The sequence below is a fragment of the Enhygromyxa salina genome (assembly GCF_000737335.2).
In the GTDB taxonomy this organism is placed as follows: domain Bacteria; phylum Myxococcota_A; class Polyangia; order Nannocystales; family Nannocystaceae; genus Plesiocystis; species Plesiocystis salina_C.
Map to the genome: position 1 here is coordinate 1 of NZ_JMCC02000049.1, position 97,407 is coordinate 97,407.

77 protein-coding genes are annotated in these 97,407 nt (G+C 67.6%); 44 read left to right on the forward strand and 33 right to left on the reverse strand.

The features are described 5' to 3' along the window. Nucleotides 1-290, forward strand: a 290-nt coding sequence (locus DB30_RS19520) for a hypothetical protein (RefSeq protein ID WP_420870676.1), incomplete at its 5' end; no start/stop codon positions are given. Here DB30_RS19520 and DB30_RS19525 read toward each other — a convergent pair. After that, a complete protein-coding gene (locus tag DB30_RS19525) occupies nt 276-1,808 on the reverse strand; it encodes an alpha/beta hydrolase family protein (protein ID WP_052551169.1) in 1,533 nt (510 codons plus the stop codon). The genes DB30_RS19520 and DB30_RS19525 overlap by 15 nt on opposite strands. Before the next feature lie 87 nt (nt 1,809-1,895). On the opposite strand from DB30_RS19525, the gene speA reads away from it, so the two are divergent. Beyond that, nucleotides 1,896-3,881 (forward strand): biosynthetic arginine decarboxylase, encoded by a 1,986-nt coding sequence (gene speA, locus DB30_RS19530; RefSeq protein WP_165703846.1) that lies wholly within the window; start codon nt 1,896-1,898, stop codon nt 3,879-3,881. Nucleotides 3,882-3,886: 5 nt separating this feature from the next. On the opposite strand, the gene DB30_RS19535 is transcribed toward speA, so the two are convergent. After that, complete coding sequence (locus tag DB30_RS19535) at nt 3,887-6,292, reverse strand: S41 family peptidase (RefSeq protein WP_052551173.1); 2,406 nt, start codon at nt 6,290-6,292, stop codon at nt 3,887-3,889. A gap of 138 nt (nt 6,293-6,430) precedes the next feature. Between DB30_RS19535 and DB30_RS19540 the strand changes: the two genes are divergently transcribed. Genes DB30_RS19540 through DB30_RS19550 form a run of 3 tightly spaced genes read left to right on the forward strand, consistent with a single transcriptional unit; the run spans nt 6,431 to nt 14,881 of the window. Next, complete coding sequence (locus DB30_RS19540; protein WP_052551175.1) at nt 6,431-12,019, forward strand: AAA family ATPase; 5,589 nt, start codon at nt 6,431-6,433, stop codon at nt 12,017-12,019. A gap of 1 nt (nt 12,020) precedes the next feature. Continuing rightward, the gene (locus tag DB30_RS19545) at nt 12,021-12,497 is read left to right on the forward strand and encodes an SET domain-containing protein-lysine N-methyltransferase (protein WP_052551178.1); all 477 of its coding nucleotides are present in this window, start codon (nt 12,021-12,023) and stop codon (nt 12,495-12,497) included. A gap of 8 nt (nt 12,498-12,505) precedes the next feature. Further along, nucleotides 12,506-14,881: a helicase C-terminal domain-containing protein gene (locus DB30_RS19550; protein WP_052551180.1), complete on the forward strand. Its 2,376-nt coding sequence runs from the start codon at nt 12,506-12,508 to the stop codon at nt 14,879-14,881. Here the strand turns inward: DB30_RS19550 and DB30_RS19555 are convergent. Next, complete coding sequence (locus tag DB30_RS19555) at nt 14,863-16,554, reverse strand: pyridoxal phosphate-dependent decarboxylase family protein (RefSeq protein ID WP_052551182.1); 1,692 nt, start codon at nt 16,552-16,554, stop codon at nt 14,863-14,865. The two genes, DB30_RS19550 and DB30_RS19555, sit on opposite strands and share 19 nt — an antisense overlap. A gap of 79 nt (nt 16,555-16,633) precedes the next feature. On the opposite strand from DB30_RS19555, the gene DB30_RS19560 reads away from it, so the two are divergent. From DB30_RS19560 to orn, 3 genes are all read left to right on the forward strand, one after another. Continuing rightward, nucleotides 16,634-17,146 (forward strand): hypothetical protein, encoded by a 513-nt coding sequence (locus DB30_RS19560; protein WP_052551184.1) that lies wholly within the window; start codon nt 16,634-16,636, stop codon nt 17,144-17,146. Between the two features lie 40 nt (nt 17,147-17,186). Then, on the forward strand, nt 17,187-17,834 hold the full coding sequence (locus DB30_RS19565) for a hypothetical protein (protein WP_052551186.1): 648 nt from the start codon (nt 17,187-17,189) through the stop codon (nt 17,832-17,834). A gap of 234 nt (nt 17,835-18,068) precedes the next feature. Next, nucleotides 18,069-18,632 (forward strand): oligoribonuclease, encoded by a 564-nt coding sequence (orn, locus tag DB30_RS19570; RefSeq protein ID WP_052551188.1) that lies wholly within the window; start codon nt 18,069-18,071, stop codon nt 18,630-18,632. Here orn and queC read toward each other — a convergent pair. Further along, the gene (gene queC / locus DB30_RS19575; protein WP_052551190.1) at nt 18,617-19,342 is read right to left on the reverse strand and encodes a 7-cyano-7-deazaguanine synthase QueC; all 726 of its coding nucleotides are present in this window, start codon (nt 19,340-19,342) and stop codon (nt 18,617-18,619) included. The genes orn and queC overlap by 16 nt on opposite strands. 6 nt (nt 19,343-19,348) lie before the next feature. Next, on the reverse strand, nt 19,349-19,660 hold the full coding sequence (locus tag DB30_RS19580) for a hypothetical protein (protein WP_052551192.1): 312 nt from the start codon (nt 19,658-19,660) through the stop codon (nt 19,349-19,351). A gap of 75 nt (nt 19,661-19,735) precedes the next feature. Here DB30_RS19580 and DB30_RS19585 point away from each other — a divergent pair, with 75 nt between their 5' ends. Together DB30_RS19585 and DB30_RS19590 are read left to right on the forward strand one after the other, a co-directional pair. After that, entirely contained in the window at nt 19,736-20,698 is a 963-nt protein-coding gene (locus DB30_RS19585) for a hypothetical protein (protein WP_146659676.1), read from the forward strand. Nucleotides 20,699-20,702: 4 nt separating this feature from the next. Then, complete coding sequence (locus tag DB30_RS19590) at nt 20,703-21,092, forward strand: hypothetical protein (protein ID WP_052551195.1); 390 nt, start codon at nt 20,703-20,705, stop codon at nt 21,090-21,092. 148 nt (nt 21,093-21,240) lie between these two features. Here DB30_RS19590 and DB30_RS19595 read toward each other — a convergent pair whose 3' ends face one another. Beyond that, nucleotides 21,241-21,966 carry a hypothetical protein gene (locus tag DB30_RS19595; RefSeq protein ID WP_146659678.1) on the reverse strand — a complete coding sequence of 242 codons (726 nt, stop codon included), beginning with the start codon at nt 21,964-21,966 and terminating at the stop codon, nt 21,241-21,243. 796 nt (nt 21,967-22,762) lie between these two features. Between DB30_RS19595 and DB30_RS19600 the strand changes: the two genes are divergently transcribed. The 3 genes from DB30_RS19600 (at nt 22,763) to solA (ending at nt 25,439) form a co-directional block, all read left to right on the forward strand. Then, on the forward strand, nt 22,763-22,945 hold the full coding sequence (locus tag DB30_RS19600; protein WP_146659680.1) for a hypothetical protein: 183 nt from the start codon (nt 22,763-22,765) through the stop codon (nt 22,943-22,945). Nucleotides 22,946-23,145: 200 nt separating this feature from the next. Continuing rightward, nucleotides 23,146-24,273 (forward strand): tryptophan 2,3-dioxygenase family protein, encoded by a 1,128-nt coding sequence (locus DB30_RS19605; RefSeq protein WP_052551199.1) that lies wholly within the window; start codon nt 23,146-23,148, stop codon nt 24,271-24,273. Continuing rightward, nucleotides 24,270-25,439 (forward strand): N-methyl-L-tryptophan oxidase, encoded by a 1,170-nt coding sequence (gene solA / locus DB30_RS19610; RefSeq protein ID WP_052551201.1) that lies wholly within the window; start codon nt 24,270-24,272, stop codon nt 25,437-25,439. The genes DB30_RS19605 and solA overlap by 4 nt, the downstream gene beginning before the upstream one ends. A 160-nt stretch (nt 25,440-25,599) precedes the next feature. On the opposite strand, the gene DB30_RS19615 is transcribed toward solA, so the two are convergent. Both DB30_RS19615 and DB30_RS19620 read right to left on the reverse strand, forming a co-directional pair. Beyond that, nucleotides 25,600-26,121 (reverse strand): hypothetical protein, encoded by a 522-nt coding sequence (locus tag DB30_RS19615; protein WP_146659682.1) that lies wholly within the window; start codon nt 26,119-26,121, stop codon nt 25,600-25,602. 231 nt (nt 26,122-26,352) lie between these two features. After that, nucleotides 26,353-27,147, reverse strand: a complete 795-nt coding sequence (locus DB30_RS19620) for a metallophosphoesterase (protein ID WP_146659684.1) — start codon at nt 27,145-27,147, stop codon at nt 26,353-26,355. Between the two features lie 173 nt (nt 27,148-27,320). On the opposite strand from DB30_RS19620, the gene DB30_RS19625 reads away from it, so the two are divergent. From DB30_RS19625 to DB30_RS19665, 9 genes are all read left to right on the forward strand, one after another. Further along, nucleotides 27,321-27,575: a DUF3311 domain-containing protein gene (locus DB30_RS19625; protein ID WP_052551207.1), complete on the forward strand. Its 255-nt coding sequence runs from the start codon at nt 27,321-27,323 to the stop codon at nt 27,573-27,575. Further along, nucleotides 27,572-29,098, forward strand: coding sequence for a sodium:solute symporter family protein (locus DB30_RS19630; RefSeq protein WP_205633025.1), 1,527 nt, complete (start codon nt 27,572-27,574; stop codon nt 29,096-29,098). The genes DB30_RS19625 and DB30_RS19630 overlap by 4 nt, the downstream gene beginning before the upstream one ends. A 41-nt stretch (nt 29,099-29,139) precedes the next feature. Further along, nucleotides 29,140-30,537, forward strand: a complete 1,398-nt coding sequence (locus tag DB30_RS19635; RefSeq protein ID WP_052551212.1) for an AAA family ATPase — start codon at nt 29,140-29,142, stop codon at nt 30,535-30,537. After that, on the forward strand, nt 30,534-30,791 hold the full coding sequence (locus DB30_RS19640) for a hypothetical protein (RefSeq protein ID WP_052551214.1): 258 nt from the start codon (nt 30,534-30,536) through the stop codon (nt 30,789-30,791). The genes DB30_RS19635 and DB30_RS19640 overlap by 4 nt, the downstream gene beginning before the upstream one ends. Before the next feature lie 253 nt (nt 30,792-31,044). Continuing rightward, nucleotides 31,045-31,329 (forward strand): hypothetical protein, encoded by a 285-nt coding sequence (locus tag DB30_RS19645; protein ID WP_052551216.1) that lies wholly within the window; start codon nt 31,045-31,047, stop codon nt 31,327-31,329. A gap of 48 nt (nt 31,330-31,377) precedes the next feature. Next, on the forward strand, nt 31,378-31,590 hold the full coding sequence (locus tag DB30_RS19650; protein ID WP_052551218.1) for a hypothetical protein: 213 nt from the start codon (nt 31,378-31,380) through the stop codon (nt 31,588-31,590). A gap of 190 nt (nt 31,591-31,780) precedes the next feature. Continuing rightward, the gene (locus DB30_RS19655; RefSeq protein WP_052551220.1) at nt 31,781-33,181 is read left to right on the forward strand and encodes a formylglycine-generating enzyme family protein; all 1,401 of its coding nucleotides are present in this window, start codon (nt 31,781-31,783) and stop codon (nt 33,179-33,181) included. 54 nt (nt 33,182-33,235) lie between these two features. Next, complete coding sequence (locus DB30_RS19660; RefSeq protein WP_052551222.1) at nt 33,236-33,772, forward strand: hypothetical protein; 537 nt, start codon at nt 33,236-33,238, stop codon at nt 33,770-33,772. Further along, on the forward strand, nt 33,769-34,626 hold the full coding sequence (locus DB30_RS19665) for a fumarylacetoacetate hydrolase family protein (RefSeq protein ID WP_052551224.1): 858 nt from the start codon (nt 33,769-33,771) through the stop codon (nt 34,624-34,626). The genes DB30_RS19660 and DB30_RS19665 overlap by 4 nt, the downstream gene beginning before the upstream one ends. Nucleotides 34,627-34,786: 160 nt before the next feature. Here the strand turns inward: DB30_RS19665 and DB30_RS19670 are convergent, their stop codons facing one another. The 3 genes from DB30_RS19670 to DB30_RS19680 form a co-directional block, all read right to left on the reverse strand. Beyond that, nucleotides 34,787-35,956 (reverse strand): Kelch repeat-containing protein, encoded by a 1,170-nt coding sequence (locus DB30_RS19670; RefSeq protein WP_165703847.1) that lies wholly within the window; start codon nt 35,954-35,956, stop codon nt 34,787-34,789. Between the two features lie 209 nt (nt 35,957-36,165). Then, entirely contained in the window at nt 36,166-37,221 is a 1,056-nt protein-coding gene (locus DB30_RS19675; protein ID WP_052551229.1) for a vWA domain-containing protein, read from the reverse strand. 312 nt (nt 37,222-37,533) lie between these two features. Then, a complete protein-coding gene (locus tag DB30_RS19680) occupies nt 37,534-38,337 on the reverse strand; it encodes a crotonase/enoyl-CoA hydratase family protein (RefSeq protein WP_052551232.1) in 804 nt (267 codons plus the stop codon). 69 nt (nt 38,338-38,406) lie between these two features. Between DB30_RS19680 and DB30_RS19685 the strand changes: the two genes are divergently transcribed. The 3 genes from DB30_RS19685 (at nt 38,407) to DB30_RS41550 (ending at nt 43,500) form a co-directional block, all read left to right on the forward strand. Continuing rightward, nucleotides 38,407-40,557, forward strand: a complete 2,151-nt coding sequence (locus DB30_RS19685; RefSeq protein WP_146659693.1) for a DUF3604 domain-containing protein — start codon at nt 38,407-38,409, stop codon at nt 40,555-40,557. Between the two features lie 7 nt (nt 40,558-40,564). Next, nucleotides 40,565-40,846 (forward strand): hypothetical protein, encoded by a 282-nt coding sequence (locus DB30_RS19690; RefSeq protein ID WP_052551235.1) that lies wholly within the window; start codon nt 40,565-40,567, stop codon nt 40,844-40,846. A gap of 221 nt (nt 40,847-41,067) precedes the next feature. Continuing rightward, complete coding sequence (locus tag DB30_RS41550; RefSeq protein WP_052551237.1) at nt 41,068-43,500, forward strand: amidohydrolase family protein; 2,433 nt, start codon at nt 41,068-41,070, stop codon at nt 43,498-43,500. Nucleotides 43,501-43,587: 87 nt separating this feature from the next. On the opposite strand, the gene DB30_RS19700 is transcribed toward DB30_RS41550, so the two are convergent. The 8 genes from DB30_RS19700 to DB30_RS19735 all read right to left on the reverse strand — a co-directional run bounded on the left by DB30_RS19700 (nt 43,588) and on the right by DB30_RS19735 (nt 56,841). Then, a complete protein-coding gene (locus tag DB30_RS19700) occupies nt 43,588-44,820 on the reverse strand; it encodes a cytochrome P450 family protein (protein ID WP_146659696.1) in 1,233 nt (410 codons plus the stop codon). Nucleotides 44,821-44,872: 52 nt separating this feature from the next. Beyond that, the gene (locus DB30_RS19705) at nt 44,873-49,111 is read right to left on the reverse strand and encodes a DNA topoisomerase 3 (protein WP_146659698.1); all 4,239 of its coding nucleotides are present in this window, start codon (nt 49,109-49,111) and stop codon (nt 44,873-44,875) included. Between the two features lie 99 nt (nt 49,112-49,210). Beyond that, nucleotides 49,211-49,384 (reverse strand): addiction module protein, encoded by a 174-nt coding sequence (locus DB30_RS43120; protein ID WP_146659700.1) that lies wholly within the window; start codon nt 49,382-49,384, stop codon nt 49,211-49,213. Then, on the reverse strand, nt 49,381-50,577 hold the full coding sequence (locus DB30_RS19715) for a ferritin-like domain-containing protein (protein ID WP_240480277.1): 1,197 nt from the start codon (nt 50,575-50,577) through the stop codon (nt 49,381-49,383). The genes DB30_RS43120 and DB30_RS19715 overlap by 4 nt, the downstream gene beginning before the upstream one ends. Nucleotides 50,578-50,780: 203 nt before the next feature. Further along, nucleotides 50,781-51,281, reverse strand: a complete 501-nt coding sequence (locus tag DB30_RS19720; RefSeq protein ID WP_052551241.1) for a protein-tyrosine phosphatase family protein — start codon at nt 51,279-51,281, stop codon at nt 50,781-50,783. An 87-nt stretch (nt 51,282-51,368) separates the two neighbouring features. Beyond that, on the reverse strand, nt 51,369-54,731 hold the full coding sequence (locus DB30_RS19725; RefSeq protein WP_165703848.1) for a LamG domain-containing protein: 3,363 nt from the start codon (nt 54,729-54,731) through the stop codon (nt 51,369-51,371). An 84-nt stretch (nt 54,732-54,815) separates the two neighbouring features. Continuing rightward, the gene (locus DB30_RS19730; protein WP_146659705.1) at nt 54,816-55,562 is read right to left on the reverse strand and encodes a MerR family transcriptional regulator; all 747 of its coding nucleotides are present in this window, start codon (nt 55,560-55,562) and stop codon (nt 54,816-54,818) included. Nucleotide 55,563: 1 nt separating this feature from the next. After that, nucleotides 55,564-56,841: a ferredoxin--NADP reductase gene (locus DB30_RS19735; protein ID WP_052551247.1), complete on the reverse strand. Its 1,278-nt coding sequence runs from the start codon at nt 56,839-56,841 to the stop codon at nt 55,564-55,566. A gap of 176 nt (nt 56,842-57,017) precedes the next feature. On the opposite strand from DB30_RS19735, the gene DB30_RS19740 reads away from it, so the two are divergent. The 3 genes from DB30_RS19740 (at nt 57,018) to DB30_RS19750 (ending at nt 62,507) form a co-directional block, all read left to right on the forward strand. Continuing rightward, on the forward strand, nt 57,018-57,929 hold the full coding sequence (locus DB30_RS19740) for an ABC transporter ATP-binding protein (protein ID WP_052551249.1): 912 nt from the start codon (nt 57,018-57,020) through the stop codon (nt 57,927-57,929). Further along, on the forward strand, nt 57,926-61,558 hold the full coding sequence (locus DB30_RS19745) for an ABC transporter permease/M1 family aminopeptidase (RefSeq protein ID WP_052551251.1): 3,633 nt from the start codon (nt 57,926-57,928) through the stop codon (nt 61,556-61,558). Before DB30_RS19740 ends, DB30_RS19745 begins: the two co-directional genes overlap by 4 nt. Nucleotides 61,559-61,733: 175 nt before the next feature. Continuing rightward, the gene (locus DB30_RS19750; RefSeq protein WP_153258368.1) at nt 61,734-62,507 is read left to right on the forward strand and encodes a TlpA family protein disulfide reductase; all 774 of its coding nucleotides are present in this window, start codon (nt 61,734-61,736) and stop codon (nt 62,505-62,507) included. Nucleotides 62,508-62,597: 90 nt separating this feature from the next. Here the strand turns inward: DB30_RS19750 and DB30_RS19755 are convergent, their stop codons facing one another. Then, on the reverse strand, nt 62,598-64,184 hold the full coding sequence (locus DB30_RS19755) for an adenylate/guanylate cyclase domain-containing protein (RefSeq protein ID WP_052551255.1): 1,587 nt from the start codon (nt 64,182-64,184) through the stop codon (nt 62,598-62,600). Between the two features lie 266 nt (nt 64,185-64,450). Between DB30_RS19755 and DB30_RS19760 the strand changes: the two genes are divergently transcribed. Beyond that, entirely contained in the window at nt 64,451-65,215 is a 765-nt protein-coding gene (locus DB30_RS19760; protein WP_146659711.1) for a hypothetical protein, read from the forward strand. Nucleotides 65,216-65,238: 23 nt separating this feature from the next. Here DB30_RS19760 and DB30_RS19765 read toward each other — a convergent pair whose 3' ends face one another. Continuing rightward, complete coding sequence (locus DB30_RS19765; protein WP_052551259.1) at nt 65,239-66,594, reverse strand: patatin-like phospholipase family protein; 1,356 nt, start codon at nt 66,592-66,594, stop codon at nt 65,239-65,241. Between the two features lie 119 nt (nt 66,595-66,713). On the opposite strand from DB30_RS19765, the gene DB30_RS19770 reads away from it, so the two are divergent. The 4 genes from DB30_RS19770 to DB30_RS19785 all read left to right on the forward strand — a co-directional run bounded on the left by DB30_RS19770 (nt 66,714) and on the right by DB30_RS19785 (nt 70,080). Beyond that, complete coding sequence (locus DB30_RS19770) at nt 66,714-67,211, forward strand: hypothetical protein (protein WP_052551262.1); 498 nt, start codon at nt 66,714-66,716, stop codon at nt 67,209-67,211. A 140-nt stretch (nt 67,212-67,351) separates the two neighbouring features. Further along, nucleotides 67,352-67,837, forward strand: a complete 486-nt coding sequence (locus tag DB30_RS19775) for an RNA polymerase sigma factor (RefSeq protein ID WP_240480278.1) — start codon at nt 67,352-67,354, stop codon at nt 67,835-67,837. Beyond that, entirely contained in the window at nt 67,834-69,027 is a 1,194-nt protein-coding gene (locus DB30_RS19780; protein WP_052551267.1) for an anti-sigma factor, read from the forward strand. The genes DB30_RS19775 and DB30_RS19780 overlap by 4 nt, the downstream gene beginning before the upstream one ends. Before the next feature lie 90 nt (nt 69,028-69,117). Continuing rightward, a complete protein-coding gene (locus tag DB30_RS19785; RefSeq protein ID WP_052551270.1) occupies nt 69,118-70,080 on the forward strand; it encodes a serine/threonine-protein kinase in 963 nt (320 codons plus the stop codon). Nucleotides 70,081-70,093: 13 nt separating this feature from the next. Here the strand turns inward: DB30_RS19785 and DB30_RS19790 are convergent, their stop codons facing one another. Then, entirely contained in the window at nt 70,094-70,684 is a 591-nt protein-coding gene (locus DB30_RS19790) for a hypothetical protein (protein WP_052551272.1), read from the reverse strand. A 90-nt stretch (nt 70,685-70,774) separates the two neighbouring features. Here DB30_RS19790 and DB30_RS19795 point away from each other — a divergent pair, with 90 nt between their 5' ends. Continuing rightward, nucleotides 70,775-71,890: an ADP-ribosylglycohydrolase family protein gene (locus tag DB30_RS19795; protein ID WP_052551273.1), complete on the forward strand. Its 1,116-nt coding sequence runs from the start codon at nt 70,775-70,777 to the stop codon at nt 71,888-71,890. Between the two features lie 122 nt (nt 71,891-72,012). Here the strand turns inward: DB30_RS19795 and DB30_RS19800 are convergent, their stop codons facing one another. Beyond that, nucleotides 72,013-73,467, reverse strand: coding sequence for a dihydrolipoyl dehydrogenase (locus DB30_RS19800; protein WP_052551275.1), 1,455 nt, complete (start codon nt 73,465-73,467; stop codon nt 72,013-72,015). A gap of 216 nt (nt 73,468-73,683) precedes the next feature. On the opposite strand from DB30_RS19800, the gene DB30_RS19805 reads away from it, so the two are divergent. From DB30_RS19805 to DB30_RS19820, 4 genes are all read left to right on the forward strand, one after another. After that, nucleotides 73,684-74,994, forward strand: coding sequence for a hypothetical protein (locus DB30_RS19805; RefSeq protein WP_146659713.1), 1,311 nt, complete (start codon nt 73,684-73,686; stop codon nt 74,992-74,994). Nucleotide 74,995: 1 nt separating this feature from the next. Further along, nucleotides 74,996-76,585 carry a tetratricopeptide repeat protein gene (locus tag DB30_RS19810; RefSeq protein WP_052551280.1) on the forward strand — a complete coding sequence of 530 codons (1,590 nt, stop codon included), beginning with the start codon at nt 74,996-74,998 and terminating at the stop codon, nt 76,583-76,585. 111 nt (nt 76,586-76,696) lie between these two features. After that, entirely contained in the window at nt 76,697-77,683 is a 987-nt protein-coding gene (locus DB30_RS19815; protein ID WP_052551323.1) for a ribonuclease Z, read from the forward strand. 18 nt (nt 77,684-77,701) lie between these two features. Further along, a complete protein-coding gene (locus DB30_RS19820) occupies nt 77,702-78,229 on the forward strand; it encodes a hypothetical protein (RefSeq protein WP_146659717.1) in 528 nt (175 codons plus the stop codon). Between the two features lie 32 nt (nt 78,230-78,261). On the opposite strand, the gene DB30_RS19825 is transcribed toward DB30_RS19820, so the two are convergent. The 3 genes from DB30_RS19825 to DB30_RS19835 are packed head-to-tail and all read right to left on the reverse strand — an operon-like array spanning nt 78,262 to nt 83,511. Beyond that, entirely contained in the window at nt 78,262-78,771 is a 510-nt protein-coding gene (locus DB30_RS19825; protein ID WP_052551285.1) for a cupin domain-containing protein, read from the reverse strand. A 2-nt stretch (nt 78,772-78,773) separates the two neighbouring features. Beyond that, nucleotides 78,774-80,660 carry a hypothetical protein gene (locus DB30_RS19830; protein ID WP_146659719.1) on the reverse strand — a complete coding sequence of 629 codons (1,887 nt, stop codon included), beginning with the start codon at nt 80,658-80,660 and terminating at the stop codon, nt 78,774-78,776. A 10-nt stretch (nt 80,661-80,670) separates the two neighbouring features. Continuing rightward, nucleotides 80,671-83,511: a hypothetical protein gene (locus DB30_RS19835; RefSeq protein WP_052551289.1), complete on the reverse strand. Its 2,841-nt coding sequence runs from the start codon at nt 83,509-83,511 to the stop codon at nt 80,671-80,673. A gap of 109 nt (nt 83,512-83,620) precedes the next feature. On the opposite strand from DB30_RS19835, the gene DB30_RS19840 reads away from it, so the two are divergent. Together DB30_RS19840 and DB30_RS19845 are read left to right on the forward strand one after the other, a co-directional pair. Continuing rightward, nucleotides 83,621-84,031: a VOC family protein gene (locus DB30_RS19840; protein WP_052551291.1), complete on the forward strand. Its 411-nt coding sequence runs from the start codon at nt 83,621-83,623 to the stop codon at nt 84,029-84,031. Continuing rightward, a complete protein-coding gene (locus DB30_RS19845) occupies nt 83,991-84,704 on the forward strand; it encodes a helix-turn-helix transcriptional regulator (protein ID WP_240480279.1) in 714 nt (237 codons plus the stop codon). Before DB30_RS19840 ends, DB30_RS19845 begins: the two co-directional genes overlap by 41 nt. A gap of 19 nt (nt 84,705-84,723) precedes the next feature. On the opposite strand, the gene DB30_RS19850 is transcribed toward DB30_RS19845, so the two are convergent. The 7 genes from DB30_RS19850 to DB30_RS19880 form a co-directional block, all read right to left on the reverse strand. Next, a complete protein-coding gene (locus DB30_RS19850) occupies nt 84,724-85,878 on the reverse strand; it encodes a murein hydrolase activator EnvC family protein (protein WP_146659725.1) in 1,155 nt (384 codons plus the stop codon). A gap of 5 nt (nt 85,879-85,883) precedes the next feature. Further along, the gene (locus tag DB30_RS19855; protein WP_052551297.1) at nt 85,884-87,527 is read right to left on the reverse strand and encodes a cell division protein FtsX; all 1,644 of its coding nucleotides are present in this window, start codon (nt 87,525-87,527) and stop codon (nt 85,884-85,886) included. Beyond that, a complete protein-coding gene (locus DB30_RS19860) occupies nt 87,527-87,799 on the reverse strand; it encodes a hypothetical protein (RefSeq protein WP_052551298.1) in 273 nt (90 codons plus the stop codon). The genes DB30_RS19855 and DB30_RS19860 overlap by 1 nt, the downstream gene beginning before the upstream one ends. Next, on the reverse strand, nt 87,799-88,611 hold the full coding sequence (locus DB30_RS19865; RefSeq protein ID WP_052551300.1) for a cell division ATP-binding protein FtsE: 813 nt from the start codon (nt 88,609-88,611) through the stop codon (nt 87,799-87,801). Before DB30_RS19865 ends, DB30_RS19860 begins: the two co-directional genes overlap by 1 nt. A gap of 79 nt (nt 88,612-88,690) precedes the next feature. Continuing rightward, on the reverse strand, nt 88,691-89,554 hold the full coding sequence (locus DB30_RS19870) for a hypothetical protein (RefSeq protein WP_052551303.1): 864 nt from the start codon (nt 89,552-89,554) through the stop codon (nt 88,691-88,693). Then, the gene (locus DB30_RS19875; protein WP_052551306.1) at nt 89,551-90,897 is read right to left on the reverse strand and encodes a P-loop NTPase family protein; all 1,347 of its coding nucleotides are present in this window, start codon (nt 90,895-90,897) and stop codon (nt 89,551-89,553) included. The genes DB30_RS19870 and DB30_RS19875 overlap by 4 nt, the downstream gene beginning before the upstream one ends. Before the next feature lie 78 nt (nt 90,898-90,975). Beyond that, entirely contained in the window at nt 90,976-91,230 is a 255-nt protein-coding gene (locus DB30_RS19880; RefSeq protein ID WP_146659727.1) for a hypothetical protein, read from the reverse strand. A gap of 109 nt (nt 91,231-91,339) precedes the next feature. Between DB30_RS19880 and prmC the strand changes: the two genes are divergently transcribed. From prmC to DB30_RS19900, 4 genes are all read left to right on the forward strand, one after another. Then, nucleotides 91,340-92,254 (forward strand): peptide chain release factor N(5)-glutamine methyltransferase, encoded by a 915-nt coding sequence (gene prmC, locus DB30_RS19885; protein WP_052551309.1) that lies wholly within the window; start codon nt 91,340-91,342, stop codon nt 92,252-92,254. Nucleotides 92,255-92,307: 53 nt separating this feature from the next. Then, nucleotides 92,308-93,009 carry a hypothetical protein gene (locus DB30_RS19890; protein WP_052551311.1) on the forward strand — a complete coding sequence of 234 codons (702 nt, stop codon included), beginning with the start codon at nt 92,308-92,310 and terminating at the stop codon, nt 93,007-93,009. 726 nt (nt 93,010-93,735) lie between these two features. Then, complete coding sequence (locus DB30_RS19895) at nt 93,736-96,237, forward strand: tetratricopeptide repeat protein (protein WP_052551315.1); 2,502 nt, start codon at nt 93,736-93,738, stop codon at nt 96,235-96,237. An 11-nt stretch (nt 96,238-96,248) separates the two neighbouring features. Continuing rightward, nucleotides 96,249-97,097: an SDR family NAD(P)-dependent oxidoreductase gene (locus DB30_RS19900; protein WP_052551317.1), complete on the forward strand. Its 849-nt coding sequence runs from the start codon at nt 96,249-96,251 to the stop codon at nt 97,095-97,097. Nucleotides 97,098-97,407 lie beyond the last annotated feature (310 nt).

The following is a 97,407-nucleotide window of genomic DNA, read 5'->3' on the forward strand; positions in this document are numbered from 1 at the left end:
AGCGCAACAGCTTCCTGGGCGAGAAGGCCCACCGAATCGGCAAGCAGGAAGGCCGTGAAGAAGGCCGCGAAGAAGGCCGTGAAGCAGGCCGTGAAGAAGGCCGGCGTGCGCAGCTTCAAGTGCTGCGCCGCGTGCTCGTCGACATCCTCGAGCTGCGCGGGTTCAAGGTCACCGCCGATCACCGCGCACGCCTTCAATCATGCGACTCCCTCGAGACCCTCGAGGCCTGGTACACAAAAGCCCGCACCCTCCCAACCCACGCCTCGGTCGAGCTGCTATTCGACGCCTGATTCGTCCAGCTTGGTCGTCACACGAATCCAGCGGGCCAGCTCCTCTAGCACCGCGGGTTCAATCGTCATCTCGATCATCGCGTACTCGTCAGGCGCCCCAGTGCGCGCCGGCTGAAACAGGTGGTTGAGCCCCGGCAAGAGCACGAACTCCGCCGCGGGGTTGTTAATCAGCGCAGCCTGGATCGGCGCCATGTTCTGCTCGACGTCAACCTGCAGGTCCATGTCGCCCGCCATGACCAACACCGGCAGCTTCAGCTTGGCGAGCACCGGCGCGGGATCCCACCCCAAGAAGTGCCGAAACCACGGGCTGTTGAGCGCGGTGATCTGGGCCTCGATCGTGGCGTCGAGCTGCTCCGGCGTGGGCTTTTCCGTGCTGGCCTGCTCGTCCACGGCGGCGCGCAGCAGCTTCTCGAGCGCGGCGGGGGCGGTCTCGATCGTGTTCGCCAACACGGCCGCGTGCAGCTTGCGTGCCTCGGCCTCCGCGATCGCAATCGATGCCTCGTCGGCCCCCGACGCGGCCAAGATCAACCGCTGCTGCCGAATGATCACCTCACTGCCGGTCACGCCCGTGCCCGCGAGCATCACGATGAAGTCAATCTGCTCGGGGTGCGCGGAGGCGACGAGCGGAGCGATGACCCCGCCTTCGCTGTGACCGATGAGCCCAACCCGGTCACCGTCGATCTCGGGCCGCGCGGCGACGGCCATCGCCGCCGCCCAGGTGTCGCTGGCAAAGTCCTCCAGCGTCGCGTTGCTCGGATCCCCGCGCGACTCGCCAAACCCGCGATCGTCGTAGCGCAGCACGGCGATCCCGTTGCGCGACAGATGATCGGCGATCACCCAAAACGGCTTGTGGTTGGCGATCGTCTCGTCCCGGTCTTGCAGCCCCGAGCCAGAGATCATCACCGCGACCGGGTGCGGCCCCGGACCCTCGGGGACCGTGAGCGTCGCGGCCAAGCTGACCCCCGGCGCCTCCGGGTTGGGGATCTCGAGCTGCTCGATCGCGTAGGGAAACGGCGGCTTGGGTGTCTGCGGGCGCGCGGGGTTGGCGATCGCCGCGAAGTCGTTCGCGTCCGTCGAGGTGATCGTGCACGGAATCTCGGCGCCGCCTTGCGAGAAGCTGCAGGTTGGCGCGGGGCCGGGAACGATCGTCCAGCTCGCGCCGACAGCCGCGAGCTGCACCTTCATGCTGCCGTCCGCGCCGACCACCGGCGGCCCCAGCGGCACACCCGAGACCATCTGCGCGGGAATCCACAGCTTGGCGAGCGCGAGTCCGTCGCCGTCGTCGTCGGCCTGGACCCACAGCGCCCACTCCAGCGTCTGCGCACCCGGGAGCGAGAGCTCGCCGACCCACTGCCCCAGCGTGGCATCGCCCTCGCTCTCAACCTGCGCGGGCGGCTCGTCACTGGGCTTGCTGCCTTCGGCTTTGGCGTCCGCGGGCTTGCCCTCGCGGGGCGGCTCTGACTTGCAGGACGCCAGGGCAAGAAGACCCATGAAGCACAGCGGGAGCAGCCTTCGCATCTGCAGTGGATACCGAGGCCGTGCACGACGCGCAACACCCGTGACCCGGCTTGCGGTGCGACCACGCAAATGTGGTATCCCGCCGGCATGGCCGAGCCCGAGCCCACCGGTGTGAGCCCCGATGCGTCCAAGGTCAGCGAAGCGCCGGCCAACACCCGCGCGTTCAAGTCGTGGGCGCTCGAGAACTCGCTCAAGCGCTACGGCGCGGACAAGTGGGGCCAGGGCTTCTTGTCGGTCAACAGCGAGGGCCACCTCGTGTTTCGAGCGCCCGGCCTCCCCGAGGTGGATCTGCACAAGCTGGTGTTGCTGCTGCGCGAGCGAGGCATCCACACGCCGGTCGTGGTCCGGTTCCCAAGCATGATCGTGGAGTCGATGCAGCGGCTCCACGATGCATTTATCCACGCCGCCGCCGAAGCGGAGTTCACGGGCGCGCACATTGGCATGTACCCGCTCAAGGTCAACCAACGCCGCAGCGTGGTCGAGACCGTCGTCGCGGCCCGCGAGCAGTGCAGCTACGGGCTCGAGGCCGGGTCCAAGCCCGAGCTGTTGATGGCGATGGCGCAGCCGGTCGTGCCGGGGACCCCGCTGATCTGCAACGGCTACAAGGACCGAGAGTTCATGCGCTTGGCCTACCACGCGGCGGAGCTCGGCCATGAGGTCGTGATCGTGCTCGAGAGCCTGCGGGAGGTCCGGCGCTTCCTCGATGTGGGTGAGGAGCAAGACTGGATGGCGACGCCGCTGATCGGCACCCGCGCCAAGCTCTACAGTCGTGGCAGCGGTCGCTGGCAGAGCTCTGGCGGCGAGCTGGCCAAGTTCGGCCTGACCACCAACGAGATCCTCGAGGTCGTGCGCCAGCTCGAAGAAGCAGGGCAGATCGACAAATTCGCGCTGCTGCACTTTCACATCGGCTCGCAGATCACCCAGATCAAGCGGATCAAGACGGCCGTGCGCGAGGGCGTACGGATCTGGTCGGCCCTGCGCCCGCGCTGTCCCGGGCTGCGCTACATCGACCTCGGCGGCGGCGTTGGCATTGACTACGACGGCAGCCGCACTTCGTATCCAAGCTCGGCCAACTACTCGGTCGAGGAGTACGCCAGCCAGGTCGTGTTCGAGATCAGCGAGGTCGTCACCGAGCTCGAGCTCCCGCCGCCAACGATCGTGACCGAGAGCGGCCGCGTGCTCACGGCCAAGCACGCGGTCTCGATCGCGGATCTGCGCGAGGTCCAAGGCGAGCTGCTGCCAGTCCCGGACCCGTCCGAGCACGAAGACCGACTGATCACCGAGCTGCGCGAGACCCTCAACGGGATCACCGTCAAGAACATCGAGGAGTACTTCCACGACGCCGTGGACTTTCGTGACGAGGCGCTGCAGCTGTTCTCGCGCGGGTATCTGAGCCTCGAGGACCGCGCCAGCGCCGAGGGCTTGTTTCACCGGGTCCGCCTGGCCTGCGAGCGGCTGCTGCCGCAGCTCGAGCACCCGCCCGAAGAGATCGTCAACTTCCTCAACCGCGCGCAGGTCAAGTACCTCGCCAATTTTTCGATCTTCCAGTCGCTGCCCGACACCTGGAGCATCGATCAAGTGTTCCCGGCGGCGCCGCTGTCAGGTCACGGCCACGTGCCGCGACTCAACGCAGAGATCGTCGACATCACCTGCGACAGCGACGGCTGCATCAAGACCTTCGCCCACCCAGACGACAACTTGAAGTCGCTGCCGCTGCACGAGCCACCCGCGCGCGGCGGCGAGCCCTACTTCTTGGGCTTCTTCATGACCGGGGCCTACCAAGACAGCCTGGCCAACGTCCACAACCTGTTTGGGCGGTGTCATGAGGTGATCGTGCGCCGGGCTGACGAAGAGGGCGTGATCATGGGCAGCCAAGGGATCGACTACGACGAGCACGTGTGGCTCGAGGTCAAGACCGGGTACTCCGTCCAGGATGTGCTTGGGGAGATGGACTATGACGTGGACTCGATCACCCAGCTGATCCGGGATCGGCACCTTGGAAAAGAGACGACCCTGGGCCAGCCCTGGGCGATGGGGGTGCTTCAAGAGTACCCCTACTTGGTGCGAACGTAGAGCTGTCAGTCCAGTTGGGCGAGCGCCGCGGCCAGCAGCTGATCTTCGTTGGCCCGGATGCCCGCGATCGTGGGCTCGGTCGGCACGCTCGGCGCCACGCCAACGCCCCACAGCTCGCCGCCGTCTTCACGGCGCAGCTCGCTGGCGGTGAAGCGCAGCTGCCAGCCGCCGGGCAGCCACAGCTGCGCGACTTCACCAAGATCACCGGCGCTGGTGCTGCCAATGATCGGCGCCCCGATCAGCTCGAAGCCAAGCAGCTCGAGCTCCGCGCGGCCGCGGGTGCGGCTGTCGGCGAGCACCACGACCGGGCAGCGGACGGTGGGTCCGTCTGGATCCACGCTGCGGGTGCCCGCGCGCTCGAGGGGCAGCTGCGCGTGATCGTTGGGACCCGCGGGGACCCGCTCGGTCGCGATCGTGCGGGGCTTGCCAACGAAGTGCGCCAGCAGTGACGCGCGGGGATCCGCGAGCTGCCCGCGAAGATCGATGATCACCCCCTTGGCCTTGCGAAGCCGCCGCGCGACGCTGCCCAGCCGCCGCGTCCGGGTTGGATCGACGTACCACAGGCCGTCCGCGAGCTGCTCGATCGCGGCCTCCGGTCGCGGATCCATGCGCTCCGCTCGGTCGCTGCGAACATCTGCGTGAGCGCTGGAGATGAGGTCCTGCTCGCCAGACTCACCCGCGCGCACGAGGCTGAGCTCGACCGTCGCGCCGCGCTCACGCCGATCGAACAGCCGCGCGACCGCCCGCTCGATCCCCGCGCTGGCGTTGGCGGCCGGCGTGCGGACCAACTCGGTCGCGATCAGCTCGTCGATCGCAACCCCATCGATCGCGGTCACGACATCACCAGGCCGAATCGAGTCCCACGCCGAGCCACACACGACAACGCGCTCTTCGACCCAGCGCAGCGACACCTGTGGGACCCAGCGCCGCGCGGCCTTGCCAGATTCGACGAGGACCTCGCCGTTGCCGTCGCCAAACTGCGCGAGCATCGACTCGAGGGTTGCGTGAAGCGTCAGCGGCGAGTCGTCCTCTGCGACCGCGCACATGGCCTCGATCAAGCGCTGGCGGGCGTCGGCGACCCGCGCGGCGTGGGGGTAGAAGTGGCGAAGCCCCGTCCAAGTCCGCATCACGACGAGCAGCCGCGTGGCCCGGTCTCGCAGGTCGTAGTCCCACGCGCGGCGCTCATCGAACACGGGCGCTGGCTCGAGCTCGCCAGACTCGGGCAGCGTGTGTCCGTTGCGAGTCCACAGCGCCGTGGGGACCAGGCTGCTGATCCCACGACCGAGCTCGAGCAGCGCAGGCGCACCCGGAGCGAGGGGCCGGTAGCTGTCGCCGTCGCAGCGCGAGCATGGCTGCGGTTCGTCACGCTTGCGCTTGGCGGGCGAGCACGAGGCTTTCGTCTGTGGTCGGCGTTGGATCCGACGCGCGCAGCCGGGATCGCTGGGTAGACCTTCGGCGTAGCCGCGGCGGTGCCACTGCGTGATCGTCAGATCTTCGCCTTCGGCGAACAGAGCATCGGACAGCGGCGGGCGATCCTCTCGCTCACTGGCGTCAGCCTCGGACTTGGGCGGCTCGGGCTTGGGCGCTTCGTCATCACCGGTCTCGCCCTCGTCACCGGTCTCGCCCTCGTCACCGGTCTCGCCCTCGTCACCGGTCTCGTCGTCATCACCGGTCTCGCCCTCGTCACCGGTCTCGCCCTCGTCACCGGTCTCGGCCTTCTCGGCCTTCTCAGCCTCCTCGGTCTTCTCTGCCTGCGCCGCCGTCTCCGCCTGCTCGGCCGCCGCGTCGCGCTCTTCCGCCTCGGCCTTCGCCGCGTCCTCGGCCGCCGCGTCGCGCTCTTCCGCCTCGGCCTTCGCCGCGTCCTCGGCTCGCTTGCGATCGCTCGCGCCCCCCGCCGTGGTCCGCGCAGGCGGTCCAGACCGTCCGGTCCCCAACCGGCCGTGGCTCTTGTCCGCTGGCGGTCGGGCCCGCTCGCTCGATACAGCGCCACTCTCCTCCCCCACCGCGTCTTCATCGCGACACGCCGGCTCATCGAGCGCCGCGTCCTCGGCTTGCTGGTCGAGCTTCACGCTTCGCCAGACCACCACGGTAGGGGCGACCTCGCCCATCAGCCCGCGCAACCCTTCGGCCAACTCGACGCGGCTGTTCGCGGCCTCGATCGCACGGATCCCAGCGAGCAACATCGGCTCCCATTCGCACGCCTGGGCCTCGTCACTGGGATGTAGCCAGCGGACAGCGCTGCCGAGCTCGGCCAGCGCGATGAGGTTTTCCGCGCCGCGCTGATGGAGCACCCGCGCGGACTCGGGGCCACTGTCGGGAAGCTGCGTGGGTTGTGGGCGTGCGCAAGCGGCCGCCAACGCCGTCGTGCTGGTCCACAGCCAGGTTCGACGCGAGATGGGGGGGCGACGCACCGCGGGATTGTCGTGGAAGACCCTGCCCGGAGCAACCGCGACCCCTTCACCTTTGCGCCAGAACCAGCGGCGGCATCACCGGGGCCGCGAAGCTTCATGTAGCCTAGTCGTCGCGCGCGGGGGCGTGGACAGATCAAGATGGGTGTACCGATCGACGGGTATTCGAGCGCGAAGCTGCTGCGATCGTCGCGACTCACCCGGACGTACGCAGCGACTCGAGCAGATGGCGTTGAAGTCGTCGCCAAGGTCTTCGACCTCGATCACGACGACAACGACGCGCGGGCAGCGTACGAGCTAGACAGGATCCGCCGCCTCGATCTCGACGGGGTCGTGCCCGCGATCGGGCTCGAGCGCGTCGATGATCAGCTGGTCGTGCTGTTCGAGCGCGTGTTGGGCAGCGACCTCGACGAGTTCTGCGACAAGCAGCCGCTCGCGCTCGACACCTTCATGCCGATCGCGCGCCGCTTGGTCGAGACCGTCGCGCGGATCCACGCGCACCACCTGATTCACGGCGACATCAAGCCCGCCAACGTGATCATCGACCAGGACGGCGGCGGCGTGTTCTTGGCGGAGCTTGGCATCTCGAGCTTGAGCGCGCGTGACCGTGACTTCGACGATCCGCGGACCTTGGCGCTCACGCTCCCGTACCTCTCGCCCGAGCACAGCGGGCGGACCCGCGACCGACTCGACGCACGCAGCGATCTCTACTCGCTCGGGGCAACCTTCTACGCGCTGCTGACGGGGAGCCCGCCGTTCGGGAGCGAGCGCGGTCTCGACTTGATCTACGCGCACTTGGCCGAGGCCCCCGAGCGGGTCCGGGTGCGTCAGCCGATGTTGCCCGAGTCGCTCTCGCGGGTGGTCATGAAGCTGCTGGAGAAGGCGCCCGAGCGTCGCTATCAGAGCGCCCACGGGCTGCTCCGCGATCTCGAGCGCGTCAAGCAGCTGCTGGACTCGGGCGACGGTGATCAGGTGTTCGAGCTGGGTCTCGACGACTGCCCCGGTCAGCTCAGGGCGCCCCGGCGCCTGCACGGACGCGAGCGAGAGCACGCTCTGTTGCTCGCCCAGCTCGACCACGCGAACCGCCAGACCAAGCCGCGCCTGATCCTGATCGGTGGTCCGCCGGGGATCGGCAAGTCGGCGCTGGCCAGCACGCTCGAGCCCGAGACCCTGCGTCGCCGCGGGCAAGTCGGCCGCGGACGGTTTGAGCTCAGCCGCCAGCGGTTCCCCTACTCGGGCTGGATTCAGGCGCTCGACGGCGTGCTCGAGCAGCTGCTCACCGGCTCGCGCGAGCAACTCGACGCGTGGCGCCACCGACTTGGCGCCCGGCTTGGCCGGCTCGCCTCGGTGCTCAGCGAGCTGCTCCCCAACCTCGAGTCGGTGCTCGGCGAGCTCGCGCCCGCGCCCCCGAGCGTCGGCGCCCGCGAGACCCAAAACCGGCTGCAGCTCGCGGTCGCACGCTTGCTCGCGGGCCTCAGCGCGGTCGGCCCGCTGACGCTGATCCTCGATGACCTCCACGCCGCCGACCAGAGCAGCCTCGAGCTGCTCTGGGCCCTGCTCGACGGCAGCGATTGTGGTGGGGTCTTGGTGCTCGGCACCTACCGCGTGGACCAGCTGGGAGCGCAACCCAGGCTCGCCGGGCTGTTCGACCGCCTGCAGCTCGACACCGGCTCGGCGCCGCGCTTCGATCAGCTGGCGGGGCGCAGGCTGGAGCTCCGACCCGTCCCGGATCAGGCAGTCGTGCAGATCATCCGCGATCTGCTTGGCGTCGAAGACCTCGAGCTCGCCGCCGAGGTCACGCGCAGGACCCACAACAACCCGCACTTCGTGCTGCAATTCCTCGAGCACCTCACGCGCACGGGCTTGCTGGCGCACCGCGGCGGGCGTTGGAGCTGGGACCGCGACGCGCTCGGCCAGGCCGAGCTCCCGAGTGACGCGCTCGAGATCGCCCGGGCGCGCGTCGACGGGCAGCTCGACCCAAGCTGTTGCGAGCTGCTGCGCGCGGCCGCCTGCATCGGCGCGTGCTTTGATCTGCGCAGCCTCGAGCTCACGACCCAGCGCGATCGGGGCGAGCTGCTGCCGCTGCTGTCGCAGCTCGTCGCCGAGGGGCTGATCGTCAGCGAGCGACATGGCTATCGGTTCAGCCACGAGGACCTGCATGCAGTCGCGGCCGCCGCCGTCCCCCCCGAAGCACGACGACAGATCCGCTGGAGGATCGGCAAGGCCGCCCTGGACCAGCTCGACAGCACCCCCGAGCAGATCCCCAGTAGCGAGACCCTGTACACCCTCGTGGATCACCTCGACGCCGGTCTGGATATCGACTCGCTGTCGCCCGGTGAGCGCGAGCGTGTGGCGCAGCTCAATCTCGAAGCGGGCCAGCGCGCCCTCGCGGCCGCATCACACGGGCCGGCGCTGCGCTACCTCGAGCTCGCGGCCACGTTGATCGCGGACCGGGTGGGCGAGCTCCGCGAGTGGGCGCGCGTGTCTCGAGGTCTGCGCGTGGGCGCGGCCGGGACCGCCCATGGTGGGCTGGTGTTCGAGATCCACTACGCCCGCGCAGAGGCGCTCTCGTTGATCGGCGAGCCAGACGCGGCCGAGGCCGCGTTCAACGAGCTGCTCGACTGGCCGCTGAGCATGGGCGATTACGGCCGCACGCTCGCGGGTCGCGTGAAGCTGTTGACCCTGCAAGAGCGCAGCGCCGAGGCGGTGGCCTTGGCCCACGTGGGTCTGCGCCGCTGCGGCTACAAAGTCAGCGACAAGCCCAGCGCGCTGGTGTTGCTGCTGGCGATCGGCCGGGCGTGGTTCAGCCTGCGACGACGCAGCACCGAGTCGCTGTTGTCGATGCCAAGCGCGACGGATCCAAGCGCGTGCGCGGCGATGGAGATCCTCGCGGCCACCGGCCCGGCCGCGTACGTGCGTGATCCCAAGCTGTTCATGCTGTTGAGCACCCACCACATGAAGTTGGTCTTGCGCCACGGCAACCACACGACGGCGCCGGTCGCCCTGGCTCAGGTCGCGCTGGCGATCGCCACCGTGTTGCGACGATCCCACGAGGCCGCGCGCCTGGCCGACACCGCGGTGGCCATGTGCGACGACATCGATCATCCAGACTCCGCGCGCGCCGAGGTCATCGCCAACATGGTCTGGCACTTGACGCGTCCGTTCGCGGGCACGCTCGCCCAGCTCGACGCCGCCTATCATCGCAACCTGGACTTTGGTGAGTTCGAGTTCGCCAGCTACCTCGCGTCGCTGAGCTTGAGCATGAACATCGAGACCGGCACCCACCTGCGCACGGTGATCGAGGTCTACCACCGACTCGAGCGCGACCTTGGCAACTGGGGGTCGGCCACGTTCAAGACGCTCGTGGGGCTCAACGGCGCGCTCGCGGCCGCGCTGGCCGGGGATCTGGACGCCGGCCTGGGTCAGATCGTCAACGACCGACGCGGCACCCCGCGGGTGTTGCCACTGGATCCCAAGTCGCTCGTCGAGCCCACGCAGATGGAGCTCTACACGACGACCATGGTCCGCGCGCTGTTTCACGTGATGATGAACGAGCACGAGCTCGGGCTGCAGCTGTTCGACCAGATCCCCGACTATGAGCGCGTGATGATGGGCTCGTGGTCGGTCCCACGGGCAGCCATGGGCCACGCCGTGGCCGCGGCTGCGTGCTACCCCAACGCGACGCCGGCGGAGCAGCGAAGGCTGCTGCGGGTGCTCGATCGCAAGCTCGCGCTGACCCGGCGCTGGGCCGCGAACAGCCCCGAGAACTATCAGCATCAATACGAGATCGTGGCCGCCGAGTACGAGCTGGTGCGCGGCCAGTTTCGGGCGGGGATCCTCGGCCTCGAGCGCGCCCGCGACCACGCCAAGCGTCAGTTCGCCGCCTACGCCGCCGCGCTCGCGTGCGAGCGGATGGCCGCACACATGCGCGCCAACGACATGCCAACCCTCGCTCGTGGTCCGCTGCGCGAGGCGTGGCTGATCTATCAGGGCTGGGGCGCGCGGGCCAAGCTGCGCCTGCTCGAGCACGAACAGTTTCAGACCGAGAACGATGGGATCAGCCGACGCGACAGCGCCGAGCTGCGCGCGGCTGTGTCCCCCCAGGCCCTGGGAAATGTGGCGATCGATCTCGAGACGGTGACCACGGCGCTCGCGGCGATCTCCGAAGAGCTGGACCCCGAGCTGTTGGTCTGCAAGATCCTCGAGGCCGCGATGACCCACGCTGGCGCGGATCATGGCGCGCTGCTGGTCGAGGGCGAGAACGGGCTGGCCTTGGCCTCGCTCGGCAGCACCGGCCGGCGTGTTCACGCGCTCTCGCCCCCGCTCGATCTAGACGGCGCCGAGGACATGTTGCCGATGACGCTGATCACCTTGGTCGTGCGCAGCGGCAAGGCGATCGTCGTCGACGACGCCCGGGCTGACGCTCGCTTCGCCCGAGATCCCTACGTCGAGCGAACCGGGCTGCGCTCGCTGCTGTGCATTCCGCTGGGCAAGCGGCGCCGCTCACTTGGCGCGTTGGTGCTCGAGAACCGGCGTCGCACGGGCCGCTTCAACGAGGATCGCCTGAGCGTGCTCGGCTTCGTCGCAACCCAAGCTGGCGGCGCGCTCGACAACGCCAACCTGTATCGGGCGTTGCGGCGCAGCGAGGTGCAGTGGCGATCGCTCGTGGACGGGGCCCCCGACCTGATCGCGCTGCTCGACGCCAACGGGGAGCTGAGCTTCGTCAATCGCTCGCTGCCGGGCTGGGTCGCTGGCCGCCGCCCGATCCTGAGCCCGAACTCGCTCGAGGCCTGGACCTACGCGATCGACGGCGCGCTGGACAACGCCCGCCGCAGCGCGCTCGAGATCGCCTTGATCCACAACGAAGACGATGGCCAGCTGCACTGGTACGACGCCCACGTCGCCCCGCTCGAGATCGAACACGAGCGGCGGCAGGTCATGGTCATCGCCACGGAGATCACCGAGCGCAAGCTCGCCGACGCGCGCCGGCTCGAGCTCGAGGGCCAGCTCCGGCAGCAGCAGCGCCTGGAGTCGCTGGGGACCCTCGCCAGCGGCGTGGCCCACGAGATCAACAACCCCGTGCAGGGGATCCTCAACTACGCCGAGCTGCTCGTCGACGTGCGCGAGCGGCCCGCGATGGTCGAGGAGTTCGCGGGCGAGATCTCGACCGAGGCCGAGCGCGTGGCCACGATCGTTCGCAGCCTGCTCGCGTTCTCACGCCGCGAGGCCACGCCCGAGCGGGTCCCAACCTCGATCACGGAGGTCGTCGACGGAACCCTCTCGCTGATCCAGAGCACGGTTCGCAAGCATCAGATCGAGCTCCAGCTGGAGATCTCCGAGGGCCTGCCGCAGGTGCGTTGTCACAGTCAGCAGATTCAGCAGATTCTGATGAACTTGGTCACCAACGCCCGCGACGCTCTCCATGATCGCTGGCCCGACGGGGGCCCCGAGAAGCTGCTGGTGATCCGCGCGGCAGCGGTGAAGCGAGGCGGGCGCGAGCTGGTGCGATTGTCGGTGATCGATCGCGGCGGAGGGATCCCCGATGCCGTTCGGGCGCATATCTTCGATCCCTTCTTCACCACCAAGGGGCGCGATCAGGGCACGGGGTTGGGCTTGTCTGTCAGCCACGGGATCGCGCTGGACCACGGCGGTGAGCTGATCGTCGAGAGCGAGCAAGGGGTCGGGACCAGCTTTCACCTCGAGCTACCGGCGTTGGCCGATGTCGATTGACATGACAGACAACAACGTCCGCGTTCAGCCCACGGACAACGGCCGCGGCGTGTTCGCGGCTCGGGATCTGCTCGCGGGCGAGGTCGTCGTGGTCGGTCGCTCGGCTGGGCCAGCGGCTGCGCGGGGCGTGCATACGATCCAAGTGGGGTTTGACGCGCACGTCGAGATTGCAGACCCCGCGCGGCTACTCAATCATTGTTGCGATCCGAACACGGGCGTTCGCGACAATGCGTTCGGTGCATATGACTTCATCGCGCTTCGTGCGATTGCGCGGAGCCAAGAGATCACCTTTGACTATGCAACGACAGAGTACGACGCGATCACCATGCCGCCGTGCATGTGTGGGGCGGGGATCTGTCGCGGTGAGATTCGTGGGTTTCGCTGGCTTCCGGCCCAGGACAAGCGCAGGTACGGCGTGTTCATCGCCGCCTACTTGCGCGCAGCGCCGCCGTTGGCCTCGACCACGAAGGGTGCTTAGATGCGTGCGTGCGCTACGACCACCAGCAGCGAACGCTCGAGCTGAGCGTGCACGAGGTGGTCGCCGACGAGGAGCCGCATGGTCTGGTCGCGCCGGCCTTCAGCCGGCTGCGCGCCGAGCTGGGTCGGGTCGTTCACCGCCGACTACAGCGCGACCTTGCCCCCGGCCAGAGCGAGGTCCCGCTTCGACTCGAGCGCGAGATCGACGGCGTGCGCTGTCTGGTCCGCGGACGCGCGGACGTGGTCCTGCGCGAGGCCGGAGGCTGCGTGGTCGAAGAGATCAAGAGCACCTTCGATCTAGATGGCCGCGAGGAGCGTCCAGCGGCGGCGCTTCAGGTCCAGCTCTACGCGCTCGCGCTGGCTGAAGAAGGCAACGATCCGGTCCGGGCGCGGCTGGTGATCGTCGAGGTCGAGGGTGAAGGCCGGCGCGAGGTCGAGGTCCCCTTCAATCGATCCGAGATCGAGCGAAGGCTGGTCGAGGTGCTCGAGCGCCACGTCGCGCACGCCCGCGCCGACGAGGCTCGAGCCCGCGCGCGTCGGGAGGCGGCCGACGCGATCGAGTTTCCCTTCGCGCAGCTGCGGACCGGGCAGCAGGCGATCCTCGACGCCGTCAGCGAGACCCTGGCGCAGGCCCGACCGGTGATGCTCAGCGCGCCCACGGGCACGGGCAAGACCGCGGTCGCGCTGGTCCCCGCGCTGCGCGAGGGCCTGCGTCGCGGCGCCGCCGTGTGGTTCCTGACCGCCAAGACCACCCAGCGACAGCTCGCCGCCGACACCTTCGAGGCGGTCCGCCGCGCGTCGGGGAGTCCGTCGCTGCGGGCCGTCGTCACCCGTCGCAAGCAGGACATGTGCCCGCCGGGGCACCTTCGTTGTCACCCGCGGATCTGCCCGCTGCTCGCCGAGTTTGGGACCCGGGCCAAGCCCGTGATCGAGGCGCTGAAGGCCGAGTCACTGATCAGCCCCGATCAGTTGTTCGAGCGTGGCCGCGCAGAAAAGCTGTGTCCCTACGAGCTGATGCACGCGCTGCTCGACGGCGCCGACGTGGTCGTGGCGGACCACAGCCATGTCTATGATCCGCGACGCAGCCGGGCGTTCGAAGGGCGCAGGCTGGTGATCGTCGACGAGGCGCACAACTTGGTGGATCGAGCGCGGGAGAGCGCCTCGGTGTTCGTTGCGCGCGGCTTGTCTGCGCTCGAGCACCCGCCGCTGCTGCGTGCCGCGATGACGCAGCTGCGCAGCCAAGTTCAGCAGGCGATCGACGACGCCTTGCAGCAAGCCGCGCTCGACGAGCGCCCCGCCCACGAGGGCCAAGCCACCGCGGAGCTCGACGCCGAGCGCTGGCAGCAGCTCGGGCTCGAGGCGGGGATGCTGGCGCTGCGCTACGGCTACGCCCGCTACCAGGCGCTCGAGGTCGAGGCGCAGGATCCGGTGCTCGAGGCGTTGCAAGCGATCGCGCAGCTGGGCGAGCTCGCGGCCGATCCCGATCCCGCGCTCGCCGGCTACCTGTCTGGCGCGGAGGCCTCGGGCGGCGCGGGGATCGGCGTGCTGTGTCTGGATCCCGAGCGCCGACTCGAGCGACTGCATCGGCGGCAGGAGGGCGTGCTGGTGATGAGCGCCACCCTCGAGCCGATCGACTACTTCGCCGACATGCTGGGCCTGTCGCGTCTCGACCCTGCGATCATCACCGCGGCCTCGCCGTTTCCAGCCGACAACCGCTGCGTGTGCTTGGTCCCCACGGTGCGGACCACCTTCGACGAGCGAGACGATCACGCGGAAGCGATCGCCGGCCACATCGCCACGGTCATCGCCGCGAAGCCCGGCAACTACATCGCGTTCTTCTCGAGCTTTCGCTACCTCGGGACCGTGAGCCGCCACCTGAACGCTGCGGCGCTCGGGACTGTGCTGCTCATCCAGCCGCCCGGCGCCAACCAAGCGCTGCGAACCCGGTATCTGGATCGCTTGAGCCGCGCCGATCAACCCACGTTGCTGCTCGCGGTCACGGCGGGCGTGTTCGCCGAGGGCATCGACCTGCCACACGAGGGCCTGATCGGGGCGATCATCGTGGGCCCAGCGCTCCCGGCTCTGAGCTTCGAGCGCCTGCTGATGCAGTCGTATCAGGATCAGCGGCGCGAGGCCGGGTTCGCCTACGCGATGGCCTACCCCGCGATGCAGCGGGTGATCCAAGCCGCGGGGCGGGTCCATCGGACACCAGAGGATCGCGGTGTGATCGTGCTGCTGGGGTCGCGGTTTTGCGAGCCGCCCTACTGCGACGCGCTGCCGAGCCGCTGGTACGATCACGCGGCCGAGCAGCTGGTCACGCACGATCTTGGCGACCGGCTACGCCGGTTCTGGGGGCTGTCGCAGCTTCACGCAGGTAGGGCGTGATCCAGATCCTCGAGCAGCGCTTCAATCCGCTCGCGGTGGGTCCGAAAGCTCAGCACACACACTCGCAAGGTCACCGCGCTGCCGTCCACGACCGGCAGCAGCGTGCTCGACAGATACGCCCGATTGCGCCCGTTGATCCGCTCGAGCAGCCGTACATTTCGCTCGTTCCAGCGCGCGAGCGACTCGTCCGCGTCACGCCGCAGCCGAAACGCGACCGTTGACAGCTGCGGCCGCGCGACGACCTCGAGCGGCCGCCCGTTGGCGATCCGGCGATCAATCCCCTCGGTGCACAGCTGCGCGAGCGCGAGCTTCTCTTCTAGCGCGTCACGAAACGCGCCCGCACCGTGCAGCATCAGCGGTAGCCACAGCCGCAACCCGCGATACGGGCGGCTGAGCTCGGGCCCGAGGTGGGCCGGGCTGGGGATCTCGCTGGGATCGAAGTCCCGCAGGTAGTCGGCTTCACCCATGTGCGCGGCGGCCAAGCGCGCGCCCTCGCGGACCAACAGGCAGCCGGTGCCGTAGGGCAAGAACATCCCCTTGTGCGGATCAAAGCACAGCGAGTCGGCCCGCTCGATGCCTCGCAGCCGCGGCCGCCCGCTGGGCGCGAGCACGAACGCGCCGCCGTAGGCCCCATCCACGTGCAGCCACAGATCTTCGGCGCTGCACAGCTGCGCGAGCTCGGGCAGCGGATCGATCGCCCCGGTGTTGGTCGTGCCCGCCGCCGCGATCACACAAAACGGTCGCAGGCCCCGGTGGCGATCCGCCTCGATCTGCGCCTGCAGGTCCGCGACGTCGAGCCGAAACAGATCATCGACCGCGACCGCGCGCAGGTTGGCGACCGGGATCCCGGCCATGCGCACCGCCTTGGCGATGCTGTGGTGGCCCTGCGTAGAGGTGTAGACGATCGCCCGAGAGTAGTCGCCGGTGTCGCCAAAGCAGTGGTGGCGCGCGGTGACCACCGCGGTGAAGTTGGCCATCGACGAGCCGGGCGTCAGCAGCCCGCGCGCGCCCTGCTCATAGCCGAATTCCTGCGCGAGCCAGCTCAGCACGTCGTGCTCGAGCCGGACCCAGCCGGGGGCCGCCATCGAGTAGCCGGTGAACCGATTGCCAACGTTGGCGATCAGATCCGCGAGCGCGGACGCATACAGACCTCCGCCCGGGACATACGCGAGGTAGCCAGGGCCCGCGGTCTCGAGCGCGGCGTCCATCGAGCCCGCGATCATCTCGAGCGCGCGGGGCAGCCCGCCCTCGAGGGGTCGCTCGTCGATCGGCGCCCGGTGTTGCTCGGCGAGGCGCTGCCCGGCCGCCCCCACCCGGCCCTGCGCCGCGCGCAGCGGGATCGTCCGCAGAAGCTCGAGCACGTGGTCGGACACCTCGCGCATCCACATGCTGCGGGTCCCCGCGTCGGGCTCGAGCGCGCGCCGGTCAACGGGCTCCCCAAGCGGGGCGAAGAAGGGATGCGGGGCGGGGCCGTCAGGGATCGCGCGCGCGGCCGGGGGACCGCCGAGGTCTCGATCATCGATGCGATCGATCAACCGTGTAGCCAACTCGGGAGACAGCCGCGTGGGGGGTGGCGGCGGGTCGTCGACCGTGGGCTCGGACTCCGGCGCCAGCTCTGCGTCCGCGTCGACCTTTGGCGAGGGCGTGCGAATGTCGTCGGGATCCAGCGGCATCGCCTGCTTATATGCCCGACACGGCGATCCCGTCGAGGGGTCGCTTGCCGCCATCGCAGCGCAATGCGAGCGTCCACGCATGCCCAACACCAACCACAAGAAGGGTGACCAACACCGCGACGTGCGGCGGGCCGAGGAGTCCGACCTCGCCGATCGCGTGCGCGCCGAGGTCGAGGCGCTGCACGAGTTCTTCGTGGCGTGGTTCACAGGTGCGGTGGCCGATGATGACGACGTGTTTCAGCGGGGCTTTGCGCGCCGCTTTGATCCGGGCTTCGTGCTGATCCCACCCGCGGGCAATCTGGTCACGCTCGCTGGGCTGACCAAGGCGATTCGCGGCGGCCACGGGGCCAACCCTGCGTTTCGGATCGCTATTCGCGACGTAGTCCTGCGCCGCGAGATCCCCGGCGTCGCCGTGGTCACCTACCAGGAGTGGCAGCGCAACGCGCAAGCCTCGACGCCTGCGGACAACGGCCGGATCTCGACCGCCCTGCTGCGCCCCGAGCCCGTGGCGCCGGGAGGCTTCGCGTGGCTGCACGTCCACGAGTGCTGGCTACCCACCGAGGTCATGCGCGCGGGCCCCTACGACTTTTGAGCGCCAGCGATCCTGCGCGAGATCGTGTTAGCTTGCGCCGATGATCGTGCGCCGTCGGCCACCGCTTCAGTTCGTCACCTCGCCCCAGCTGATCACGACCTTGGCCCTCGGCTTCGTGTTGTTTGGCTGCGTCAAGCCAGCCAACGACGCCGACGCGGCCGCCAAAGACAAGCCCAGCGAAGCGAAGGAACAGCCAGCCGAGTCCCCGCCCGCGGAGCCTGTGGCCAGCGCCGATCTCCTCACGCTTGGCGCCGCCAAGATCATGCGAGTTGGCCACGAAGATCGAGCGATCGAGCTGCTCGCGTCGGGCCCCGTGACCCTGGCTGGGACCCCGTTTGGCACGATCTCGCCCGACGGCCAGCTGTTCGCTCCCGACGGCGCCTTGATGATGACCGTGCATCCAGACGGCACCGTGAGCTCGGCCGACGGCCCCACGGGCATCGTGCTCGAGCAAACCGGCGGGTCGCTGACGCTGCCCAAGTTGAGCGTGCGCGTGCAGTTTGCGGCCGATGGCGCGATCGCAACAGAGACCTCGGGCCCCAACGCCGTGCTGCTGGGCACCGACCCGCCCGCGCTGCGCTCGGAGGGCTGCACCGGTCCAGTCACCAAGACCTGCGCCTTGATCACGCTGAGCTACCTGATGGCGCTTGGCAATCCAGACTCGGTCCAAGAAGACGCCGCGCCCTGAATCGCTCTCATCCCGGGCGTAGCGAACGCACGGCTTCGCGGATCATGGGTTCCGCTGGTGTCTCGCATGTTGTAGCCGTGCTTGCGGATCCGAGCTCGAGATCACCAGACGCCAGACACCAACGACGACGTCGATTGCCCGCGGCTCGGGCGTTGAGGCCACGGTCGGCGCTGCGCGACAGTCGCCCGTGGCGGGGCTTGGCGGCTGGTTGTGCGGTAGTACCATCGCCTGCCAATGGCCGACCCGCACCCCCCATTGATCTGGATCGACATGGAGATGACCGGCCTCGACCCGGACACCGAGAAGGTGCTGGAGATCGCCACGCTGATCACCAACGCGGATCTCGAGCTGATCGCCGAGGGCCCCGAGCTGGTGATCCACCAGCCGGACGAGGTGCTCGACGCGATGGGCGAGTGGTGCGTCGAGCACCACGGCGCCAGCGGCCTGACCGAGCTCGCGCGCGCCTCGACCCTGACCGTGGAGGAGGCCGAGCGCCAGACCCTGGCCTTCGTGCAGGCCCACTGCCCGCCCGGTCAGTCGCCCCTGTGCGGCAACACGATCGGGCAGGATCGGCGCTTCTTGGTCCGCCACATGCCCGCGCTCGAGCGCTTCTTTCACTACCGCAGCGTCGACGTCACGACGCTCAAGGAGCTGTGCCAGCGCTGGTATCCCACCTTACCGGGGATCGCCAAGGCCGAGACCCACCGGGCGCTCGACGACATCCGCGAGTCGATCGCGGAGCTTCGCTACTACCGCGAGCACATGTTCGTGAAGACCACGGCTCACGCGGGCGCGTAGCGGGTTGGATCGGCGACGCCCGCCTGCTCGAACCCCGCCCGCCGCAGCGCGCAGCTCTCACACCGACCACACGCCAGCTCGTTGACCGGGTCGTAGCAGCTGGTGGTCTGGGCGTAGTTCACCCCAAGCGCGACGCCGCGGGTGATGATCTCGTGCTTGTGCAGCTCGATCAGCGGCGCGTGAATTCGCAGGGGATCCTGGCCCGCTCCAAATTTGGTGCCAAGGTTGGCCATGCGCTCAAACGCCTGAATGAACTCTGGCCGGCAGTCTGGGTAGCCCGAGTAGTCGACCGCGTTGACGCCCAGCCAGATGTCGCGGGCGCCAACGACCTCCGCCCACGCCAGCGCGTAGCTCAAGAACACGGTGTTGCGCGCGGGCACGTACGTGCTTGGGACGTCGACGTGTCCCGCCCGCGAAGCCGCGCTGGGCACCTCCAGCTCGCTGCCTGCGACCAGCGAGGTCGCGGGCGCGACGAGCTGGCCCAGCTGGCCGATCTCCAGCACCTGATGCGCGACGACCCCAAAGCTCGCGGCCTGGGTCGCGGCGCAGCGCAGCTCGTGGCCGTGGCGTTGCCCGTAGGAGAAGCTGAGCGCGTGGACCCGCTGCTTGGCCTCGCGCGCGGCGATCGCCAGGACCGTGCTCGAGTCCAGACCGCCGCTGAGCAGCACGATCGCCGCAGCGCCCGGGGTTGGTGTTGTTGAAGCGTTCATCACGACTCACAGACCCGAGGTACAAAAGTACGCGAACGACTCATTGCTGAAGCCCGGGTCGCACGCGCAAAACGGCATGTTGGTGTCGAGGTCGAGGCCGCAGCTTCCGTTGCCGCCGCAGTAGATGCCCTTGCAGGGATCAATTGGGTCGATGCAGATCTGCGCTTCGGCCAGACACTGCACGCCTTGGATGCAGCTCCCAACCTGACACGACCCTCCCGGGTAACCGGGCGGCGGCTCTTTGTCCTCCACGTCGAACCCGTGATAGCAGCCCACGCTTGCGAGCAGGACCCCAAGCAGTGCGGTGTGCAGGCGCATGCGTGGCCAGAGACTACAAACCTGCGAGAAGTCCCGCCATGACAAACAGCCCGCGGGGGTGGTAAAGCTCTGGGCGTGCTGGTCAACCTACCGGCGAGGCTCGTATGCGTGGGGCTGAGTTCGGCCCTGTTGATCTCGAGCCCCGCGCTCGCAAGCGGGCCAAACACGTGGGCCGACGCCACCACCGCGTTCACGAACGGCTTCACGCTGGGCCCGCGCGACGGCGACATCACGCCCGACTCGGCCAACAGCGCGCGGTTTGACATCGAGCAGCAGGGCCAGCAGCTGTCCGAGTCTGGCGCGTACGAGCAGGCCGCCGAGCTGTACTGGTCCAAGGGGATCGAGCTCGCCGACCCGGTGCTGATCGTCGCCGCGGCGGAGACCTGGCAGCAGCAAGCCGCGACGGAGCGCTCGATCGTCGCCGCTCAGACCGCGATCGATCGGGTCCAGCTGGCGCTCGACATGCTGTACTTCTTGCGTGACAGCGCGAGCTCGGCGAGCTGGCAGCCGCTCGCGCCGGAACACCTCCCGGTGGTGATCAATCGCGCGCGCGCGGTGGTCACCAACTCGGAGGCGCTCATCGCCAAGATCGAGGCCGAGCAAGCGGCCGCTGCCGAAGCCGCCGCCGCGCCCGAACAGCCCCCGCGCAAACAACGAGGCCCCGCCAAGCCGGGGACCGGACTGATCGCGGGCGGCAGCGCGGCGATCGTGCTTGGCCTTGGCGGCGCTGGGCTCGGCGTCGCCGGGTTGGTGCTTGGCGGTCAGGCGCAGGCCGACGTCGAAGATCCCACGGTCTACGAGCCCGAACACAGCGAAGCGCAAGCACGGGGTCGAACCGCCAACACCCTCGCGGGCGTTGGCGTTGGCGTCGCGGTCGTCGGGATCGTGGTTGGGGCGGCGTTGATCGCAATCGGCCAGAAGAAGCGCAAGCAATCCCCCAGCGCGGCAACGGCCCAGATCACGCCCACGCTCTACTGCGCTGGCCCGCTCGGGCGCGACTGCGCCGGCGCCGGGTTGAGCATCCAAGGAAGGTTCTGAGTCCATGCCGTCGCGTCAGCTGTTCCGGCTCTTCGTCCTCAGCCTCGCTTGCGCCCTCGCGCCGAGCCGCGCCCACGCAGCCGAAGAGTGTGGGCCATACGCGTGCATCTCGGGCGCCGCCTGGGCGTCTGGCGAGCAGCTCGACGACGCCGCGCGCAAGCGCGAGGCCAAGCGCAACCGCAAGCACAAAGACGTTCAGCTGAGCGTGCAGGTGGCCAACGGGCGGGGCAGCGTGTTCGTGGATGGCGTGTGGATCGCCCCGGTTCCGGCGCTGTATGTGCCGATCAAGCCGGGCAAGCATGATCTGGAGGTCCGCGATGGCGATCGGGTCCTCGCGCGCGGGGTGCTGACAATCCCCAAGAAGGGCGGCGAAGTCTCCGTCCGCGTGTTCTGAGCGCGCTGGGTCTCCGACGGGGTGCGAAGACGCGGAATGCCGGCGCGGACTTGGTGCCGTTGTAACGACAGAGGGCCCCGCGCTTGCGGGGCCCGCTGATCAGTATGGTCCCGTGGTGGTCCCGGGATGACCCCGTATGATCACATGATTACGGGGCGATTGTGTTGAAGCTGCCCTCGATCTCGAAACAGCCACCGCCGGGAACCAGGGTCGATTCGAAGGTGTTTGGGTTGACCGTCACTTCTTCGAGCGTGACGCCAATAATGTTACCTGCGATCTCATTGAGCTCCGGGCCGAGCTCGGTGACCTCGACGGTGCCTTCGGACTGGAAGAATATCGTCGTCTCGTCCACGAACAGGATCACGCAGGTCGCGCAGGTCGCGTAGTTGGCCTCTTGCGCGCTGGTGAGGTCGACGCTGCCGACCATCTGCGAGCCAAAGAACTGCAAGAGCAGCACATCGGCTATCGCGTCGCCCTGATCGGGATTGATGGCCGACTCGATGTCGCTGAAGGTGTCCATGTCGTTCATGCGGGCCGTCCACTCTTCCGCGGAGATGACCGTACAGTCCAGCCGGTCGCCGTCGCCGTCGCCGGTGGTGTCGCCGTCGCCGTCGCCGTCGCCGTCGCCGGTGGTGTCGCCGTCGCCGTCGCCGGTGGTGGTGGCTGGATCACCGTCGCCGTCGCCGGTGGTGCTGGTGTCGGCTGGACCGTCGTCGGTGGTGTCGCCGTCGCCGTCGCCGGAGCCGGAGCCGAGCGTCAAGCCAGTCGAGGTGAGCAGGCCAGTGTCATCGGAGTCCGGGCTGGTGCAGGCGGTGAAGCACAGGCCCAACGAGAGGGCCGTCATCAACGTGAGCAGGGAAGATGGGTTTTTCATGGCGGTCAGGTCGCGCAGTTCGCTGCCCGCAGTGAACCAGTCTACGAAGCCGTCCGCAAGCGGGCGAGAAGCCCACGCCCGAGCTGAAAACAGATTGCCGAGCAGGCGATCAGACCCAGGCGAGCGAGTCACGGGGTCCCAGCGGCGCCACTCGCCGCTGAAATCGCGGTAGAGTTCGCGCTCGCCCGGAACATGGTGCCTGGTCGAGGACAGCAGGAATTGAAGCGTCAGCTTGCGTCCACACGACGGTTGACCAGATATTTTGAAGGCTCGGCTCGAATTCGTGTTTCGGCAGATAGACCCAATGCGACACGTAGTCGTGAGCTTGTGGTCGAGCGTCGTCGCCTTGGCGATCCGGGCCTTGATCTGCGCAATATGCCGAATTCCACGGTAGCTGGTGCCCAGCGTGACGGTCTTGTAGAGCTTCACGCTGGACGAATGCGGAGACACAGGAGCTTCGAGGATACGCACGATCATCTGTCCGCGAATCTTGGCCGATCCCCACGAGCCCTTCATCATGCCGAAGCTCATCACCAAATAGCGGCGCCCGTCGGCCGCGTGCAGTGGCACGGCGCGGGCGTCGTCTCCGGCATGGTCATCGTGTCAGAGCCAGTGCAGCCGAAGCACAGCGCGAGCACCCAGCTGGCGGCGGCGCGTCGGCGTGCTGCCTGGGTCATGCGCGACGGTACCACGACGCCCTCACCACGGCTGACTCACGGGCAGCTGGCCAGGGCCAGCGGGCGATCTGTCGACGCGCGGCTCAGCAACGCACGGCGACGGCACCGATGATGTCGCCGTGACAGCACTCGTAGGCAGTCGCGGCGTCGACGAACACCTCGAAGTCGAGACCACCCGCGCTGACCATGCCCACCTGCCCACGGCCAGGTCGAGCTCAGCGTCGCCGCTGACGCCAATGAACCCCGCGGCGTCGGTCACCAACATGCTCGAGGTGTCGCGGATCCCCGCGCAGTCGGTTTGAAACTCGAAGGCCAAGGATGCCGCCCTGTAGCTGGCGTAGACGCGCTTGAAAGCGACGAGCACGAGGCTCTGATCGTCGTGCTCGCTACCCAGGGTGCACCCGACCCGCGCCGCCCGCGGGCGCCAAGCGTGAGCCCCCACATACCCCGCCGCCCAGACAAGCTCGCACAGCGCCCGCCCTCGTGGCAGCGTTGGGAAGTGATGGCCGCCAAGCCCACGACCTACTGGGACTACATCCAAGTCGAGCAGCTCCTCGCCCTCCAGAAGGGACTGGGCGAACACGAGGATGAACAGACCAACGACGAGGTCATGTTCATCACGATCCACCAGATCGACGAGCTGTGGTTCAAGCTCGCCCTGCGCGAGCTCGTCTCGATCCGCAACCTGTTCGCCGCCCAGCACGTCGCGGAGCAGTCGCTGTCCAGCGCGGTCCGGGGCCTGCGTCGCACGGTGTTGCTGTTCAAGCAGATCACCACGCACTTCGAGCTGATGGAGACCCTCACGACCCGCGACTACTTGGCGTTTCGTGACAAGCTGGCGCCGGCCAGCGGGTTTCAGTCGGCGCAGCTGCGCGAGATCGAGATCCTCATGGGCCTCGAGGCCAGCGAGCGGATCCCGCTTGGCCACGAGTCGTACCTGCGCGCGCTGCAAAACGCCGACGGCAGCGACTCGCCCGCGTCGCGCCGCGTGCGTGCGCGGCTCGAGGACCAACCCAGCCTGCGCGCCGCGCTCGACGACTGGCTGCACCGCACGCCCATCCACGGCTCGCTGCCCGACGACCCCAACGACGCCGAGCACGTGCGCGAGACCATCGAGGCGTTCTTGCAGGCGCACGTGCAAGAGATCGATCGGGGCCGCAAGCAAGCGATCACCGACGCGATGACCGACAAGGACCGCGAGCGGCTCGACGCCCGCTACGAGCGTGAGATCGCCAGCGCGCGGGCGTTCTTGCTGGCCAATGATCTGGAAGACGCGAGCGACGAGCAACGCCGCAGGCGCTCGCGGATCCGAGCCTCGCTGCTGTTCATCGAGAGCTACCGCGAGCTGCCGTTGCTGGCTTGGCCGCGCGAGATCCTCGACTCGATCGTGGCGCTCGAGCAGTCGTTCTTGGTGTTCCGTCAGCGACACGCACGCATGGTCGAGCGCGTGATCGGGCGACGCACGGGAACCGGCGGCTCGGCGGGCGTGGAGTACCTGGATCAGACCGCGCTGCAGTACCGGGTGTTTCGTGACGTCTGGGCCGTGCGCACGCTGTTGCTGCGCGAGTCGGCGCTGCCCAAGCTCGGCGACGCGACCTACTACGGCTTCGCGGGTGGGCGCGACGGGTGACCGGCACCAAAGGTCCCAAGGTCGCGGTCGTTGGTGGCGGGACAATGGGGCTGGCCACCGCCTGGGCGCTGGCACGCCGGGGCGCGCAGGTCGAGCTGTTCGAGCGCCACGGGCACATCCACACCCACGGCGGCCACAGCGGGCACACCCGCGTGATTCGCCACGCCTATCACGAGGGCTCGGACTACGTCGGGCTGGTCAGCCGCGCCGACGAAGAGTGGGCCCGCTTGGGTGCGCGCGTGAGCGAGCAGCTGCTGGTCCGCTGCGGTCTGCTCGAGTTTGGGCCCGGCGACGATCCTGCGTTCGCAGCCGCCCTCGCGGCGCTGCGCGAGCACGAGATTCGCCACGAACTGATCGACGCCGCCACGGCGCGCGCCCGCTACGGGTTTGAAGTCCCAAGCAGCTGGCCCGCGTGCCTGTCACCCGACAGCGGCTACTTGCGCGTGAGCCCGTGCCTGACCGCGCTGCGGGACGAGGCGCAGGCTCACGGCGCGACCTTGCGGTACCAGGCCCGCGTCCGCGAGCTGGCCTTGGGTGGCGATCGTCCTCGGCTGCTGCTCGACGACGGCACCTGCGTCGCAGCCGATCGGATCGTCGTCTCGGCGGGCGCTGGCTCGGGGGATCTGCTGGGCCCCACGCTTGACCGGGCTCACACCTTCGAGCGGCTGCAAGTGCTGCGTCGCGTGCTCGCGTGGACGCGACCCGCCGAACACCTGCGCCCGCACATGCGATCCCTGCCCGTCTGGGCCGCGTTCGTGCCCGAGGGCTTCTTCTACGGGTTCCCCGACAACGACGAAGGCATCAGCGGGTTCAAGCTCGCGTGCCACAGCTCGAACGATCCCGCGCTCGCGTACATGTACGAGCCGGTCGATCCCGAGCGGGTTGACCGAACAGTCCACGACCTGGACCTGCAGCCATTGCGGGCGTTCTTGGCTCGCTATCGACCCGACGCGGGCGAGATCGCGGCGACGGTCACTTGCCTGTACACCAACACCCGCACCGAAGACTTCTGGATCGACCACCACCCCAGCGACAGCCGGGTCGTGATCGCAACAGGCTTCTCGGGCCACGGGTTCAAGTTCGCGCCCGTGGTCGGCTTGGCGGTCGCCGACCTCACGCTCGAGGGCCACAGCGATCTGGCGCTCGAACGCTTCGGCTACTCATGACCCCCACACAGACCTTGAACTTGGCCGACTGCAGCCGCTTCGCGTCTGGTCGCTTCGCTCCTCGGGGCCGTTTGTTCGCATCCGCATGTGTGGCCCCCCAGAAGGGGGCTCTGAACGCGTTCGAACGCTCACCCGACGCCGGGGCGGCTAGCGGACTGTGTCAGTAGCCGGGAAAACTGCCGCGATCGTTCGAATTTTGCGTGCTCGACTGGCCTGCCGAGCTGTTTTGTTTGGTGTCCTCAGCTGGCTTGGCGGCCGGTGGCACGCTGAGCTGGCCGCCGCTTGGCGGGGTGGATTGGCCAACGCCCGGCGCTGACGTTGTGGGGCTGACCGCCGCTGGACTCGTGGCAGGGCTCGCGGCTTCGGGCTTGGGCTTGGCGATGGGCCCCCGATTTTTGCGAGCCATGCGACGGATCATGCGACGCAGGGATTTGGCGATTGCGTGGCCGGTGGGCAGGACGACCCCGACGGCTTCACCACCCTCGCGCTGGACAACGATGGTGTGCGAACCGACGACGAGGCGAATGCTCTTTTCTTCGGTGCGCTTGAAAAGGTCGAGCGCGCCATCGAGGACCGGATGCCAGTTCTGGTCGCCGCGGTATTCGCGCGATGTCGCTTCGACGACAACAGCCTCAATGCCGGCTGCAATGGCGAGGTGATCGATATTGGCTAGAAGACTCATGGGTTACCCTCCTGGGAAATGCGGGCTTTTCGCAGACCCCCCAGAGCATGGCCCAGATTTATAGCGGCGCCAGTGGAGCCGGGGACCTAGGGACGGGGGGAGCGTCGATGGATGTCGGCACGAATTACCCGCGCCAACACAATCGCAGTTGTTGACTACGTGACACGCATTGACGGCGTTACAGATGGGTCTTTTTGCCGACCGATTCGGGTGGCCCCGAGCGGATGCCGATCAGCCACGAAAGCTAACGCCGGAGCGGTCACGCCGTAGGGTTAGGAGCCCAACTTCCGGACGCGACGCGACACGCAGCGGGCTGACGGCCGCTCCAACGCCGTGCGTGACGTGGAGCCACGGACCGTGCTGATCGTAGCGGCACAGGCCCCTCAGGTGCCGAAGACCGAGCTTCGCCATCAGGGCGTCGGTCATGCCTGGGACGTAGATCTGGCCGCCGTGCGTATGGCCGCTGACACACAGATCCACGTGCTGACCAAGCTCGAGCACTTCGCCAACGCTCTCTGCTTGGTGTGCCAGCAGCACGCGGGTTCCGAGCTCGGGGACGCCACGCATCGCCTCTGCCGGACGGTGGCGGCGGGTCACGGGATCGTCAAAACCGATCACATGCAGCGGCGCGCCACGTAAATTCAGCGTGCGATGGCGGTTGTCGAGGTGCGTATAGCCAACGCCCTCGAGCTCACGCGTGACCTGTTCGGCGTCGACCAAATGATCATGGTTACCCAGCACGAAATATGTGCTGTCGACCGGCAACCCCGTGAGCAACCTACCGAGCCGCGCGAGCGGGGCCGGGCGACGACTGGCGAAATCACCCGTGAGAAGACACAGATCTGGCGAGGCCTCGGCGAGCAGTCCAACCGCGTTGCGGATCCGCTGGTCGGGCGTGACGATGCCAACGTGGACGTCGCTCACATGACCGATCCGAAGACCATCATGGTTGGGATCGAGCTTGGGGATCCACACGGTCCACTCGCGCAGACGGACCTCGGTGTCCATCCCCACCACACGCCGCACGGCCTGTGAGCTGCGCCTAGCGAACCTGGATGTGTTGGTCAGCCGCGAAGCAGCCACGACGACAACATGCCTGGCATTTGCGCGCGCGCAAGCTAGCCGGCAAAGAGGACGCGCAGGACCCACAGCGCGGGCGAACTTTGCCGGCTAGAGGTTTGTGAGGTTAGCGTAGCGCGGTGACCACATCCCGCTCGAAGTGGGCGCTGCGCTTGTCGGTGCTCTACTTTGCTCTGTCCGCGGCCGCGCTGGTCTGGCCGATCTACCCCTGGTTGGGCAACCGCATCGAGCCGCGCGTGTTCGGGCTGCCGTTCTCGCTGATCTGGGTGCTGGGGGTGATCCTCTGCAACTTTGCGGTGCTGCTGCTGCTCTACCAGCTGCGCCTGATCGACGCGGACGAGCCTGACCACGCTGGACCGGGGGGTCTGGCTTGAGGCCGCTGGCCGCTGGGGTCGTGTTCGCCTACCTCGCGATCGCGCTGGTCGTGGGCGTGCTCGCCGGTCGCAAGGGCAAGGGCGGGACCGACGACTTCGTCGCGGGCGAGCGGGCGTTTGGTCCGTTGGTCATGTACTTCGTGGTCGGGGCGACGATCTTCTCTGCCTACGCGCTGCTGGGCACGCCGCAGCGGGTGATCGCCAAGGGCTCGGACGCGTTCTACGTGCTCGCGTTTGGGGCGGTCGGGCTGGTCCCGCTGTTTTTCTACGGCGCGCGCGTCCGAAGGATCGGCGCCCGCGAGGGCTTCGTGACCCAAGCCGAGCTGTTCGCCGCGCGCTTCGAGAGCCCGAGCGTGAGCGTGTTGATGGGCAGCGCGACCCTGATCGCGTTCGTGCCCTACCTGGTGATCCAGCTCAAGGGCGCGGGCGTGGTCATGCACGCGGTCACCGGCTGGCCCGAGCAGCTTGGCGCCGGCTTGGTCTACGCCGTGGTGTTGGTCTACGTGCTCGCGGGCGGCGTGCGTGGGGTTGGCTGGACCAACGTGATCCAGGGCGTGGTCATGCTGATCGCGATCTGGGTGATCGGGCTGTGGCTGCCGACCAAGCTGTACGGGTCCGTGAGCGCGATGTTCGATCGGGTGGTCGTTGAACACCCCGAGTACCTGACGCTGCCGGGCCCCGAAGGGAAGACCCCGATCGCGCGCTACAGCTCCGAGATCCTGATGTCGATCCTGGGCTTCGCCATGTGGCCGCACATGTTCATGAAGTGCTTCACGGCCCGCAGCGCCCGGCTCGTGCAGCTCTCGGTCGTGTTCTACCCAAGCTTCTTGTTCTTCATCTTGCCCCTGCTGTTTCTTGGCTACGTCGCGCTGCTCGCGGGCGGGCCAAGCGACGACTCGGTGCTGCTGTGGCTCGTCGACTTGGTCCAGGGCGAGGCGGTGCACCCGGTGCTGTTCGCGTTCTTGGCGTTTGCGATCTTGGCCGCGTCGATGTCGACCGGAGACGCGCTGCTGCACGCGGGCGGATCGATCACGGTCCGCGACGTGTTGCTGCCGCTCGAGTCGCGCCCGCGCGTGCGGGGGCTGCTGCGGAAGCTGCGTGGCGGCGAGCATGCGACGCTGCGCGAGGACGACCGGGCCCAGACCCGGGCGATGCGGGTGGTCGTGGTGATGTTGGCGCTGGTCAGCTGGTTGGTGCTGGGGAGCGCGGGCGGGACCTCGGTGGTAGATCTGTTGCTGCTCGCGTACGCGGTGCCGATCCAATTTTTGCCGGTCGTGATGTTTGGGCTGTACTGGAGGCGCGCCAACGGAGCGGGGGCGCGGGCGGGGTTGATCGCGGGGTTGGGGACGATCTTTGCGCTGTTTGTGGTGCAGAAGACCGCGCCGGGGTTGGCCGCGGTGATCAACCCGCTGGAGCTGGAGATTGGGTTGATCGGGCTGGTTGCGAACGTGGTGGCGATGGTCGTGTTCTCGCTGAGGGGGCCGCGGCCGAGCGCGGCGCTGCTCGAGCGCTTCGAGCTTTGAGCCCTCGCGCACGATCGGGCGCCGGGGTAGACTGGTGACGCGTGTACGTCCGCAAGATCCACATCGACGGCATCAAGCTGCTGAGGAACTTCGAGCTCGACTTCACCCGAGATGGCGAGCCCCGGATGTGGACGGTCCTGGTCGGCCCCAACGGGCTGTGCAAGACGTCGATCCTGCGCGCGCTCGCGCTCGCCGCCTCCGGGCGGGACCGCGCGAACCAGCTGGCGCAGGATCTGCTGAGCTCGCTTCGAGATGCCCGGCGGCCCGAGTCCGCGGTGACAGTCCGCGGCCAGTTTGGCTTCGGCGAAGTCGGCGAACGCTGCGGGCGCAAGTATCCTGGTCTCGAACCTCCAATTCCGAATCAGCTGGTCGACACACATTTGATCCTCGAGCCCGAGCGGCGACTGTTCAACGGCGGGTCGTCCTACGATCAGCGGTATGACCAACGGGGTGCGGTGCAGTCAGGCCTCCGAATCGGCCAGTCACTCCTGAATGGTGCTGACGTCCTGAGCCCATTGAACGACCCACTCGAAGAAGCCCGCGACCTAGGCCTCCCACATTGGTTCATGGCTGGCTACGGCGTGCGCAGGTCGTTGCCGCTCCCTCGGTCGACGACCAGGCCCGAAGACCTGGTTCGCACGCGAGTGGAGCCACTGTTCGATCGAGGCGAGCTGATTGGAACAGGTTTCGCGGATCACTTTGATGGCGAACAGGCGCTGACCTTCGCGCGGATCCTCAAGCACGTGCTCCTCACGCACGAGGACATGCTCCCAAACATCGAGAACTTCGATCTTCGCGGCAAGGGCGGCGCGAACACAGCCGACGGCTTGATCCACAGCCATCGCTTCGATGTGCGAGCCGGTCCGGGCGTCGTCAAGCTGCCGGCGACCTGGCTCTCGCACGGGTACCAGGCCGCCCTCGCGTGGCTCGCTGATGTCATTGGCCACATCCTGTGGGAAGCCAGCGCCGCCGGGCTCTCCGTCGACATCGAGCCGGAACAGATGGAGGGCCTCGTGCTCGTCGACGAGCTCGATCTCCACCTTCACCCGCGCTGGCAAGTCGGGCTGATCCCTGCGCTCAAGCGGACCTTCCCCCGGCTACAATTTGTAGTGACGACCCACTCGCCGATGTTGCTCGCGGGCCTCGAGGCCGACGAGATCATCATGTGCGAGCAGGACCCCGCTAGCGGCGACATCGTCCCTCGCCAGGCAGAGCGCGCGGCCAAGCTGATGACCGGCACGCAGATGCTCGAGCAGTACTTTGGCATCGACCAGCTGTACCCCATCAACCTCGCCAAGCAACTTCGTCGCTACGGCAACCTCGCCAACGACCCCTACCGAAGCGATGAAGAGCAAGCTGAGCTCGAACAACTGCGAACGGTTCTCGAGGGTGCCGGACTTCACTTCGACTGGCAGCCGCTCGAGCGCAAGTCGGCATGATCAGGATCAAGCGCGGGTCAGAGGCCGATTTGTGTCCGGCGCTCGCGGAAGTCCGCGACAGGGAACTCGAGCGCGTGCGGCCCGAGATCGCTCGTGGGGTCGAGCCAATCGCGGACATCCTCATGCGTGAGTACAAGATCGCTCGGCAGGCCCTCGCGTCCGCCCAGTACCACAAGTGTTGTTACTGCGAAGAGCGACAACAAAGCGTGAGCTGGAAGCACGTCGAGCACTTTCGGCCCAAGCGCGCCTATTGATGGCTGACTTGGACCTGGGACAATCTGCTGTTCGCCTGCGAGCAATGCAACACGAGCAAGGGTGCAAGCTTCCCCCTGCTCGAAGGCTCGAAACCCCTGACTGATGAGGCGCAGCCGCCAGGGACAGAAGCGCCGATGCTCATCCATCCGGCCGAAGAGGATCCACGCGAGCACATTCAATTCGCCCTAGCCGCGGACTTTTGGTTTCCCACCGCGCGCGCCGAGTCGCGCCGAGTCGCGCCGAGGTCGAGCGATGCTCGGCGCTCTGAAGTGGACCCACGAGCCAATCGCCAAGCCAGGTCTCGTCGAGAGCTGGAAGGAACTCGCGAGCCACGTCCGGTCCTGCGTCGCCGCGATCGAAGCTGCGATCTCGACCAACGACCCCCACCGCATTCGCGGCGTCTGGGAGGTTCAAACGACGCGCTTCCGGGTCGCGCGGGCGCAGTTCGTGGCGCTCTCGCTCGACGTCCTCGACCGAAGCTTCCCCGAGCACGTTCGCCTGCGCTGGGGCCTGAGCCTCGAGGTCATCTACCCGTGAACCAACTACACCGACAGCCTGGCCAACCTGGTCGCACCAACTGGGGCCGTGATCACGGTTGACGGCAACTCGGTGAACAACTGGTCCGCGATCGGGGCAACGGGCGACTCGGTCGCGCGCGTGGTGCTGTCCAACCACGAGCTCGACGGCAACCACGAGCTCGACGGCAACCAGGAGTTTGGCGTCCAGGTCTACGGCTACGGCCAGTACACCAGCGACTGGTACCCCGGCGGCCAGGACCTCAACATCGTGCCGCAGTAGCGAGAAACGGTCGATGCGCGCGTGCCAACGGTGTTGGCGCGCGCCCGCGTAGCGGCGAACACAGCGCCCGAACCAGAGATCCGGCGCTCGGACTTGTCGTCGACGTGCTCGCCGTGGTCATCTTCTCGCTGTCAGGGCCCCCATGACCGCGTCTCCCGCTTCTCTCGTCTCCCTCGCGTGCCTCGCATGCGTGTCCATCTCGATCGGCTGCGCGCCCCAAGACGAAGGGTCGGATCCGCGTCAGGCCTACTACGACGAGCCCCACGTGATCCCGATGGGTGTGCCCTACAAGGGCCCGGCGATCGCCGAGGACAGCCCCGAGGCGGTGGTTAGCGCCGACGAGTGCGGCCGCGGCCGCGGCATCGATCCCGAGGGCGCGTGCGTGCGACTTGCAACCCGCGAGCACGAGTTTGGCGGGATGGTTCAGATCCCGGCGGGCGCGTTCATGCGTGGCGACATCCCCTCGCGCTACGACGCTGGGCACACGCGCGAGCGCGCCTACGTCCAACACGCTGGCCAGCCGCTGTTTCAGGATCACCTGCCCAGCTACTGGATCGACGGCTACGAGATCTCGCGGCTTGCCTACGCCAAGTGCGTGGACGATGGCACGTGCACCCTGCCGGTCTGCCTCGACGGCACCGACGGCCGGCCCACGGAAGCGCAGATCGGCACCGCGGATCTGGGCGCGTTTCCCCAGACCTGTGTGACCCACGAGCAGGCCCAGACTTACTGCGAGTGGCGGGGCGCGCGGCTGCCCACCGAGGCCGAGTGGGAGTACGCGGCGCGCGGGCCCGAAGGCTGGATCTACCCGTGGGGCCACGACTTCCGCGACGAGCTTGGGCTGGCGCTGGGCCCGGTTGGCTACGATCCGCTCGACATCAGCTACTTCGGGCTCAAGGGCTTCGGCGGCAACGCGATCGAGTGGGTCGCAGACGCATACATCGACGACGCCAACCTCTCGCACTACCTTGGCGGGAAATTCCGCAGCGAGACCGGGCCGCTGGCGCGATCGTGGGCGGCCTGGAAGCAGGGTCTGTGCGGCGGCGAGGACTGCGAGCTTGGCCAGCGCTACGTGGTCAAGGGCGGTCGCACGGGGGCGCGCGCGGGCGCGTGGCAGCTCGCGCCGGGCCAGTCGATCGTCACCCTTCCCACCAGCAACTTCGAGGGCGATCGCGCGGTCGCCCAGCACGCGCGGCTTGGGTTTCGCTGCGCGGCCGACCTCGAGCCCGAGCAGCCAATCCTGACGGTGCCCGTGCCCGCGGTGCCGCTGCCGCTGTATCGGCAAGAGGGCAAGTACGACATGTTCCTGGCGGTCGCGGAGGTCGTGAACCGGGAAGAGGCGGTCCGCTATTGCAGCGTGCTGCGGGCGCCTGGGGATCCCGAGGAGCTGCCCGAGGGCGGCAACGGCTGGCGGCTGCCAACCCTCGAGGAGATCCGCGAGGTCGCGCTGTGGTTCGGGGGGCCCGGCCCGTTTTGGGCGGTCGAGGGCGCGGTCGAGCAGACCTACGTCGACACGCAGACCGCCGAGTGGGGGCCCGTCGAAGCCAACGACGACGAGCCGCTGATGGCTCGCTGCATTCGGAGTCACTGAGTGGGCGTGGGTCGGGCTCGGCTCGCGGCGCTCTAGCACGTACTATCGCGGGCGATGCCGAGGGCGATCCGAGGAATTGTTGTTGCGGGAGCGCTGCTGACACTCGCTGGCTGTCCGGGTCCAAGCGGGGCCGCAGACACGGGTGCGACGAAGGCCGGCGCGAAGAAGGATGCCAAGCCCGCGGACGGCCCGGTCAAGCCGGTCGAGGCCGAGCCCGAGCCAGCAGGGAACGACGGATTCAGCAGCCCCGAGCCGACAGCGCCATCCGAGCCGGGCCCGTTGCCAAGCTGGTTTAGCGTGAACGCGTTCGAGCACGCGAAGGTCGTTCGCCAGGACGAGCGCTCGAATCCCCTGCCAACAGGGCAGTCCGCGACGATGATCGTGCTCGAGCTGACCGCCGGAACCACGCCAGAGCAGTGTCTGGAGGCGGCCAAGGCCAAGCTTGGCGAGTCGATCCCCGATCTCCCAGCCACGACCACGACGCCGCAGGGGTACCTGACGCTCAAGGGCAAGACGAGCACCTACGAGTACACGGTCGTGTGCGGCGTAGCGAAGGACGTACCCACCATGTTCTTGAGCGTGGTCCAGTGAGCGAGGCCGCCGACACGCTGTGGCTCGCGCGCACGCCCGAAGGCTCGTGGCGCTGCACCACCCGCGGCGACGCGCCCGGCCCAAACACCGCGTGGGAGCCGATCGCAGATCCCTTCGCGCACGCCAGCGCAGAGCTTGGCGACCCAGCCACGCTCGCGGCCAAGGCCCCTGCGCTCGGTCCGGCGCGCACGCTGGTTGGGCTGCGCCTGCTCCCGCCGTGTCTGCCCCAGAAGGTGGTTGGGATCGGCCGCAACTACCGAGCTCACGCCGAAGAGCTTGGCAACGAAGTCCCAACGACGCCGCTTTGCTTCCTGAAGGCGCCGTCTTGCTTGATCGTATCGGGCGACGCCCTCGCGCTGCCGCCGGGGTACGAGCGGATCGACATGGAGTCCGAGCTGGTCGCGGTGATCGGTCGGCGCGCGCGATCGATCCCGGCCGCCAACGCGTGGCAGCACGTCGCGGGGTACTTGCTCGGCAACGACGTGTCGTGCCGCGACCTGCAAAAGCGTGACAAGCAATGGACGCGGGCCAAGGGCCTCGACGGCTTTGGGCCGGTCTCACCGTTCATGCGCCTGGTCGCGCCGGGCTGGGAGCTGCCGGTCAGCGAGCTCGAGATCCGCGGGTATCTGGACGACGTACCCGTGCAGCGCGGGCGGGTGTCCGACATGATCTTCTCGATCCCGGACCTGATCGAGCACCTGTCGGACGGGATGACGCTGGAACCTGGGGATCTGATCTTCACCGGCACGCCGGCTGGGGTCGCGGCGCTGGCTCCTGGGCAGGTGGTGCGGATCGAGCTTGGCGGGTTGGAGCTCGGGCGGCTCGTCACGCCGATCGTTGGTGGCGGACGCTGATCACAGCTTCGTGCTGTGCACGTCGGATCGCGATCGTGAGTGACCCGGCCGGCGTGGTGCTTGGCGTGATCACCCCGCCGTCCGCCGCATGGACGCCGTTGGACTCGTGTTGGTGCCGCGGATCAGAGGACCCTCCGATCTGCGGCATCAAGCGCCTAACCTAGTTTTTGGGCCAAGTCAGCTTCCACAGATCGTCAAAGTACACGCTTGGCTCACCCTCGGACGAGGCTCCGCCTTGCAGGTAGAGCTCGTACGCGTTTGGCGTGTCGCGGACGAAGGCCACCCCGCCAACCCGCATCTCCGGGACCGCTGCGTTCGGGTCGAGGGGGATCTGCGTCCACTCGTTGTCCGCGACCGCGTAGAACCACAGCTCGTCGGACAGGCCCTCGAAGGTCTGTCCGCCGTACACGACCAACCCACCGTGGGCGGCGTCGAAGAACGCGACGCTATTGTCGCGAGGCGAGGGCACCAGTCCCTCGGGCTCGAGCTTCGTCCAGGTCGACGAGTCGAGGTCCAGCGCCCACAGATCGTTCTCGTAGTTTGTTGGGCCAAACAGCTCCCACGGCGGCGTCTCCGGGCCCTGGTCGGCACCAAGCCGGTAGCCACCAAACACCAAGAGCGACCGATTGTCTGGATCGTAGCCGCCCGTCGCCCAGGCTCGGGGTGCAGGAGCCTGGCCAAAGGTGGGCAGCACGCCCCAACCCGCGTCATAGTCGTAGACCGCGACATCGTTGCGCAGCCCCGTCGGCGTGCGGGCAAACCCGGACAGGGTGTTGCCGACCCCGCCAAACGCGTAGAGCGTCTTTTTCTTGTTGGGGTGGCCGGGGCTGGGCACCGCCACGACCAGCGCCGAGGAACGTCGCACGGCGAGCGGATCCCCCAGCTTGTCGCCGGTCGCCAACTCCCATGATTGGCTCTTCGTGTGATACGTCCACATCTCGGGGAACATGTGATCGTCGCCAGTACGAAAGCGCCCGCGCCCGCCCACGATGCTCACGCAGTTGCCACATGGACCCGGGACCAACAGGGTGTCGGCGCGTGGCGCTGGCGGCTGGGTGGCCGCCAAATTCGTCCAGGTTCCGGTGCCCAGATCGAGCGCGTAAAAGTCGTTGAGGGTGGGATCGTTGGGAAAGCTCCCGACCTGTCCGCCAAACCGATAGATGACGTCGGGGTTGCCGCCACGGGCAAACGAGGCGCCGGCCTCCCAGATCCCCGGAGGAACGTCCCCATGCTGCGCGACGGCCTCCCATGCAGGTTGAATGGAGATCGGCGAGTCACGAAGCTGATCCTGCTCGCCCTGGTCGACATCGTCGACGCCGCACGCGGTCATCGCAAGCATGATCACGAGGCCAAGCGCCCGCGGGGATCGCTCGCTCGCCCGCCGTTCAAGAGAGTGGAGTGGATGTAAATTGAGCACGCGGCAGAGTGTCACAACTCGCCCGCGTGCGACGGGGATATTCCGCTCCCCGTGCTGCCTTCTTTGCCTGGTTTGCGCGCAATTAGCCACGAACCTGACCGGCGGTCAGGCATGGGCCCGGCTCACCCGATAGGCACGAAATTCTCGCACGCCGCGGAGATCACACCGACCGCCTCGGCGAAGAAGGTCTCGTACGAAGGCGCGCAGATCTGCCCAACAAAGCCGTTGGTGAACATCGTCGTGAATGCCACGATCCGCTCGGCGACCTCGGCCCCGTCAGACCCGTTGACGCACTTGTCGAGCAATGGGCAGCTCTCCGGGTCGGGCCCCGGCGGCCCCACGAGCGAGAGCACGACAATGTTCTGCTCGACCCCGCCCTTGGCGGCGACCACCTCATCAAACCACTGCGCCGGACCGCCGCTCGAGCCCTGATAGGCGTTGTTCGTGCATACGTCCTCTTCGTGATCGTCCTCTTCGTCGGTGATGATCACGATCACCAGCAGCGCGTCATCACGCAAGAAGCCCTCGTTGCAGCCGCCGGGCTCGATCATGTCTTCGGACAGCGCGGCCTGCATGGTCTGCATGGGGCGCTCGTCGCCGTCGCCGTCGGTGCCAACCTTGGCGGCGCACGAGAACGCGGTCTCGAGCTCGTCGTTCTCGGTCATGTAGCTGTAGCCGTCCGCGTAGGGGCCACAGACAGCCTTGCTCGAGTCGCTGCCGCCAGTTGCGATGACCATCGCGCCCTCGTCGTCGCAGCCATCGTTGAACTCGTACTCGTCGGTTGTGATCACGCCAACGTGGTAGCTGTCGGCGTCGGCGAGCTGGGTCTGAATCTCGTGAATGAAGCCCGGAAAGCTACCAACGAGGTTGGCCTGCTCATCGTCCATGCTGCCCGAATTGTCGATCACGAACAATAGATCCACGAATTGGCAGCCGGGATCGTGACCCGCGTCGCCAGCGTCGGCCATGCCGCTCTCGTCGGCGGGCGCGTCGAGCTTGACCGGCCCCCCGCCCGGGTCCATTGCGCCGGGGCCTTCGTCGCCCTCGGCCGTGCCCTCGAATACGATGCCGGAGTCGCCGTCTTCGCCGGCGTCCTCGCGCCAGGCCTTGTCAGCGCAGGCGAGCGAAAAGAGCGCAGAGACGAGGGTGAACGAGAACAGCAGCTTTGTGGTGTGCATTGAGGACTCTCCGGTGGTTCAACACAATGACAATAGCGATTTTCAAGGGCATGAAAAGCTGTAATTCGCATAGGTATCGAATCGATCCTTTGGTCGGTAGGCGGCGCTCGGTGTCGCAATATGCAGAAAAGCCGCTATTGCCAGCTAAAGCGCTCACTATGGCATTGGCATATTGCGCACCTAAAAATGTAGACTCGGTGCCAGCTCCGGCGCGCGCGGGCGTGGTCGCCGTGCGCCGGGGCCAGTCGCGAATTCGCGGCTGGCACTCAGCGCATTGACACTCGAGGTCACGCGGCGATCAGCTGGGGGCGCTCAGCTTGGATCGTGAAACTGTGGCTCGCGCTTCATGAACCGCGCCTGCACGGCCTCGAGCTGATTGCGGCTGCCAAGCAAGGGCAGCTGCAGCGCGGTCTCGAGCCGCAGCGCGGCCTCGTCGCCAAGCCCAGGCGCGTGATTCCACAGCTGCTTGGCGGCTCGGACCGCGTCCGGGGAGCGCTTCGCGATCTGGGCGGCGATCTCCCGCGCGGTCGCGAGCGGGTCCTCGCTCGAGCGCGTGGCAACCCCAAGCTCCACAGCCTCGCGGCCCGTGAAGTCGCGGCCCGTGAAGGTCAGCTCTTTGGCCACGTCGAGCCGCACCAGCCGCGAGAGCGTCTTGCTGATGCTCATGTCGGGGATCATGCCGTACTCGATCTCGCGCACGGCCAGCGTGGTGTCTGGATGCACGACGCGAAGATCAGCGGCCAGCGCCAGCTGCAGACCGCCGCCGACACAGGTCCCGTGGACCGCCGCGATCACGGGCGCGGGCACGGTCGTCCACACCCACGCGAGCCGCTGCGCGAGGTTGCCGAGCTGCCCGACCTTCCATGCCAGCAGCTGCTCGCGCGCAGCCTCGCCGCCCGAGATGAACGCCTTGAAGTCCAGCCCCGCACAAAACGAGGGACCGGCACCGCTGAGGATCACGACGCGGACCGAGCGGTCTTCAGCCAGCTGCTCGCCAGCCGCGACCACCGCCTCGAACATCGCTGGATCCAGACCGTTGTGCTTGTCTGCCCGGTTGAGCTGGACTTCGGCGACGCCGGCTTCGATCGTGCAAGTGACTCGTTCAGGCGTGGACATCGCCGCGTGTTCTATCAGAAACAGGCGATTGAGTTGACCTCCCGCGAGTCGGCGTCGACGATTGCGCCTGTGACGGATCTCGTGACTCATCGGCTTGGCCACGTCAGCCTGACCCCCGACGGCCCAGTCGTGGCAGGCAGCATGAACGAGTGGACGCTGACCTACACGGTCGGCAGCTACGGGATCGACGAAGGCGGGACCCTCAAGCTCGCGCGGCGCTTCGCCTCGGACGGGGCGCACCCGCAATTCGACGAGCCGACCGCGCCCAACTACACCACCGTCACGACCACCGGCGAGGCCAAGCTGCGCCCGCGCTACGACCCCAAGGCCCACGTGCGACCGTGGATGAAGTGCCTGGTGATCGACGTCTACGACGGCTGCCTCGCACCCGGCGACACCGTCACGATCACGCTTGGGGATCGCAGCCAGGGCTCGCCGGGGATCCGCGCGCAGTCGTTCATCGAGTCGGCCCACGAGCTGCGGTTCTTGGTGGATCCCACCAACGCCTGCTTGGTCGAGCGGCTGCCGAGCTCACCGGTGTTGGCGATCATCTCGGGGGCGCCGCTGAGCGTGGTGGTGATCGTGCCGACCCAGGTGGTCGTGGGCGAGCAGGCACAGATCTTCGTCAAGGGTGAAGACCGCTGGGGCAACCCCACGCCAGCGCCGGACCCGGTCGAGCTGAGCTGGGACGGCGACGGCGAGGTTCAGATCAACGCGGGGGTGCTTCGCTGCGCGACCAGCTGCAGCGGCCGCGTGGTCGCGCGCTGGCACGATCAGACCTTCGTCAGCAACCCGATCACCGCCACCCAGACGCCCCCGCAGCACCGCAAGTACTGGGGTGATCTGCACGCACAGTCCGACGCGACCGTCGGGACCGGGACCGAGGTCGAGTACTTCGAGTTTGGCCGCGACTGGGCGCACCTCGACGTGATGTGCCATCAGGGCAACGACTTTCAGATGACCGACGAAGACTGGCGCCGGCTCAACGAGGTCGTCAGGCGCTTCCACCAAGACGGCCGGTTCGTGGTGTTCCCCGGCTACGAGTGGTCGGCCAACACCGCCGCGGGTGGCGATCGCAACGTCATGTACCTCGAAGAGGGCATGCCGATCATGCGCTCGAGTCACTGGCAGATCCCCGGCACGCCCGAAGATCAGCACACGCCCGCGCACCCAGCCGACGTGCTGTTCAGCAAGCTGCGCGAGCACGTGGATCTAGACAAGGTCGTGCTCGCCGCCCACTGCGGGGGCCGCTACGCCGACATCCGCGAGTATTTTGACGAGGAGCTTGGCCCGCTGATCGAGGTGATGTCGTGCTGGGGCGTGTTCGAGTGGCTGCTGTGGGACGCGTTCGACAAGGGCTACGAGGTTGGGGTCGTCGCCAACAGCGACGGTCACAAGGGCCGGCCCGGCGCCGAGGGACCAGGGGCGGGGCAGTTCGGGATCTTCGGCGGGCTGACTTGCATGCTGGCAGAGTCGCTGACCCGCGCGGCGGTGTTCAACGCGCTCAAGCAACGGCGCTGCTATGGAACCACCGGGCCGCGCATGGATCTGAACTTCGAGGTCGAGGGTCGGGTCATGGGCTCGAGCTTCGCGGTCGATCGCGATCGCGTGCAGGTCACGGCCTCGGTCGTGGGCGTCGGTCCGATCGAGTCGCTGCAGCTGTTTCGCGGCCGCGAGCTGATCCACGAGGTCCGGCCCGCGGCGTTCACGAACTGCGGCGCGTCGCGTCGGATCCGGCTGGTCTGGGGCGGCGCGAGGATCCGCGGCCGCGGTCGGCGGGCGACGTGGGACGGCGTCGTGGAGATCGAAGGCGCGCACATCGAGCGCGCGCAGGTGTTCGCGTTTGACTCGCCCATGGATGGGATCCAGGCGCAGACCGACACCACGATCGAGCTGCGCTCGCGCACGACCGGTGATCTCGACGGGTTGGACATTTGGTTGGACCAGGCGCAGCGCGGGCGCGTGGTGTTTCGTTCGGGCGTTGGCGAGCTCGCGGCAATGCTTGGCACGCTCGACGCGAACGGCCAGAGCGCCTCGTTTGGCGGGCTGGATCTGCGCGCCAGCATCTGTCGCTACCCCGAGTCACCTAGCGAGCGCGCCCTCGAGTTCACCCATGAAGTCGAGCTCGCAGCCAGCGCGACCACGCCGCTGTTCGTCAAGGCGGTCCAGGTCGATGGCCACACTGCGTGGTCCAGCCCGATCTATCTGCGCCGTTGCTGACCATGGCTTGGTTGGGTTCGAGGTCGTCGAGTTCAACTACACTGGCGCGGCCACCGAGTTCGAGGTCCCCGCGTGGGTCACCAACCTGACGATCGAAGTGTGGGGCGCCGAAGGTGGCGACTCCGAGTGCTGCGGCGCCGTGGTTCAAGACGACGGTGGCGAGGGTGGCGACGCTGTCGCGACCCTGTACCTCTACGTTGGCGGCCAGGGCGTGCTCGAAGGTGCCGGCGGCTTCAACGGTGGTGGCGCCGGCGGCGAGTGGGGCGGCGGCGGCGGGGCGCCCCCCTGATCGCACCCAAGTTGCAGCAGTCAGCCGCCTGTGTCTTTGGACACAGGCGGCTTTGTTATCAGCTCCTGCTCCAGCTCGCTGAAGTTGCGAAACATTCTCGAGACAGTCCGCCCTGCAATCCGCGAACAGCCCCCGCAAGTCCACGAATCGCCCCGCCTGCACCGAAACAGCTCCGCTTGACCGACAGATTGCGAGCGGGTAACGCTAGCCGCTTAGCGACCATGTCGACTCGCCACCTCGCTTCCATTCTCTCGCTGCTGGTGGCCTCGACCGCCGCCTGCGCGACGTCTGACGACACCGCCGACACCAACGAAACCGGTGACGAGACCGGCGGTGAGACCGGTGGCGAAGCCGAGATCGTCGAGTGTGGCGAGCTCCCGCCGGCGGACGTGGGCACCTGCACGGCCGAGGGCGAGCCCGGCGGATCATTGTTGATCCGCGGCGACGTGCTCGCGCCCGACGCGGTGTACCGCGGCGGCTCGGTGCTGATCGAGGCCGGCGCGATCACCTGCGTGGGCTGTGACTGCGACGCCGGCCTCGCAACCTTGACCTGCGCCGACGCGGTCATCTCGCCCGGCTTGATCAACCCGCACGATCACATCACCTTCGCCAACAACTGGCCGATCGGTGAGGGCGTCGATCGCTACGAGCACCGCCACGACTGGCGCAAGGGTCTCAACGGTCACGCGTCGCTGCCAACCAACAGCGGGGCTTCGGACGACAGCATCCTGGCCGCCGAGCTGCGCTTTGTGATGGCCGGCGCGACCTCGGCCGCGAGCGCGGGCGGCAAGCCGGGGCTGCTGCGCAACGTCGACTCCAGCGGGCTCGAGGGCCTCAACATCCCGCAGGCCGACAGCGACACCTTCCCGCTCGACGACAACGACGGCACCCAGCACGCCAGCGGCTGCAGCTACGGCGGCGACCCCACCACCAGCCAGGACATCCAGGGCAGCGCCTACCTGCCGCACATCGCCGAGGGCATCAACGAGTACGCCAGCAACGAGCTGGTCTGCGCGACTGACGTGGTCGAGCCCAACACCGCGATCGTGCACGCGGTCGGGGTCCCGCTGAGCTTGGCCCAGCAGATCGTCACCGCCAACGCCAAGGTGATCTGGTCGCCGCGCTCGAACGTGGTCCTGTACGGCGCGACGGCGCCGGTCACCATGTTCGACGCGCTGGGGATCCCGCTGTCGCTGGGCACCGACTGGCTGGCCTCGGGCTCGATGAACATGCTGCGCGAGCTGGCCTGCGCCGCGTACCTCGACGACACCCACTACGGCGACTACTTCTCGGATCAAGACCTGTGGGCCATGGCGACCAGCGGCGGCGCCCAGGCGGTTGGCGCCGAGCTGACGATCGGCGAGCTCTCGGTTGGCTGGACCGCCGACATCGCGGTGTTCGCCAAGCAAGGTGAGACCGACCACGGCGCGGTCGTGCGCGGTCACGAGTCCAAGGTCGCGCTGGTGTTGCGCGGCGGCGTGCCGCTCTACGGCGACGCGGATCTGCTGGGCGCGGCGGCGCTCGGCCAAGCAGCCTGCGAGACCCTGGACGTGTGCGGCGTGGCCAAGCGCGCGTGCGTGGCCCAAGACACCTCGAGCACCCTGAGCGCCGTCCAGGCCGCCGCAGGCTACCCGCTGTTCTTCTGCGGCGTGCCAGACGACGAGCCAAGCTGCGTGCCCTCGCGCGACGAGTACAACGGCCCAACCGTGGACGACCAAGACGGCGACGGCATCCCCAACGAGCTCGACAACTGCCCCGAGGTGTTCAACCCGGTGTTCAACGTGCCGTTCCCGCTGTGGGAGGACCAGCCCGACTTCGACATGGACGGGCTCGGCGACGCCTGCGATCCCTGCCCCAGCAACGAGGGCGACATCTGCGAGGGGCCCGATCCCAACGACAGCGACGGCGACGGCGTCCCCAACGACGACGACAACTGCCCGCTCGATCCCAACGCCGATCAGGCCGACGCCGACGACGACGGCAAGGGCGACGCGTGTGACGACTGCGCCGCCGCCAACCCCGGCAACCAAGCTTGCCCGGCGACTGTCCCGCAGATCCAAGATCCCAGCGATCCCAACCACGTCCCGCCAGGTGCAACCGTGTTGGTCGAAGGTCTGACCGTCACCGCGATCCGCCCCGACAACAACGCGTTCACGGCCGAGACCGGAACCGGCGAGCCCTACACCGGCATCTTCGTGTTCACCAACGGCAACCCCGCTGGGCTGGCGGTCGGCGATCTCGTCGACGTCCAGGGTACGATCGAGGAGTACTTCGATCTGACCGAGCTCGTTGATGCCCAGGCGACGATCGTGACCCCCGGCGGCGGCGCAGCGTTCGAGCCCAAGCTCTTCGATCCAGCGCTGATCAGCACTGGCGGCGCCCAGGCAGAGGCCCACGAGTCGATGCTGGTCCAGGTCGCGGACGTGCTGATCACCAACGTCAACCCCGACGGCGCGGACGACTACGACGAGTTCGAGGTCAGCGGGCTGCGCGTGGATGATCTGTTCTTCATGGCGCTCGACAACATGTGCCCGCTCGACTCCAGCTTTGTTCGGGTGACCGGGGTGCTGATCGAGTCGTTCTCGAACTTCAAGGTGACCCCGCGCGGGGCCGAGGACTTCGAGCTCGGCGTGCCGATGTGCCAGCCCTACTGAGCCGCGCTAGCCGCCATCTCGCGCCCCCCGGAAGTCCCGACAGCTCGCCTTGCGCAGGTCGTGGACGAGCCAGGCTTGAAGCCACGCTCAGCTGACCCGAACCGGCAGCGCCGCCAGCCCGCGCAGCCCCGAGTTGTTCTGCCGCCAGCGCAGGGCCTCGCGCCCAACCGCGAGCCGCAGACCGGGGCAGCGCTGAACCAGCCGGGTGAGCGCGATCCGGCCTTCAAACCGGCTCAGGTGGGCGCCCACGCAAAAATGCGGCCCGGCCCCAAACGCGACGTGGCGGTTGGGGTCGCGCCCCACATCGAACACGTCGGGATCATCGAACGCACGCGCGTCCCGGTTCGCGGCGCCGAGCAGCGGCAAGATCTTGTCCCCACGTTGCAGCAGCATCCCGCCAACCTCGCAGCGCTGGGCCACGTAGCGCGTGGCGGGAAAGTGTGCGGGGCTGTCGAAGCGCAGCATCTCCTCGATCGCCAAGGGCACCAGCGCGGGGTCGTCTCGCAGCCGCTCGAATTGTTCGGGATGCTCGAGCAGCGCCAGCGTCCCGTTGCCGAGCAAGTTCACCGTGGTCTCGTGGCCGGCGAACAACAGCAGGAACACCATGCTCAGCAGCTCCTCGGCGGTGAGTTGATCCCCCGCTTGCTCGACCGCGATCAGGTCGCTGGTCAGGTCGTCCGTCGGGCGCGCCCGCTTGCGCGCGAGCATCCGCTCGAACATGCGGCGGAGCTCCCAGTAGGTGGGCAGCCGGTAGATCAGCGACCACTCGCTGCGGTCGGCGATGATCTGCCCCATCGCGCGGCGAAATTTTGCCCGCTCGTGCTCCTCGACACCAAGCAGCTCCGAGATGATGCGCAGCGGCAACGGCACGGCGAACGCCGCCATCAGATCGAAGGTGCCGCGCTCGATCGCGCGATCGAGCAGCTGGGTAGCGATCGCGTCAATGCGCGCCTCGAGCTGCTCGATCCGTGCGGGCGTGAAGGCCTTGGCGACCAGCCCACGCAGGCGCCGATGATCGTCTCCGTCGGCCGAGACCATCGACTTCATGAAGCCTCGCACGAGCTGGGGAAGGACGCGCTCGTAGATGGCCTCGCGCCCGTTGGCGCCGCTGTGACTGCTCTTGAACCGCTTGGGATCCTTCAGCACCAAGCTGACGTCTTCGTAGCGGGTCGCCGCCCAGACCCGGCCCACGAAGGGCTGCCGACATCGGATCATGGGCGAGGCCTCGCGCATCCACGCGTAGAGCGGATACGGGTTGGCCCACGCGGCCGGGTTGGCGAAGTCCACGTCGATACCCAGGGCTCGATCCAAAATGCGCATGGGGTCACTGCCTGCACGGCAGCCTAGCGCGAGAGCGTGCCGGGGGCGGCGCTCAGCCCCCACGCGGACGGCGACCCAGCACCCGAACCAACGCCGAGCCGTACCGCTCGATCGTCTTTGCGCCGATCCCTGGCACCGCGCGCAATGACTCGAGATCGTGGACGGGGCTGGTCGCGAGCGCGATCAGCTGCTTGTTACTCAGGATCCGAAACGCCGGCACGCCCTTGGTCCGAGCCTGGGCGAGCCGCCATTGTTGCAGTGCTTCGAGCACGGCGCCGCCGGCTGCACGAGGCCCGCTACTCTTGCGGCCAGCGCCAGCTTTGCCCTTGCGCTTGCCGCCGCGCTTGGTTCCCGGGCTTGGCGCGCGCGAACCAGACTTGCGCTTGGTCGATCCTCGCCCGCGACCGCGGCTCTTGGTGTCACCGGGCCCCCCGCTGAGATCCACGGCGATCGAGATCTTGGCCAGCGCCGCGTCGAGCTCGCCTTCATATTCAGGCAGCTCCCGCGCGAGCGACACCCGGCGAAACGCGATCTCCTGGGTCTTCCCGCTGGGGACGAAGCGATCCTCGCTGATCTCCAAGTAGCCCGCGCGGTCGAGCGCCTGAACCACGCGCTCGAAGCTGCTGCGCGGCAGCTGACCCTCGGCGACCTCGCTGAACAATCGCCCGGCCGCGACGCCGCGCGCGTCCGTTGCGAGCGTGCGCAGGATCCCGTGCATGCAGGCCCGCTGCGCGGTGCTGGGCGGCTGCTCGCGGGCGACCAGGGCCGCCTTGGGATCACAGATGTCGCAGCGCCCACACTGGGTCCCGCTGTCTTCGCGGTCACCAAAGTGCTCGACGAGCTCGAGCATGCGACACCGGCCCGCGCTCAGGTACGACGCCACGCGATCCAGCTGCGCCTGCCGATGCTCGCGCTGGGCGACGTAGGGCGTTCGCCAGTCATCGGGGCCGCGGCTCACGTTCTCTTCTGGGTCGATCAGGGCGCCCCCGTGCAGCCACAGCTTCTCGAGGATCTTGTCCATGTCGTCGGTCGTGATCCTGGCCCGCCGCTGCAGCGCAGCGCGTGGCGTTGGCCGCGGCCCCAGCAGCCGTGCGACGGCGACGAGCTGCTCGGGCTCGGGGTAGTCGCGCTCGAGGAAGAACTCGTGGGTCCGGCGATCCGCGTAGGCGTGCAGCAGGATCGTTCGGCTGGGCAGCCCGTCGCGCCCGGCCCGACCGATCTCTTGGTAGTAGCCCTCGAGGCTGCCCGGCGAGGCGACGTGCACGACCGTGCGAACGTCGGGCTTGTCGATGCCCATGCCAAACGCAACCGTCGCCACGATCACCGAGCTGTCGCCGCGCAAGAACTGTTCTTGGGCCCGCGCGCGCGCCTGGGGGTTCATCCCAGCGTGGTAGGCCGAGACCGTGTACGCGTGCTTGCCCCGGCTCGACAGCGCGGCGGCGAGCTGCTCGCAGACCTTGCGGGTTGGGGCGTACACGATCGCCGGTCGGCGTGCAGGATCGGCAAGCAGCTGCTTGCAGATCCCCGCGCGCTCGCTGCTGGCGACCTCGACCACCTCAATCGCGAGATTCGTCCGACGAAAGCCCTTGATGAACGCCGCCGCGTCGGCCAGACCAAGCTGCTGCAGAATGTCGCGCTGGACCAGCGGCGTGGCCGTTGCCGTCAGCGCGATGATCGGAACGCCCGCGCCGCCCGAAGCCGGGTGCGTGAGCGGCCGCAGGCGGGCCTCGAGCATGCGGTAGTCCGGGCGAAAGTCGTGACCCCAGTGCGAGATGCAGTGGGCCTCGTCAACGGCGATCAGCGCGGGCCAACGCTTGGCCAACATCTGGGCGAACCCGGGCACGGCGAGCCGCTCGGGGGCCATGAAGAAGAACTCGAGCTCGCCGTCGAGGTAGCGCCGGCAGACTTGCCGCGAGGCGAGGCGACTCAGGCCCGAGTGAATGCGCTCGGCCGCGAAACCGAGCGAGCGCAGCTTTTCGACCTGATCTTCGATCAGGGCGATGAGCGGGCTGATCACCAAGGTCGTGCCGCCACGGGCGACCCCGGGGAGCTGGTAGCACAGCGACTTGCCGGCGCCGGTTGGCATCACGACCAGCGCGCTGCTACCAGCGGTCACCGTCGCGCAGATCTCTTGTTGGTGGGCACGGAATTCACCGAACCCAAACCGCGCCTCGAGCAGCGCGGGCAGCTCCGCGACTGGGACGGCGCGAGGTGTCGGCTTCGGCTTGGACGCGGCGCCGCTTGGACTCGAGCCGGCCGAGGGTGCCGCGCTCGCGTGCGACCGCGTACGCGCCACATCGGCCCCGCTGCGTGCGAGACCCCCCGTCTCGCCGCCACCGCTCGCCTGCGCGGGGGCGGCAGAGCTCTCACCGCGTGCCGGCGCCGAGGTCACGCTGCCGCTCCCGGCCGCCTGCGTGACGGTGCCAACAACCTGCGCGACGTAGGCCTCGATCTCCTGCATGAACGCGTCGAGCTCCCCCGGTCCCCCGCCCATGCGATGCAGCGCCAGCTCCCACTCGCCGGTCATCGCCGGGCTCTTGACTTGCTCGTGGACCGCGTCGATCAGGCGCTCGCCCTTGTCGCTCGCGCGCAGGGTCTTCTTGCCGTCGCGCGTGACGTAGCCGCGCTGGAGCAAGGTCTCGATCGTCGCGGCCCGGGTCGCGGGTGTCCCCAGCCCACAGCCGCGCATCGCCTCGCTCAGCTGCTTCTCCGAGATCGTGCGCCCCGCCGTCTCCATCGCCGTCAGCAGCGACGCCTCCGTGTGGGGCCGGGGTGGCTCGGTCTGCTTGTCGATCGCCTTGGCCGACACGACCGTGGCCGCCTGTCCCGGCTCGAGCCCGCCCGGCAAGGTCACCGCGCCCGGCTTGGCCCCCGGCTTGGCCTTGCCGCTGCGGCGCTTGATGTCGAGGACCTTCCAACCTTCTTGCTCGACCGAGGTCCCGCGGCTGAGATAGCGATCAACGGTCTGCTCGGGCGCCGTGCCGTTGACGATCTGGGTCTCGACGGTGGTGATCGCCTCGACGTAGTTCGGGTGATACGCGGCCAGCAGGCGCCGACACACGAGGTCGTAGATCTTGAACAGCTCGGTGCCCGCGCGCAGGTTGGGGCGCTCGGAGGTCGGCAGGATCGCGTGGTGATCGCTGACCTTCGCGTCGTTGACGTAGCGACTACCCAGCGAGCGCTCACCGCTGCCCTCGGCGATCATTCCGGGGTAGCCGGGCGCGATCGCATCTATGATCCCCGGCAGCGTGGACGCGGTCTCGCGGTCGATGTGGCGGCTGTCGGTCCGCGGGTAGGAGATCGCCTTGTGCCGTTCGTAGAGCTCTTGCGCGACATCTAGCGTGCGCTTGGCCGACATCCCGTACAGCCGGTTGGCGTGGCGCTGCAGCTCGGTGAGGTCATACAAAAACGGCGCTGGAGAGCTCTGCTTCGAGCGCTGGACGTGGGCGATCGCGGCGGTGCCAGTCTTCGCGCGGGCGACCACGGCGGCCGCTTCCTCGCCGCTGTGTGCGAGCCGGGCCAGCGCAGACTTGGGCGGCTTCCAGGGCTTGCTGCGATCGCCGGCTGGACCGTCTGGATCAGCTGGGTCAGGTCGGTGGTAGGTGCCCTCGAACTCCCCCGGCGCCGCCGCAAACCGAGCCACCACCTCTTGGTAGTGCACCGGCACGAACTCCCGGATCTCGCGCTCGCGGGTGACGAGCATCGCCAAGGTCGGCGTCTGGACCCGGCCCACGCTGAGCTGATCATCGTAGAGCAGGCTGTACGCGCGCGAGAGGTTCATGCCAACTAGCCAGTCCGCCCGGCTGCGGGCCCGCGCGGCGTTGGCCAGCGCGTCAAACTCCGCGCCGCTGCGCAGCCGTTGAAAGCCGCCGCGGATCGCAGCTTGGGTCAGCGCCGAGATCCACAGCCGTCGCCACGGTCGGGTGCAGCCGGTCTTCTCGTAGATGTAGCGGAAGATCAGCTCACCCTCGCGCCCGGCGTCGGTCGCCGCCACGATCTCGCGCACGTCGGCAGCCTTCATCAGGCGGGCGACCACGGCGTACTGATCCGCGGCGTGGTCGAGCACGCGCAGCGGCCACTCGCGCGGAAGCATCGGCAGCAGGTCCAGCCGCCAGCGCTTCCACGCGGCCTCGATCTCCGATGGCTCGGCCAGACCCACGAGGTGGCCAACCGCCCAAGTGACGCGGTAGCCCGCGCCCTCGAGGTAGCCACGACGGCGCTGGGTGGCGCCGAGCGCCGCGGCGATGTCACGGGCGACGGAGGGCTTCTCCGCAAGGACGAGGGTCGGCACGAGCAGCGCGGATGGTAGCGGTTGCGGACCACCGAACCCAGCGGGCTGTTTTCAGCTCGGGCGAGGGCTTCGCGCCCAGCTTGCGGACACCTTCGTGGTTCATCGAGGGCGCCAAGCTCGTACGCGCTGCTCGAGCTCAGACCAGCTCAGCGCTTCGCTGGGGTCTTGTCGGTGAGCGGCCAACCGACGATCGAGCTCAGCCTTGACCTCGGCGCTGACTTCGAGGTGATCACCCTGCTGTCCCTCCGCGCACTTGACTCGCCGGCCGCTCACAGCGCGACCGCCCCGTCGAGCTCGCGCAGCATCTGCTCCGAGCTCAGGTTGTCCGCCGCGACCCCGTTGAAGTACTGCATCAGCCCGACCTGCTCGTAGTACGGGATGATCCGATCCGACAACAGCCCAATCGCGCGTAGATTTGGCACCAAGCGCGAGAACATGACCTGGCGAAACATCTTCATGCCCGGCGCATTGGTGATGAACCGCCGCCAATGTTCACGGGTCATCAGCCCCTCGAACCATTCCTCATACACCTCATAGATCATGAAGCGATTGCGCATGAGGATCGCAACCTCGAATGCCCAGTCTTCTCGCTCTTGCCGCTCACGCTCGGTCAGCTGCGTGGTGATGTGCTCGCGCAGGGCCAGCACGCCATAGTGCACGTGGCGGGCTTCGTCTTGGATCACCCGCTCGAGGATCGCCCGCAGCAGCGGCTCTTGGGTGACCTTGTAGATCACGCCAAACGCCCCCAGCGCCAGCCCCTCTACCATGATCTGCATGCCGAGAAATTTCATGTCCCAGCGCGAGTCGGTCATCAGCGAGTCAATGATCACGAACAGGTTGTCGTTGATCCGATACAGCCGCCCGAGCTTCTGATCCAAGTAGCGGTTGAACACCTCCACGTGACGGCCCTCGTCCATGACTTGGGTAGCGCCGTACATCTTGCCGTCGAAGAACTGCACGGCCTCGGTGACCTGGCAGGCCGCGAACAGTGCCCCCTGCTCACCGTGCAGGAACTGGCTGAGCAGCCAACACACAACCGAGAAGCGCAGCTCGGCCAGCTCTTTGTTGGTGAACTTGGTGCCAAGCTCGTCGGCGAGGCTCTGCGGATCCAAGAAGTTGTCGGGCAGCAGCGGGATCTCGTGGTTGAAGGGATCGACGTTGGTGTCCCACGGCATCTCGTCGGAGTCCCACTGGCCCTGCTTGGCGCGGCGGTAGAGCTCGGCCATCGCGGGTTGATCGGCCGGGTAGTTCCAGTCGAAGTGGGCCATGTAGTTGCACGGGATCTTGGTTGGCTCGTTTTGCCGGCCACGGTGCAGCAGCATGCCGCGGATGCCCGAAGGCCCGAGCGAGCGCAGGACCCTGGGATCGCGGATCTGGGTGAATACCGACAGCGCCTCGAAGTAGCTGTCGACCTGGCTGCGCATCTTGTTGGGCAACAGGTGGGTCAGGCGTGCGCTGTCTAGCATCGGCTTCGATCCTGCCACGGGTGCTGGCGTAGTGTCTAGTTGAACTAGACACTCGCCGAACTCAACAGACACCGCGATATCTCTTGGCGACAGCCGCCTGGCGCGCAGGCGCGAAGCTCAACCGCACAGGTTTCAGACGCCGCATTTGTGGATCGAGCGGCGCCGGGCCAGCTCGCGCGTCGTCGTTGCACTCGGATCGAGCGTTACCCAAGCGCCCGCGCGAGCACCTCGAGGGCCTTCGGCCCGGCTTCGAGCGGGTCGCGGTTGGCACCCACTCGCAGCGCGGTCTCGCTGACTTCGGTGACCGCGTCGTCAATGGCCACCCCATAGCGCCGACACAACCACGCGCTGGAGATCAGCCCGGTCCGGCCCATGCCCGCCGCGCAGTGGGCGACCACGCGCTCACCCGCGGCCTCGGCCTCGGCGAAGGCAGCCAGCGCTTGTTCCAGAGCCTCGTTGCTGGGCAGCCCGAAGTGGTCGATCGCCGCATGGGTCACGGCGGCGAAGCGCTGGCTGTACGCGCCCAGCAGATCGTCATAGCGAAGCATCCGCTCGTGCGAAAGCAGGCACACGACCCGCGCAACGCCCTGCCCGATCATGAAATCAATCCACTCGTTCACCTCTGCGGGCCCGTAGCCAGGTCGGTCCGAGCCGTAGACGATCTCATCGCGCAGCGATGCGGGAGCGAAGTTGCGAGGGACCACGCGGACGAGTCTCGCACGAATGGTGTCCGCGGTGGGTCGAGACTCCGCGGCCCACGAGCAGGCCCGCCCAAGCGCAAACCAACCGACTCAGGGGTCGCAATTCTCGTACTGCCACAGCCGGATGCCGTCGTGAATGAACACGCCGTCGCTGGCAGCCTCGATCAGCAGAGCCTGGGGTCCCTCGCTCCAGCCGTGAAGCAGCGCCGGCGTGGGGAGAATTGTCCAGTCCAGCCCGTCCCAGTGAGCGACGCTCTCGGGCTCCGAGAAGCGCGAAGAGCCCATCCACAGGTCGTCGGGGCCGGCGGCGTCGAGCGTCCACCAGTCGTCGTGGCCGCCCAGCGCCGGCCACAGATCCTTGGCGACGTGCCACTCGACGCCGTCCCAAAAGTACAGCTGTTCGGGGTTGTCCGTGTTGTTGGCTTGGGTCGACCACAGCTCGTTGGGACCCGTGGCGGCGAGTGAGAACGCCCGACTGTTCTCCAGGGGGTTGCTGATGTCGGTCCACTGACCGTCCTCGAACATCCAAGTACTGTTGGCGTTCGATGCCACGTTGAAGTTGGCGAACACCCGCTCGCCACCTTGTGTCAGCTTGAACGCGAGCTTGGTGAGCCCAGGCGGCAGGCGATCGACCCACACCCCATCGACGCGCGCGAACAGACCGTAGGTGGCGTTGGGGAAGTACTCGCCTTTCTCGGTCGAGATCCACAGCTGTTCTTGCCCGTCGATCAGGAACAGCTTCGAGTCGAACACGCGAACGCCCGGCTCCGGTGGATCGAGCTCGAGGATCTCACCGTCGACGATCTCGTAGGTTGCATGGAAGTCGGGTTCCACTTCGTACTCGGTCAACGTCCGGGTCCCAAAGCCTTGATCGACCGCGCCAACGATCTGGTCGAAGCTGGTTGGAAACTCGACGTAGGTCGGCGACCAGCTCGAGCCATCCCAGCGCCAGGTGCCGTTCGGCGGCGCCTCGGGTTTGGGTACAGAGCTGTACTGATGGCTCACGGTGCCGGCCACGGCGTTGTCCATGTCGTCAACGACCATCGTCTGGGGATAGAAGTCGCCGTTGCGCCAATACAGCGACTCGACGCTCATGGCGTCCACGTCGATGAAGTTGACAGCGTGGCCGTGGTCCTCGCCCACGACCACGAGACCCTCGCCGTAGACCGCGAAGTCGCGGGCGCCTTCGATCGTGAGCCCGTGGGTCCAGCCGACGCCGTCCCAGGCCCACAGCTCGCCCTCGTCGTCGAGCGCCCAGACCTCGTCGCTGGCCCGGCCCTCGATCCGCTCGATCGTCGCCGTTGTCGGAAGATCGTGGGTCGACCAGACGCCAAGCTCGAAGTGGCGGAGCGTGCCCTGCTCGCCACCCACCCACACGTCGTCGCCGTCGACCCCCCAGACCGCGTGCAGGGTTGGAAATTCGTCATCGAACCAAACGGTCCAGTCGTCGCCGTCGAAGCTCGCAACCAGACCCCCGATCGGGGTCAGCCAGGGCGAGCTGTTGGGGTCACGCCCGCCGACGGCCCAGGTGCTCGCGCCATCGCTCCAGATCCGGGTGACGAGGCCGGGGGACTCGACTTGCTGCCAATCAACGCCGTCGTAGCGAAGCAGGACCGAGGGCGCCTCGTTGCAGGCACAGTCGGGGTCCTGACACGCGAAGGTGTTGCACTCGGCCATTGCTATCGCCCACAGATCATTCGGGGCGGCCCCGGAGATGTCGTGGGGGATCATCGCTCCAAAGTCGTTCGGCTGCTGGGGGAACGAGACGACGTCCTCGAGCTCGCTGCCATTGTAGCGATACAGACCCGCGCCAGAGCTGGGCGCATAGCCCAGCAGCCAGTGATCGGCGGTCGTCGGACCCCAGACATCGTAGGCGTCGCGCAGCCAGCGGTCGCTGGTCGTGGCCTCGATGTCGAGCCACTCGCCGTCGGCGAACTTCACGATGTCGCCGCCGCCGATCGCAATGATGTCGGTGCCGTCCGTCCAGACCTTGTCGAGGCCAAGGGCGCGGGTCTTGAGCGACTGCCATTCGCCACATTCGCTGACGACGTCACCACACAACAGCTGCAGCTCTTGTTCGGGCAGCGCCCGGTTCCAGACCCGCAGCTCGTCGATCTCACCACCGAACCAGCTGTTGACGTTCGGCCCCAGACCGACCGCGGAGAAGTTGTAGTCTTTGAGACCAATATTTGGGTTCTGGAGCTCGCTGTCGAACTCGCAGTCGAGATAGTAGCGCGCGGCCACGCCACCTTCGACGACCATCGTGACCTCGCGCCAGGTGTCGTTTGTCAGCGCGGAGGACGAGAGCGGCCACAGCGACCCGCCAGCCTGGTTGGAGAGGGCCGAGAGCACCTTGGGCCCGTAGACCCCGGTGCCAATGTACATGGATGAAAATGGGCCGCAGCCAAAGCACAGAGAGTTGAGCTTGTTGACGTCCGCGACCTGGACCCGGGCGCTGATCGTGAAGTCACCATCAACCCCACCGTAGAGCGAGGGTGAGCGCAGCCCGAGGTGCGCGAGTGAGAGATAGTCGTCGACGCCATCGAGGGCCACGGCGTCACCGGTTGGCGAGCTGACGAACGACCCGCCATGCAGCGTGCCGTGACGGGCGTTTCCCGACATATCCGTGACCTGGTTGTCGACGCGATCCTCGAAGGTCCAGCGCAGCTCCAGGCCTTGCTCGAGCGGTTGCGGGCACAGCTCCCCCAGCTCTGGCTCGGACAGCGCCCGACTCCAGATCCGCAGCTCGTCGATCTCGCCACCAAACCAGCGGTCCGGGTTCGCGCCCAACCCGACCGCCGAGAAGTTGTAGTCTTTGAGACCAATATTTGGGTCTTGCAGATCGGTGTCGACCTCGCAGTCGAGGTAGTAGCGCGCGGCCACGCCACCTTCGACGACCATCGTGACTTCACGCCACTCGTCGTCGGCGAGCGCGGCGGACGAGGTTGGCCACAGCGACCCGCCAGCTTGGTTGGAGACTGCAGACAGGACCGTCGACCCGGGGGACACGGTGCCGATGTACATCGACGAGAACGGCCCACAGCCGAAGCAGAGGGTGTTGAGCTTGGCGACATCCGCGACCCGCACCCGGGCGCTGATCGTGAAGTCACCATTGACGCCGCCGTAGAGCGCGGGGGCCCGCAGCCCGAGGTGCGCGACGGACACGTAGTCGTCCACGCCGTCGAGGCTGACCGCCTGTCCCTGCGGCGAGCTGACGAGCGCACCCCCTTGCAGGGTGCCATGGCGACCGTTGCCCGAGAGATCCGTGATCTGGGTGCCGACGTGGTCCTCGAAGGTCCAGCGCAATTCGAGGCCGTCCTCGAGCCCGCGGAGCTGCGCAGGTTCGCCGTCGCTGTCGCTGTCGCTGTCCAGATCCGTGCAGGCCAGGCAGGACAGGCAGGCGCTCACCAATAACCCCAAGTCGAGTCGCAGAAGGAACGGGTCTCGTGGCATGTGGCTCCATGACACGAGGCCATGATCCATTCACGCAATGGGCTATATGACGCGATGTTGGCAACACGCGGGCGTGAACCCCGATCAAAATTGCGCGAAGAATTGCCGCGCCTTGGCCTGGTGGTAGCGAACCAAGAAGCTGTTCACCAGCGGCAACCCCTGGCGAAACAGCTGCGCGACCTGATCGGCCGGCAGCTTGGCCAGACGCGGGGTCAGCTCGCGGACCTCACGCTCGAACAGCTCGTCGATCGCCGCGACGTAGCTGCCCAGATCTTCCACCCCAAACCCAAGCTCGGTGGTGAATCCAGACTCGCGCAGGCTCGCCCATAGCTCGACGACCCACGCGTCATCCTGGGAGATGTGCTGGGCGCCGCGGACCTTGACGATTGCGACGAGGCCCAGCTGCTCGAGCTTGCGCAGCTCATCGCGGGTGACGCCGTGCTTGCGCAGCAATGGCGCAGCCGCGAGGGTGCTGCCAGTTCCACGGGAGGCCGCGAGCACGTCGGCGACGCGCTCTTTGACCTGGACCAACAACGCGCGCTGCTCGGGGCTGAACTCGTGATCTTCACCGTCGAGCACGGCCCGGATCGCGTCGAGCGGCAAGAAGCGCTCGTTCTTGAGCTCGAGCACCAACCGCAGGCGCTCGAGGTGCTCTTCGCCGTAATAGGCCATGTTGGCCTTGGTCTTGTGGCCTTCGGGCATCAGCCCTTTGGCAATGTAGAAATGCACGGTCTGGCGATCCAGGCCGGTGCGCTCGCACAGATCTTTCATGCGGTAGGGCCAGCGCGCGCGGTCGAGCGAGGCGGCGGACTGGGAACGGGCGCGCGCCACTTCAGCCTTGATCCCTGGTGCGCGCGGCCGGCAGGCGCACCCGACAAGCGGTGGTGGGATTGGCGACGCAGGCGAGCACGTAGCCACGCGCGCGCTCGGCTGGGTCGAGACAGTTGGGCTCGCGCTGGATCACCTCACCGTCCACGAGCTCCACCTTGCAGGCAGCGCAGCCACCCATTGCGCAGGAGTAGGGCATGTCGATCCCCGCGGCGAGACCGGCCTCGAGCAGGGTCTGCCCAGGTTGAACGACGACGGCCAGCTCGCGCTGCGCGGCCATGATCGTCACGGGCATTGGCGCCCGGAGCTTGGTCGTTGCGTCCGTGTGCAGCTGCGGGGCCACGAAGTGCTCGCTGCGGATCCGGGCCGCCGGGACATCGCGCGCGCGCAGCAGCTCGCTGGCGCCGGCCATCATCGGCGCCGGACCGCACAGCAAGAACGTTGCGTTGGGATCACGCGCGAGCGGGACCTGGTCCAGCACCCGCGCGAGCGTGGTCGCGTCGCAGCGGCCGAGCCACTGGCCGCGCTCGGGCGCTGACCACTCGCTGGGCGCGTGCTCGAGCAGCGCGTGAACCGTGAGCCGCGGCGCGTGCTCGGCCTGAAGCTGCGCGATCGCGTTGGCGAAGATCACATCGGTGGCGCTGCGGTTGGCGTACACCAACGCGATCTCGCAGCCACGCTCGACCGGCAGCAGCGTGCGAAGCAGCGCCATCATGGGCGTGATCCCGCTGCCGCCCGCGATCAACACCAGCTTGCGAGCTTGCGAGCGCTCCGCCTGGGGTTGGCAGCCAAACTCGCCCGAAGGGCCCAGCACCCGCAGCCGCATGCCCGGCGCGGCGTGATCGTTGAGGTAGTTGGAGACGCGGCCACCGGTCACGCGCTTGATCGTCACGCTGAGCTTCTCGCGGACCCGGCAGTCCGAGCTGACCGAGTAGGCCCGACGCAAGACCTCGCCGTCGAGCTCGACGAGCAGCGCGAAGAACTGCCCCGGCCGAACCTGCGGCACCAGCCCCCCGCCAGGATCGCGCAGCACCAAGCTCACCGCCGCGTCGGTCTCTTGCGTGACCGACATGATCTCGAGCTCGCGGGTTGCGAGACCGACCGGCTTGGTCGCCGCGTACCGGGAGCCGTCGCGGGCCGACCAAGCCTGCGCCCGCTCACCCCGAAGATCCGCGAGCACGGCCCGCAGGTCGCTGCGCAGCTGCAAGACCCGCGGCTCGAACATGCGCGGGACCAGCTTGAACCGGCGCTTGGCCTCCCTCGACTTGGCGGACGCGACCACCTGCAGAGTGTGCCGGCTGAGGCACAAAGTGTAAAGTCCTACTATACACTGGCTATTCGGCCGGTTCGTGGCTCTCCAGCAGCCTCGTGCGGCCCCGCACTCGGGACCCCAACGAAACCCCCGCACCTCGCCGCGAGTCGAAGGAGCCCAGCCGCTAGAGTGCGGCCCGAGGTCACGTGAGCGATTCGCTAGTCATCGACAACCTATCGAAGACCTACGCCAACGGGGTCAAGGCCCTGCGTGGTGTCAACCTAAAGATCCCGACCGGCATGTTTGGCCTGCTGGGACCCAACGGGGCCGGCAAGTCCACGCTGATGCGCACGATCGCGACCTTGCAAGACCCCGACACGGGCTCGATCCACCTGGGCAACATCGACGTGCTGCGCGACAAGGACGCGGTCCGGCGCGTACTTGGCTATCTGCCCCAGGACTTCGGCGTGTACCCCAACGTCGACGCGGTCACGATGCTCAGCCACTTCGCCACGCTCAAGGGCATCGGCAAGGCCAAAGAGCGCAAGCAAGTGGTCGAGTCACTGCTGCAGCGGGTCAACCTGTGGGACGCCCGCAAGAACAAGCTGGGCGGCTACTCGGGCGGCATGCGTCAGCGCTTTGGGATCGCCCAGGCGCTGCTTGGCAACCCGCGGCTGATCATCGTCGACGAGCCCACCGCGGGCCTCGACCCCGAGGAGCGCAACCGCTTCTTGAACCTGCTGTCCGAGATCGGCGAGCACGTGGTGATCATCTTATCAACGCACATCGTGGAGGACGTCGCGCAGCTGTGCACCAACATGGCGATCATCGCCAAGGGTGAGGTCCTGCACCAAGGCAAGCCGCTCGCGACGATCAATGAGATCCGCGGCAAGACCTGGAAGAAGATCATTGCCCGCGACCAGCTCGAGGATCACGAGCGCGACCACGACGTGATCTCGACCCGGCTGTTCAGCGGGCGCACGCTGATCCACGTGTTCGCCGACGCGGCCCCCGGCGACGGCTTTGAGCCGGTCGAGCCGGGCCTCGAGGACGTGTACTTCACCACGCTCTCGCGCGCGCGCGCGACCGCAAAGCCCAGCGCAACGGGGATCGCATGAGCCAGCTACTCGATGTTCTGCGCTTCGAGCTGGCGTTTCGGCGCCGGCACCCGCCGCTGTGGATCTTTACCGGGATCTGCTTCGTGTTCGGCTTTCTATCGGTCGGAATCAAGGGCGGGATGACCCCATTTGGGGGCGTTGGCACCATTGCGATCAATTCACCGGTCGCGCTGCAGCGCATGATGTTGGTGCTCTGCCTGCTGCTGGGCTTGGTGATCACCACCGCGTTCGTGGCGGCCGCCGTCAACCGCGACCACGAGTACGGCATCCAGGGCCTGTTCTTCGCCACACCGCTGCGCAAGGGGCCCTACCTGCTCGGCCGCTTTGGTGGCTCGCTGCTCGCGGCGTGGTTCATGATCACCGGTCTGGCGCTTGGGGCGATGCTCGCCAGCGTGATGCCGTGGCACGATCCCGAGCGGGTCGTGGCGTTCAGCCTGACACCCTACGCCTATTCGCTTGGCGTGTTCTTGTTTCCCAATCTACTGCTGATCGGCGCGATCTCGTTCTCGGTCGCCACGCTCACGCGCCGGGCCATGTTCAGCTACGTCGCGCTGCTGGGCTTGCTGGTCGTCTATATCGTCTCGGGCAACTACATCTCGGATCTCGACAACGACTTCGTCGCCGCGGTCAGCGATCCCTTTGGGGTGCGGGCATACGGCTACGCGGTCCGCTACTGGACGCCGGCCGAGCAAAACACGCTGGGGGCCCCGTTCACGCCGGAGATCCTGATCAACCGCGCGATCTGGGCGGGTGTTGGGTTGGTGATCTTGGTCGGCACTTTGCTGCGCTACCAAATGTCGCTGCCCAGCGGCGGCGGCAAGCGGACCAAGTCCAACGCGCCAGATGCAGCGCCAGACACCGCACAGTCCCACACCAAACCAGCCAAGCTCCCCGTCGTGCAGCCCAGCTACGACCTGCGCAGCCAGCTCGCCGCGCTGCGATTTCAGACCCGCGTAGAGGTCCGCGCGCTGGTTCGCAGCGCGCCGTTTCTGGTGATCGCGCTGTTTGGCGTTGGCAACATGGTCGGCGGCGCGTTCGGCTTCATCGAGCGCGGCGGCACGACGACGCTGCCGGTCACCCACGTGATGCTTCAGGTGATTCAGGGCGGCATGTCGGCGTTCATGCTGATCGTGCTGGTGTTCTATGCCGGTGAGCTGATCCACCGCGAGCGCAAGTACAAGGTCAACGAGCTCTACGACGCCCTGCCGATCCCCAACTGGGTCCCGCTGATCGCCAAGCTAGGCGCAATGCTGGCCGGGATGCTGGTGTTGCTCGCCGTCGCGGCAGCGACCACCGTCAGCTTTCAGCTCAGCAAGGGCTATGCCCAGCTCGAGCTCGGGCTCTACGTCCGCGACATCTTGCTCATGCAGCTGCAGGTGTGGGTGGTGCTCAGCGTGGCCGCCGTGGTCGCGCAGGTGATGGTCAACCACAAGTTCCTTGGCTACACGGTGATGGTCCTGATCTTCGTGTTGCAGGCTGCGCTGCCAGCCTTGGACCTCGAGCACAACCTCTACAATTTCGGCGCGTTTCCCAGCGCAACCTACTCGGACATGAACGGCTACGGTCACTTTGTGGCCGGGCAGGCCGCGTTCACCATCTACTGGGGCGCCGCGGCGGTGCTGCTGATGTTGATCGCCGAGCTTGCGTGGGTCCGCGGGACCGACAACCCGCTGCGCCTGCGGATCCGCGCGGCCCGGGCCCGGCTCACGCGTGGGCGCGTGGTTGCAATTGTCGCGACTACCCTGGTCTGGCTCGGCGCGGGTGGCTTCATTTTCTACAACACCAACGTGCTCAACCAGTACCTGCCCAGCGACAAGCAAGAGGCGCTGCAGGTCCGCTACGAGCAAGAGTTCAAGCAGTTTGAGGCGCTGCCGCACCCGCGGATCACCGCCGTCTCCATTCAGGCGGATCTGTACCCCAAGCAGCGTCGCGTCGAGGTCCGGGGCACCCTGCACCTGGTCAACAAGACCCAGTCGGCGATCGAGCAGCTCCACGTGATCAGCTTCGACAGCGAGGTTGAGGTCGCCGCGCTCGAGATCCCCGGGGCCACGCTGCAGAGCTTTGACGAGGAGCTTGGCTACCGGATCTATGCGCTCGCCAAGCCCATGCAGCCCGGCGAGGAATTCGACGTCACCTACGACTTTCGCAAGCACCTGCGCGGGTTTGGCAACCAGAGCAACGACACCGCGATCGTCGCCAACGGCAGCTTCTTCAACAGCGCCACCTACATGCCGCACTTTGGCTACAGCGATCAATTCGAGATCGCCGATCCCAACACCCGCCGCGAGCACGATCTGCCCGAGCGCCTGCGCATGCCAAAGATCGACGACATGTCCGCGCGCGGGAACACCTATCTCTCGTCGGACTCGGACTGGGTCAGCTTCAACGCGACAATCTCCACCGATCCCGATCAGATCGCCGTTGCGCCCGGGTACCTGCAAAAAGAGTGGAGCGAGGGCGGCCGCCGCTACTTCCGCTACGAGATGGACGCGCCGATCCTCAATTTCTGGTCGGTGCTGTCGGCGGCGTACACCGTCAAGCGTGACGCGTGGCAGCCCGCCAACGGCGGTGAGCCGGTCGCAATCGAGATCTTCTATCACCACGCCCACGCCTACAACATCGACAAGATGATCGAGTCGATCAAGGACTCGCTCGATTACTTCACGGTCGAGTTTTCGCCCTACCAGCATCGGCAGGTGCGGATCTTGGAGTTTCCGCAGTACGCCAGCTTCGCGCAGTCGTTCCCCAACACGATCCCCTACTCCGAGAGCATTGGCTTCATCGCCGACGCCAGCGATCTAGAGGCGATCGATTATGTGTATTACGTGACCAGCCACGAGGTCGCGCACCAGTGGTGGGCCCACCAGGTGATCGGCGCCAACGTGCAGGGCGCGACCTTGATGTCCGAGTCGCTGGCCCAATACAGCGCGCTCGCGGTCATGCAGCGCCGCTACGGGCCCGACAAGATGCCGAAGTTCTTGAAGTACGAGCTCAACAGCTACCTTGGCGCGCGCAGCAGCGAGACAATTGAGGAGCTGCCGCTGCTGCTCGTCGAGAACCAGCAGTACATTCATTACAACAAGGCCAGCTTGGTGTTCTATGCGCTGGCGCAGTACATCGGCGAGGACGCGCTCAACAAGGCGCTGAGCGACTACATCACCGAGGTTGGGTTTCAGCAGCCGCCCTACACGGTCTCCCATGATCTCTACGAGCACCTGAAGCGGGCCACGCCAGATCGCTTTCGCTACTTGCTGGAGGACATGTTCGAGCGCATCACCCTGTATGACAACCGGGCGCTGGCGGCCACGCTGACCGAGCGCGACGACGGCAAGTTCGACGTGCAGCTCGAGCTGCAGGTCAGCAAGCTCTACGCCGACGGCAAGGGCGTCGAGACACCCGCCGAGACCCTGGATGACTGGGTCGAGGTCGGCGTCTACGTCGAGCGGGAGCGCGACGGCGAGACGGTCGACGAGCCGCTGTACCTCGAGCTGCATCGCTTTGATCAGATCGAGAACGAGTTGACGATCACGGTGGACGAGCGGCCGACCAAGGCGGGCATTGATCCGCGTAATCTGCTGATCGATCGAGCGCCAAGGGACAACACCCGGTCGGTCGAGAAGGCTCGCTGAACGCTGTTGTCGGCCAATGGTGGCGGTTTTGCGAATATGCGATGTTCGGGGGCTTTTTGTGGTTCCATCGAGTTGACATGTTTGGTAGGTACGAGATCCCATGACCGCTCGATCATTTTCATCGGTTCTCGTCGCTTTCACCTGGGTGGGCGCGCTCGCTTGCATGAGTGGGTGCGTGACAGACGACGGCGACGACACCGGCTTGCTGACGAGCGGCGGCCTGACCGTGAACGGCGACGGCGACGGCACGACCACAGGCGACGGCGACGGCGACGGCGACCCCACGACCGGAGACGGCGACGGCGACCCCACGACCGGAGACGGCGACGGCGACCCCACGACCGGCGACGGCGACGGCGACCCCACGACCGGAGACGGCGACGGCGACCCCACGACCGGCGATGGCGACGGTGACACCAGCCCATGCACGGTCCCCGATCCCGGTTGGGGTGGTGCCGCACAGGTCGGCGGCGCCGCGCCGCACTTCAGCGGCCTCAACCAGTTTGGCGAAGAGGTCAGCATCTGTGAGTACGAGGGGCTGCCGATTGTGATCGACACCTCGGCGGTGTGGTGCGGGCCCTGCCAGCTGATGTCGCAGTGCCTTGGCGGCAACGACAACGCTTGTCTGCAGGTCTTTGGTGGCAACCAGCAGGCGGTCGATCTGTTGATGCACCCGATGATCGCCGAGATCAACGCCAACACCTTTGCGTGGGTGACCGTGTTGACGGAGAACGTCAACAATGGGCCGCCCGCGATGTCCGACGCGGTCGCCTGGGATCAGAATTACCCGGTCGAGAATGTGTGGGTGATCCCCGACGTGCAGCAGAAGTACTACGGGCACCTGCCGATCGAGTCGTTCCCGAGCATTTGGCTGATCAATCCGCAGATGAACTGGCAGGATCTGGATCAGTCGACCGTGTTCAACACGATCATCAATCAGTACCTGTAGTGGCGGTCAATCGAGCTCGGTCGGCAGCGCAGCAACGCTGACCGGCTGGGCTCGTATTAGCAGTGCACCTGACATGCTGGTGGCCATGCGTCAGTCTTCCCAGCGCAGCTTGTAGACAGCGATTGGCTGATCCCGCCCGCGAGTCTCGTGAAACTCCGGCCCGTCAATCGGGAACGGCGGCGGCCCGCCCAGGCGCTCGAGCGTAGCGACCCCAATCGCGATCTCACCCGGCCCCGCCGCGCTACAGATCCGACTAGCCAGGTTGGTCGCGTCGCCGATCGTCGCGTACTGCAAGTAGTGCTCGGACCCGATGTTGCCCGCCGCGACCCGGCCGGTGTTGAGCCCAATGTGAACGCGCAGCGGCGGAAAGTTAGTGAGCTCCAAGCTCAGCTTGGTGATCGCCTGCTGCATCTCCACAGCCGCCTGCACGGCCCGCTTGGCGTCGTCGACCCTTCGAAACGGGGCGCCCCACACGGCGAGCATCGCGTCGCCAATGTACTTCTCTAGGGTGCCCTCGTGGTCGAACACGATCTCGGTGATCACCGGAAAGTAGCGGTTGAGCACCTCCATCACGTCGCGCGGCTGCATCTGCGCGGACATCTGGGTGAACCCGCTGATGTCACAAAACAGCGCGGTGACCTCTGTGTCGATCACCTCGGCGGTCAGCCGCGGGTTCTTGCGCAGCTGCGCGATGGTTGTGGGCGGGAAGAAGCGCAGCAGGTTGCTGCGCGCGACGGCCTCGGCCTGGAGCCGCTGATACAGGCGGGAATTCTCGATCGCAATCGCGGCCTGAGCCGCGAACGCCGACAACAGCTCTAGATCCTCGCTGGTGAACACGGAGGGGATCGTCAGGTTGTCGACGTAGAGCACGCCAATGATGCCGTCGTGGGGCTTGAGCGGGGCGCACATCGACGAGCGCACGGACGTCAGCTGGATCGAGTGCGCGCCGTCGAGCCGGGGATCCGCGGCGGCGTCGGAGAACAGCGCGGCGACGCTGCGCTCGCGCACGTAGTTGAGGATGTGGCGACTATAGGTGCCCGTGGTCTCACCGATCGTCGCCTCGCGCCGCGACTCCACGATCGGCGCCCCGAACTCGCCGGTGACCTCGTCGATCATGATCAGCGCGACCCGATCAATGTCCAGGATCGAGAACACCAGATCCAAGATCTTGCGCAGCTGGCCCTCGATGTCCTCGGGCGAGGACAACAGCCGCGCGACCTCGAGCAGGACCTGCAGCCGGCCCTCGGCGCTCTTGGGTAGCCGCGGGCGGCCAAGCCCCGAGCTGCGACGGTTGCGGGCTTGGGTGAGCAGATCGTTGACGAGCACGCGGGTGGCCTCGGTCGAGATCTCGCGCACGAAGGTCTCGGGCGGGGCGACCGAGTACTCGGCGAGGCTGTAGACGAACACCACGTCGCCGCAGCTGAAGTGCTGGCCGTCCTCGAGCTCGTGGGGCTCGTCGAGCCGCCGCCCCTCGACGAAGGTTCCGTTCTTGCTGCCGACGTCTTGAATCGTCACACGCCCGGAGCTGCTGAGCTCGAGCGACGCGTGCTGCCGCGACAGGCTCTTGTTGGTCACGCGGATCTGGCTCTCGCGGCCACGGCCGATCACGGTGACCCCGGGCGCCAACTCGTGCACCCGCTCGTCGCGGTGTCCGGGGTTGGCGATCACGCGTGCCATCGGCCGCAAGATTGTCGTCGAACGAGCGACGCGACCGCAAGCACGCCGGCCCAACACAAGCGAGTTAATTTGCACGCTGGCCAGGGGCTCGAGCGCTGCCGAGCTCTCGATGCGACCGCGACAGTCGTGCCCCACAGTTGTAGCGAGGTTGCCACGACCCCACCGGAGCACGCGTGGCGCTGGGATCACGCCGGTTTGGCCGCGCGGCCTGGGCTGACATGAACGTCACCGTGGCACACCCGGCCGACTGGGATCATGGTCGATGCATGACCACGTTGCGAACCACTCATCCCCTCCTTGCTTTGTTTGCCGTGATGACCTTGGCCGTTGGATGTGCAGATGACGAAGAGCCGATCGGCGACATCGGCAGTGAGGCTGGTGAATCAGAGGGTGGCGAGGCAGAGGGTGGCGAGGGCGAAGGTGGCGAAGAGCTCGAGGCGTGCATCGAGACCGTGACCGTGCTCGCCGACCCCGAGGCCACCACGCCACAGGGCCACAGGTCCGGTGAGATCCTCGATCTAGCTGTTGGCGCGCGCGTCCTGAACTTCCTGGGCGTGGCGTCCGAAGAGGGCGTATCGGTGATGACCAGTGCCCCAGCCGCGTCGAGCGTCGACGTCGCGGTTGCCTACGACAGCGGCGAGATTCGCTACATCGACTCGGTCGCCAGCGACGGCTCGGAGGCAGAGTGCTCCCCGCGGGTCGAGGCTGACGTCACGCTGAGGGTGTCGTCGGAGGACGAGTTCTTTGACGCCGAGATCGAAGCCGTGCTGATCGGCCAGATCACCGAGGACTCACTGGAAGCCCCCACGCTCCTGCACGAGGCCGAGGACCTCGCCGAGCTCGGCGCCTTGGAATTGGTGGAGATCAAGCCGGCGGATCCAAGCTCGCTCGGGTTTGCCATCAGCTTCTCGTTCGCAAAAGACGGCGTGACCGGTGAGCTTGGCGGCACCGCGACCTACGAAGATCCCGGCGTCGACGGAGACGTCATCGTCTCGGCCCACGCGTTCAAGCTGTTCGCGTTCAGCGAGTGATCAACAAGACGCGACGCTCCTGGTCACGGTGATTCGTGAGCCGGGAGCGTCTTCCTGGATCGACCGCCCCTCGCCCGACCGCCGACTTGGCGGTCGGGCGCGTCTGTCCACTCGCGCTCGCGGACGATGTCGGCGGCTCGCCGCGCGGCGACGGCCCGGCTCAGTCGCAGCCCATGCCCATCAAACAGCTCGTCGAGCTCGTCAAAGCGATGCTCGACGGTGGTGCGGACCGACTCGTAGCCGTGGCGCAGGGCGGCGTCGCGCTTGCGGTAGGCGAGCGGGTTGAGCCCGAAGAAGTCGAGGTCGTGCTCTTTGGGCTCGATCACGACGATGTCACCCTCGAAGTGTTTGTGATCGCGATATCGATCCAAGCCAAGCCGCAAGCGCGACTGCAGCAGCGTGCGGAACACTTGGTTGAGCACGCCCGTGAGCCCTCGATCGGCGATCCGCCGGCTGTCGGGTTCGCTTGGCAGCAGCGTGTTGCGGATCGGGCGAAACGGGTTGTAGCAGATCACCAGATCCGCCCCCTTGTCGATCGCAACGTCGATGTTGGCGGTGTTGCGCACGGCACCATCGATGTAGTCGACGCCGTCGAGCCGCGCGGGCTGATACAAGATCGGCAGCGCCGTCGAGGCTTGCACGGCCTCGGAGATGCGCAGGCCTTCGTGCTCGCCAGCGCCAAAGATCACCCGCTCGGCGGTGTCGAGCTCGCAGGCGGTGATCAACAAGTTGTTGCCCTGCCGGTCCGCGAACGCCCGAAAGTCGTTGGGGACGCCGATCTTCTCGAGGTTGCGGCGCAGCCAGCGTTCAACGGGCGCGTTGGTCATGAACCCGCTGGGGATCGCGTCGGTCAACGCTGGCAGCGAGACCCGCGGCGAGACTTCGTCACGCAGGCGCAGCGCCATGCGCTCGACGTGGGTGTAGTCGGGCGAGCGCAGCAGCTCACCCAGCGCGTCGTGAAAGGTGCTTGGCAGGCCGGGGATCCCGCGGACAAAGTCGGCGAGCATGCACGGGCCGTAGCGCGTCAGCTCCCAGGCGAGCCTGGCAGGGCGCCGAACGATCTCGTTGATGTTGGGCGTGTAGAGATCCGCTGGACGCAGGGGTTCAAAGCGGTCGCTGGTGCCGTCGATCACCCGGATCATCTCGTCGGGCGTGAACCCAGCCGCGAGCGGGACCGACAGCAACGCGCCCGCGGACAGGCCCACGTAGATGTCGAAGTCGACGATCCCGCGGCCGACCAGGAAGTCGTTGAGGGCCTTGAGCCCGCCCATCTTGAACGCGCCGCCTGTCATGGCACCACCCGCCAACACCAGCGCAATCTTTGATGCGCGCTTGGTCCGCTGACGGGGGTTGGTCTTGCGGATGAGCGTTAGACCCACCCAACTCTTATAACGGTTCTCGAGGGGTAAACGGCATTGCGTATATTACGCACTCTGATCTCATGATCGCTTGCGCCGACAGTCGCCATTGGCGACAAGGATGTGTGCGCTCGTTGGGCATGGTTGCTGCTGCGCTGATCGGTGTGGCCTTCGCTGGAACCACGGCCGCCTGCGCCCGTCCGCCGGCCACGAATCCACCCACCCACGAGGCCCTGGTCACAGAGCACATGCAGGGCAACTACGCCGCGGTGCTGCGCTGGTGTCCCATGATCCTCGCTGATCGCGGGGCTGATCCCGCCCAGTCGAGTTGGTGCCTGTTCGGATATCCAGCGGCACTGCGGCTCACGCTCGACACCGAGCAAGCGCTGAAATTCATCGGCAGGGTGTGCACGGACACGAGCAGTGCCGCGCTCGCCGATCCGGGGTTTCGGACCTCCTACGTGCGCGAGGTCGCCCGGTGGTACGCGCTGCCCATGCGTTTACAGCGACAAGATCGCGCCCTCGCGCGGGGCCTGCCGGCCACCGTGGCTGCGTTCAGCGAGGCCTGCCAGGTCGATCCCGTGCTGGTGTCCACCGGCCTCGACACCGCGCTCCCCACCCGTCGGCTGGCGCGCTGAGGTGTCCTCGGCTCGGGTGTCAGCCCCGCCAAGGGTGACAACAGCGTGGCATCGGGGCCCCAAAAAGTGCTATCTCACCAGCCCTGGCTGGGTCCGCACAGACGCTCCTTGGGCAGGTCGCCGCTGGTGACCCCGCGGCCGTGCGCGAGTGCATTTCGCGGTACGGGCCGCTGGTGTGGTCGATCGCGCGGCGCTTCGCTCCCGACGCGAGCGGCGAGGCGGCGAAAGAGATCTTCGTGGAGCTGTGGAAGCACGCGGGTCGCTACGATCCTCGCGCGGGCTCGGAGCCGGCGTTCATCACGACGATCGCCCGTCGCTGCGTGATCGATCGCCTGCGCTCCGCCAAGCCACGGCCGAAGCTCAAGCCATCCCCGGACTCGCTGGCGAGCAGTGAACAACACACCGCGAGCGAGCGCTGCGTCGAGGCGGCGATCGCTGCAGGTGTGCTGGCCACGCTCGACCCGCGCCAGCGTCGGATCCTCTCGCTCGCGGTCGGCCAAGGCATGACCCACGAAGAGATCGCCAGCACCACCGCCACCGAGCTGGGTACGGTCAAGTCGTTGGTGCGGCGGGCCCTGATCGCGGTCCGCAAGCGCGTGCTGCAGCAGGAGGACGCGAGGCCATGAGCGGCGCCGACAAGCGCCTGCACACCCTGCTCACCGATCGTGCGATCGCGGGGCTCGACGACGTCCAGCAGGCTGAGCTGCGCCACTTGTTGGTCGGCGCGGCGATCGATCCCAGCTACGAGGCGGCGGCCGCTGCGATCGAGCTGGCGCTCATGGCCCACGCCGAAGAGATGCCGGCGACCGTCAAGGCGGCCGTGATCGACCAAGCCAGTCTGTACTGGGGCTTCATGATCCCGCGGCGCCACGAGCAGACGATCGGGGGTCGGCCCCCCGCCCCCGCGGGCCTCGATCAGTCCGGGGATCTGCTGCTCGGCTCTGCCGACGGGGGAGCGGAAGTCGGGGCCGACAACCCGGTCGCGGAGTTGGCCTGGGATGACAGCGACAGCCCCGAGTCGGTCGACGCGGCGGTCGAGTCTGGCGTGCTCGAGTCGAGCCTGACCAACGGGCGCATCGATCGCGCGGCCAAGCCAAGCGAGTCGCAGCGGGCAGAGGTCCCCGCGGATCTGCAGCGCCTCGAGCCACGCGCGGCGCCGCGATCTCGTCAGCCGCCCGAGCCTGCCCGTGACGCCGAGACCGAGCCGCGGGACCCGTTGGACTCGCACGAAGACCTCGATCCGCGCGCGGTCAGCCAGTCGGATCTCGGCCCGGCCGTGAGCCGCTCGGGCGTCGTGCCGATGCCGGTCAGCGAGTCTCGCCTGGCGCGGGTCGCTACCTACGTCAGCGCGCTCGCGGCGTTGGTGATGCTCGCGATTGCGCTGTGGCTGTTTACCCACCGCGATGATCCACCCGACGCCGAGGACGTGCGCAGCCAGATCGAAGCGGCAAGCGACAAGCTCGAGTGGCGCTTCATCGTCAAGCCGGATCCTGCCGTCCTCGAAGGCGCGAGTGGGTCGGTGCTGTGGAGCTCCGAGGCCCAAGCCGGCGTCCTGACCCTGCAAGGGCTCGCACCAACAGGATCGGGGGACTCGGGCGGGACCCAGTACCAGCTGTGGATCGTCGACAACAAGCGCGACGGTCCACCGGTCAACGGGGGGGTGTTCGATGTGGAGGACGCGGGCGAGGTCCAGATCCCCGTTGAAGCCAGGCTGGTGATCGGCGAGCCCTCGGCCTTCGTGATCACCGTTGAGCGCCCTGGTGGGGTGGTGGTGTCGACCCAGGACCGCGTCGTGATGGTTGCCACAGGCTCCTAGAGCGCCCGCCTCTGAGGCACTCCAGCCCGCGCTGGACTACACCACGAGCCCCTACAGCCAAGGGGTGCGGCGCCTGTTAGAAATAGGCTGATGGCGGGCGGGGAAGACACGGACGGACCGACGGAGCAAGCGCGCGAGCTGCCGTCGGCGATCGGTCGGTTCGAGGTCCGCTCGCTCGCCGGGATCGGCGGAACCTCGATCATCTACTCGGCGTGGGACGGCGAGTATCAGCGGCCCGTTGCGATCAAGCTGTTGCGCCACGATCGATCCACGCGGCGCGACACCCAAGCAAGGTTCCTGCGCGAGGCCAAGACCATGGCCCGCCTCGACCACCCCAACATCGTGCGCATCTACGAGGTCGGCACCCACGAAGGTCAGGTGTTCCTCGCGCTCGAGTATGTGCAAGGCAAGACGCTGCGCGAGTGGGTCGAGCTCGAGCAGCCCGCGGTCAGTGAGATCATCAAGCGCTACCTCGACGCCGGGCGGGCGCTCGAGGCCGCGCACGCAGCATCGGTGATGCACCGGGACTTCAAGCCCGACAACGTGCTGCTTGGCGACGATGGTCGGGTTCGCGTGCTCGACTTTGGCCTGGCCCGCAGCACTCGCGGCACCGACAATTTTCAGACGCTCGAGAACCTGACCCCGGGTCTGCGCGACGCGCTGGCCGAGGGGCCCGAGCTGCTCGCAACGATCGGCTTCTCGGGCACGCCGGCCTACAAGTCGCTCGAGCAACACTTTGGCCGGCCAACGGATCCGCGCGCGGATCAGTTCGCGTTTTGCGTGACGGTCTGGGAGGCCCTGTATGGCGAGCGACCCTTCGCGGGTCGCTCGGCCAGCGAGATCGCGCGGGCGATCGAGGCTGGCAAGATCAAGGCGCCCCCAGCAGACCGCAGCGCGGCGGTGCCCCGGCGGGTACAGAGCGTGCTGCAGCGTGGGTTGGCGGCCGAGCGGATCGACCGCTGGGCTTCCATGACCGAGCTACTCGCCGAGCTAGAGGTCGCGTCGAGAGCTGGGCTGTTTGCACGGCTGCTCGGGGCGCTGCGCGGAGACTGACGCGGGCGGGCGGTCACAGCAGGCAGGCGATCAGCACGACGTGGTCGTGGGCCTGCAGGAAGCTCGACTGCTTTTGGACCTCGTTGCCGAGCGCGAGCTGGGCGAAGTCGTCGGCCGTGATCGACACCGTATGGTTGTGGTTGGCGCCGCCTTGGATGCCGTACATCTTTGGAACGCCGGCCTGCACGTCGGCCGCGGGGATCATCAGGGTGTGACTGTGGTTGGTCAGGACCGTCCCCGAGGCGCCACCTGGGCACGCGGGGTCGCCATCGCCATCGCCGTCGCCGTCGCCGTCGCCGTCGCCGTCACCATCGCCGTCACCGGTTGGCTCGCCGTCGCCATCGCCGGTCGTGGGCTCGCCGTCACCATCGCCGGTTGGCTCGCCGTCGCCATCACCAGTTGTGGGATCGCCGTCACCATCACCCGTGTCGCCATCGCCGTCGCCGGGCGGGTCGCCATCCCCATCGCCGGTCGTGTCGCCGTCGCCGTCGCCGATGCCCTCGAGCGTGCTGCGGCCATCGGCCCCATCATCGGAGCAGCCATCGAGGAGTAGGGTGGCGGCACCAAGGCCCCCAAGTAAGAACTGCTTGCGCGTAATGGTCATGATCGCTCCGAGTGACTAATGCCGCGATGGTACCCCGCCCAGGTCCGTCGCAAAATCGGGGAGTTGACCTGCAACTGCTAAGCTAGGGGGATGCTCGCCCCGGAGATGCTGTGGGACCGGATCGCCGGCTGCCTCCACGGCTTGCTGATCGGTAACTCGCTTGGCTCTCCGGTCGAAGGTTGGACGGCGGCGCAGATCGAGGCGGAGTTTGGGACCCTGGATCAGATGGTCGAGGTTCGTGGCCGGCACTGGCGACCGCGCGGGCTCCACACCGACGACGGCCAACAGGCGCTGGCCGTGCTCGACGCGATCTGTACGGACCCCGAGCACCCCGAGCAACGCTTCGCCGAGCTGATGGTCGAGCTGCGCGACGCGGCGCCGCAGCGCTCGGGCCGGTGGGGGTTGCACCGCGGGGTCAGCCGAGATTTTCGCCACACGGTCCGCGGCATGCAGGCGACCGGGCTGGACAAGCCCTTCGCGCACGCGACCCCCAGCGCGGGCAATGGCGCGGCCATGCGGATTGCGCCGGCCGCCCTGTGGTGGCGTGACGACGCGCGGCTGCTCAACCAGCGCGTGGTTCAGCTCAGCGCGGTGACCCACTCGGACATGCGGGGGATCATGGGCGCGCTGACGCTGGCAACCGCGATCTCGCAGGCGTTGGTCATCAGGTCGCCGGGCGTGTTGACCCAGCGGCTTCGAGACAGCGTCGAGACGGCCGAGCGGCAGGCCGCGGCGCAGCTCGGAATTCCCGTTGACACTCGGTTTAGTCGGCTGGTCGGCGGGTTGGTGGAGCACCGCCGGACCACGTACCACCTGCCCGAGGTGCTTGCCGGGATCGAGGAACGGGCGCGGGCGATCGGCGAGCCGAACGAGCAGGTCGAGGCGACGAGCGGGTTCGCGGCTTGCAGCGTGCTGTTGGCGCTGGCGATCGTCGACTTCTCGAGCTGCTTTGAAGAAGCGGTGGTGACCGCGATCAACTTGGGCGGAGAGACCGATACGGTTGGGGCGATGGTCGGCGCGCTGGCGGGCGCGCGGTGGGGGTTGTCGGCCGTGCCCTCGCGGTGGCTTGATGATCTGCGGGCAACCGGGAGCTTGCTCGAGCGGATCGAGATGGTCGTGAACAACGACACGGGGGTCTGTCGGCCGGATCTGTTGGCCCTCGAGCTGCAGTGGGACACGCTGTACGAGGACCGGCCCCGGGCCTGACCCGACGCGGCCCCGCTCGCGCGCGGCCCACCGCGCTCAGACCACGCTGAACTCGAAGCTGCCAATGACGACCATGTTGTTGGCGTCGCGCACGGTGACCTGCACGTTGTTGCCCGGCATGTTCAGGTCCCCGGCCCACAGTCGAGCGGTCCGAGCTTACCCACCATCTTCAACTTGCGCGCGAGATCGTGGATCGCCGTGCGCAGCCCCTCTTCCACGGTGGGGTGATAGAAGGGCATCTCGCGCGCTCGCTTGGCGGTCATGCCCTGTTCGATCGACCACGCGAGCAGGTGGGCCATGTGCTCGACCCGCGGCCCGATCATCTCGGCGCCGATCAAGGTGCCGCAGCGGCGACGCGCGTAGATGCGCACGCGCCCGTGGCCCTCGCCGATCACGCGGGCGCGGCCTTGGTTGGTGTAGTCGACCTCGCCGACCTCCCACTCGCAGCCCTCGCCTTCGGGCTTGGGGATCTCGCCAACGATCGCAACATTGGGATCGCTGAACATGATCCCCAGCGGCACCTGCCGGACGTGGGCGCGGACCTCTGGGTAGCGCCCAGCGTTGATGCCCGCGATCCGGCCCTCGGCGGCGGCTTCGTGCAGCAGCGGGCGGCCGCCAATGATGTCGCCGGCCATGAAGATCGGGGCGTCGCCAACTTGGGTGGTTCGCTCATCCCAGTATTTGGGGGCGCCGCGCTCGTCGAGCTCGATGCCCGCGTTTTGTAGATCGAGGCGGGCCAGCTGTGGGCGGCGGCCGGTCGCTGCGAGCACGTACTCGAACGCCGCCTCGCGTGCGCGGCCATCTGGATCGGTCCAGCTGAGCAGCACGCCGTCGTCGCGCCGCTGGGCCTGCAGATTGCTGACGCGCAGGCGCAGATCCATGCGCGCGGCGAACAGCTCGCGGGCCAGGTCCTGCATGACAGCGCTCGACACCAAGGGCATGCGCGCGTCGAGGTCGAACACGCTGGTCTCGACACCGAGCCGGTGCATGGCCTGGCCAAGCTCGAGCCCGATCACGCCAGCGCCGACGACCGCCAACGACTTGGGCAGCGTCGGCAGCTCGAACACGCTGTCGCTGGTCAGCAGCCGATCACCGAGCTCGCGCAGCGACGGTGGGACCCACGGCGCCGTGCCAGTTGCGATCACCACCGCCTTGGCGACGACGCGGACCGCTCGGTCGTCCTGGGTCGTGACCTCGAGGGTCGTTGGTTCGACGAAGCGCGCCCACCCGCGCAGACGCTGCGTGGGATCCAGGTCCTCGGTCGAGTCGACCACGAAGCTGACGAAGCGATCCCGCTCACGCTGGACCCGAGCCATGACCGCGGCGCCGTCGATCTCGAGCGACCCTGGCTCGACCCCAAACTGCTTGGCGGCCCGCACCTGCTCGGCGGCCTCGGCTGCGGCGATGAGCAGCTTTGAAGGCATGCAGCCCACGCGCGCGCAGGTGGTCCCGTAGGGTCCGCCCTCGATCAGCACGACCCGCTGCGCCCCGTTGGCGAGCGCTTGGCGGTGCGCGACCAAGCCCGCGGTTCCGGCTCCAATCACGGCGACGTCCACTTCTCGTTGGTTCTCACTCATGCGCGTGGCTCCACTGCGAGGGTCTACGTCGATCCTCGGTGGGTTGCTACCTCGCCGGAGCGCGCGCCGTCGCAACGCGCCACCAGTCACGGACGGCGGTTGTCGAGGTCTCGAGCCCCGGGTAGTCTCGGACGAATGGTCGAACCGGCCACGCGTGAGCAACTCAAAGCGTTCTACCGTGCGCTCCAGGATCGGCCATTGTGGCCTGAGGATCCGATGTACGTCGAGCTGTTCGCCGACGCAACGTTGTCGGCAGTCGATCCAGTCGAGCGTATTGCGACCAGCATCGAGTTCGCGGCGCTCGAGACCGCGCAGCTGTTCAGCGGGCACCGCGGCACCGGCAAGAGCACGCAGCTTCGCCGGCTCAAGTGTCGGCTCGAGCGCGATCCGGCGTTCAAGGTCGTGATCTGCGACATGGAAGACTATCTGCCGATGACCGACGAAGTCGACGTCGTCGATTTCTTGCTCGCCGCAGCGGGTGCGTTGTCCGAGGCGCTGAGCGTGCCCGAGCTGCTCGGCGATGATCCCGTGCACAGCTACTGGGCACGTTTCACGGGTTGGTTGCGCAGCCAAAAAATCGAAGTGACGGAGCTTGGGCTCGCGGCCTCCGCTACCGGTGAAGTCGTCGGCACCGACACCGGCCTCGGCGTCAAGCTCAACCTCAAGACAGATCCAGACTTTCGCAAGCGCGTCCGCGAACGCATGAAGCTGCACGTCGGCGCGTTTAGGGTCGAGGTTCACAGCTTCGTGCAGGACTGCCTCAAGCAGCTGCGAGCGCGGCACGGGGACGACACCCAGCTCGTGGTCGTCTACGACAGCATCGAGCACTTGCGCGGCACCACGGCCAACGCTCAGCAGGTCGCAGATTCGGTCGAGCGTCTGTTTCGTGGACACGCGGATGCGTTGCGGTTTCCGTATGTCCACACCGTATTCACCGTGCCGCCGTGGCTGCGGGTGCAGTATGCCGGGGTTGGCACCGATCGCTTTGACAACTACTGCCAGATCCCCTGTGTCAAGGTGCGGGTCCGGCCCGAGAGGCCCGGCGTGAAGAGCGTCGACCATACGGCCGGCCTCGACGCGTTGTGGCGCATAGCTAGTAAGCGCGGCGACCTGATCTGGCTGCTCGGCGACCGTGAGGCCTTCGACGAGATCGCGCGGTTCTCGGGTGGCTACTTGCGTGACTTGTTTCGCATGCTCTCACTGGTCGTCAATGACGCGAGCTCCCACGACGTCCCGGTGTCGCCAGAGCGGCGCCGCTTGGCGGTTGACGAGCTGCGCGGCGCCTACGTCGGCTTCACCAATCACGAAGCCGCGTGGTTGCGAACAATCGACGAGACCGGCGTGCTGGACATCGACGAGGCCACCCATCACCACAACCTCGCGCGGTTCTTGGACACGCATGTGCTGCTTGCGTATCGCAACGGCGAAGACTGGTACGGCGTACATCCGGTGATCCGCGACGTCGTCACCCGACGCGCGCGCGCGTGGGACCAAGCCCATGGGCCGCGTGCGCGCGAGACAATCTAGCTTGGCTGACCTGCTCACCCTCGAGCACGCATGGTCGCGGCTGACCACCCATCTCGAGTGGGCCGATCGCTTCTGGGTGTTGTTTGTCTTCACGGATGACCCGCGTGTGGTCGAGATCTTGCGGCGGCGCACGCAGGCGCAGCTGGCGGCCGCGAACCGGGGCTTCGTCGCGCTTCGGCCAGCCAAGCCTGCCGACATCGACGATGTGATCCTCGGCTTGCTCGAGGGGGCCACGACGACCGTCAGCTTGATCGATCTCGTGCGCCACGACGATCTCTCGGGCGCGCCGGGCTGGGCGGGTGCGTGGCAGCGCTTGCTCTTGCGCCTCAACGAGCGCCGGGAGCTGCTGCGTCGGCGCTCGCCGGCTGGGGGTATCGTGTTTGCGACCACGCTGAACCGGCTTGGCGAGACGCCAGCGTTGGCGCCCGATCTGTGGACGATCCGCGCGCTGGCGCTTCGCGTGGCCTCACAGCCAAACCAGATCGCAGCGCCAACCGGTCCCACGGGGCGGACTCCCGTCCGCGTCAGCGGCGAGCGACGCGATCCCGTGCTCGCGCGCCAAGCCGTGGACAAGGCACGCGCTCGCGGCGACGAGTCTGGGCTGCTCGAGACGCTGGTGGCGCTGGCCGAAGCGGTCGAGGGCGACGAGGTGCTGACTGTCGCGCAGGAGGCACGGGCCTTGGCTGAGCGGCTGCTCGAACACGGTGAGGCCGACAAACACGGGTCGATCGCCGCCGCGCTACGCCGCCTCGGTGACCTGCTCGCGTCAACCCACTGCGCAGACGCAGACGCAGAGGCTTGCTATCGCCGCAGCCTCGACGTTGCTCGAGTGGCGCACGGCACCCGCCGAAACGCCGAGGTCGCGGCAGCGCTGCTCGGTCTCGGTCGCGTGCTCGCCAACATGTCCTCGAGCTCGCTCTCCGATCAGCGCGAGGTCGAGTTGTATGACGAGGCCGCTGAAGTGACGCGAGAAGCCGTCGATATTTGGCGTGAGCTGGTGCGTGAGCAGCGGGACGCGTACTTGCCCCAATTGGCCGCGGGTCTGCAGTGTCTCGTCGCTAGGCTCGGCTTTTCGGACGAGGCCGTGAGCGCGAACGAGGAGGCCGTCGAGCTTTGGCGCGAGCTCGCCCGCACGCGCGGGGGGTACCTGTCCGAACTCGCCACCAGCCTGCACGAGCTCGAGCTCGAGCTCCGGGCCCTTGGGCGATGGGACGAGGCCATACGAGCAGTGCAGGAGGTCGTCGAGGTCGAGCGGGAGCTGTCTGACACCGACCCAGCAGCCCGCCCCAAGCTCGCGGCGAGCCTCACGAGTCTCGGCGAGCACCTTCGCGGGTCGGGGCAGCTCGACGAGGCGTTGGCGGCGACGCAGGAGGCGGTTGAACTGTGGCAGCAACTCGCCGACGAGCGAGACCTCTCCACCCTGCACGGTCTCGAGTACCACGGCAGCGCCGTGCAACTGGGACAGATCCTGTTCGACCTCGGGCGCGCGGAACAAGCGGTGGCGGTTCTCCAACGGGTCACCGCCAACTACGAGGATTTCGTCGAAGCCATCAAAGGCGAACTCGAGCAGAACGACGACGAGCAGGCGTAGACACGCGCGGCCAATCACGTGGAGCCCCTCCAGCACCAAATCCAGGTGCTTCGCCGTCGCGCCCTGGCACCAAGCCGCCCAGCGGTTATGCTCCGCCCCCCCGGAGCGCCCATGTCAGTTCGTGAACTCGTCGTCCTTGGCACCGCCAGCCAGGTTCCTACCCGTTACCGCAACCACAACGGCTACTTGCTGCGCTGGGACGGTGAGGGCTTCTTGTTCGATCCAGGCGAAGGGACCCAGCGGCAGCTGATCCACGCGGGGGTGTCGTCAACCGACATCACCAAGATCTGCATCACCCACTTTCACGGCGACCACTGCCTGGGGCTCGCTGGGATCTCGCAGCTGCTCTCGCTCGATGGCTGCCCGCACCCGGTCAACGTGTTCTTTCCGGCCTCGGGCGAGAAGTTCTATCACCGGCTGCGTCGCGCCTCGATCTACCACGACCGCGCCGACGTCCACGGGCACCCGATCACGGAGGCCGCGGCCGCGACCGATCTCCACGAGGTCTGGGCTGGTGAGGTCGGCGGCAAGGGCTTGGCGCTGTCGGTGCTCAGCCTCAGCCATGGCGTGCCAACCTTGGGCTATCGGCTCGAGGAGCGGTCCGGGTGGACGCTGCTGCCCGACAAGCTGGCGGCCGCCGGCCTGCGTGGGGCGGTGATCAAGCAGCTTCAGCGCGATGGCTTCGTCGAGCTCGAAGAGGGTCGGCGCGTGAACATTCAGGACGTCGGCAAGCCGCGCCGTGGGCAGGTCGTGGCGTTCGTGATGGACACCCGGCTGTGCGACAACGCGTTCGAGCTGGCCCGCGGCGCGGACATGTTGATCTGCGAGTCAACGTACCTGGAAGAGGACGCCGCGCGGGCCAAGGACCACGGGCACCTGACCGCCAAGCAGGCGGCGCAGATCGCCAAGCAAGCCGGGGTCCGCACGCTGGTGCTCACGCACTTCTCGCGGCGGTACGAGCGAACGGCTCCGTTCTTGGCCGAGGCCCGCGAGGTGTTCACGGACGGCGAGGTGGTCGCGGCCCGAGACTTCGACGTGCTGGGCTTGCCCAAGCGCGAGCGGCCCAAGAAAGCGGCCGCGGGCGCCAAGCCGGGCTGACGTCGCTATACTGCGGGCGTGCGGCGTACGCTTGCCTGGGTGCTCGTGATCAGCTTGGCGCTGCCCAGCGTCGCGATCGCGGCGCCACCCACAGATCAGGTCGAGGGCCCGCGCGCCGCAGCCGACTCCGAGTCAGCGCCCGAGCCGGTTGGCACGCTGTCACAGCAGGGCGAGCGTCGCGGGGTGCTCGAGCTTGGGATCGGCGTGCTGCTCACGGGCGTCGGCGCGGGGTTGATCGGGTTCGGGACCTTGCAGTTCATCCGCGCCCGCGAGCACGTCGAGTACTGCCGCGACGCGGCCGTGGTCATCACCGAGCTGGAGCCGCAAGGCATCGATCCCTGCGTGTTCGACCCACCGCCGCTGGGGTTCGCGTCGGCGGGGCTGTCCTGGGGCTTCTCGCTTCCGCTGTTGGTTGGGGCGGGGATGTTGTTCGCACGCGGGGGGCGGATCGCTGGCGATGCGCGGCGCTACGATCAGCGCGAGCTGTCGCTCAGCCCGTGGTGGCAGCGACGCGGCGGCGGAGCCAGCTTGACGCTGCGATTTTGAGGCGAGGCTTCTGACCGCTCTCGCGCTGCGACTCAGCCCTTGGCGACCCAATCGGAGAACGGCCGGATCTCGACCTTGTCCTCCGGGATGAGCGCCATGTGCCCCTCGTCGTGCTGGTAGGTGACCAGCCCGAGCCCCGGAAACCGGCCAATATCACCCGTTCGCCGATCCCCGCCCTGCAGGTAGACCAGGTCCGTGTCCGAGCTGTTGCGGATCACGTGCGCCGGCCCGTTCGGCGGAAACCCGACGAAGTCACCCGCGCGCAGCTCGAGCTGCTCGTCGTCGATCTGGACCGTTCCCTGGCCCGACAGCACGAAGATCCACTCTTCCTGAACAGAGTGGACATGCAGCGCGAAGCTCTCTTTGCCAGGCGGGACCCGGGCGATCGAGACGCCAACATGCGACAGCCCGGTCGGGTCGCTGAGCCTGGTCATGAAGACCTCGGAGCGATCGTTGAGCGGGTGGCTCACGTGCATCTCGTTCGACGTGCCGAGCTCGGAGCTGCGCACGATGTAGTCCTTGGGTTGGCGTTGCTTTGACATGCTTACTTCCGTTTCAGGCCCTTGTACTCGAAGCTGACCTCCAAGGTCTCGCCAAGCGCGATCAACTTCTCGAAGTTCACCTCTTTGCCCTGCAGCGGCAAGCTCACCGGCACGGGCACCGCCCCTTCGCCCATGCCACCGCCGCCCGCTTGAACGTTGGCTTGCTGCTGGACCTCGGGGGTCACGGTCTCGATATACGCAACCGTCCCCGTGGGGATTGGGTTGGAGAGATAGTCCACGTGGGCCAGGTTGCCGGCGTAGCTGCGCCGCTTGATCTTGGTGTCCCCGGGCGCATAGACGGTCCAGGCCACGTAGGTGCTTGGCACGTCGGGCGTGGGCAAGGTTGCGACGAAGGTCCCCTTGCCGCTCTCGGGCACGGGCGTGCCGTTCTCCACGTACACCACCTCGACCTCGAAGGCCGCGAGCGCGCCACCGGTCGCCTGGCTGCGGACCAGCGGGATCAGGATCTGACCGTCGGGCGCGCTGGCTGGCTGCACGGCGCGACCACCCACCGAGGCGCTCCACAGCTCGGCTTGATCGGGCAGGCTCAGGCGCAGGAACTGCTTGCGGTTGTTTCGGACCTGGTAGACCACCGAGGTCAGGCGCCGCCCCTCGGGGGTCCACATCGTGCGCGCGCGGGTCTCGTCGAGCAGCGTGACGAGCACGTCCACGTCGTCGTGCTGCTGGATCTTCAGCGGCACGCTGGCCTCACCCGTGAGGTACTTGTAGCCAAGCAGCACGGGCTGCTCGGTGATCCCCAAGATCGCCGCGGGCAGCGAGCGAACGTCAACGGGCGTGGCCTGGACCACGTCGCCGCCTTGGATCTCCAAGTTGCCGCGCGACTCCACGCCGACCCACCCCTTGGCCCGCTCGACGCCAATGGGCTGCACGATCGGCGCCGACAGATCCCCGCCGGTGGTCGAGACCACGCGCTCGGTCGTCATGGTCAGCGTGTAGTTGCCCTCCGCCGCATAGTTGAGCAGTACCTCGAGGGTGCCGTCGTCCTTGTGGTTCCAGTCGCGCAATCCGGCGCCCTGCACGTCGACCAAGGTCATGCCCTTGGGCACTTTGAACTCGAGCTTTTCTTTGCCCGCGAACAAGATCGTGTGCTCGATCGTGGTCGTGGCGCGCATCAGGCCGTCGCTGATCCCAACCAGCGTATAGACCTCTGCGTAGACCTGGGATTGTTGCTTGGCCGCGGCCGCCTCTACGGGGATCTCGCGTTGCCAGCTGACCAGCATGGTGCCCGTGCTTGGCAAGGTCGCTTCGACCTGGCGAAAATTACCCACGACTTGGTCGGACTGCAGGTGCGCGTTGGCGACCGCAAAGTCCAGGTCTTCGTTGGCCGGCACCTTGAGCCTCAAGGTGGTCGCGCCCGAGCCCGCGAGCTCGAACGCGATGCTGCTCTGCCCGTTCGCGGTCGAGACCGACGCGCCAAAGTCCAGGTTGAGATCGAAGGCCCCCTTTTGCTCGGTGATCAGCGTATAGAACCCGTCCTCGATCACCATCGCTACTTCTTTGCCGTTGACCTTGGCAGCATGCAGCGCGACGGTCGCGGGCAGCACGGGGATCCGGGCCCAGCCCTTGTCGAGCAGCACCTCCACCCGCAATTTGGCGTTGAAGCGCGCGAACCGGGGCTCGCCGTCTTGGATCAGCACTTCACCCTCGTACGCAGCCGAGGACAGCGCGTGGGTCCGCGGCGGCGCCTCGGGCTGGTCGGCCTTGGCCTTGGCCTTTTCGTACATGTCCAAGAACTGATCCAAGCCAATCACCACGCGCTCGGGCGGGTCTTGAAAGTTGGCCTTGGCGCGCGGGGGGGCGGCCGTGAGCAGGGCGAGGATGACCACGGAGGGAACACCGATTTGGGCGAGTAGACGTAGGCGGCTCATGGTCTGACTTTCAGTTGGACTTGCGTTTGGACGGCTTGTTGCGCCGTGCCTCGAGGTGCACGGTCAGCGCTTTGCCCTCGGGCAGCAGCATGTGCTGATACAGCACGGCTTGGCCGATGGCGGGAATGTGGACAGAGACGGCTGACGCGGTCGCGACGGGGCCCGCGAGCGCGGCGTTGGGATCCGGCGCCGCTGTCGTGGTCGTCACCGCTTCGACCGTCTCGGGCTCAGGTGGCGCAGGCGCCTTGGCGGCGCTGCGTTTTCCGCCGCCGCGTTCATTGCGAGCGGCTCGCGGCTTCTGGTCGGGCTTGCGGCGCTGGGCCTCATCCGGCGCTTCGGCCTCATCGGGCTCGACGGGCGCAACGTCGATCACCGCCGTGAAGTCGCGGCTCGTGTTGGCGCCGACCGGGAGCTTGCTGAGCTCATCCATGTCGAGGACCACGCCGTTGTCGACCTGCTCGAAGGTGGGCTCGGCCTTCTGGACCGGCTCAGGCTCAGGCGGTGCAGGCGGCGGCTCACCCCCGATTGGGCTGTCCACGTTCGCCCCGTCGAGGACGATCAGATCCCCAGTAGCGTCATCGTCCTCGAAGTCGTAGGTGCGATAGATCTGGCTGGTCTTGGCGCTCTTGGAGCCCTTGGTCGCCGCGGACTCACGGCTGACCTTGCGCTTCTTCTTGGTGGCGATGCGCGCCGAGCTCGAGCTCAGCGCTTGATTGTAGACCGCCTGCTCCTTCGACTCGGTCTGTTCGAGCATCGCTAGCCGGTCGCCAAGCTCTTGGGCCTCGGCCAGCTTCTGCTCGGCCTCTTCGTAGTAGCCCTGCGCCTCGAGCTGGTTGGCCTGTTTTTCTTTCTCGAGCAGCTCGAGCTTGTCGTCGGCGGCGCGGATCTTGGCCTGGTCCTTGATCCGCCGCGAGACGATCGCGGACTGACCATCGCCGTCACCGCTGTCCTTGTCGTAGCGGCCCTGGACCAGATCGAGGTTGGCCTGCAACCCCTCGATGTTGGTGCTGGAGGCCCCGAGCTGGCTGAGCGCGTCGAGCGAAGACTGGGCCCGCTGAAAATCATTCGACATCCAGCCCGACAGCGCCTCGCGGTACAGCTCGTCGGCGCGGTTGACCTCGGCCGAGCCTGCCCCCACGCCGAGCCCGTAGGTGATCCCCTCGCCCTCGGAGAAGTCGTTGACGCGATGAAAGTCGCCAACGTCGACGCGGTTCTCGTAGCGCGGCGGCAGATACACGCGGACCCGCGACACCGCGACCGGGGCGTCGAGGGCCGGCAGCTGCAGCTCGCGCGACTCTTTCTTGGCCCAGCCGTCGGCTTCGGTGATGAAGATGACCTCGACGGGGAACGACAGGCTGCCCTTGACCGACTCGAGCGAGCGCACGATCGGGATCCGCCAAGCCTCGGTGGTTGGGGCGGCCGAGCCCGTAGCCGAGCCCGTAGCCGAGCCCGTAGTAGCGGTAGCGTCGCGCGAGGGCGTCGCGGTCTCGCCGTTGACCCGAACACCGAGCAGGCGCGCGCCCTTGGGCAGCGCCACGCGCAGGTGCGAGGACCTCTCGTTGCGCACGTCGTAGCGGGCCTGGACCAGGCTGCGACCTTCGTCCGTGGTCGCTATCTCGTAGGCGGCCACGTCCACCACCACCGGCGGTCCCGAGACCGGCACGAAGCGCAGCAGGTCAAAGCTCGCGCCGCTGTCGTTGCCCGTGTCGCTTCGGTAGGTCGCGGTGGCGGTTCCCTGGATGTAGCCGCCGGCCCAGTCCGGGAGCTCGGCGCGCGCCACCGCCGACCACCCGGTGAGCTTGGGCAAGACCTCGATCTCCCCGTCGCGGGCGACCTGCAAGAAGCTCTCGGTCCGGTAGGCTTGCTGCGGCGTGATGCGTGGCGCGGCGAGCTTGGCCTCGGCTCCGCCCGGCACCGCCTGCGTCCAGCTCAGCTCTACATCGATCCGCTGATCCGCGGCGTCCTTGAGCTCGATGTCGAGCCGGTCGCCGCTGCGTGCCCACGCGTGCACGTTGGGGCCAACGACCTCGAGATCCCGGCCGAGCCCCACCGCGTCGATGCTGACCTTCGCTAGCTGGCCGCGCCGCAGCAACCAGCTCACCCGCGCGCGCCCGCGAATTTCGGCGTCGCCAAAGGTCAGGCCCACGGCGGTCTGCGCGACCGCGAGCGGGCCTTGGGCGCGGTCGCCCGCTTGCTTGGCTTCCACCCAGTTCACCGACAGCTGCGCTTCGCCGGCCCAGAACTGGCCTTCGATCTCGCGCCGCGCCTGCCCATCTGCGACCAGCTCGGCGACCCGGCCCGCGGGCGCGGGCGCGCTGCCAAGCCGCAGCTCGCCGCGCACGGCGGGCATCAGCCACACGCCAAAGTCACCGTCCACGCCGCCGGGCAGCTGATCACCCGGCACGAACGCGACGAGCTTCAGCTCACCGCGGGTGTTGGGCTTCATCTCCACCGCGACCGCTTCGCCCGCCGAGGTGTGGGTGATGCCGATCTTGCGGCCGTCCCAGGTCACCGACTCGACCCGCATGCCCGTGGTTGGACCGATCAGTGGACCGCTGACCCAGCCGGCCTCGATCGTTTGAAGCTTCCAGGTGGCGCGCACGCGGACGCCGTCGGCTTCGCGCTCAATCACCACAGCGCGCTCGGCCGCCCACGGCCCCGGGGGTGTCACGACCGGTTGCTCCGCATCCGCCAGATCGCGCAGGGCCTGCCAGCGCGCGCCGTCGATCGAGACCTGTTGCAGCTCGAGGTCGACCTCGTCAGCGGTGTCGCTGATGCCCACGGGATCGCCGGGGCCAATCGCCATGCCGGTCGTGAGGATCCAAGCGAAGGTGCTGAAGAGCTGGGCCATGCCTCGCGCGGTGGTCCGGGATGGTAACACTCTCCTGACACCACGCTGTCAGCAGTCGCGTTCGCTCCTGACAGACCGCTGTCAGGAGGGGGCGGCTAGCTTGCGCAGCATGAATCCAACCAAGCTGTTCCCCCTCGTGGTCACCGAAGCGCTCGCCGAGACCAAGGCCTACTACGTCGAGAAGCTCGGCTGCGAGGTCGTCGCCGACATGGACAACTACCTCCAGGTCCGGTTTGGCGCTGACGCGTCGGCGCCCGAGCTGGCGTTCATGAGCCCGCAGCAGGGGCCAATGGGTGGGCTCTCGAAACCGTTCGGCGGCGACGGGCTGATCGTCAGCGTGCCAACCGAGTCAGCCGACGCGAAGTTTCGCGCGGTGAAACAGGCAAAGGCCACGATCGCGGCCGAGCCGTCCGACAAGCCGTGGGGCTGGCGGAGCTTCATGGTCACGGATCCCAGCGGCGTCACGCTCGACTTCTTTCATGTCATCGAGCAAGCTGCCGCCGCGGATGCGACGGGCTGATCGACTGTTTCAGATCGTGTCAATCCTGCGTTCCCGGCGGCTCACGACGGCGGCGCAGCTGGCCCAGCGCCTCGAGGTCTCCGAGCGGACGATCTACCGCGACATCGCAGACCTCGGGCGCTCGGGCGTGCCGATCCTCGGCGAGGCCGGGGTCGGCTATCGCGTGGGCAAGGACTTCGACCTGCCGCCGCTGATGTTCAACCGCGACGAAATCCAAGCGCTGGTGCTCGGCGCTCGCATGGTCGAGACCTGGGGCGACGACGAGCTCAAGCAAGCCGCGCGCGCGGCCCTCGACAAGGTCGAGGCCGTGCTGCCCTCGCGTTCGCGCGGCCAGATGAAAGACACCGCCCTGTTCGCGCTGTCGTTCTCGGTCCCGCCCACGGCCCGCGAGACCATGGGGATCGCGCGCAAGGCCGTCGACGAGCAACGCAAGCTGTCGTTCACCTACAGCGACCGCGAGCGCAAAGGCACCCGCCGGACCGTGCGCCCGCTGGGTCTGTACTTTTGGGGGGCAACGTGGACGCTTGGCGCCTGGTGTGAGCTCCGCGAAGATTTTCGCAACTTCCGGCTCGACCGGATCGCGGCCCCGCAGATCGACGCCGAGACCTTCGAGCTCGCGCCACCGGTGACCCTCGCGGACTATGTCTTGGCGATGACGGCCGACGAGCGCTGAGCCGCAACACAGGGCGGGCCTAGGGCCGCAGGAACGGGCTGGGATCGATCGGCCGCTGACCGTGGCGGATCTCCACGTAGGCCGTGGTTCCAAGCCCGTCCGGGACCGCCTTGGCGCCAACCCGACCGACCACGGCCCCAGCTTCGATCTCGTCGCCTTCGCTGACCGTGACCGCGAGCAAGCGAGCCGTGAGCGACAGATAGCCGCCGCCGTGATCAATCACGACGACCCGCTCGAAGCCCGGCAGCGCGCCAACCATCACGACCTGGCCCGGCGCGATCGCCCGCACTGGATCGTTGGCCGAAGCCGCGAACTCGACACCGTTGCGGTGCATGGCGATCCCCAGCGAGCGATCTTCGTAGGTGCCAAACTCGCCGCGAACCCGGCCCTTGACCGGGCGCACGAGCGCGTCGTGTTCGAGCAGATCCAACCCGCGGTGACGCATCAGCTTGCGACGGGCCTGGTTGAGCTCGAGCATCAGCTCCCGATCACTGCGCTTGTCCGCTCGACCCAGCCGCCTTTGTAGGGCCTTGCGCCGCGCGTGAGTGGAGCGCAAGGCAGGGTCAAGCTGGGTGCTCGTCAGCTGCAGCGCGTCGGCCTGCAGACGGCTCACCGACTCGAGCGCCGCGAGCACGCTGAGCTCGCGGGTGGTGGTCAGCAGCTCGTCGCGGGCCTTGGTCTCGGCCTGGGCGTGGACCTGCAGCAGCTCGAGATCGTGGTCCACGAGGCGCCGAACGGTACGGCCGCGCAGCACCCGTTCGTGCGGGGTCAGGCGGCCGTCGGCGCCGTCTTCGAACATCATCTCGAGCATCCCGCCGCCGCGCGCGAGCTTGTAGAGCTTGCGGGCCCGGACCACGCTCATGGTCTCGCGCTCGACTCGGTGGCCGCGGTAGACGTCGAGCTTGCGCAGGCTGTCGCGGCCGCGATGGGCGAGCAGCTCCGTCGCCCAGTCCAGGCTCTCGCGCTCGGCCCCCAGCGCAGCTTGCCCGCGCGCGACCGCGTTGGCGGCCTGCGTGAGCTCGAGCTCTTGGCTGACCGCGTCGCGCAGCTGCTCGGCCTGCAGCTTCTTGGCGCGATCGTGGGCGCGCGTGCTCGGATCGCCAGCGAAGGCCTGACCGGCGGCCAGCAGGCTCACGAGCGAGAACAGAGCGATCCGGGTCAGTCGCTTGCGCATCGGCTTCACGCCTCCGTGTGACGAGCGACGGCCGCCCGCGAGCCAATGACCCCCAGCAGCGCGCCAAACCCAAGCGCCACGCCCATCTGAAGGGTCGTGAAGAAGTGCAGTGAGCCGGCGGCGAACATCAGGGCCATGCCGCGCTCGAGGAAGGGTCGGACCAGCTCGAAGGACAGCCACAGACACGCCAGCGCCAGCGCGGTCCCCAGCACCCCCTGCAGCACGCCCTCGATCAGGAACGGACCCCGCACGAAGCGAGCGGTGCCGCCGACCAGGCGCAAGATGTGGATCTCCGAGCGGCGCGCGAACACACCCAGGCGGATCGTGCTCCACACGATCGCCAGGCACGCCAGGCTGACCAGCGCCGCGACGCCGAACGCCAGCCAGCGCAGGGTCGTCATCATCCGCTCGACTTGCTGAACCCACGGACCGAGCACGGCGACCTCGTCGACGCCCTCCATGGCTTGCACGCGGGTCGCGAGGGCGTCGGCGAAGCCCGGCTCGACGCCGGCGATCAGCCCGAGCTCGATGCTGTCGGGCAGGTTGCTGGCGTCGACGCCCGCGAGCAGCTCGGCCCGCTCTTCATCGAGATCCGCGCCCTGGCCGAGCCCGGCCTGCAGCCGCCCCAGCGCCATCTCGGGGGTGACCCGGACCGCGCGCTCGACCTCGGGCAGCGCGGCGATCCGCTCGCGCAGCTCGGTCGCGACGGCCGCGTCGACGCCGGGCTGCATGTACACGGTCACCGGTGAGTCGACGCCAAGGTCATGGGCGACCTGCTGGGCGTTTTGGAAGATCAACATGGTCGTGCCGAGCAGCAGCATGCAGACGGCCATGGTCCCGATCGCGAGGAGCTGTACGAGCGGGCTCTGACCCATGCCGCGCAGGCCTCGGGAGAACGCGTAGGCGAACCCGTTGACGCCGCTCCACACGGGCACGCGGATCGGGTCGGCGCTGTGGCGCGCGGGGGCGAGCGGGAGCTCGTCGAGCTCGGCGGCTTCGGTGAGCTCGGTTGCGAGCTCGGATTCGGTGTTCGGCTCGCGTGCGAGCTCGGGCTCGGTGGTCGGCTCGGCTGCAGACTCGGCTGTGGGGTTCGGCTCGGTTGCGAGCTCAGGCTCGGCTGCGGCGTTCGGCTCGGTTGCAAACTCGAGCTCGGCTGCGGCGTTCGGCTCGGTTGCAAGCTCGAGCTCGGCGGAGCCAGCGACGTCGTCATCGAGCTCCGGCGCTGCGTCGAGCTCCGGCGCTGCGTCAGCGTCCTCCACGACCTTCCCCCGCAGCGTCTCCTCGGCCAGGAATCGCTCCTGCACCGTGTCTTCGGGGGCGGGGTCTTCATCGTCGAGCGCCCCCGCGTCGAGGGCCGGCAGCCCTGCCCCCGTGCGCGCCGCCTCGACCTCGATCACGTCGCTGGATTCGAGCAGCACGTTCTCGAAGTCGTCGTCCCACTCGTCGTCGTGCTCGTCGTGCTCGGCATGCTCGTCATGCTCGGCATGCTCGTCATCGAGGTCTTCGAGCTCGTGCAGCTCGAGCTCGTTCACCCACGCGCCAGGGAACAGCGAGATCGTCGCCTCGCGGGCCGGCTCGCTCGCGGGCGAGTCCGAGACCGCGATCTCGAGCCCCATCTCGATCTGGACCTGACGCTCGGTGGCTGGCATCACGCGACCTCGGCGACCTCGTCGCGATCTTCAGCTTGGGCCACTCGTTCGTCGCCAAGCTCGAGCTCGAGCTCGATCGAGAGCTGCTCGGCCGGGGCCGGCGCGAGCATCTCGTCGGTCAAGTCATCGACGAGCAACAACAGCTCGAAGCGCTCACCGGGCGGCGTCGGCTCGACCTGCCGATCGACCTCGTCAAAGGCCCGTTCGATGTCGGCGATCAGGGTGTCGTCGTGGAGCTCGAGGAGCTCGGAAATGATCAGTGCGGTCTTCATCAGGCCACCTCTCCTAGCTGGCTGGTTCCAACGAACAGCGGCTCGTCGGAGAATTCGTCGTCCTCGATCTCCGCTAGGAGGTCGAGCGGCTCACCGTGCTCGTCGAGCTCGGCGACAAAACTGGGTACGCGCTCGAGCACCCGGTCTTCGATCAACCGACCCATCTCCAGGTGCAGCACGCGGCTGGCGTTGGCGTGGTGATAGACGACGGGATCATGGGTAGCGAGCAAGATGGTCGTGCCGGCGGCGCGGATCAGCTCGAGCGAACGCAAGATATCGCGAGTCAACGCGGGGTCGAGGTTTCCGGTGGGCTCGTCGGCCAGCAAGATCGGCGGACGCCCCGCGAGCGCGCGGGCCAGCGCAACACGCTGCTGCTCGCCGCCAGACATGCAGCGAACCGGCTTGCGGCTGCGCGGATCAATCCCGACCCGAGACAGGGCCTCGCGGGCGCGGCTGACCACGTCGCGCCGACGCAGGCCAAGGACCTGGAGGGCGAGCCGAACGTTCTCGAGCGGCGTCGCCTCCGGGAGCAATTTGAAGTCTTGAAACACCGCGCCAAGATTGCGGCGCAGGTAGGGGATCGAGCCGCGGGTCAGGCGATGGACGTCGCGCCCGGCCACGCGGATCGTCCCGCGATCGGGCTGCTGCATGGCCATGACCAGCTGCAAGAGCGTGCTCTTGCCGGCCCCCGAGGGACCCATCAACAGCGCGAACTCGCCCTGCTCGATCCGCACGCTGACGTCGTGCAAGGCCGGTTGGGGGGCGTGGCCGTACGTCTTGGTCACGCGGTTGAGCTCGATGATCGCCGTCATGGTCCTTCACGCCGGTAGCATGGGCGATCGGGGCCGAGAAATTTTCGGGAAATCTCGCTGGGCGCGCGGGGCCGCGGACCTACCGTGGCTCGAGACCGGCGCCGGCCGCGTCAAAGATCTCTGCGACCGAATCTGCGAGCACGGGGTCGAGACCCGCCGCAGTGGCGGCGGCGTCGAGCAAGGACCGCGCGTGCGCGAGGTGTTCCCGCCGCAGCTCGACGTCATCGAGCAGATCGGCGAGCTCGACAAACTGAACCGCGATTCGCCGGGCACCCGCAAGGCTGCCGCGGCGCAGCGCCGCGTTGAAGGCCCGGACGCCGTCGACCGGATCGACCCGCACGTGCCCAGCTCGCTTGGCGGTGCCGACGAGGCGCGCCCACTCTCGCTCCGCGCGACTTGGGGGTGCAATGGCAAAGGCGGCGCTGCCCGGCGCGGCGACCCCATCGGACACGGCCATCGGGCCGCCGCGGGCCACGTATCCCCGGCTCGGCAGCTCGGTGCTGAAGCTACGGATCGTCCAGAGGTCGGGCGCGACCATGTAGACGCGAAGTCGAAACGAGGCCGGCAGGATCAGCACGGTCGGACGCCCGACCTCGCGCTCGAGCACCGTCCTGAACTGGTTGAGTCGCGCGAGGACCCCGGTGATCGCCGTGTCCCACCCGTGGCCGTCCCACAGCTCGACCCACAGCGCGCCGACCTCAGGCGCGGGTGCCTCGAGGAGCTCCCCTGGCAGCGCTTCGACGGCCTCACGGCTCGCGGGCGCGAACACCCGGAGCGTCCGTCCGCTCCTGGAACAGACCGCGTGAGCCCGCTGGCGCAGCTCGTCGACAACCGCCGCGTTGCTCGCGAACAACAAGATCAGCGTGAGCCCCTCGGGCCAGTCGATGTGCGGCTCGAGGGTTGCCCACAGCTCGTCGAGATCAGCGTTGGCCCGCCGACTCACGCGAGGCCAAGCTCCTCGCGCAGCAGCGGGTGGACGGCGTACCAGTCTTCGCCGTTGCGATAGTGCAGGACGTACTTGCCCTGTTGCAGCCGCGCGAAGTTTGGCAGTTGATCCAGGCTCGGCAACCCCGGCCGATGCTCATGCTCGATCCGACACAACCAGTCGCGATCGTTGTCGGCGATCGGCAGCATGTCGCGGCGCACGGCATCTTCTGCGCCCTCGATGACGGCGTCGGCGGCCGGGAGCCCCGAGCGTGCGGCCCCCACGACGGCGAGCCGCAGCATGCGGAAGAAATCACGAAGATCCCCGCCGGAGCTCTGCGCAACCCGACGCAGCTGCGCCTCAGTGAACAACTGATCGTGCCAGGGATAGCGCCGCGCAACGATCTTCAGCATGTTCTGGATCCCCGCGTCCGAAGGCTGCGGCGTCTCGCCTTGGCCGGGGCAGCACTCGTACACATGCACGCTGGGCAACGCGTAGATCCGGCCGCCAGCGTAGAGCGAGCCAAGCCCACCAGCCAGCGCTTGGAGATAGGGGGGGACCGTGTAAACCACGCTCATGCCTGTGAAGCGCAGCAGGTCGGCGTCTGAGGAGAACAATCGCTCGGCGCTCTGAAATACATCGTGGATGTCCTCTGCGCTGCCGACCCCGCGCAGGCGCTCGACCGAGTCGACGATCAACACCACCTTCTTTTCGGGCTCACCACGCTTGGCCCGAACGAGCTCGACGACCTCGAGCACAAACTCGCGGGCCTGCTCGACGAGCACCTGGACATGACCACGCGTGGATGCCTGGAGCGCCTCTTTGAAGCTTGGCGTGTGCTGCAGCGCGGCCTTGAGCTGCAACGGACCGGCGGGAAGTGAGGCGCCATCAAACTTCACCTCGGCCTGCAAGAAGCGCCAAGCTCGTGTGAAAAAGCTGGCTCCCCCAACCTCGACGCCGAAGCGCTCGCTGACTTTCTCAGATAGGGCCCCGAGCACGCTGATCAGAAAGTCTGTGACCTCGATGCGCTGCGTGAGCGCGAGGTACCGGTAGAGATCGACGTAGAACACCTCGCAGCCGAGCCCATCGAGGGTCTTTGCCAGGCGCATGAGCTCGGTGGTCTTGCCGGTCCCACGGTTGCCAGTGAACAGATAGGCGCCAGCGCTGACCGAAAAGTCGATCTGATCGGCGAGCTCGACGATCAAATCGCCGGACCCCGCTTCGCCATGAATACCTTCGATGTACAAGCCCGCTGGCTTCGCCTCGTCGTTGCCAAGCAGCTCATCGAGGCCGAAATTGATCGGCCGCTCGAAGTCGAGGGCGTTGTAGAAAGCTTTGGCCTTGGAGCGGAGATCGTCCATGGAGCGCGCCGGGATTCTAGCCCATTTCCCCGGGGCGCCCGATTTCGTCCGGCGCGGACTCCGTCGGCAAACCCGGGTCTACAGCTCGACCAAGGTCACGAACGCCGCAAGCAGACTCGCCTGCAGGTTCTGATCACGATCCAAGATCGCGTTGCCCTTGTAGCTCCCCGCGTGGATCTGATCGACCACCAACACCAAGCTGGTCGCCCCCGCCTCCGCGGTCCCGCGGACCGATCCCGGCGTCGAGATCCCCGTCCCCGTCCCGCTGGGGTCGGCGCCTGTGGTCTCGCCGGTCGCCACGACCCCTTCGGAGCCCGTCGTTGCAGGCGCCAAGCGCGAAGCAGATGGAGACCATGCGTCCAGCCGTGGCCCATGCACGCAGCCCCTGCTGTGGGCCGCAATGCCGCTTGCCCAAAATCTGCGAGCGTGTGACATCCCCCGGATGGCCGAGGCTGAACGCCGCGCTCGCTGGACGGTGCGAGAGTTGCTCACCTGGACGAGCGAGCGCTTCGCTAGCTTGGGCATCCCGGACGCGCGCGTCGACGCCGAACACCTGCTCGCCCACGCCCTGGGTTGCGCGCGCATTGAGCTGTACGTCCAGCACGATCGCCTGCTCGACGAGTCCGACCGCGCCGGGTTTCGCGAGCTCGTCCGCCGTCGCCTCGCCCGTGAGCCGGTCGCGTACATCGAGGGCACGCGGGGCTTTCACGCCCTCGACCTCGACCTCGCCGTTGACCGCCGCGCCCTGATCCCCCGGCCCGAGACCGAGCACCTCGTCGACTGGTTGCTCGAGTCCCTGCGACCGCCGCCCGCCCCCCTGATGCACGTGCTCGATGTCGGAACCGGCTCGGGCGCGATCGCGCTGGCCGTGGCCAAAGCGCGCTACGAAGTCCAGGTCACCGCCGTCGACATCTCCGCCGAGGCCCTCGCGCTGGCCCGCCACAACATCGAGCGGCTCGGCCTCGAGGACCGGGTGACCTGCGTTCAGTCTGATCTGCTCGAGGCCGTGGAGGTGCCCGAGCGCGGCCCGCAGCGCGGGTTTGATGCGATCGCCGCCAACTTGCCCTATATCCCCACCGTCGATCTCGACGGACTCGAGCCCGAGGTTCGGGTCTGGGAGCCAACCTCCGCGCTCGACGGCGGCCCCGATGGTCTGACCTTCGTGCGCCAGCTGATCAGCGCAGTCGTCGAGTGCTCCGCGCTGATCCCAGGCGGCCGCCTGCTGCTCGAGATCGGGGTTGGCCAGGCGGGGCAGGTCGAGTCGCTGCTGCGCGAGGCTGGCTTCTTGGATGTTCAGTCGCGCTCCGACTACGCCCGGATCCCGCGGGTCGTGTCGGGCGCCTGGCCGAGCGAGTAGCGAAAATCGCCAAAAAGTCGCTCGGATCGGGCGCGCGGCCTAGCGTGGGCGCGATGTCGCGTCTTCAGGACTGGTTTGTTCGTCGCCTCGCCTGCCCACAGCCCCGCCTGTTCGGCCGTCAGGCCTCACGAGCGCTGATCGCTGCGCTGGTGCTCAGTGGCGGCATCACCGGTCCTGGTTGTGCGGCCGGCGACGGCATGGTCGACAAGCTCTACGACTCGACCCGGGCCTACAACCGCTCGCTGCGGTGGGGCGACTGGGATCGGGCGGTCGAGCACATCCCCGCCGAGTCGGCGAACGCCTTCATGGAGGCGCACGAAGCCGTGGAAGACCGCCTGGTCGTCATCGACTACGAGATGACCCGGATGGAGGTCGACAAGACCAATGGCATCGCAATTTCGCAGGTCGAGATCAGCTGGCACACCGAAAACGAGCTGGTCGTCCGCTCCACCAAGGTCAACCACCTGTGGCAGTGGCACGAGGGCAGGTGGGTCCTCGTCGACGAGCGCCGCGACGGCGGCAAGCCGCTGGCGATCTTCGCGGAGATCGAGGACGGAGAGAACCACCCCTACCTCCCCGGCCTCCAAGCTTTCCGCGAGGAGAACGCGATCGGGATGGACGACGCCGAGAAGCGCAAGCGAGACCGGGCCAAGCGCAAGGCGGACAAGGCGAACGCCGTGGATCCCACCGACAAGTACTCGCTCGAGAAGCTTCAGAGCATGCCCGTCGAGCAGCGGCCCGCCAGCTTCAACTAGCAGCCCGTTGTGCAGTACATCGCGGCTCCTCGCGCCGGTATTTTCGTCGAGGGCGCGAAGCCAACCGTCACTCATGGCAGCTGTGGCGTGAGGCATTGCACCACGGGCCCGGCATACTGCGAGTGCCGACCGACAACGGCAGGAGCGGCCCCAGATGTGCCTGGCGTCGTGAATTCAAACTGATCGGCGCTCTAGACGAGCGGGTCACATGGGTGGGTCGGAGTGACCCAGTCCCAAGCCACGAATGCCGTCCGCGAGCGGGCGAGAACTCTCGCCCGCGCTGAAACCCGCCCCGCAATCCGATTGCCCGATTTTCGCGATGTTCACGGTGCAAGCAGGCCCCACAGCAGATAGGATGAGGCCCACGTCGCTCGGACCTCGCCCGCACCTGGCGGCTCTCCGAGATGCGGCGCCGATCGCCCCACGCACGATGCTGCCCGCCATCAACTCGAGCATGACGAGCGTGCTCATCGAGCACCCCACCACGGTGGCCGATCGTCCCCGTGTTGGATGGCCTGATCGATGGCCTGTTCGATCGCCTGATCGATCGCCTTATCGATCGCCGGTTCGATGGTCTGGTCACGAGCGGAGCGGACACTCCACCCACGGACCGTGGAGCGCCATCACCACCAGCCATCGCCATCGTGCAGTCTTCGTGTCTTTGACCACCAACGGATCGCTACCGCGAATCTGTGGGCCGGTTTCCACAGGAGCAACCTGAAGGCTGTGGCCGACTCTCGCCTCACTCAGCCACGCGATCTGATCGGGGATATCCACGCGCAACAGCGGCGCAAGCTGTTTCGTCGGGTGGCCCTGGGTGTCGCGGTGTTCGTGATGCTGCTGTTGATCGCGGTCGCGCTGAAGTTTCTGGCGGACCGCCGCCACCGTGACGGGTGCCTGGCGGACGCCACCCAAGGCTTCGCGCTGGGGACCTCGGCGGAGCTGGTGATCGTTGCGACCAAGCTCGAGACCTGCATCGGCGAGCACCCCAATGATCCGCTCTTGCATGGCTCGCTGGCGTTGACCCGGGCCCAGCTGCTGGCGGAATTTGGCGAGTCCGATCCAGAGGCCCACGACACCGTGGCCGCCCTCGACGCGCTGGAGTTCCCCACCCACGACGGCGAGCTCGCCCGGGTCATGCTCGACCTCGACGACGGCAACCTGGACGCGGCGCGTGACCGCCTGCCCACGGTCGCCGACATGGACAGCACCCACAGCATCGCGCCGAACCACGAGGTCTGGGTTGGCGGCATGCTGGCGATCGCCGACCCAGAGGCCAACCTCGACGACGCGATCGACACGATCACCGCGACCCTGGAAGAGGACGGCTCGATCTCGATCCGCCGGTTGCTCGCAACCTTGCACATGCACGCCGGTGACGCCGCGCCCGCGCTGGCCCAGCTCGTCGACGCCCGCGCGCGCAGCCAGACCCACCTTGGCCTGGCCGCCGACGAGGCGCTCTACAACGCGCTGCTTCGCCAAAAGCTGGCGGGCGTGGCCGACGTCGCAGATCAGCTGCTGGGCGGCGGCTTCGAGATCGCCCAGCGCGACCGCGCCCACGCGCTGCTGGCCCGCGGGGTCGTGCGGGTCCAGTCCGGTGAGATCGAAGCGGGCATGGAGCTCGTCGATCAGGCCTGGGTCATGCTGCCGGGCTGGGACAAGCTCTCGCGCACGCTGGCGCTCGAGATGGCGATGGAGGGCGGCGACGGAGCCCGCGCGCGCAAGTGGATCGACGAGGCCGGCCTGCGGGCGTCCGAGTCCGAGATCTACGAGGCGTGGGTCAAGCTCGTCGAGGGCGACGTCATGTCGGCGCTCGAAGATCTCGCCAAGCTCCCGCAAGAGCACCCTCGGGTCGCGCTCTTGCAGGGCCTCGCGCTGGTCGAGCAAAACCGCTTCGTCGAGGCCCAGCCTTGGCTGGATCGGGCCGACAAGCTGCTCCCCGGCCGGGTCGACGTCGAGGTTGGCCGCGCCCGCGTGGAGGTGCACACCGGTGACCCCGAGGCCGCGCGGCGCAAGCTCGACGCGCTGACCCGAGAAGAGCCGTTCGCCCCGCGCGCGTGGACGGGCCTCGGTGAAGCCAACATCGCGGTCGCCTATCGCGACTCCGAAAAGACCAAGTCCAGCAAGCCCGACGCTACCGCGCTCCGCGAGGCTCGCCGCGCGTTCAAGAAGGCTGTCGAGCTCGAGCGCATGCCCTCCGAGGCCTACCTGCACCTCGCGGAGCTGACCGACATCAAGCGCCGCGAAGATCCCAAGCTGGTGACCGAGGTGCTCGATCTGTTCGCCAAGGCGGTCGCGGCCAACCCCAAGCTGCCGCGCTACGCCGAGCGCGAGGCCCTGTATCTGGCCGAGCTCAACTTCCGCGCCCAAGCAACGGCCAAGCTCGAGGCCGTGCTCGACCGCCCGGGGATCAGCGCCGAGGTCCCGCTCGCGCTGGCCCAGCTGGGGCTGCGACAGATCGAGTTTGGCGACGCGGACGAGCTCCCGGCCAAGTTCGACGCGTGGCTCGAGCAGGCAAAGACCCGTGGTGGCGTGCCAGCGCGCACGCTCGATCTGCTGGCGGCGCGGGCCCTGCTCGCGCGGGCCCAACCGCAAGAGGCTCTCGCCAAGCTCGAGCCCCTGCTCGCGGCCAACGAGCTCGACCTCGACGCGCGGATCTACCTCGTCCACGCCCACATGGATCTGCGTGACCGCGACACCGCGCTCGCGGTCGTCAAGCGTGGGCTCGGGGTCCTGCCCGACGAGGTCAAGGGCCGCCTGTACTTCGAGTGGGCCGGCGTCATGGCGCGCGGAGGCAAGCGTCGCCCAGCCGCCAACTACGCGAACAACGGGTGGAAGAAGCTCGCCAAACAATCGGACGTCTCGGTCGCCGAGTACTTGCTGCTCGCCGAAGACGCGATCCGCCTGCTCAACCGCGACAACCAGCCCAAGCCAGCGGCCGCGATCGGCCGCGAGATCACCGAGCTGGTGCCGTTTCACAGCGACGCCTGGGTGATCCGGGCCGACGCGGAGATGCGCACCAACCGGGGCAGCGACGCCAAGGCCAGCGCCGAGAAGGCCGTTGAGCTCGACGACGACAGCGCCCGCGCCCACGAGGTGCTGGCCCAGGTGTGGCTGCGCTTCGGCTACAAAGATCGCGCGAAAGAGTCGTTCGAGCGGGCGCTGGAGCTCGCCAAGGACACGCCGCGCGAGAAAGAAATCAAGAAGAGCCTGGCCAGCGTCGGTTAGAGTCAGCTCCCATGGACTCCCGACTCAAGGGGCTGACCGTACTGATCACTGGGGCCTCGGGCGGCATCGGCGAGGCGCTGGCGCACGAGTTCGCTGACGAGGGCGCGAACTTGGTGCTGCATGGCAACAGCCGGGCGGACAAGCTCGAGGATCTCGTTGGGCTCGAAGGCTGGGGTGATCGGGCGCTAGTTGGGACGGCGGATCTGCGCAAGCCAGAGGCGCTCGACGAACTGTTCGAGCAGGGGCGCAGCCGGTTTGGGCGGATTGACGTGGTCGTTGCCAACGCGGGGATCTGGCCGCCCGAGGACAAGCCGCTGCACGAGCTCTCGGTCGAGCGGATCCGCGAGGTCATCGAGGTGAACCTGGTGGGGACGATCTTCACGTGTCGCAGCTTCGCGGCCCAGCTGGCTGCGTATGGGCCGCGGGCGGACGGGCGCGGGGCGAGCGTGTGCTTGATCGGGTCTACGGCGGGGCGCTTTGGCGAGGCGAATCACCTGGAGTACGCGGTCAGCAAGGCGGGACTGCATGGGTTGATGCGCTCGCTGAAGAACGAACTGGTGAGCTTGGATCCGTGGGCGCGGGTGAACTTGGTCGAGCCGGGGTGGACGGTGACGCCGATGGCGGAGGCGGCGCTGGCGGAGGAAGGGACGGTGGATCGGGTGTGCGCGACGATGGCGCTGCGGCAGCTGGCTCGGCCGGTGGATGTGGCGCGGGCGGTGGTGTTCTTGAGTTCGCCGGCGCTGGCTCGGCATGTTTCTGGGGAGGTGATCTCGGTGGCGGGGGGTATGGAGGGGCGGCGGCTTTGGGATTCGGGGGAGGTTGATCCGATGGTGGTGCGATCTCGGTTGGAGGGGGATTGAGGATTGATGGATTGAGGATTGATGGATTGAGGATGAGCATTGATTGGTTGTTTGCGGGGATCTGCGTGTCCGACGGGGCAACGCGCACTGGCTGCAGACGACCCCAACCCGGCTACGGTCTACTCCAGTTTCGTGACCCCGCTTCCTTTCGTTTCTTCTCATTGGCCCGACCTTGCTTCTCTTCGCTAGTCTCCACGTGCGTAGATACGCCGGGTTGGGGCCGTCTGCGGCCTTGCGTGCGCTCGTACCCGTTCGGGGGGGTGACTCCGCTCTGGGGCGGTGGGGGGCCCGAAGTCGGGGGGGGAAGTCG

Bases quoted from the DNA above. Each gene is read 5' to 3' on its own strand.
- DB30_RS19525 (WP_052551169.1), bottom strand. From the start codon at position 1,808: ATGCGAAGGCTGCTCCCGCTGTGCTTCATGGGTCTTCTTGCCCTGGCG.
- speA (WP_165703846.1), top strand. From the start codon at position 1,896: ATGGCCGAGCCCGAGCCCACCGGTGTGAGCCCCGATGCGTCCAAGGTC.
- DB30_RS19540 (WP_052551175.1), top strand. From the start codon at position 6,431: ATGGGTGTACCGATCGACGGGTATTCGAGCGCGAAGCTGCTGCGATCG.
- DB30_RS19545 (WP_052551178.1), top strand. From the start codon at position 12,021: ATGACAGACAACAACGTCCGCGTTCAGCCCACGGACAACGGCCGCGGC.
- DB30_RS19555 (WP_052551182.1), bottom strand. From the start codon at position 16,554: ATGCCGCTGGATCCCGACGACATTCGCACGCCCTCGCCAAAGGTCGAC.
- DB30_RS19560 (WP_052551184.1), top strand. From the start codon at position 16,634: ATGCCCAACACCAACCACAAGAAGGGTGACCAACACCGCGACGTGCGG.
- DB30_RS19565 (WP_052551186.1), top strand. From the start codon at position 17,187: ATGATCGTGCGCCGTCGGCCACCGCTTCAGTTCGTCACCTCGCCCCAG.
- orn (WP_052551188.1), top strand. From the start codon at position 18,069: ATGGCCGACCCGCACCCCCCATTGATCTGGATCGACATGGAGATGACC.
- queC (WP_052551190.1), bottom strand. From the start codon at position 19,342: ATGAACGCTTCAACAACACCAACCCCGGGCGCTGCGGCGATCGTGCTG.
- DB30_RS19580 (WP_052551192.1), bottom strand. From the start codon at position 19,660: ATGCGCCTGCACACCGCACTGCTTGGGGTCCTGCTCGCAAGCGTGGGC.
- DB30_RS19590 (WP_052551195.1), top strand. From the start codon at position 20,703: ATGCCGTCGCGTCAGCTGTTCCGGCTCTTCGTCCTCAGCCTCGCTTGC.
- DB30_RS19595 (WP_146659678.1), bottom strand. From the start codon at position 21,966: ATGAAAAACCCATCTTCCCTGCTCACGTTGATGACGGCCCTCTCGTTG.
- DB30_RS19605 (WP_052551199.1), top strand. From the start codon at position 23,146: ATGGCCGCCAAGCCCACGACCTACTGGGACTACATCCAAGTCGAGCAG.
- DB30_RS19615 (WP_146659682.1), bottom strand. From the start codon at position 26,121: ATGAGTCTTCTAGCCAATATCGATCACCTCGCCATTGCAGCCGGCATT.
- DB30_RS19640 (WP_052551214.1), top strand. From the start codon at position 30,534: ATGATCAGGATCAAGCGCGGGTCAGAGGCCGATTTGTGTCCGGCGCTC.
- DB30_RS19645 (WP_052551216.1), top strand. From the start codon at position 31,045: ATGCTCGGCGCTCTGAAGTGGACCCACGAGCCAATCGCCAAGCCAGGT.
- DB30_RS19660 (WP_052551222.1), top strand. From the start codon at position 33,236: ATGCCGAGGGCGATCCGAGGAATTGTTGTTGCGGGAGCGCTGCTGACA.
- DB30_RS19670 (WP_165703847.1), bottom strand. From the start codon at position 35,956: ATGACCGCGTGCGGCGTCGACGATGTCGACCAGGGCGAGCAGGATCAG.
- DB30_RS19675 (WP_052551229.1), bottom strand. From the start codon at position 37,221: ATGCACACCACAAAGCTGCTGTTCTCGTTCACCCTCGTCTCTGCGCTC.
- DB30_RS19680 (WP_052551232.1), bottom strand. From the start codon at position 38,337: ATGTCCACGCCTGAACGAGTCACTTGCACGATCGAAGCCGGCGTCGCC.
- DB30_RS41550 (WP_052551237.1), top strand. From the start codon at position 41,068: ATGTCGACTCGCCACCTCGCTTCCATTCTCTCGCTGCTGGTGGCCTCG.
- DB30_RS19700 (WP_146659696.1), bottom strand. From the start codon at position 44,820: ATGCGCATTTTGGATCGAGCCCTGGGTATCGACGTGGACTTCGCCAAC.
- DB30_RS19715 (WP_240480277.1), bottom strand. From the start codon at position 50,577: ATGCTAGACAGCGCACGCCTGACCCACCTGTTGCCCAACAAGATGCGC.
- DB30_RS19725 (WP_165703848.1), bottom strand. From the start codon at position 54,731: ATGCCACGAGACCCGTTCCTTCTGCGACTCGACTTGGGGTTATTGGTG.
- DB30_RS19745 (WP_052551251.1), top strand. From the start codon at position 57,926: ATGAGCCAGCTACTCGATGTTCTGCGCTTCGAGCTGGCGTTTCGGCGC.
- DB30_RS19755 (WP_052551255.1), bottom strand. From the start codon at position 64,184: ATGGCACGCGTGATCGCCAACCCCGGACACCGCGACGAGCGGGTGCAC.
- DB30_RS19760 (WP_146659711.1), top strand. From the start codon at position 64,451: ATGACCACGTTGCGAACCACTCATCCCCTCCTTGCTTTGTTTGCCGTG.
- DB30_RS19770 (WP_052551262.1), top strand. From the start codon at position 66,714: ATGGTTGCTGCTGCGCTGATCGGTGTGGCCTTCGCTGGAACCACGGCC.
- DB30_RS19780 (WP_052551267.1), top strand. From the start codon at position 67,834: ATGAGCGGCGCCGACAAGCGCCTGCACACCCTGCTCACCGATCGTGCG.
- DB30_RS19785 (WP_052551270.1), top strand. From the start codon at position 69,118: ATGGCGGGCGGGGAAGACACGGACGGACCGACGGAGCAAGCGCGCGAG.
- DB30_RS19790 (WP_052551272.1), bottom strand. From the start codon at position 70,684: ATGACCATTACGCGCAAGCAGTTCTTACTTGGGGGCCTTGGTGCCGCC.
- DB30_RS19795 (WP_052551273.1), top strand. From the start codon at position 70,775: ATGCTCGCCCCGGAGATGCTGTGGGACCGGATCGCCGGCTGCCTCCAC.
- DB30_RS19800 (WP_052551275.1), bottom strand. From the start codon at position 73,467: ATGAGTGAGAACCAACGAGAAGTGGACGTCGCCGTGATTGGAGCCGGA.
- DB30_RS19805 (WP_146659713.1), top strand. From the start codon at position 73,684: ATGTACGTCGAGCTGTTCGCCGACGCAACGTTGTCGGCAGTCGATCCA.
- DB30_RS19815 (WP_052551323.1), top strand. From the start codon at position 76,697: ATGTCAGTTCGTGAACTCGTCGTCCTTGGCACCGCCAGCCAGGTTCCT.
- DB30_RS19825 (WP_052551285.1), bottom strand. From the start codon at position 78,771: ATGTCAAAGCAACGCCAACCCAAGGACTACATCGTGCGCAGCTCCGAG.
- DB30_RS19830 (WP_146659719.1), bottom strand. From the start codon at position 80,660: ATGAGCCGCCTACGTCTACTCGCCCAAATCGGTGTTCCCTCCGTGGTC.
- DB30_RS19835 (WP_052551289.1), bottom strand. From the start codon at position 83,511: ATGGCCCAGCTCTTCAGCACCTTCGCTTGGATCCTCACGACCGGCATG.
- DB30_RS19840 (WP_052551291.1), top strand. From the start codon at position 83,621: ATGAATCCAACCAAGCTGTTCCCCCTCGTGGTCACCGAAGCGCTCGCC.
- DB30_RS19845 (WP_240480279.1), top strand. From the start codon at position 83,991: ATGTCATCGAGCAAGCTGCCGCCGCGGATGCGACGGGCTGATCGACTG.
- DB30_RS19850 (WP_146659725.1), bottom strand. From the start codon at position 85,878: ATGCGCAAGCGACTGACCCGGATCGCTCTGTTCTCGCTCGTGAGCCTG.
- DB30_RS19855 (WP_052551297.1), bottom strand. From the start codon at position 87,527: ATGCCAGCCACCGAGCGTCAGGTCCAGATCGAGATGGGGCTCGAGATC.
- DB30_RS19860 (WP_052551298.1), bottom strand. From the start codon at position 87,799: ATGAAGACCGCACTGATCATTTCCGAGCTCCTCGAGCTCCACGACGAC.
- DB30_RS19865 (WP_052551300.1), bottom strand. From the start codon at position 88,611: ATGACGGCGATCATCGAGCTCAACCGCGTGACCAAGACGTACGGCCAC.
- DB30_RS19875 (WP_052551306.1), bottom strand. From the start codon at position 90,897: ATGGACGATCTCCGCTCCAAGGCCAAAGCTTTCTACAACGCCCTCGAC.
- prmC (WP_052551309.1), top strand. From the start codon at position 91,340: ATGGCCGAGGCTGAACGCCGCGCTCGCTGGACGGTGCGAGAGTTGCTC.
- DB30_RS19890 (WP_052551311.1), top strand. From the start codon at position 92,308: ATGTCGCGTCTTCAGGACTGGTTTGTTCGTCGCCTCGCCTGCCCACAG.
- DB30_RS19900 (WP_052551317.1), top strand. From the start codon at position 96,249: ATGGACTCCCGACTCAAGGGGCTGACCGTACTGATCACTGGGGCCTCG.